Below are 115,343 nucleotides of genomic sequence, written 5' to 3' on the forward strand. Positions count from 1 at the left end.
AGCTGGTAGCTGCCGTAGGGAATCGTCGCCCCGCGCCCGCGCCCCGAACCGCGGCCGGCGCAGGTGAAACGCTCGTTCACGAGCTTCTCCGCCTCCGCGTTCTTGCCCTCCAGCAGCAGCCGGCGGATCTCCGGCAGGGCCTCGGCCGCGTCGGCCCGATCCGCCTCCTGCGGCGAACCCGACCACATGCCGCTCTCGTTGAGCACGATCCGCTCCTCCGTCACGCCGCCGAAGAGCATGGCCCCGAGCCGGCCGTTGCCCAGCGGACTCGACTGCGTGAAATGCGTCGCCGGCTCGTCGAGCCGGATGACGCGCCCGGCGGCGAAGGAAACGGAGAGGCAAAGCGAGGCGAGAATCGCGAGTCGGGGGAGAAGCTTCATGGGGTCCCGCGACTAAAGCCCGAGTCCTCCGTTTTTCACGCCGAATCCCATGGAGATTTCCGACAGGGCCTCACGCCAAGAACGCCTGAGCCGTATCGCTGCAATCGAACCCGATTCAGCTCTGAGTGCTTTTGCCATGGGGAGGTGGAGCGCGTTGCTCCCCAACGCGCTTGGCTCCGTCAGCTCCCAAACCAGCGCATTGGGGAGCAATGCGCTCCACCTTCGCGCCCTTTGCGCGAGGCCATGCATGGGTGTTAAATCGCCAATTCCCCGTCACAATCCCGGAGCAATCCGAACGTGACGCCCACGCGCGTCACGCTTTGATGGCGTAACCCCGATGCGCCCCCGTCTCCTTTGTCTGTTTCTGCTGCTTGCCGCCCTGCTCCGCGCCGACCTCGCCTGCCCGCCGATCTTTGGCGACCACATGGTGCTCCAGCGCGACCTGCCCGTCGCCGTGTGGGGCACGGCCGAACCGGCCGCCACGGTGACCGTGCGCTTCGCCGATCAGGAGAAAGCCACCACGACCGACGCCAGCGGCCGCTGGCTCGTCCGCCTCGACGCCCTCCCCGCCTCCGCCGACCCGCGCGACCTCACCATCTCGGCCCTCAATCGAGAATCCAAAATCGAAAATCTAAAATTCGAGGACGTTCTCGTCGGCGAGGTCTGGTTTCTCTCCGGCCAGTCCAACATGGAAAAGCAGCTCGGCCCGCGCCGCGGCCAGCAGCCCACCGACGGCTATGAGGAGGAACTCACCCGCGCCGACTGCCCGCCGCTGCGCCTGTTCCAAGGGCTGCATGCCCTCAAGCCCAAGGAAGGCGACATCCTCCTGGAGTGGCGCCGTTGCTCGGCAGAGGCGTTGACCCGCATGGAATTCTCGGCGGCCGGCTATTACTTCGGCCGGGAACTTGTCCGGGAACTCGGCGTGCCGGTCGGCCTGATTCACTCCAGCTTCGGCGGCACCCGGATCGAGGCCTGGATGCCGCCGGCGGCCTTCGCCTCCGACCCGGCTCTGCGCGGCCTGGAAAAGGTCCCGTACGATTCCTGGGTCAAGGGGGTGCAGGCCACCGAGCTGTGGACGGAGCGCGTGACCCCCTATGTGCCGTTCACCCTCCGGGGCTTCCTGTGGTATCAGGGCGAGGCCAACGTGATGAACGCCGAGCACCTCGAATACGCCGTGAAAATGCGTGCGCTCATCGCCAGCTGGCGCGCGGCCTGGGGCCGGCCCGACGCGCCGTTCTACTTCGCCCAGCTCGCGCCCTTCACCTACTCGCGGATCAAGGTCTGGCCCAAGCAGCTGACCCCCGACTCCCTGCCCGCCGTCTGGGAAGCGCAGGCCGCCGCGCTCGATGTGCCGCACACGGGCCTCATCCCCACGACCGACCTGGTCGGCAACGTGAAGGACATCCACCCGACCAACAAACACGACGTCGGCCGGCGCTTCGCCCGGCTCGCGCTGGCGGAGACCTACGGACGCAAGGAAAACGCCGTGCAGGCTCCTCGATTCCAGACGCTGCGCCGCCCGTGGTTCAGCCAGAAGCTCGAACTCACGTTCACGCCGGCCGTCGGTCTCCGCAGCCGCGACGGCCAGCCGCTCACCCTTTTCCAAATCGCCGGCGCCGACCGGAAGTTTCATCCGGCCGAGGCCGTGCTCAAGGGCGGCAAGGTCGTCGTGAGCAGCCCGGCGGTGCCGAAGCCCGTCGCCGTGCGCTTCGCGTGGGACGAAACCGCGAACCCCAATCTCGTGAACCCCGCCGGCCTGCCCGCGCTGCCCTTCCGCACCGACGACTGGCCACTGACGCTCGAGGTGCCGAAGGAAGCGAAGTAGGTGGAGCGCGTTGCTCCCCAACGCGCCGCTTGGGTTCATGTCGCCCCGCCGATCAACGCACTGGGGAGCAGTGCGTTCCACCGGTTAATGGATAAAACGCCCGAACCTGTCATTCTGAGCGCAGCGAAGAATCCAGGGGAGTCCGCACCCCATTTCCGCCCAGGCTGGATTCTTCGCTGCGCTCAGAATGACACGCTGCGAAAGCGGCTTGGCGGGACTTAGCCGCAACTTGTAGGTGCGTGGCCTTCCCACGTCCGCGGGCGCGCACGAGACGCGCCCCTACACTCAATCCTGCCCGGCCCGGAACTCCGGCTGCAGCCCCGCAGCGGCTTTGATCTTCTCGCTCACCATCGGACCGTTGTTTTCCCAGACGTTGCCCTCGCCGTTGGCGTTGCGGAGGAAACGCTCGGCCGGGCACCAGTTGTCGCGCCAGACGGTGAACGCCGTGCCCTCGTCGGCGTAGTAGTAGAACCAATGCTCCGGGTCATGCACCCACGGGCTGATCTTCACCTCGTCGGCGACATTCTCGCTGACGACCGTGCCGGGTTGCGACGACAGCGTGTAGATGGCAGCGGTGTCGGTGAGGCGCGTGGCGTAGCGGACGATGCGGTTGGCGCGGACGAGGTTGTTGCGCATGGCATTGGGCGAGCGCGTCCAGCCCCAGCCGAGGCTGATGCCGGTGTAGGAGGTGTCGGTGATCTCGTTGTGCTCGATCACGGAGTCGCGCACGAAGCCCGCGATCAGCGCCACGCCGCCCCAGTCCTCGTTGGCGCAGTCGGCGAGCCGGTTGTTGGTGAAACGCAGGCGCGTGCCGATGAGCCGTTCATCGGCCGGGTTCCACGGGAGGTGCGTCTCGAAGCCGCCCTCGCCGAAGAAGCCCGCCACGAGACCGTTGATGCCGATGTCGCGAAACAGGCAGCCCGTGACGGCCGTGTCCGAGACCGCGAGCCCGAGGTCGAGCCCGCTGGCCGCGGTGCCCTCGAAGCGGCAGCGCGTGAACGCGAGGTGTTGCGCGCCGGTGACCGTAACGGCCGCAGGCGGGCGCCCGATCCAGCCCTGGTTGTCGAGGCTGCGCCACTCGGGCGTGCCCTTGGGGTTCAGGCCGTAGGCATCGAGCAGGTAGAAACCCGCCTGCAACGGAACGTGACCGGCGTGCGAAGGACGCAGCCAGGTCGTGTGCGCGAAACCGAGGCCCTCGACGGAGAAATGCTGCACCGGCCGGTCGGCCGTGCCCTCGATGCGCAACACGGTCTCGAGCGCCGGCACGATCACCCGCGCCTTCATCAAGTCCTCGCCCGCGCGCGGCCAGTAGTAAACCAAGCCGGCCTCGGCGTCAGCAAACCACTCGCCGGGTTCGTCGAGAAATTCCAGGGCGTTGGTCAGGAAAAACGGCGCGTTGCCGCGTTCGGCCGACATCACGGGCTGCGGCCAGGGATGCTCGAACTCCACCCGGCTCTCCGGTTCGTGGAAGGTCACGCGCGCCTGGTCGCCGACGCGGTCATGCGACTTCAGGCGCAACACGGCGACTTCCCACATCTGGAGCAGCACCAGCTCCACCCCGTCGAGCCGCGCCGGCACGGGCAGGGCGGCGGGGATCCACGCCTCGCGTTTCGGCCGGTCCCACGCCACGAGCCGCGCCATGTCGCCCTCGCCGGGCGTGCGGGCGCGCACAGCCTTGGTGCCCTCGACCCAGAGCTGACGAAATTCCAGGCGCCGGCCGTTGTGGCGCGGGATCGGCGCCACCCACACGTGGCCGCGGGCGACCGCCGGGAGCTGCGGCGGCGCCTCGAGCTTGTTCGTCCAGCCGTTCACCGCCACTCCGCCGCCGAGCACCGGTTTCTCGCCGGGCGCGGCCGCCAGCACCGTCGGCGCCAGCGGCGTGCCGCTGTCCTCGGGACGGATGAAGAGCGGTTCGTGCAGCAGGTAGTAACCGTCGCGCAGGATGACGCGCACGCCGTTCTCCGCGGCCGGGTTCTTGAGCCGGCGCATTTCGCGGCCGAGGCGCAGGGCCTTCGTGGCGGTGGCCAGCGGCTGCTCGCGCGTACCGGGGTTGGTGTCGCTGCCGCCGGGGGCGACCCAGAATTCGGCCGCGACCAACGCATCCACCGCGGCCACGAGAAGAACGAAAAGGGAGAGCAGGCGTTTCATCCGGAAAGAAAACAGGGGGTGACAGGCTCATTGCTCCGTTGCCGCGCACCGCGCAACGCTGAACCTTAGGCGCCCGAAAATTCGGGACAGGGATTTGACGGGTGGAGCCGACGCTCCGCGCCCGCTGCTGGGCCGGTCTCCGCACCGGCCGCAAGCCCGCTAAGGAGCGCGGGCTCCACCTTCTCAATCCCCGCCGGCGTGCTCCGTGCGGTAGGTGCGCGGGGTGCAGCCGCTGGCGCGGCGGAAGGCCTCGTTGAAGCGGCTGATCGAGCTGAAGCCCGAGCTGTAGGCCACGTCCACGATCTTCTGGTCGGTGGTGGCGAGGAGGCGCTTGGCGTGGAAAACCCGGTGGTGCGTGATGTGGTCGATCAGCGTCGTGCCGAAAACCTTTTTGAACAGCCGCATCGCCGAGTTCGGATGCATGCCGACGGCCTTGCCAATGTCGTCCACCGTGATCGGCTCGAGGTAGCTGCGGGCGATGTAGCAGACGATCTGCTCGACCTTGTTGAGGCCGCCCATCTGCACCTTGGCCGGCGGGCGCAGCGCCGGGCCGGTCTGGTCGGCCTCGAGCGCGAGCCCGAGACGGCGCAGGCGGGTCTCCATCTCGCGGGTCACGATCTCGCGCAGCACGCGGTGGTTTTTCTTCAGGTCCTGCTCCCACTGGGCGAAGAGGGCGGCGTCCATCACGCTGCGTTCGGTGGAGGGCTCGGTCACGACCTCGCCGCGCATCAGCGGCTGGACCACGGCGTCGGGCAGCTGGCACTGGAGGAACCAGGCCAGCGGCAGGGTCGCCACGAAATAGTCGGTGTCCTCCTCGTAATCGATGATCTGGTGGGGCATGGCCGCCCAAAAGGCCAGAAACTGCCCGACCGGCACCTTGGTTTTTACGCCCCCGATCATGTAGGTCACCCGGCCCCGGCGCAGGAGGTTCAGCTGGATCTCGTTGTGGTGGTCCGGACCCGGCATGGGCGACGGATTCCACCGGACGCAGGAGAGTCCGTAAGTGGTAAACTGGGCGCGTTCCGTCTCGAACTTGGCCATGGGTTAGTTTCCCGGAAGAAAAAACGCAGAACACGGCGGAAACAAAGCTTAAAACATCCTATCATCCGTCTTCCACGCAGATTGCGCACCCCCGCGATAATCCGTGGACGACCTGACACGCGCCACGGGTTTGAGCTGGCGAATTGCCCCGGATCATCCCCACGTCACCCTGTTGCCCATGAAGACCCTGCCCCTGTTCCTCGGCCTGTTGGCCGGTTGCGCCAGCTTTGCTCCGCTTGCCGCCGCGGAAAAGTCCCTCATCGACACGACCCGCTCGCCCCACGCGAAGTTCTACATGCCCGACCTCGGCGACGTGCGCTGGAACGGCGGCCTGCTCGGCGACCGCTTCGAGGTCTGCCGCGACGTGATGATCCCGCACATGTGGACGATCCTCAGCAGCGAGAAGGACAGCCACGCCTGGCACAATTACCTGATCGCCGCCGGCGAGGTGCCCGGCAAGTTCCGCGGTCCGCCGTTCAACGACGGCGATTTCCTCAAGTGGTTCGAGGCGCTGATCCAGGTTTACGCCCTCACCAGGGAGCCCGCCCTCGAGGCCCAGATCGACCGGATCATCCCTGTCATCGCCAAGGCCCAGCGCGAGGACGGTTACCTGCACACGCAGAACATCATTCCCCAGCGCAACGGCGAGAAGCCCCGCGAATTCGTGGATCGCGAGCACTTCGAGACCTACAACATGGGCCACCTGATCACGACCGCCTGCGTGCATTACCGCATCACCGGCAAGCGCACGCTGCTCGAGTGCGCGATCAAGGCGGCCGACTACATCGACCGCCTCTGCAAGGAACGCCCGCAGGAACTGGCCCGCAACGCCATCTGCCCGTCCCACTACATGGGCGTGGTCGAGCTTTACCGCGTTACCCGCGAGCCGCGTTACCTGGAGCTCGCCAAACAGCTCATCGAGATCCGCAGCCTCGTCACCGAAAAGGACGGCTCCGACCACAACCAGGACCGCACCCCCTTCCGCGAGACCACCGAGGCCGTCGGCCACGCGGTGCGCGCCAACTACCTCTACGCCGGGGTCGCCGACCTTTACGCCGAGAACGGCGATGCCACCCTGCTCAAGCCGTTGCTGGCCCTCTCCCAGGATGTCGCCGGCCAGAAACTCTACATCACCGGCATGACCGGCGCCCTCTACGACGGCGCCTCGCCCGACGGCGTCCCCCACACCCAGCACAAATACATCAAGACCGTCCACCAGGCCTACGGCCGCGACTACCAGCTGCCGAACCTCACCGCCTACAACGAGACCTGCGCCACCATCGGCTACGGCATGTGGATGTGGCGCCAGCTCGCGCTCACCGGCGACGCCGCCTATGCCGACCTTTTCGAGCAGACCCTCTACAACGGCATCCTCCCGGGCATCAGCCTCGACGGAAAGGACTACTTCTACGTCAACCCGCTGAAGAAGCTCCACGATTTCGACATTCCCCTGCGCTGGTCTCGCACCCGCGTGCCCAACATTCCCGTCAGCTTCTGCTGCCCGCCCAATGTCGTCCGCACCATCGCCGAGGCGCACAACTACGTTTACTCGCTCTCGCCCGGCGCCGTCTGGGTCAACCTCTTCGCCGCGAGCACGCTCGACACCAAGTGGACCGACGGCTCCCGCATCAAGCTCCGCCAGGAAACCGACTACCCTTGGAACGGCGCCGTGAAGCTCGTCATCGAGGAAGCCCCCGCCGCCGTGACCGCGCTGAAGTTCCGCATTCCGGGCTGGCTCAGCCCCGACCAGGTTGCCGTGAAGCTCAACGGTGCGGTGCTCCCGTCCCAGTTCCAGCCCGGCACCTACGGCTTCATCCAGCGCGCCTGGAAAGCCGGTGACACGGTCGAGCTCGCGATGGATTTCTCGCCGACCCTCTGGGAGGCCAACCCGCTCGTCGAGGAGACCGTCAACCAGGTCACGATCAAATACGGCCCGCTCGTCTATTGCGTCGAGTCCAACGACCTGCCCGAGGGCGTGCGGCTCGAGGACGTCGCGCTCTCGCTCACCACGCCCGCCGGCTTCAAGGCGCAGCGCGAAAAGATCGCCGGCGCCGACGTGCTCACCTTCACGCTCAACGGCCTGACCCTCCCGCGCCGCGACTGGGTGAAGGGCGAACTCTACCGCCCGGTCACGCCCGCCGCGCCGCGCCCCGTCACCTTCAAGGCCGTCCCCTACTACGCCTGGGGCAACCGCGGCGACACCGAGATGAGCGTCTGGCTGCCCGCCCGCTGACGCGGCAAAATTCCAAACGCCAAAGCGCCAAACCCCAAAGAAACCCCAAACCCCGGCATGATCACCCGTTCCGTCATCCTGAGCGCAGCGAAGGATCCAAGGAATCTCACGCACCCGCTTGGATCCTTCGTCCGGCTCAGGATGACACGCTTCGGGAAAGTGTCCTTCTGAATTTCCCGATTTAGATTCCCGATGCCCGACTTCACGATCTCCCCCACCCCATGACCGCTCCCACCCCCGCCCCCTCCGCCGACACCGGCACCATCACCGCCCAGCAATGGAAATGGTCCGCCCTCGCCGGCATGGCCTCCTACCTCGACGCCGGCTCCATCGTCGCCCTCGGCGCGGGCCTCGCGCTCTTCCAAACCACCTTCGGCATGACCGACGGCGCAGTCGGTGCGCTCCAGGCCATCGGACCCAACGCCATCGGCTGCGCGCTGGGCGCGTTTCTGGGCGGCTGGCTCGGGGACAAACTCGGCCGCAAGCGCATCTACCAATACGACCTGCTGGTCTACATGGCCGGCATCCTCATCATCGCGTTCTCCGCCAACAAGGAGATGCTCTTCGTGGGCACGTTCATTGTCGGCCTCGCCGTCGGCGCGGACATCCCGACTTCCCTCGCGCTCGTCGGTGAATTCGCCCCGGCCAAGGCGCGCGGCAAGCTCCTCGGCTTTACGCAGGTGGCATGGTGCCTCGGGCCGGCCATCGTGCTCTGGCTCGCCCTCGCCCTCGCCCCGCTCGGTCTGCTCGGCGTCCGCATCGTCTTCCTCCACCTCTTCGTCGTCGCCTTCGTCACCTGGGCGCTGCGGCGCGGCCTCGCGGAATCCGCGCGCTGGACCGAAGCCGCCAAGTCGGCGACCCTGGTCCGCAACAAGGTTAGCGCGCTGTTCTCCGGGTCGAACTTCCGCGCGCTCGTCTGGACGGCCACGATCTACACCTTCTGGAACCTCGCGGCCGGCACGGCCGGCGCGTTCAACTCCTACCTCATCACCAAGCACAACGCCGACAGCCAGGCCCTGGGCGTCGGCCTGCCGAGCCTCGCCTTCGTCACCGCCATGGTCGTCACCGTGGCCGTGTTCATGAAATTCGCGGACCGCAGTTTCGCCGCCCGCAAGACCATGTGGGCCATCGGCTCCCTCACCCAGATCTTCGCCTACGGCCTGCTGATCGTCATGCCCTTCAGCATCCCGGTCATCATCGCCAACATCGTGCTGTTCGCCGCCGGCGGCGCGCTCGCGGGCGAGGCTTTCTACAAGGTCTTCAGCCAGGAACTCTTCCCCACGATGCTCCGCGGCACCGCCCAGGGCTTCACCTTCGGCTTCGCCCGCATCGCCGTCGGCGTCTGGAGCTTCTACGTCCCGGTCATTTCCAACTCCGGCATCGGCACGCTGGCCACGCTGCTCACGCTGTTCCTCGCGATCAGCGGTGCAGTCGGCTTCTTCTTCATGCCCGACACCTCCGGCAAGTCCCTCGAACAGATCGAGGCCGAGCGCGCCTGAGCTAAGCCGGGACCACTGACCACGGACCAAAGACCAAGGACACCCGATCCGCGGCCCTTCCCTTTCACCGCCACTTTCAGCTTTCCCCTCCGTTGTCCTTCGTCCGCATCACGCACCTCCGCTGCGAATACCTCGTCGCCCCGCTCGGGCTCGACGAGCGGACGCCCCGCCTGAGCTGGCAACTGGAATCCGCCGCGCGCGGCGTGCGCCAGACCGCCTACCGCATCCGCGTTGCGAGCACCGCCGAGAAACTCGCCGCCGGCACCGCCGACCTCTGGGACTCCGGCCGCGTCGAATCAAACGCCACCACCCACATCGCCTACGCCGGCACCCCGCTCGCCTCCCGCCAACACTGCCACTGGCACGTCGAGGTCTGGATCGCCGATCCTCAGGTTTCAGATCTCAGGTCTCAGGTTTCTGCTCCCTCCCGCTGGACCATGGGCCTGCTGGAGAAATCCGACTGGTCCGCCAAGTGGATCGCCGCCGACCCGGAGATCATCCGCCGCGATCCGCAAGCCATCGCCCCGACGCTCACCGATCCCGGCACGCCCGCCCTCTTCCGCCGGGAGTTCGAGGTGCCCGGGCCGGTCGTGCGCGCGACCGTCTATGCCACCGCCCGCGGCCTGTTCGAACTCCGCGCCAACGGACGTCGCATCGGCGAGGACCTCTTCGCCCCGGAGTGGACCGACTACGACAAGCGCCTCCACTACCGCACCTACGACGTCACCGGCCTGATCGCCCGCGGCCCCAACTGCCTCGCCGCCACCCTCGGTGACGGCTGGTGGTCCGGCTACGTCGGCTGGCAGGAAAAACGCGGCCGCTACGGCTCGCTGGAAAACAGCCTGCTCATCCAACTTGAGATCGAACTCGCCGACGGCGCACGCTTCACCCTCGCCACCGACGGCTCGTGGACCTGCAACACCGGCCCGATCCTCGCCTCGGACCTTCAGATGGGCGAAACCTATGACGCCCGACGGGAACACGCCGGATGGGACCTACCCAAAGAAACTCCACGGGTCGTGCTCAATGACGCTCCACCGGGATGGGCGGGGGTGGAGATTCAAGGATTCGCCAAACCCGCTGACTATGCTCGCCTCGCGAATTCCGATGCTTGGCTCCCTGCTCGTGAGGTGCCGCCACCTTCTGCAGTGCTTGTCGCCCAACGCGCCGAACCGGTTCGCATCATCGAAACTTTGGAGCCGGACCATATCGGAAACCCACCCAAGGGCACATATCTTTATGATTGTGGCCAGAATATCAGCGGCTGGGTCCGGCTGCACCTTGAGCATGTGCCCGCAGGCACTAAGATCACTTTACGCCACGGCGAACGCCTCACATCCGAAGGCTCTCTCTACACTGCGAATCTGCGTCGGGCAAAAGCTACCGATACTTATGTGGTGGCCGGCCGGCCCAAGGAAGTATGGCAACCTCATTTCACTTTCCACGGTTTCCAATATTTTGAGATCACAATTGATGGTCCACGCCCACCGCATGCTTTTATAAGGGCCATCGCCTGCGTCATCCACTCGGCCACGCCTCCGGCCGGGCATTTCGAATGCTCGAACGCCCACGTGAACCGGCTCTGGCTGAACGGCCTCTGGTCGCAACGCGACAACTTCCTGTCCGTGCCCACCGACTGCCCGCAGCGCGACGAGCGCCTCGGCTGGATGGGCGACGCCCAGGTTTTCTGCCGCACCGCCATGTGCAACATGGACGTCGCCGCGTTCTTCACGAAGTGGATGACCGACGTCGAGGACGCCCAGACGGCCGAGGGAATTTTCCCGGATGTCGCCCCGCGTCTGCGCGAGGACATCCATTACGTCGGCCTCGGCAACCTCGGTGGCGGCGCCGCCTGGGCCGACGCCGGCATCATCATTCCCTACACGCTCTGGCGCGTCTATGGCGACCTTCGCCTTGTCGAGCGCCACTGGGGCGCCATGGTCCGCTGGCTCGACTGGATCGAGCGCCACAATCCCGACGGTCTCCGCCTCAACCAGCTTTTCAACAACTACGGCGACTGGCTCTGCATCCCGAGTGACACCTCCTTCGGCACGCACTCGCCGATGAAGAACCTGCTCGCGACCGCCTACTGGGCCGACGACGCCGCCAAGATGGCCCGTCTCGCCCGCGCCCTCGGTCGCGAGTCGGAGGCCGCGCGTTTCCAGGCGATGTTCGAGCGCGTCCGCGCCGCCTTCCAGAAGGAGTGGCTGAAGCCCGACGGCCGCCTCGCCGTCGAAACCCAAACCGCCTACCTGCTCGCCCTCGCCTTCGACCTGCTGCCGCCGAACCTGCGCGCCGCCGCCACCGAACACCTCGTCGCGAACATCCGCAACCTCGACTGGCACCTCAGCACGGGCTTCGTCGGCATCAGCCACCTCAATCCGCAGCTCACGCTCGCCGGCCACGCCGATGTCGCCTACCGGCTCCTGCTGCAGGAAACCTATCCATCGTGGCTCTTCCCCGTGCTCCAGGGCGCCACCACGATCTGGGAACGCTGGGACAGCTGGACCATCGCCGGCGGTTTCCACAAGGACGGCATGAACTCTTTCAACCACTACTCGCTTGGTTCCGTCGGCGAGTGGTTGTTCCGCCACGTCGCCGGCATCGAGCTCGACCCCGAGGTGCCCGGCTACCAGCGGTTCGTGCTGCAACCGCATCTCGGCGCCGGCTTGGATTTCGCCCGCGCCACCTACCGCACGATGCACGGCGAAATCGCCAGCGCCTGGCGCCGCGAAGGCGACAAGCTCACGTGGACCGTTACCGTCCCGCCCAACACCACCGCGCAGGTCTTCATCCCGAGCGAACCCGGCACCGACGTGCACGCCGACGGCCTCACGGTCACCGGCCGCGAAGGCCGCTTCGCCCGCTGCGAAGCCCCCGCCGGCACCTACACGTTCACGAGCACCTATAAAGTGGAGGGCCCAGCTCCCGCTGGGCCGGTTTGATCCGCGCTCACCCCTTCCGCTTCACCAGCAGCAGATGTTCCGCCGCCAACACCGTTTCCCCGCGCTGGTTCAGCGCCTCGACCAGCTCGACGACCACGCCGAGCGTCGGGCGCTTGGGGTCGTCGCGCTTCTCCTTCACGGTGCAGCGCGAGGTGATCGTGTCGCCGATGAACACCGGCTTGATGAACCGCACGCGGTCGTAGCCATAGGAAAACGCCTCGGGGTTGATCTCGCCCGCGGTCTGGCCGACGGCCACCGCGAAGATCAGCGTGCCGTGCGCGATGCGCTGCTTGAACGGCTGCGTCTTGCACCACTCGGCGTCCATGTGGTGCGGGTAGAAATCACCGGTCTGGCCGGCGTGCAGCACGACGTCGGCCTCGGTGATCGTGCGGCCCGTCGAGGTGCGGCTCGTGCCCGGCGCGTAGTCTTCGAAAAAGAGCGTCTTCATGATGTGCGGCGCAGCGTGAGCCGCGTCCGTCCGGAGGGCAATCCCGCTTGAGGCTTATGGCGCCGTGCCACGTCCCGCTTCCTTCCGTCTCGCGCCCGATCGTCTCGATCGGCGCCGGCGGCATCGTGCGCGACGCCCATCTGCCGGCCTACCGGCTCGCAGGCTTTCCCGTGGCGGGCGTCTTCGACCCCGACACCGCCAAGGCCGCGAAGCTTGCCGCCGACTTCGGTATTCCGCGCGTGTTTGCCTCGCTGGCCGAGGCCGTCGCCCAGGCCCCGGCCCACGCCTTGTTCGACGTGGCCGTGCCGGCCTCCGCCCTGCCTGACGTCCTGCCCGCCCTGCCCGACGGCGCGCCGGTGCTGATTCAGAAACCCTTCGGCGAAAACCTCGCTGCCGCGCGCCAGCTCCTCGCGCTCTGCGAGCACAAGCGCCTCTCGGCCGCGGTGAACTTCCAGCTGCGCACCTCGCCCGGCGTCGTCGAGGCGCGCCGGTTGATCGCCGCTGGCGCGATCGGCGACCTGCACGACCTCGAGGTGCGCGTGACGGTTTACACGCCGTGGCAGCTCTGGACCTTCCTTGAGGGCATCCCGCGCGTGGAAATCCTCTACCACAGCATCCACTACGTGGACCTCGTGCGCAGTTTTCTCGGCGAACCGACCGGCGTTCACGCCAAGACCACGCGCCACCCGGCCGCGCCGAAACTCGCCGCCACGCGCACGACGATGGCGCTCGAATACGGCGAAGACCTGCGCGCCACGATCACCACGAACCACGGCCACAACTTCGGCGGCGCCCACCAGGAGAGCTATGTGAAATGGGAGGGCACCCGCGGCGCGCTCAAGCTCCGCCTCGGCCTGCTGCTCGACTACCCGCACGGCGAGCCCGACACCCTCGAACTCTGCCCGCTCGGGGCCGACGGCCGGCCGGGCGCCTGGCAGCCTGTGCCGCTCGCGGGCAACTGGTTTCCCCACGCCTTCATCGGCCCGATGGCCGCGCTCCAGCGTTTCGCCGCCGGCGAGAGCCCCGACCTGCCCACGCGCGTGGCCGACGCGTTCCGCACGATGGCCGTCGTCGAGGCTGCCTACGAATCCAGCGCCCGCGGCGCCACGCCGATTCCCGCATGAGCACTTCCGTCCAGCTTCGCGGCATGACCTGGGGCCACACGCGCGGCTTTTTGCCCGTCGTCGCCACCGCCCAGCGCTTCGGCGAGCTGAACCCCGGCGTCGAAATCGTCTGGGAGAAGCGCTCGCTGAAGGCCTTCGAGGAGTTCCCCGTGGAGAAACTCGCCGCCGACTACGACCTGATCGTGCTCGACCACCCCTTCGTCGGCTACGCCGCCGCGCACGGTCCGCTGCTGCCGCTCGACGAACACCTGCCGGCCGCCTTCCTCGCCGACCAGGCCGCCAACTCCGTCGGCGCCTCGCACCCGAGCTACACCTACGGCGGCCACCACTGGGCGCTGGCCATCGACGCAGCCACGCCGGTCGCCTTCTGGCGCGAGGACCTGCTGGCCCGGCACGGCGTCGCGGTGCCGCGCACCTGGGACGACCTGCTTGGTCTCGCTCGCGCCGGCCGCGTGGAGATCCCCGCCGCACCAATCAACTGCCTGATGAATTTCTACACGTTCTGCGTGGCCCACGGCGAAACGCCCTTCGCCACCCGCGAACGCGTGGCCTCCGCCGACACCGGCCGCGCCGCCCTCGCCAGTCTGCGTGAACTCATCTCGCTCTGCGACCCGGGCTGCTGGGCGCGCAACCCGATCGCCTCGCACGACCTCGTGGCCTCCGCCGCGAACACGCAGGTCGCCTACTGCCCTCTCGCCTACGGCTACTCCAACTACGCGCGCGCCGGCTACGCCGCCCACCGCCTGACCTTCGGCGAGCCCCCGCTCCACCGCGGCGCCCCGCTGCGCACCACCCTCGGCGGGACCGGCCTCGCCGTGTCGGCGCTGCGGCCGCACCGCGCCACCGCCCTCGCCTACGCGCAGTTCGCCGCCTCGGCGGAGATTCAGCGCACGCTCTACACCGCCGCCGGCGGCCAGCCCGGCCACCGCAAGGCGTGGACCGACGCCGACAACAATGCGCTCACCGGCGGTTGCTTCATCCGCACGCTGCCGGTGCTCGACCGCGCCTTCCTGCGTCCGCGCCATAACGGCTACATGGCCTTCCAAGAGCACGCCGGGCAGGTCGTGCACGCCGCGCTGCGTGGCCAGACAGACGAAGCCTCGGCCCTGAACCAACTCGATGCGCTCTACCGCGCATCGCTGGGCAATCGTGAAAACTGAGATTCTCCGAGGCTATTCGATATGGTGATTTACCCTCAAACTCCCCCCGCCGTCATCCTGAGTGAAACGAAGGATCCAAGGGAATCCGCGCATCTCCTTGGATGCTTCGCACGGCTCAGCATGACGCTCCGCGGATTTGATCCGGCTGAAACTGTGGGGCTTCGATTCCCGATGCCCGATTTCAAGATTTCCCTCCCCGCATGAAACCGCTCGAAGGTCTCCTCGTTCTCGATTTCGCCCAGTTTCTCGCCGGGCCCTGGGCCGCCACGCGCCTCGCCGACCTCGGCGCGCGCGTCATCAAGATTGAGCGCCCGGGCACGGGCGACATCGGCCGCCAGCTCTACATCTCCAACCTCGCGCTCGACGGCGACAGCACGCTCTTCCACTCGATCAACCGCAACAAGCAGAGCTACGCCGCGGACCTCAAGAACCCGGCCGACCTCGCGAAGGTGAAGCAGCTCATCGCGCGGGCCGACGTGCTCATCCAGAACTTCCGCCCCGGCGTGATGGAGCGCATCGGCCTCGGCCCGGAGCAGTGCGCCGCGCTCAACCCGCGCCTCGTCTATGGCGTCGTCACCGGCTACGGCCGCACCGGCCCGTGGGTGGAGAAACCCGGCCAGGACCTCCTCGCGCAGTCCGTTTCCGGCCTCGTCCACCTCAACGGCAACGCCGGCGACCCGCCGCTGCCCTTCGGCCTCGCCGTCGCCGACCTCACCGCGAGCGCCCACCTCGTGCAGGGCCTGCTCGCCGCCCTCGTGCGCCGCGGCGTCACGGGCAAGGGCGGCCTCGTCGAGGTCAGCCTGCTCGAATCCATCCTCGACCTGCAGTTCGAGGTCACGACGACCTTCCTCAACGACGGTGGCCGCGTGCCGCAGCGCAGCGCGGTGAACAACGGCCACGCCTACCTCGGCGCGCCCTATGGCATCTATGCCACCGCCGACGGCTTTCTCGCGCTCGCGATGGGTTCGATCACGAAGCTTGGTGAACTGCTCGCGCTACCCTCGCTCGCCGCCTTCGCCGACCCGGCCACGTGGTTCACGCGCCGCGATGAGATCAAGCGCCTCCTCGCCGACCACCTCAAGACGCAGCCGACCAAGCACTGGCTCGCCCGCCTCGAACCCGCCGACTACTGGTGCGCCGAGGTCCACTCCTGGCCGCAGCTCTGGGAGACCGACGCGTTCAAGGCCCTCGACTTCGTGCAGGAAGTCACCCGTGACGGCGGCCCGACGCTCCGCACCACCCGCTGCCCGATCACGATCGACGGCCAGCGCTTCAAGTCCCCGCGCGGCGCCCCCCGCGTCGGCCAGCACACCGCGGCCATCCAAACCGAATTCGGCCTGTGAGTCCCTTCCTTTCAATTCTCGCCCCCTGTCATTCTGAGCGCAGCGAAGAATCCAGCCTCAGCACGCGCGCCCTCACGCCGGACTCTGGATCCTTCGCTCCGCTCAGGATGACACGCTGCTAACGCCCCACCCCATGTTACCCCCCGACCCCAATCCCCTGCTCGGCACCGCCTACCACGCCGTCGGCGCCGGCAGCGCGGCGCTGTGCTACGCCCCGCAGCGCCACCTGCACAAGTGGAGCTGGCAAACCTACTGGCTCACGCAGGCGGCCGGGTGCTGGCTGGTTTTCCCGTGGCTTTTCGCGTGGGCCACCATCCCCGAACTCGGCACCGTGCTGCGCGAGGCGCCGGCCGCAGCCATGTGGAAATCCTGGGCCCTCGGCGCAGTCTATGGCGTGGGTGGCATCGCGTTTGGCGTCGCCATCCGCTACATCGGCTACTCGCTCACCTACGCGCTCGCCATCAGCATCTCCTGCGTGCTCGGCACGCTGCTCCCGCCGTTCCTCGCGGGCAAACTCGGCGAAACGCTCTCGTCCAGTGCCGGTCTGCTCGTCATCGCGGGCGTGCTGGTGGGCGGCGTGGCGATGATCGTGACCGGCTACGCGGGCTTCCGCCGCGAGAGCGAAACGGCCCATGATGCCAACAAGACGCCCTTCAACGCCCGCCTCGGTCTCCCGATCGTGCTGCTCGCCGGCGTGCTGTCGGCCGTCTTCAGCTTCGCGCTGGCCGCGGCGCAACCCGTGGCCGACATCGCCGCGAAGCACGGCGCCGGTCACTTCCAGGGCAACGTCATCTACCTGTTCTCCAACAGCGGCGCCTTCACGACCACGCTGCTCTACGCCGGCTGGCTCGCCACGCGTGAGCGCACCTGGGGCGAATTCTTCCGCACGCCCGACGGCACCGGCCTCGGCCGCAACTACCTGCTCTCCGCCCTCACCGGCCTGCTCTGGTATCTGCAGTTCTTCTTCTACGGCCTCGGCCATGTGCGGATGGGCCGCTTCGAATTCTCCAGCTGGGCCATCCACATGATCATCCTGATCCTGCTGAGCTGCGGCTTCGGCGTCGCCATCGGAGAATGGAAATCCGCCCGCCCCGCCACCAAGGCCCTTGTCTTCGCCTCCATCGCCCTCCTTCTCGGCGCCGTCGGCCTCATCAGCTACGGCAACACCCTGGCCTCCGCCCCCGCCGCCCACTGACCAACCCAATGTTCGTAATACGAACATTCAACCGATGCCCCCTGAGACCACACCTGTCGCCTTCCGAGCCGTTTCCCCAACGGTGGCGCACGGCCAGGCCGTCGTCCGGGCGAAAAGTCCACCCCGCCCAATGTTCGTAATACGAACATTCACCCCATGCACCTGATCGACACGCACCAACACCTCTGGAACTTGCAGCAGTTCCCCTACGCGTGGTGCGCGGGCATCCCGGCGCTGAACCGCAGCTTCCTGCCCGGCGACTATGCCGCCGCGGCCGCGGGCACGGGCATTACGCGCACGGTGTTTGTCGAATGCGACGTGGACGAGCCGCACGCCCTGGCCGAGGCGCAACACATCCAGTCGCTCGCCTCCGTTTCCCCGGCCATCGCCGGCATTGTCGCCAGCGGGCGCCCGGAAAACGAAAATTTCCGCACCCACCTCGAGGCGCTCGCCCAACTGCCCAAGGTCCGCGGCTTCCGCCGCGTGCTGCACACCCAGCCCGACGAGCTCTCGGCCCAATCGCGTTTCATCGAGCACGTCCGCCTGCTGCCGGAGTTCGGTCTCAGCTTCGACCTCTGCGTGCTGGCCCGGCAGCTGCCGCAGGCCATCGCGCTGGTGGACGCCTGTCCGCATGTCTCCTTCATCCTCGACCACGCCGGCGTGCCCGACGTGAAGGGCCGAGCCTTCGACCCGTGGCGCGAACACCTCCGCGCCCTCGCGGAACGCCCCAACGTCGCGTGCAAGCTCAGTGGCCTCGTCGCCTACGCCGGCCCGGACTGGACCGTCGCCGACCTGCAGCCGTGGGTGGAGCACGTCATCGCCTGCTTCGGCTGGGACCGTGTGGCGTGGGGCGGCGACTGGCCGGTCTGCACGCTCGGCGCGTCGCTCGCGCGCTGGGTCGAGGCCACCCGCGAACTCACCGCCGGCGCCAGCGAAAGCGAGCGCGCCCGCCTCTTCCATCGCAACGCCGAACGCCTTTACCGGCTGGAGGTCGCTTCGTCATGAAAATCACCCGGCTCGTTCCGATCATTCTTCATGCGCCGGTCACCCGCGGCAGCATTGCCGACAGCACGCACAGCATCACCCACTGGGGCGCCCCGGGCGTGGCGATCGAAACCGACGCGGGCCTCACGGGCTACGGCTTTTCCGGCACCCATGCGCATCTGGCCACCGACCGGCTGATCGTGGACTGCGCGGTGCACAGCTACGGCCCGCTGCTCCTCGGCGAGGACCCGCGCGAAGTGCGCGCGCTCTGGGAAAAACTCCACAAGCACGCTCCGGTGCAATGGGTCGGCCGCGCGGGCCTCACGCACCTCGCGCTCGGCGCCATCGACATCGCCCTCTGGGATCTCAAGGCCAAGGCCGCCGGCCAGCCGCTCTGGAAACTCCTCGGCGGGTCGGCCGCGAAGAAGGTCGAGGCCTACAACACCGACGGCGGCTGGCTCAACTGGCCGATCGAGACGCTCGTCAGCGACTGCCGGCGGTTGGTCGAGTCGGAGGGCTACCGCGCCGTGAAGATCAAGGTCGGCAGCCCCGACCCCGCCACCGACCTGCGCCGCCTCGAGGCCGTCCGTGCCGCGATCGGCCCGGGCGTCCGGCTCATGACCGACGCCAACGGCAAGCTCACCCTGCCCGAGGCCATCCGCCTTGGCCGCCGGCTCGCCGACTATGACGTCGTGTGGTTCGAGGAACCCACCGCCTTTGACGACGTGCTCGCCCACCGCCGCCTCGTGGAGGCCATCGAGACGCCCATCGCGCTCGGCGAACAGCTCTACCTCGCGGCCCAGTTCCGCGACTTTATCCACGCCGGGGCGGTCCATTTCGTGCAACCCGACGTCGTGCGCCTCGCCGGCATCACCGAGTTCTGGCAGGTCGCCGACCTCGCCCACAGTTACAGCCTGCCGGTCGTGCCGCACGTCGGCGACATGTGCCAGGTGCACCAACACCTGTGTTTCGCGCACCCGGGTTGCCGGCTGCTGGAATACATCCCGTGGCTGCGCGACTGGATGAAACATCCCGCCCAAATCCGCGACGGCCACTTCATCGCGCCCGAGGCCCCCGGTGCCGGCATGGAGCCGACCGCCGACGCCCTCGCCCGCATCAACCGTGCCTGAACATGGAACGCGTCACCGCCACCTACCACATTGAAACCGCGCTGCCCGTCGCAAAGGCCGCCGCCACCCTCGCCGGCGAGCAATCCTCCGGCACCTTCGTCGCCGTGCCCGGCGAGACCGCCGAGCTGAAGGCCCGCTTCGCCGCGCGCGTCGAAAGAATCACCGAGCTCGACTCCGTCGCCATCCCTTCGCTTCCGACCGGCCGCCCCCTCGCCGCCAGCTATCGCCGCGCCGAGGTCGTTGTGTCGTGGTCCGTCGAGAACTTCGGCCCCAATCTCCCCACGCTCGTCTCCACCCTGCAGGGCAACCTCTACGAGCTCGCGCAGTTCTCCGGGCTCAAGCTCGTGGACTTCGACGTGCCGCCGGGTTTCGCCGCCGCGTTCCGCGGCCCGGCCTTTGGCATCGCCGGCTGCCGCCGTCTCACGGGCGTCACAGGTCGCCCGCTGATCGGCACGATCATCAAGCCGAGCATCGGCCTCTCGCCCGACCAGACCGCCGCAATGGTAAAGGAACTCGTCGAGGCCGGCATCGATTTCCTCAAGGACGACGAGCTGATGGCCAACCCGCCGCACTCGCCGTTCGACGCGCGCGTGGACGCCGTGATGCGCGTCATCAACGACCACGCCCAGCGCACCGGGAAGAAGGCGATGTATGCCTTCAACGTCAGCGACGAGCTCGACGCGATGTCTCGCCACTACGACAAGGTCGTGGCCACCGGCGGAACCTGCGCGATGCTCAGCCTGAACAGCGTGGGCCTCGCCGCCGCCAAAAAGATCTGCGACCGCGGCCAGCTCGCCATCCACGGCCACCGCAACGGCTGGGGCATGCTCAACCGCCACCCGCTGCTCGGCATGGAGTTCCCCGCCTACCAGAAACTCTGGCGCCTCGCCGGTGTGGACCAGCTCCACGTCAACGGCATCGCCAACAAGTTCTGGGAACCCGACGACTCCGTCGTGCGCTCGATCACCGCGTGCCTCGCCGCCGAGCCGCTGGGCAAGCCGCTGCTGCCCGTGGTGTCCTCGGGCCAGTGGGGCGGCCAGGCGCCCGAGACCTTCCGCCGCACGCGCACCACCGACCTGCTCTACATGGCCGGCGGCGGCATCCAGGCGCACCCCGACGGCCCGGCCGCGGGCGTCGAATCCCTCCGCCTCTGGTGGCAGGCCGCCACCGAGGGGCTCGACTACGATCAGTCGCTCGCACGCTACCCGGGGCTGGCAAAGTCGGCCGCGAAGTTCGGAGGTCCTTTATAGGCCCTATACGACCCATAAGTCCCATAGGTCTTATACAAAATCCCCATGCTCCACCTCGCCTACTTCGCCGACGACTTCACGGGCGCGACCGACGCGCTCGAGACCCTCGCGCAATCCGGACGACGCACCCGGCTTTTCCTCTATCCCCCGACGCCGGCCCAATGCGCCGGCCTGGAGGCCGTCGGGGTCGCCGGGCTCACGCGCTCGCTCGCTCCGGACGCGATGGAGGCCGTGCTGCGGCCGGCCTTCGCCGCCCTGCGCACGCTCAACCCGCGCCATGTTTACTACAAGGTCTGCTCGACCTTCGATTCGTCGCCGACCGTCGGCAGCATCGGCCGCGCGATCGAGGTCGGCCGGGCCGTCTTCGGCGGCGGCGTCACGCCCGTGGTCGTCGCCGCGCCCGCGCTCGGACGTTACTGCGCCTTTGGCAATCTCTTCGCCCGCTACGGCATCGGCAGTGACGGCCCCATCTACCGGCTCGACCGGCATCCGGCCACCAGCAAGCACGTGGTCACGCCCATGACCGAGGCGGACCTGCGCCTGCACCTTGCCGCCCAAACCACCCTCCGCATCGGCCTGGTCTCGCTGCCCTCGATCGAAGGCGACCCGGAACGCGTCCACCAGGCCGTGCTCGCCCAGGCGGGCGGAGGGGCGGAGATCGTGTTCATCGATGCCTTGACCAACACCCATCTCGACCTGATCGGCGGTGCCCTGGGCTCCCTCGCCCCGGCCGATCGCCCCTTGTTTTCGGTGGGTTCCTCCGGCCTCGGAACCGCCCTGGCAGCCTACTTCGCCACCATTCCGGCGAAGCCCGCCGCCGTTCCCCCCGGCCCCGTGCTCGTCCTGTCCGGCAGCTGCTCGCCGGTCACCGGCGGGCAGGTCGATCACGCTTTGGCCCACGGCTTCACCGGCGTGGCCCTCGACCCCGCGACGCCCGACACCCCGGCCATCCGCGAACAAATTGTGGCCGCCCTGCGCACCGGCCGCCCGGTGATCGCTTATACCGCGCGCGGCTCAAGCGACCGGCCCCCGGTCGGCGCCGCCGAGCTTGGCGCCGCCCTCGGCCGCCTCGCGCGTGAGGCCGTAGCCGCCACCGGCTTGCGCCGCGTGGTGTTCGCCGGTGGCGACACGTCCAGCTACGCCGCCCGTGCCCTCGGCCTCCAGTCCATCGAATGGCTCGCGCCCCTGGCCCCCGGCGCGCCCTGGTGCCGCGCCCATGCTCCCGGTTCCCCCATCGACGGCCTCGCCCTCAACTTCAAGGGCGGCCAGGTCGGCGCCCCCGACTACTTCACCGCCGCCCTCGGCTGACTTTCCCCTCTCCTTCCCTTTACCCTCACCGCTCCCATGCCCGGCAAAACCCTCGCCCTCATCCATACCTCCGCGACCCTCGTCCCGGTGTTCCAACAGCTCTGCCGCGACAAACTGCCCGGCGTGGACACGTTCAACATCGTGGACGACAGCCTCGTCCGCCAGATCGGCGCGCAGGGCGGCATCACGCCCGCCATCGCCGCGCGCGTGGCCGCCTACATCGGCTCGGCTGCCTCCGGCGGGGCCGACCACATCCTCGTCACCTGCTCCTCCATCGGCCCGGCCGTGGAGGCGGCCGCCCCGTCGGTCAAGGTGCCGGTGCTCCGCGTGGACCAGCCCATGGCCGATCTCGCGGTGCGCACCGGGAAACGCATCGGCGTCATCGCCACCCTGCCCACCACGCTCAACCCGACCGCGGATCTCGTGCGCCGCCGTGCGGCCGCGGCGGGCCAGTCCATCGAGCTGACCATGCGCCTCTGCGAGGGTGCCTTCGAGGCGCTCATGGCGGGCAACGCCGCCGCGCACGACACGCGGGTCCGCGCCGCTTTGGTCGAACTTTCCACGCAAGTGGATGTCATCGTGCTGGCCCAGGCCTCGATGGCGCAGGTCGTCGCCACCCTCACCCCCGAACAGCGCCGCATCCCCATCCTCGCCAGCCCGCCCCTCGCCATCGACCATCTGGCCACCCTCCTTTCGGCTTCGTGAACTGAACTACCCCAACCCAGCACCACCCCATGCTGCTCTTCCGCCGGATCTGCCTTGTCCTCGCCGCCGTCGCCGCGCTCGCCCTGGTGGCCGGACTTGCCACCGGCTCCTCCCCTCTCTGGCAACCCGCCGCCGTGGTCGCCAGCATCGGCCTCGCCATCGGGCTCGGCGCACTGCCGGCCGTGGCCAGCTACCAGTTCACCGCCTGGATCCTCGCCACCGTCGTCTGCGGCCTGCTCTATCCGCACGAGGTCATCCACTGGGGTGACGTGGATCTCACCAACAAGTGGATCCGCCTCGTCGCGGTCCAGATGGTGATGTTCGGCATGGGCACACAGATGGGCGTGCGCGACTTCGCCGGCGTGCTGAAACAGCCCTGGGGCGTGGCCGTCGCCGTGATGTCGCAATTCACCGTCATGCCGCTCGTCGGCTGGATGCTGATCAAAACTTTTCCGCTCGAGCCGGAGATCGCCGCCGGCGTCATCCTCATCGGCTCCTGCAGCAGCGGCCTGGCCTCGAACGTCATGTGCTACATCGCCAAGGCCAACCTGCCGCTCTCCGTCACGGCCACCGCCTGCACCACGATGCTGGCGCCGCTCATGACCCCGCTCTGGATGAAGCTGCTCGCCGGCACCCTCGTGAGCGTGAGCTTCGTCGGCATGATGACCGAGATCATCAAGATCGTGCTCGTGCCCATCGGCGCCGGCCTGCTCCACGACTGGCTCAAGTGGGCCTCGCCCGCCGCCACCCGCCGGCTGAAACTCGCCCAGGCCGCCTGCGGCACCGCCGTGGTCCTGCTGTTCCTCACCCGTGACCGCTGGGGCGCCCTCCCGCCCAACGTCGCCCTGCTGGTCGAGCTTTTCGGCTTTCTGCTCGGGGCCGTGGCCTTCGGCGTGTTCTACCACCAGCTGACGAAACTCCTGCCCAAGCTCGACGGTTGGATGCCGGTGGCCTCGATGATGGGCATCATGTATTTCACGTCGGTCACGACCGCCGTGGGCCGCGACCACCTCATGCGCATCGGCGGCGTGCTGTTCCTCGTCGCCGCCCTGCACAACGCCTTCGGCTACATCCTCGGCTACTGGCTGGGCCGCGCGGGCGGACTCGACCGGAACTCCGCGCGCACCGTCGCCATCGAGGTCGGCCTGCAGAACGGCGGCATGGCCTCGGGCCTCGCCGGCAGCATGGGCAAGCTCGCCACCGTCGGCCTCGCCGCCGCGGTCTTCGGCGCGTGGATGAACATCTCCGGCTCCATCCTGGCCAACTACTGGAAACGCCGGCCCGTGACCCCGGAAACCCCACCTTCATGAAGAACGCCAAGCTCGCCCTGCTCGGGCTGTCGCTCGCCGCCAACGCGGCGCTCGGCGCGTGGCTGCTGCGATCCCCCGCCGCTCCCGCCGGGGCGCCACCGGCGACCGTCCCGGTTTCCGTCCCTCCACCCGCCCCCGTTGACCCGCTGACCCAGCCCGTCACCGCCGAGACCTGGCCGCAGATCACCGCCCTCTCCGACGCCGACTACCGGCAGCGCCTCAAGCGCGAGGGCCTGTCCCCGGCGCTGATTCGCTCGCTGCTGCAGGCGCGCGTGGCGGCCCGTTACGCCGACCGGCTCAAGGCCCTGGAATCCACCGGCCAGGACGAATACTGGCGGCGCAGCTTCCGTTTCCCCGGCAGCCAGTCCAACCTCAGCCCCGAGACCCGCCGCGAGCGGCGCGCGCTCTACCGCGAGATGGGCGACGAAATGAAGGCCATCATGGGCGACGACTTTGAGCTGGCCTCGCCGTTCGAGCGCAGCCGCCGCGAGCGCAACTTCGGCAATCTCCCCGCCGACAAGATCGCCCAGATCGAGGCCATCAGCGCCGACTATCAGGATCTGCGGGGCGCGGTCAGCGAGCAAACGCAGGGCATCATCCTCCCCGAGGACCGCGCCCAGCTCCGCCTGCTGGAGCAGGAACAGCGCGCCGACCTCGCCGCCGTGCTCACGCCGGAGGAACTGCTGGAACTCGACCTGCGGAGCAGTCCCTCGGCGCAGAGCCTGCGCATGCAGCTGGCCTTTTTCGAGCCCACCGAGGAGGAATACCGCGCCCTGGCCCAGCAGCGTCTCGCCTTCGACCGCCAGTTCGGCGGCAACTACCTCAGCGAGGAGGAGCAGGCCCGGCGGCGCGCCGCCGAGGGCACCCTGCTCGAACAGGCCCGCACGGTGCTCTCGCCCGAGCGCTTCGCCGACTACGAGCTCGTCTCCAGCCAGGACTTCCGCAACACGGCCATGGCCCTCGGACGCTACAACTACGACCAGACCGTCGCCCGCGAGGTCTTCAAACTCCGGCGCGACATCACCGCCCGCGCCGCCGCCGTCGAGGCCCAGTCCCTCTACTCGGCCGAGCAGCGCGCCGCGGAGCTGGCCGCCCTCTATCGCGAGGCCTCGGCCGCGCTGACCACGCGGCTCGGCCAACCAGCCGCGGCCTCCTTCGAACGTGAGGGCGCCGGCAATTGGCTGCGCAAACTGAAACCCCAAACCGCCCCGGGAGGGAGCCCACGATGAAAGCCTTGCTGCCGCTGCTGCTCGTCTCGCTGGCCGCCAACGTCGCGCTCGGCACGCTCCTCGTCCGCCAGAAATCCACCGCGACCACGACGGCCCCCGCCACGCCGGCCTCGGCTCCGACGCCGGCGGCCACCACCCACCCAACGCCGGCCGCACCGGCAACCGCCGGCTCCGCCGCCCCCACCCGTGAGCCGCTCTGGGCCGGCCTCCCGGTTGACTCCTTTGACGAGGCGATCACCCGCCTGCGCGCCGCCGGCTGTCCGCCGCGCGAGATCGCCGCCGTTCTCCGCGCCATGATCCAGGCCTGGACGATGGAGCGCCGCCAGGCACTCGGCTTCGCCAACGAAAACCTGCCCTACTGGAAGGGTTCGACGTTTTTCGCCAGCCCACGGCCCAACGACGAAATGACCAAGGTCTGGCTCGAAGCCCAGCGACTGGAACGCACCTACCTGCTGACGCCGGAGCTGTTCGGCACCGACGAGGCCCAGCTGCGCAACTACCGCGAGCGCTTCGGCGCACTCGACCTCGAGAAGCTGCGCCGCCTCGCCGTCCTCGAGTCTGAATTCAACGAGAAGAACATGCAGCGGATGTTGGCCAGCCGTTCCTCCCAGGCCGGTGCCTCGGCTTACTCCCCCGATCCCCAGCAACAGGAGCAGGCCCAGAAGGAGCGCGAAGCCGCCATCCAGGCGATCCTCAGCCCCGAGGAATACGCCGCCTACGAGGTGCGCAACGGCAGCGTCGCCAACTCCCTCCGTTTCCGCCTGGAGAACTTCCGCCCCACCGAGGCCGAATACCTCGCCCTCTACGCCATCGAGAAAAGGCGCCGCGACGCCACCTCCGGCACCACCGCGCTCACGCCCCAGCAGCGCAAGGAGGCCAATGACGCCTATCAGGCCGAGATCAAGGCGGCCCTGGGCTCCGAGCGCTATGCTGATTACGAGGCCGTGAGCCGGGCCGGCAGCGACCGGCTGCCCGCCCTCGTCCATCGTCTCAATCTCCCGCTTACCACCATTTCCGCCGTCAATGCCGTGCGCGACGACACCAACGTCCGCGCCAAGACCATCCGCGACAACGCCGCGCTCTCCGCCGAACAGCGCGCCGCCCAGCTCGCCGCCCTCGCCGCCGAGGCCGAGACCGACCTGCGCACGCTCTTCGTGACTCCGCGCGGCCTCGACGCCTACAAGGACATCAAGGGCGAGTGGCTCCGCAACCTCGCGAAACCCTGACCGTCCCGCACGCGGGCACCGCTTCTCCTTCCTGATCATTTTCATGTTCCGACCGCTCTTCCTCCTCACCCTCGCCTTGCCGATCGCCGCGCAGGAAACCGCCCCGGCCGCGGCCGCGCCCATTCCGGCCGCCCCGGCCCCCGCGGCGCCGGTCGAGCAGATCCTCCGCCCGCCCGAACCGGGCCGGTTCGCCGAGCTGTTCCGCCGTTTCCGCACCGAACACGCCGCGCTCTCGCCCGACGGACGCTACGTCGCCTACTCCGTCCGCAACGACGAGGAAATCTCGGTCGTCGTCCTCGACCGCGAACAGCCGGATGCGCTGAAGACCCGCGTGGTCGTGATCAATGACGACGCGGCCACCCCGATGCTCTCCGAGCAGCAGCGCGAGAAAACCCCCGGCCGCATCCGCTGGATGCGCTGGGTCACGCCCAACCGCCTCGTGCTGGAAACCAACCGCGTCCACGTGGGCGGCTCCGGCGGCGCCTGGGCCAGCCAGGTCGGTGCGGTCCTTGCCTTCGACGCCGACGGCGCCAACGCCCGGCAGATCGCCAGCCCCGAGGACATCCCCGAGCTGGTCATGGATGGCGGCACCCAGAGCCTGTTCTCGACCGCCCGCGGCAACAGCGCCGGCTTCAACAGCCGCGTTTGGACTCCCGACCAGCCCGTGCCGTCACCCGGCGACGACACGCCCGATGAAGCCGATCCGCTCCAGCCGGCGATCGCCGGTGACGCCGACCTGGCCGGGGCCGATCTCAGCGTCACCCTGCCGCGCAGCCTGCGCGTGCTCGAACTGGATGCACAGCGCGCGGGGGCTGTCACCCTCGTCTCCACCGGCGCCGCGCGGGCCACCGGTTCCCGCGGCGTGGGTTTTCATTCCCTCGACGCCACCACGGGCAAGCTGACCAATCTCCACGACCAGCTCGTCGCCCTCAACCGCCACCACCTGCTCGACCGCCTCGGCCGGCCGCGGCTGGCCCTGCCCAACCACAGCATCGCCTCCTTCCCGTTTGACTACGAATACCTCGGCCCCGAGGGCCGCAGCCGGGCCCGCCCGCTGGGTGAGGTCTCCGGCCTGGGCGGATTCCGCCTGTCGCCGGAGAATTTCTTCGGCGAACGCGCCATCCCCGTGGGTTTCGACGAGAACCCGGACATCCTCTACTACGCGAGCAACGTCGGCCGTGACACCTTCGCGCTCTACAGCTGGAACCTCGCCACCAATCAGCGCGGTAGCTTCGCCCTCGAAAACCCCGGCTACGACCTCGTGGCCGCACCCGCCGCGGGTTACGGCGAGGGGAGCACGCTGGTGTTCGACCGCTACACCCGCTCCCTCACGGGTGTGCGCTATCAGGCCACGCTGCGCACCACCGCCTGGCTGCGCCCGGAGTGGCGGGCGGTGCAGGCCGACCTGGAGAAGGCCCTGCCCGGCCGCTGCGTGGACCTGCTGGAATGGGACGAAAGCGGCCGCCACTTCCTCGTCAGCACCGAGGGCCCGGCCGACCCCGGCGCCTTTTATTTCTACGACCGCACCACGGCGCGGCTCACGGAGTTCGTGCGCCGCGCGCCCTGGATCGATCGCGAGCACCTCCACGCCACGGTGCCCTTCGGCTTCACCACGACCGCCGGGCACCGGATCAGCGGCCTCGTCACGGTGCCGTCCCAGCCGCGCATGAAGCCCATTCCCCTGCTCGTGCTCTGCCCGGACCAGCCCTGGGAGCGCGTGACCCCCGATTTTCACACCGAGGTGAACGCGCTCGCCGGCATGGGCTTTGCCGTGGTGCAGTTCAACGGGCGCGGCACCTGGGGCTACGGCCTGAAACAGCGGCAGGCCCTGACCGCCGGCTATGATCTGGTGCAGGTGGAGGACGTGGTCACCACCGTCGAGACGCTCTCGCAGCTCTTCAACGTGAACCGGAACCGCGTCGCGCTGCTGGGCCGCGGCCACGGCGGCTTCATCGCGCTCCGCGCGCTCCAGGCGCACCCCGACCTGTTCCGCTGTGCCGTCGCCATCGACGCACCGGTGGACCTCGGCGACTGGCTGAACAAGATGAAGTGGACCGACGAGGACGTCTTTCCGCACCTCACCCGCGCCTGGCTGGGCGACGCGGACCGCCTCAAGGCGGCACCGTTGACGCGCCAGGCCGGTGCCATCACCAAGCCGATCCTGCTCCTCACCTACCCGGGCCCCGACGGGGCGCCCCGCCGCCCGCTCTACCTGGCGAACCGTCGGTTCGCCGCCGACGTGAGTCGCGCCGGCACGACGGCCGAACTGGAGGAACTGCCCCTCGACTATGTGCGCGGCCTGCCCCGGGCCCGCGCCGAGGTCTTCGACCACATCGAGGGCTTCCTCAACGAGCACATCTACGACTATAAGGTGAAGCTCGGCGACCTGAAGGTTCTCCCCGAAAAGAAATGACCATGAAACGACTCGGACTCGGCGTCCTCGGCCTCGGCGAAGGCCGCTCCATCATCTCCGCCGGCCTGCACAGCGACCGCTGGCAGGTCGCCGCCCTCTGCGACCTCAACGCGGAACTCGGCCGCGAGCGCTGCGCGGAATTCGGTCTCGATCCCACAGTGTTCACGACCTCGCTCGACGCGCTGCTCGCCAACGCCGCCGTGGACGTCGTCGGCATCTACACGCCCGACCACCTGCACGCCGACCACATCCTGCGCTGCCTGCGCGCCGGCAAGCACGTCGTCTGCACCAAACCCTTCCTCCACGACCTCAGCCGCGCCCGCGAGGTGCTCGACACCGCGCGCGCCACCGGCAAACGCGTGATGGTCGGCCAGAGCTCGCGCTTCTTCGCGCCGTTCAAGCGCCAGCGCGAGCACTTCGCCACCGGCTTCCTCGGCGAACTCAACACGGTCGAGGCCTACTACAACGCCGACCACCGCTGGTTCCTCGCCAAGCCCTGGGCGCGCACTGACGCCTTCAAGTGGCTCTACGGCGGTCTCAGCCACCCGGTGGACTTCATTCGCTGGTATCTGCCCGACATCGAAGAGGTCATGGGCTACTCGCGCCTCAGCGAGAACGGCCAGGCCGGCGGCCTCGCCCACGACGACACCTTCCATTTCATCTACAAGGCGAAGTCCGGCCGCATCGCGCGCGTCAGCGGCACCTACAGCGCGCCGGTCACGCCCACCGCGCGCGACAGCAACATGAGCTGCGTCCTGCGCGGCTCGCTCGGCGCCAGCCAGGGCGATTACTACGACCTGCGCTACGCCTGGAAGACCGACGCCCAGTCGGCCGTCGAGACCTTCGAGGACGAGGACGCCTTTTTCTTCCGCTTCGGCGGCCACTCGCACCACGCCGGCGAATACCAGCGCTACATCGAGTATTTCGCCGACTGCCTCGCGCAGGGCACCGTGCCCACACCCGACCCCGCCGAGGGCATCGTCACCGTCGCCCTCATGCAGGCGATGGAGGAAGCCTGCACCACCGGCGGCCCCGTGAAAGTCCGCGCCGTGCTCGCACGGTATGGGCTGGAGGATTTGGTGCAGGCCTCATCGTGAAATCAGCCATCGGAAATCTGTAATTTCGAACCACCCATGCCCCACGCTTCCGTCATCCTGAGCCGTGCGAAGGATCCAAGGGAAGGGACAGACGTGCGCCGACCGCTTGGATCCTTCGCGCGGCTCAGGATGACGTGGGCAAAAATTGTTTCTGAATTCGCCGATGCCCGATTCCCGATGTCCGATTTCAAGATTTCCGTCGTCTCCCTCGCCGTGCTCGCCCTCCTCTGCGCGGCGGGATCGCCAAGCCTCCACGCCGAAAACGCCACCGAGCGCCCGGCCGTCCTCCCCTTCCCCACCGGCAAGCCGCGCCTGGTCTCCAATCAAACCATGCGTGAAATCCACGCGCAGGTGCAGACACCGCACAAATACGGCGTCGTGCTCCCGGCCGCCGAGGGCGAACTCCTCGACTGCCCCAACGTCTTCCGCCACGGCGGGCGCTGGTTCATGGTGTTCATCGCGAACAAGGACAAGGTCGGCTACGAAACCCACCTCGCCGTGAGCGACGACCTGCTGCAGTGGGAGCGCCTCGGCCCGATCCTGCCCTTCGCCAAAACCGGCTGGGATGCCTGGCAGGCCGCCGGCGGGCTCGCGCTTTACGATCCGCGCTGGGACGGCGCCACCCACGAACTCGGCACGCACGAAGGAAAATATTGGCTCAGCTACCTCGGCGGCGAGAAACAGGGCTATGAGCCCGACCCGCTTGCCATCGGCCTCGCGCACACCGCCGACCCGACGGCCGTCCGCCCGTGGACCCGCCTGCCGGAGAACCCCGTGCTCTCGCCCGCCCAGGCCGACACGCGCGACTTCGAGCACACCACGCTCTACAAGAGCGCCATCATCCGCGACGAGGCGCGCACGCTCGGCGCACCGTTCGTGATGGCCTACAACGGCAAGGCCCCGCCCTACGGTCAGGAACAGATCGGCCTCGCGATCAGCGACGACTTGCGCACGTGGCGCCGTTACGGCCCCGGCCCGGTCGTGAACAACGTCGGCACCTCCCCGTGGGCGATCAGCGGCGACCCGCAGCTCGTGAAGCTCGGCGACGTGTGGGTCATGTTTTATTTCGGCGCCTTCTGGAAACCCGGCGCCTTCGACACTTTCGCCGCCTCCTATGACCTCGTGCACTGGACCAAGTGGGACGGCCCGCACCTCGTCGAGCCGGGCGAATCCTACGACAAGCAGTTCGCCCACAAGCCCTGGGTGCTGAAGCACGACGGCGTCGTCTATCACTTCTACTGCGCCGTCGGCGACCAGGGCCGCGTGATCGCCCTGGCGACATCGAAGGACCTTCGACCGAAGGAGGAACAGCGTGAAAACTGATAATCGGGCATCAGCAATCTGAAATCTCGATCCATTCCATGACTCCCGCCTCCGTCATCCTGAGCCGCGCGAAGGATCCAAGCCCGAGACGCACGTCCGATGTTCCCCTTGGATCCTTCGCAGGGCTCAGGATGACGCGGTTCCAGATCAGATTCCCATTCCTGTCATTCTGAGCGCAGCGAAGAATCCAAGCTTAAGCCCCGAACTCCAATCTCCCAACTCTCAACTCCTAACTCCGAACTCCGATTTCCGAACTCCGACCCGTGTCCCGCACCTCCTACCCCACCCGTTTCAGCTACGCCTCGACCGATATCGCGTGCCAGCTCGTCTTCGCGCCGATCTCGTTCTACCTGCTGAAATTCTACACCGACGTCTATGGCCTCGCCGCCGGCGTCGCGGGCACGATCATGCTGGTGGCGCGCTTCATCGACGCGGCCGACGCGCCGCTCTGGGGCATCCTCTTCGAACGCACGCGCAGCCGCTGGGGCAAGATCCGCCCGTGGTTCCTCTGGCTCTGCGGCCCCTTCGCGCTCTTCGGCATCCTGACTTTCGTGACGCCCGACCTGGAGGGGAGCGCCAAGATCGCCTACGCCGCCGGCACCTACATCCTCGTCAACATCCTCTACACCGGCATCAACACGCCGGTCACCGCCATCCTCGCCGTGCTGACGGCGAATCCGCAGGAGCGCGTCGTGCTGACCTGCTTCCGCATGTTCGGCTCCAAGCTCGGCGTGCTGCTCGTCAACCTCAGCTTCATGAAGCTCGTCGGCTGGCTCGGCGAGGGCGACGACCGCCGCGGCTACCTGCTCACCGTGCCGATCTACTGCGCGGTCGCCGTCGGCCTCTTCCTGCTCGCCTTCCGCAACCTGAAGGAGGTCGTGCCCACGGAGGAAAAACGAACCCCGATGCTGTCGGGCTTCGGCGCGTTGCGCGGCAACTGGCCATGGTGGATCATCGCCACGAGCAGCCTCCTGTTCTGGATCGCCTTCATCGCGCGCGTCGCCGCGGCGCCCTACTTCTTTGAATACACGCTCGGCCGCGCGGACCTCATCCCGCTCGCCTTCGCCCTCGACTTCATCTCGCTCGGCACCGTCCTCGGCCTGCCCTGGCTCTGCCGCACTTTTTCCAAAACCACCGTGTGGGCCGCCGGCCTCGCCGGCCTGATCGTCGGCCAGCTCATCATGGCCTGGGGCCTCGCCCAGGGGAACTCACTCCCGATCGTCATGACCGGCTGGGCCCTCGGCTTCCTCGCCAGCGGCGCGGCGATGGCCATGCCGTTCTCGATCCTCTCCGACAGCGTGGACTACGGCGAGTGGAAGACCGGCATCCGCGCCGCCGGCCTGCTCGCGGCCATCGGCGCGGCGTTCTGCCTGAAGGCCGGCGCCGGCCTTGGCGGCGCGCTGCCCGGCTGGATTCTCCAAGCCTGCGACTACGTGCCGAAAGCCGCCCAGACCGCCACCGTGCTCCGCGGCATCGAGTTCAGTGTCGTCTGGCTGCCGGCGATCGCCTTCGCCGCCGCCCTCGGGCCCGTGCTCTTCTACGGCAAATACGAGCGCCAGGAGGCGCAGATCCACGCCGACCTCACGGCCCGGCGGGAAACAGGGAAGTGAACCGTTTGTCATCCTGAGCAGAGCGTAGGATCCAGTCGGATGTGCGCCGCCGGCATTCGCTCCGGTAGTCTTGCTGGATTCTTCGCTGCGCTCAGAATGACAGCTGCTGTGTTCATCGCGGAATCCGGGTAACTTCAGCTCCGCCCGCCAGACGTCGGGCGATTCGGCCACCGCGGGGGCCGACGCGCCCGCAAATTCGTAAAAATTCAACCCTTGAAACCGAGGTTAGAATACCGAATATTCCGGCCGTATTCTGGGAAGAATCTCCCGTTACCCCGTGGTATAACCGCTATGGTCCCCTACCACCCTTTACCCTCGGGACGGAGCGCAGGCTCCTTCTCACCCTAACCCCCAAACCCACGAGAATCGTATGTGCTGCACATCCCTTAACCGGGCCGGTCTCTTCGCGTCTACGCGCGGACTGATCCGCTCCGTCGTATCCGTGCTGGCGGCGGTCGCACTTTGCGTGCCGGCCTTCGCCCAGTCACCCGCCACCGGTGTCATCCGGGGCAAAATCCAGAACGCCTCAAATGGCGCCTACCTCGAAAACGCCACCGTGGAAATCGAGGGCACCAGCCGCATCGCCGTCACCAACGGCTACGGCGAATTTGAAATCCGCGGCGTGCCTGCCGGCGAGGTCACGCTCAAGGCCAGCTACGTCGGTCAACCCGTCCAGATGGCCACCGTCACCGTCGCCGAAAATGGCGAGGTGAACCAGGACTTCACCTTCCGCGGCGCCGCCGGCAAGGACGGCGTGGTCCAGCTCGACCCCTTCACCGTCAACGTCGAGCGTTACTCCAACGCCCGCGCCGTCGCCATCGCGGCCGAGCGCAATGCGGTGAACATCAAGAACGTCGTCTCCATCGAGGAGTTCGGCGAAATCCCGAGCGGCAACGTCGGCGAGTTCGTGAAGTTCCTGCCCGGCATCCAGATCGACTACGGTTCTTCCAACGGCAACAACCAGGGCTACTCCGAAAACCGCGCCAACGGCGTCTCCGTCCGCGGCTTCGGCCCCGAGGACACCACCATCCTCATCGACGGTCTGCCCGTCGCCGCCACCGTGCCCGGCAACCTCACCCGCCAGGTCGGACTCGACCAGATGTCCATCAACAACGCCTCCCGCGTCGAGCTCATCAAGGTCGCCACCCCCGACATTCCCGCCAACTCCGTCGGCGGCCAGATCAACCTCATCACCCGCAGCTCCTTCGAATTCCCCAAGCCGTCTTACAGCGCCAGCTTCTTCTTCAACTTCAACCCCGACTACTTCGACTTTGAGAAGACCCCCGGCCCGGTGAACAAGAGCACCTTCAAGATGTCGCCTGGCACCAACTTCAGCGCTTCCTATCCGTTCTCCAAGACCTTCGGTGTCACGCTCTCCGGTTCCATCCAGCAGGAATACTCGCAAAACTTCCGCGCCCAGCCGGTTTGGAACAACAGCTGGAACGCCTCGTTCAACAACGCCACCGCCATCGTCAACGGTGCCGGCGTGCGTGCCTCCATCGCCAACCCGCTGATGACCCGCTATCAGGTGACCGACGCACCCAGCATCACCGACACGCAGTCGGCCAACCTGCGCGTTGATTGGAAGCCCTCGCCCAACCAGAACCTGCGCGCCAACGTCCAATACAGCACCTACGAGACCGCCGAGGCCCAGCGCCGCCTCGACTTCCGCCCGACCCTGGCCGCCGGCGCCGACTGGAATGAGTTCCAGTCCATCGGCACCACCGCCAACAGCACCACGGCGATGACGCTGACCACCCGCGACCGCATCGGCGATACCGTCAGCGCCTCGGTCAACTACGACATCAACCTTCTCGGCTTCAAGATCGAGGTCGCCGGCAGCACCTCCAAGTCGGTCAGCGACTTCAAGGACGAGGAGAATGGCCACTACTCCGGCCTCGACCTGAACCTCAATCCGAGCCGCGTGGCCCTTTATCTCGGCGAAGACGGCATCCCCTCCAACGTCGAGACCTACTGGCGCGCCGGCGGCACCAACACCACCTCGACGATCAAGGACTACACCCAGATCGCCAACTGGTCCATCGCCGACGCCAAGGCCTTCTCCGGCGAGTCGCACAACGAGCGCACCATCAATCTCTACAAGGTGGATGTGTCCCGCGCGATCGACTTCCTCCCCTTCCTCCAGCGCAACCCGGTTAACCTGAAGTTCGGCGCCCGCCGCGACGAAGAGGAAAACGTCAAGGACGGCCGCGGCACCGGTTACCGCCAGGTGCTCAAGACCGGCGCCACCTTCGTGACCGCCGACATCATCGACGACCACTACGTCGGCTACTCCCCCGGCTTCGGTCTGCGCCCGCAGCAGTGGGCCTCGACCTACAAGCTGTTTGAACTGAACAAGGCCAACAACCTCTTCGAAGAGCCCCTCGACGGCGCCGATGCGGTCAACAACTACAACAGCTTCGTCAATCAGAACAAGCAGCTCAAGGAGACCACGGATGCTTGGTATGCCATGCTCACCGGCAGCTTCCTCGATGGCCGCCTGTCCCTCGTGGGCGGCGCCCGCCAGGAAAGCCGCGCCCGCGTCGGCCGCACGCCCTTCACCGACAGCAAGTGGAATTACCTGAAGCAGGCCGACGGCTCAATCTGGACCAACGCCACCCTCGCGCCCAACGGCGTGCGCATCAACAGCACGGCGGACAATCTCTTCGCCACCGGCGCGACCGGCGACGCCCTCCGCGCCGCCCTCACCGCCGCCGGCATTTCGTTCCCGACCGCCATCTACGGTGCGCAAACCACCGACATCCGCTCCGCGAAGCTATTCAAGCAGCCGCTGCGTGAGATCAACCAGAAGGTGACGGGTGACCCGTCCTACAGCCTCAACGCCGCCTTCAAGCTGACCAAGAAGATCGACCTCAAGGTCGCCTACTCGCGCTCCTTTAAGCAGCAGCCCCTGGAAGACGGCAGCGTCGGTGTGCTCTCCGGCAACAACCTCACGATCGTGGAATACACGGTCGCCGAGCAGGCCAGCCAGAACGGCGCCCTCGGCCAGATCACCGTGGCCAACCCGGGCCTCAAGCCCGAGACCGCGCAGAACTGGGACTTCGAGGTGGCTTACTACACCGACAGCGGCGGCAAGTTCACCGCCTCCTACTACACCAAGGAAGTGAAGAACGCCACGCAGAGCTTCACCACCTACTCCGGCACGCCCGGCTTCGACCAGGCGCTCTCCGCCCTCGGCTTTGCCCCGGCCGAGTTCGACGGCTGGCGCATGGTGACCTCCGCCAACAGCACGCGCCTGCAGAAGACCTCCGGCTGGGAATTCTTTGCCAGCCAGGACTTCAGCAAGCTCGGTGACTGGGGTCGCCGTTTCTCGGCCTTCGTGAGCTTCGCCATGACCGACTTCCCGCCGCCGTCGCCGGCCGAGCCCTACACGATCACCAACCCGAACGGCACGACGACCACGCTCACGCCGGCCATCGCCACCGTGACGCTGCGCGCCGACCGCTTCGGCGGCGCCGGCCTGCAGTTCTCAGGTGAACGTTTCAGCGCCCAAATCCGCGGCACCTACCGCAATGACAACCAGAACGGCAGCACCACCGTGCTCAATGATGGCACCGAGATGCGCCGCATCGATCCGGGCGAAACCCGCATCGACGTGAACTTGGGCTTCATGATCTCGAAGAACTACAGCCTCTTCGCCAGCGGCCGCGACGTCTTCAACGGCGAGCGCGACCAGATCTGGCGCCACAGCGCCGGCCTCCTGCCCGACTACGCCTCGCTCGCTGACCGCAAGCGCTTCGGCGCCGCCTGGTCGGTCGGTGTCCGCGGCACCTGGTAATCAGCCCGCTTGTCACTTCCGAGGCCCGGTCTGATTCCAGACCGGGCCTTTTTTATCGGTTAGTTGCGGCATCGTAACTTCCACGCAACCTTCGCCCGAAATCCCCGTCTCCCCCGTATGCACCCCCGTCTGTTGCCCGCTCTGCTGGTTATTCTGCTGTCTGTTGCCCCCGCCCTGCGCGCCGGCGACACCCCGCCGCCGCCCCCGCCCGAGCTGGTCCAGCGCGCCGACAAGATCGTCGCCGCCCTCCAGCTCGCCGACGCCGCCCAGGCCGCCCGCGTCAGTGACCTCGTGGCCCGGCAATACGCCGCCCTGCGCCTCGTCCACGAAACCCGCGACACCGGCCTGAAGCTGGCCGGTGAGCTCACCGACAAGACCGAAGCCGAACAGGCCAAGGCCCGTATCAAAGACACCGCCACCGCCCGCCAGGCCGCGCTGCACTACGCCTTCGTCGCCGCGCTCTCCGCCGAACTCACCCCGGCCCAGGTGGACGGCGTTAAGGACGGCATGACCTACGGCGTGCTGCCCAACACCTTCAAGGTTTACCAGGAAATGCTCCCAAACCTCACCGCCGAACAGAAGCGCCAGATCCTCGCCTGGCTCACCGAGGCCCGCGAACACGCGATGGATGCCTCCACCTCCGACGAGAAGCACGGCTGGTTCGGCAAATACAAGGGCCGCATCAACAACTACCTCGCCCAGGCCGGCATCGACATGAAGCAGGCCGAGAAAGACATGTTCGCGCGGAAGAAAACCAAACAAGACAACTGACCACCGTCCACGGACCACCCGACATCTTCACTTCCCAGTCTGTAGTCTGTGGTCTGTGGTCTGTGGTCTGTGGTCTGTAGTCCTTCGTCCCTCTCCCCCCATGCGCTCCCTCCGCCCCACGCTCGTTCTTTCGCTGGCCTTCACACTGGCCGTCTCTGCCTTCGCGCAAGGCTACCCCAAAGTCCCCCCCGACCTGCAGGCCGCGATGAACGCTCGCAAGGCCGCGGCCGACCGGCGTTCCGACGAAATCTTCGCGTCGCACCAGGCCGAACTCGCCGCTTGGGCCGCCCAGGGCAAACCCTACCTGCCAGGCGCCGCCAAGCCCGCCGATCTGCCGCAAGCCTCCATCCCCGCCTTCCCCGGCGCCTGGGGCGGCGGCATGTATTCCTTCGGCGGCCGTGGCGGCAAAATCTACGTCGTCACCAATCTCAACGACTCCGGCCCCGGCTCCTTCCGCGAGGCCTGTGAGGCCGCCGGCCCGCGCACCGTCGTGTTCAACGTCGCCGGCGTCATCCACCTGAAGGAGCGCATCCGCATCCGCGCGCCCTACATCACGATCAGCGGCGCCACCGCGCCGGGCGACGGCATCTGCTTCGCCGGCAAGACCGTGGAGGTCGAGACGCACGACGTCGTCATCCGCCATCTCCGCTTCCGCCGCGGCAACACCGACCCGGCCGACCGCGACGACTCCCTCGGCGGCAACCCCGTGGGCAACGTCATCGTGGACCACGTCTCCACCTCGTGGAGCCTCGACGAAAACATCTCGATGTATCGCCACATGTTCGACCACGACGGCGACCCCCGCACCCCGGCGCGCAAACTCCCGACCGTCAACATCACCATCCAGCACAGCATCTCGTCGGAATCGCTCAGCACCTACCACCACGCCTTCGGCTCCACCATCGGCGGCCACAACAGCACCTTCCACCACAACCTCTGGGCCAGCAACACCGGCCGCAACCCGAGCGTCGGCATGGACGGCGACTTCACCTTCGTGAACAACGTGCTCTTCAACTGGCGCCACCGCACCGTGGACGGCGGCGACCACCGCAGCCGCTACAACATCATCAACAATTATTTCAAACCCGGCCCCGGCACGCCCGACAACGATGTGCGCTACCGCCTCCTCAAGCCCGAGTCCGAGCGCAGCCAGACCGTCGTGAACAATTTCGGCCGCGCCTTCGTCGCCGGCAACGTCGTCGAGGGCAACGAGCGCGTGACCCGCGACAACTGGGACGGTGGCGTCCAGCCCGATGTCGCCACCCGCGAGGAAAAGCTGCGCGACCTCCTGCCCTTCGCCCCGAAGGACGAGGCCAAGCGCGCCGACTACCTCGAGAAGAGCAGGGCCAAGGTCGCCGCCCTCAAATTTCTCACCGAGGATCCCGCCGAGGCGCTCGCCGCCATCCGCGTCAACGAGCCCTTCCCGCACGCCCTGCTGCCCGTCGTCTCCGCGTCGGAGGCCTACGCCTACGTGCTCGCCAACGCCGGCGCCACCCTCCCGCGTCGCGACTCCGTGGACCAACGCATCATCGAGAGCGTCCGCACCGGCGTCATCCCGCCGCGCACCGTGGATGCCGGCACCGCCGAGAAGGCCCGTTTCTACGGCTACGAAGAAAAGTGGGTGAAGGCCCTGAGCGAATACGTCACCAAGGGTTACGTCACCCACCCCAACGAGGTCGGCGGCTGGCCCGACTACCAGGGCACGCCCTATGTGGACTCAGACGGTGACGGCCTGCCCGACACTTGGGAAAGCGCCCACGGCCTGAACCCTCAGGATCCCGCCGACGCCTCCGCCGATCTCAACGGCGACGGCTACACCAACATCGAGGATTTCCTCAACGGCCTCGACCCCCGCGCCCCCAAGACTGACTGGACCGACCTGAAGAACAACCGCGACCCGCGCCACACGATGTAGGGCCGGTCTTCGACCGGCCGCCTAGCCGGTATATTTCACCCGCAGTCATGTCCACCCCACGCACCCCGTCGCTTCGCGCCACCCCTCTTCATGAGGGGATCCAAGCTTTCGCAGCGAAAAATCCCCTCTTGAGAGGGGTGCCCGCAGGGCGGGGTGTGGAGAAACCGTCCGCCGGCCGGTGAAATATTCGGGCTAGTCAGCCTCTTATTCTCCCAATCTCTGAACACCCCTCACCCCATGAAATCGAAAATCGAGAATCAAAAATCGAAAATTCTCCTCCCCTTCCTCGCCGCCTTCGCCCTGGCCTGCGCCACACTCGTTCCTTCCTCCGCCGCGACGATCGACGCCGCCACCCAGAAGCGCCTCGACGGCAAAACCACGAAGATCATCGGCGCCCTCAAGCTCGACGATACCGCCAAGGTCGAGCGCGTGAAGGTCCTGCTCGGCGACTGGTTCGTCACGCTCTGGGCCTGGCACGAGCAGCATGACCCGCAGCTCAAGGAACTTTGGACCAAGTGGAACGCCGCCCGGGCCGTCGTGCCCAAGGACGAATTCCCCGCCGAGGTCATCGCCTACCAGATTGACGACGTCTATGCCTCGCTCCGCCCGGCCCGAGACGCCTTCATCGCGAAACTCGCCGCCGAGCTCACGCCCGAGCAACTGGATGCCTTCAAGGAGAACTGGAGCCGCAGCCCCGGCCTGAAGCGCACCTATAACGCCTTCCTCGAAATCGCCCCCGACCTCACCGAGGAACAGAAGAAGGTGATCTTCGACCACCTCAACCGCGCCCGCGAGGCCGCCCTGCTCACCGACGCCGACAAGGAGATCGTGAACATCTTCAAGCGCCACAAGGTCAAGGCCGAGGCCTACGTCGGCACCCTCGAGTGGGCCAAACTCCACCGGGCCTTCGCGAACAAGGGGAAGTGAGCCGGTCCCCCGTGGGCAGCGCGCTTGGCGCGCCAAAAGGTGGAGCCCGCGCTCCGCGCGGGCTGGTCCGAACTGGAGGCGGGACTGTTTGTAGCCGCGCTTGAGTCCCGCGCCCGCGGGACGAAAGCGTGGCCGAACCCGGACCACCTTGTCGCTGTGCTCCAAGGCGGCTACGGCTGGCGGACGCATCTTGGGCGGAGCCGCGGATTGACCCACGATCGACTCTCCTTCACCGCTTCAGCCTCACGCGCACCGGATTAAGCAACCGCACGGGACCCAGCAAGCCGGAGGCGAGCAGCGGTTCGTCCTTGTCGTAGAAATTCCACGTGGTGAAACCCACGCGGCCGCCGGCGGGCTTCGGTTTCCCGCTCCGATACCAGTCGGGCAGCACCGTGATGCCGTGCGGGTCGTTGCCGTGCTCGTCGCGCAGGCCATAGTCGTTTTCCGGCGGGAGCTGCTCGTCGCCGATCAGGCGGTTGGGCCAGAGCGTGGTCACGCGCACCTCAAGGTCGTTGGCGCCGGCGCGCAAGAAATCCGTCACGTCGAGGCGGTAGGGCTCCTTCCACACGTCGCCGACCCGTTTGCCGTTCAGCCACACCTCGGCGAGCACCTCGACGCGGCCGAGATCGAGCACGACCCGGCGGTCCGCGGCGAGCCAGACCGCCGGCACGTCGAGCTGGCGGGTGTAAGAAGCGGTGCCGGCGAAATGTTTCACACCGGGCTCCGCGTGTAGATGCAGCGAACGCAGCGCGGGCAGCGTGATCCCCTCGGGCGCGCCACGCCCGGACTGGAACGTCACGCGCCACGGGCCTTCCACTGCGACCGGCTCGGGCACCGCTATGCTGACGGGTTTCGCCACGTCGAGGGCGTAAGCGCCGCTCTGCCACACCAGTGCGCGGGCACCCCCTTCTTCCTGGCTCAGCCCGGTCACCGTGGGGATCTCCGGCGCGGGCAGACCGGCGGCAAAGAGAGCCTTGATCTCATCGGCCGCCATATCCTTGAGCTGCTGCGGACGAACCAAGTTGCCCTCGAAGAAATAAACCTGACCCCGCGACGGCGGCGGCGGTTCGCCCGTCGCGCGCGTGAGCGATTCGATCGCCGGGAAGTGCAGCACGTAGTCCACGGGCGGCCGGTGCGAATTCGTGCCACTGAGCACCGTTTTGCCCGAAACGAGGCCTTCCTTGATTTTCTCGCCGTTTACAAAGAGCGACGGCCGGCCGTCGCGATACACGACCGCCACATGCGTCCAACCCGACACCTTCATCGGCGCAACGAGCACGGCAGGGCAGCTGTCAAAGGACCGCTCAACCACAAAGATACCGTTGCGCCCGACCGCCAGGCCGGCCCGGGCGAAGTCCGACCCGCGCTCCCCGGGCGCAGCGGGGATCGCGTAGAATTTGCCCGTTTCGTCGATGCGGCCCGTCGTGGACTCCTTCGGCATCACGCGGAGATCGGTGTCCGGCTTGACCCAGATCGACATGGTGAAGCTCATCGCGGGCTCGCGCATGCCGCCCAAGGTCGGCGCCGGGGTGGCAATCGGCTGACCGTCCCGCACCAGGCTGCCGAAGGCCGGATCTGCCGGACGGCGGAAGAGCACGAACACCGACTCGCCGGGCTCGAGCCTCAGCGGCAGTTCCACCCGGCCGAACGACGTTCCGAACAGGGCCGCGTCGCTTCGTTCTCCGGTCTCCGGCCTCCAGATCTCGGGCTGCCGACCGCCCATGCCGCGGAAGGAAACCGCGACCTCTTCAACCCGTCGCTGGCGGTTGCCGAGAAAATAGAGATCCCCGTCAGGCAGACGGCGATGCTGCCACGAAAGCGCGGCGCCTCGCTCGCGGCCGCTGTACTCGACATCCGGCATCACCTGGAGCCGCGCAAGCGCGTCGCCGATCGTGCCCGTGGCAAACACGCGGCCCGGTCCCTTCCGGTCCGGTGCCCAGACCTCGTCGGCGAGGCGGAGCATTTCCGTTTCGCTCTCCGGGTAGCCCTCGAGCGTGGGCGAGAAGACGGGCTTCGGCCCCAGAATCGCTCCGCCGGCCGCGACGAATTCGTGCAGTTTGCGCATCAGTGCCGGGCGCATGGCCTTCAGGTTCGGCGGCAGCACCAGCAGCCGGTAGCGTCCGCCCTCGGGCAGTACGTAGTCGCCGTCACGCACGCTGAGGCGGTTGAGCAGGACGTCGGTGTTGACGAGGTCGTAGGTGTAACCCTCCGGCAGCACCGGCATGGCAAACGACGACGGTTCCGGCGAGCGCTCGCCGGTGAAATACAGCACGTCGGCAACATACGTCCCCTGTTGGAGCAGGAAGTGCGTGCGCGCGAGCGTGTCGAGCCAGGGCTTCGCCGAGGCAAACCAGGTGTTGGTGCGCGCGAAGGCGAAACCGTAGGGCCCGAGCGTCACGGCGGGCGCAGCGCTGGGATGCGGCTGGTGGACGTAACTGTGAAAGACAAACCGGTTCACCCCCGCCGCCGACATGTCGTCGCCGAGGATCTTCAGCGAATACGGATACTCCAGCCACCGCGAGGTGCGGAACTCGCCGGTAAACGCCTCGGCCCCGACCACGGGCTTGCCATAGACGTGCGCGGCCGAGGTGACCATTTTGACCACGCGGTTCGGCGTCCAAGGCGTGCGCGTCCAAAACTCGGTCACCGGCACGTCGGGCGAGCCGGCCACCTTGAGTTCGTCGAAGTTGCCCGAGCCGTAGCCCTCGACGTAGAACGGCAGCCCGCGGTCCCTCGCGAGCGCGTGCATGCGCCCGTAGTAATTCTCCGCCACCAGGTCCGCCTGCACGCGGCGAAAATCGAACAGGAAGCGCTCCGTGATGCCCGCACTCCCCACCACGCGGCCAAACAGCGCCGGCAGGTAGCCCGTGAGATCGTAACCCGCGCGCCGGCGGAACTCCGCGGGGAAGTTCGTCGTCCAGTTCTGCAGGCCGGCCTCGTAACTGTCGATCGTCAGGAACCCGAGGCCCTTCGTGCCCGCCGCGCGCGCATCCGCCTGCACGCGGTCGATCACGTGGCGAAAGTGGAACTCCGCCGCGGCGGGATTGAACTTGTCCACCTCGAGGCCGCGGCCGGCGGCGGAGGCCGCGACATTGGTCTTGCCCGTGGTCGTGTGACCGATGCGCAGAACGGTCCACTCGCCCGCGGGCGCGTCCCATTCCAGCCGGTCACTCTGCAGCCGGGACGTGAGGTCGATAACGTGGGCGGGAGCGACGGCCGCCGCGGCGGGGACCTCCGCCGGCAGCGCGAGCTGGCCGGTGACCCGGTAGCGGTGATTGGCCTTCGTCTGCCAGTCCGCCACGCGCGAGGCGTCCGGCGCGAGCGCGGGGACGGCGATGACGTAGGCGTCGCGGTAGAAATCGAGCGTGGCCGGGGGCCGGGCCAGATCGAGGACCACCCGTCCGCCGCCAGTGACGTTGGTCTCCGTCCAGACAAGCTTCTGCATCGACATTTCCGGGGTGACCCACGGGCCGCCGCTGCTGGACCAGCCGGGGCCGTTGTGCATGCCCACCTCGAGGCCGAGCCGTTCGCCCTCCTTGATCGCGTGGGTCATCAGCTCGCGCCAGTGCGGATCCAGGTAGTTGGCCGGACCGGCCGGCAGGTAGTCGCTGCCGTCGAAGATCATCACGCCCGCGACGCCGACCTTGGCCATCGCCTCGAGATCGAGCGTGATGCCCTCGCGCGTGACGTTCCCGTTCATCCAGTGCCAGAACGTCTGTGGGCGGGCCGTCTTAGGCGGAGCATCGAAACCGGCGGCCAACGGATCACTTTCCACAGCCCATAGCAATTCTGGCAAAAGTATACTCAGCGCTCCTAGCAGCGTCATCCTGAGCCGCGCGAAGGATCCAGAGAAATGTCCGTCACCCTTTCCCGTTACGCGTATCCGACTGGATTCTTCGCTGCGCTCAGAATGACAGGGATGGGTCATGACAATTGAATCGAAGGCCAAGCCGGCGCTCACCACGCCGTCTCAAACTCGTGCGTGCCCGATTCCACCGGCTGGCCGACCGGGGAGCCTTCCTTCACCGGCAGGTAAACCGTCGCGGTCGTGTTCGCGGGGATCGTGACCTTCAGCTTGAACTTCCCGTCGGCGCGGTCCCAGCGGACCTTGATCGGTCCGTGCACGGACTGGTGCGTGGCCTCGACCCAGCTTAGGTCACCGGCGGGCTGCGGCCTGATGATGACGTGCTTGAAGCCGGGCGCCTTTTCGTCGGGCTGGATGCCGGCGAGGTCGTGGTAGAACCACTCGGTCACCTGCCCGAGGAAGAAATGGTTGTGCGAGGCGCCGAGGTAGGCGGGCCAGGATTCGGCGAGGCTCGTCAGGCCCTGCTTCACCTGCAGCGCATAGCCCGGCATGTCGGGATTGGTGATCAGGCGGAAGAGCCGGTCCATGTGCCCCTCGTCGGTGAGCACACGGAACAGATAGCGCGTGCCGACCGCACCGGTCGTGGCGTGGCCGCGCGCATCCATGTCCTTGAACACCGCGGCGAGCAACGCGGCCCGGTCCGCCGGCTCGGCGAGCCCGAAGGCCAGCGGGAGCAGCTGCGCGGTCTGCGAGCCGCTGCCGTAGAGCTCGGGCGTGCCGGGCTTGAAGAGCTCGCGGTTGAAGACGTCACGGATTTCCGCCGCCTTGCCGGTGAAATCCGCCGCTTCGTCGGCGAGCCCGAGCGCGGTGGCGATTTTCGCCAGGGTGCGCGCGTTTTCGTAGAGGAAGGCCGTCGCCGTGACCGCGGGCGGCGTGAGGTTGGGCCGGCCGGTCTTTTCGAGGATCACGTCATACCAGTCGCCGAGGCCGTCCTGAAGCAGGCCGCCGGCGGCGCGGCTCTCGAGATGGGCGAAGTAGCGCTTCATCGCCTCGTAATGCTCGCGCAGCAGCGAGTCGTCGCCGGTGAAGAGATACTGCTGCCACGGCACCTGGATGAACGAGGCGCCCCACTCCGCCGCCGTGCGGAAGGTGTTCTTGAAGGTCACGTATTCGGGCGCGATGTTCGGCAGCAGGCCGTCGGGCTCCTGCGCCTCGGCCATGTCGCGAACATTCTTGGCGAATAGCCGGGTGACGTCCCACTCGTAGCGCAGCGCGGGTCCGCAAAGGTGGTTCTGCTCCAGCCAGCCGAGCTTCTCGCGGTGCGGGCAGTCGGTGAGGATGGAGACCATGTTCGACCGCTGCGCCCAGCGCACGAGGTCACGGATGCGGTTGAGCAGCGGGTCCGACGTGGCGAACTGGCCGGCCGGCGCGGCGGTCGAATGGACAATGACCATCTCGACGGAATCCACCGTGGGCAGCTCGCCGCCGGCCACCGCCGGGATCAATTCCGTGTAGAGGTAACGCGAGCCGAGGTAGTAGAACTGCGGGAACCAGATCTCGTCCAGGTCCGTGGACTTGGTGTATTGCCACCAGGCGCTGCCGCGGTGCGCGCCGCCCATCGTGCCACGGTTGATCGTGCCGTCGGCGTTGACAACCTCGCCGGCGGTCAGCTTCACGACGGAGCCGGCCGGACCGCTGACCCGCAGGCGTGGCATGAAGGAGGCGTTCTGGCCGAAATCATAGAGCACGACTCCGGGCGCCGGGCGACGCGAGGCCTTGACGACCCGCGTCTCGATCGGCGCCACCGGTTCGGCCGCGAAGCTCAGTCCGCGCAGCACACCCTGCTCCCCGGTGAACTCCACCGCCGCCGGCCAGGCGCTGTCGTCGAAGCCGGAGCGCTTCCATCCGGGCGGCACAAGGCGCGCGTCGAAATCCTCGCCGCCGAAGATACTGGAGAAAGTGATCGGGCCGGCGTGCGTCTTCCAGCCCTCGTCGGTCACGAGCGTCTCGACGGTGCCGTCGGCATACTCGAGCCGCAGGTGCAGGATGGCGCGCTGCGGGCCCATCGAACCGACGAATTTGGCGAAGCGCCCCTCCGGCCGCACGACGTGCAGCATGCCGTTGCCCAGCGCGAGCCCGACGGCGTTTGGGCCCTCGTAAAGGAATTCGGTCACGTCCTTCGTGTCGTAGAGGATCGTGTCCCGATAATCCGTCCAGCCGGGCGAAAGCACGTCGCGGCCGGCCTTGGCGCCATTGAGGAACAGCTCGTAGTGGCCGAGTCCCGTCACGTGCGCCAGCGCACGGCGCAGACCGGGCTTCACCACGAACTCACGACGCAGCAGCGTGTTTTCCAAGCGGGCCTCGCCCGCCGCCGTGATCCACTTCGCCCCCCAGACCGTCGCGACTTGGTCCGTCGTCTGTGGTCCGTCGTCTGTGGTCCGGGGCATGGCCCCGACCAGCCCCATCGTCCACATCGCCGGGGCGCTCCAGGCGGAGGGTTGGTCGGCGCGATCCCAGCTGCGGACCTTCCAATGCACCTGCTGCGAGGAAACGAGCGCCTTGCCTGCGTAGCTCACAAAGGTTGTGCGGTCGCCCTCGACCTTGCCGCTGTCCCAGAGATCGCCCTGGTCGGACGCGAGCGCTTCGGCCGAGCTTGCCACGAGCACCTGCCACGCCCTCTGCCGCTGGCCGTTCTCGTCCGACGCAATCTGCCATGACAACCGCGGCTGCGCGGCATCCACACCGAGCGGGTTGACGGCGAGCTCGCATTTGAGCGCAGCCACCTCGTAGGCGGCGCTGAGCGGCGCGGTGAGCAGGAGCGCCGCGCAAACCGCCCACACACCCCGTCGCTTCGCGCCACCCCTCTTCCTGGAGGGGATCCAACGCGCCGCTTCCATGATCCCCTCTTGAGAGGGGTGCCCGCAGGGCGGGGTGTGGTGTTCGCTCATCTTCACAGCTTCTTCGGGTCGAGGACGACGTGTTTGATCTTCTCGCGGTTGAAGGTGTAGGTGATGTGCACGAGGCCGTCGGTCGTCTGGATCACGGCGGGATAGGAGTAGCCACTCTGGCACGGCTCGGTGTCGAGCGTCACGACTTTGTTCCAGCTCAGGCCGTCGGCGGAAACGGCCACGGCGATCGGGTAACGGTTGCCCTTCGCCTCGTGCGGCCGGTGGCCGGTGGGATTATAGACGATCAGCTGGCGCCCGTCGGCGAGCGTGACGGCATCGGTGCCGGAGGCGGGATTCGGCAGCTCGGTGGCGGTGAACGGGCTCCAGGTCTGCCCGCCGTCCTCGGACCAGGTCTGGCCGACCACACCCTGCTTGGTGCGCGTCAGCACCTGCAGCTTGCCGTCCTGGTGAAACAGGATGCTCGGCTGGATGTTGTCGAGCGAGGGGCCCTTCTTCACGGGGCCGATCATTTCCCAGGTCGCACCCTGGTCGCGCGAGCGCTCGAAGTGGACGAGCCAGCCGTCCTTGTTGCCCTCGGTGCTGCTGGGCGAGAGCCACGAGCCGTCGGCGAGCACGACGGGCTTGTTCTTGATCGGGCCGAGAAAGCCGTCGGGCAGGCGGCGCGGCTTGCTCCAGGTTTTGCCGCCGTCGGTGGAGGTGATGACCTCGCCCCACCATTCGCGCGGGTTCGGGCCGACCTTGTAGAAGAGATGCAGCGGTGCGCCCTTCGGCGCGAAAAGCACGGGATTCCAGCAAGGCTGACGCGTAGCCTCAGCCTTGCTGCCCTGAGCCTGTCGAAGGGCTGGCTGCACGCCATTGGCCACCTCGACGGCGGGCTGCCACTGGCCGCCCTCGTGCCGGGCAAACCAGATGACGACGTCGGGATTGCGCTCCTTCGTGCCGCCGAACCACGTGGCCGCGAGCCGGCCGGGCGCCAGCTCCACGATGCTCGAGGCGTGCGACTCCGGGTAAGGTGGGTTGTCGTTGATGAAACCGGCACTGACGACGGCCGGGTGCGAGGCGGCCGAAGCGGTCAGCGCGGCGGCGAGGAGGAGCAGGAGCATTTTCATAAGGCGGAAACAGGGCGGGGCTCGGACGACGGCGGACGCGCCGGTGCCAGCAGCGCGGCGAGACCACCGGTCGCGAGGATGGTAAGCGTGCCGAACACAATGACGAGCAATCCGTGAAAGGGACTGCGCAGCGCCTCGGGCCACCAGGCGAGCTTGGGCGACAGCGTGAGCCACAAAATCACGACGATACCCGCCGCCACGCCTGCGAGCCCGGCCCGGCCGTCGGCCCGCGGCAGAAAGCGCCCGAGGAGGAACAGCCCGAGCATGCCGCCGCCAAAGATGCCGGCGAGCTCCCACCAGACGTCGAGCGCGCTCTTGATCGAGATCATGGCGAGCGCGGCGCCCACGCAGATCACACCGAAGCCGAGGGTCGAGGCGTAGAGCACGCGCATGGCCTCCTTCTCCCCGGCCTGCGGGCGCAGGTAGCGCCGGTAAAGGTCGTTGAGGAAGAGCGTGGACATGCAGTTGAGGTTCGAGTCCATCGCCGCGGCACACAGGCCGGCGATCACCAACCCGGCGAGCCCGGCTGGCAGCTGCGTGCTGATGAAGTGGGGGAACACGGCGTCGGGCTTCAGGCCGGCGGGCAACAGCTCCGGCTGCACGGAGTAAAAAGCGAACAGCCCCGTGCCGATGAAGAAGAAGGCTGCGCCCACCGGCAGGTAAAGCAGCGCGCCGAGCCACACGCTGCGCGCGGCGGCCTGGTCGGACTTCGCCGTCACGTAGCGCTGCACGTAGCTCTGATCGATGCCGAAGTTCTGCAGGTTGATGACCAACCCGTAGATCAGCACGACCCAGAACGTGGAGCGCGCCAGGCTGCCGTCGAGGCTGCCGAGGCTGAACTTGTCCTGCGCCGCTGCGACCGCGAACACCTCCGCCGCGCCCCCGGGCATCTGGAACAGAATGACCGCCACGGCCGCCAGCGCCCCGCCCACCAGCACGACGGCCTGCACCACGCCCGTCCACACCACCGCCTCGGTGCCACCGACCAGCGGGTAGATGATGACGACGCCACCGGCCACGAGGATTATCAGCCGGATGTCCCAGCCCGTCAGCGGCACCAGCGCCAGCGCGAGCAGGTAAAGGATCGTGCCGAGTCGCGCGACCTGCGTGAGAATGTAGCAGAGCACCGCATAGGTGCAGGCCCAGGAACCGAAGCGTTTTTCCAGATGATGGTAGGCCGACAGGTCGCCCGAACGGCGGTAGAAGGGCACGAACCACTTCACCGCGATGAACGCGGCCACGGGCAGCGTCAGGGCAAAGACGAAGGCGTTCCAGTTGTCGGCGTAGGATTTCCCGGGGTTCGCGAGGAAGCTGATGCTGCTCACGTAGGAGCCGAAGATGGACAGACCCACCGCCCACCCGGGTAGCGACCGGCCCGCCGACATGAAGCGCTCGCTCTCGCGGTTCCGGCGGTAGAACCAGCAGCCGAAGCCGGTCACGCCGACCAGGTAGGCCAGCAGGACGGCGAGATCAGGGATGGACAGCGAGTGCGGCACGAAAAGTTTCAGGGCTGCTGCACCACGCCGAACGGGACTTCCTTCCCGACCGCCACGCCCGTCGTGCCGTCCGCGGGATGCCCGCCGGTCACGCTGGCGGAAACGGCGCCGGTCTTGGCGCCGTCCACCCGGAGATAGACCTTGCCGCCCGCGGGCAGCCGTCCGCCGGTCAGCACGACGTCGGCGGTGTCCACGAGACTGACCACCGGTGCGCCACCGACCGGCGGCGTGGTGGTGGCGAGGTTGTCGAAGTGAAGGCGGCGGGAGTTGGTGAACACGAAGGGCGATCCCGCCTGCGCATCGATGCGGATGTCGTGCAGTTCGAGGTCGTCGGCGGCATCGGCCACGAAACCGGCCTTGCCCGTGCCCTTGAGGTCGGAGATGCGGACTTGTTCGACCGCCTGCTCGGACAGGCCGGCGATGCCGACGACGGTGGCGGCGTTCACCACGGTCACGTTGCTGATGGAGATGTTGCGGAAGGTCGGCGTGCGCTCGGACTTCGGCTCCTCGGCCATCTTGGAGTAGTTGCTCGTGATGTGGATGGCCTCCTTGGGCGCGTCGATGATCACCCAGTTGTCGAAGCGGAGGTTCTCCACGACCGCGCCGCGGCCGCGCTGGGTCTTGAGCCGGATGCCGCGGTCGGTGCCGCGGGTGACGATGTTGCTGGCGGTGATGTCGCGGATGCCGCCGGACATCTCGCTGCCGATCACCACGGCGCCATGGCCGCGATACATCACGCAGTTGGTGATGGTCACCAGCTCGGTCGGTCGGCCGACGCGCCGGCCGTCGGCGTCGCGGCCGGACTTGATCACGATGCAGTCGTCGCCCGTGTCGAAGAAGCAGTCGGAGATGCGGACGTTGCGGCAGGAGTCGATGTCGTAGCCGTCGCCATTCGGCCCGCGCGAGACGAACGAAACGCCGCGCACGGTGATGTTCTCCGAGTAGATCGTGTGCAGGAGCCACATCGGGGAGTTGGTGATCGTGACGCCCTCGATGAGGATGTTTTTGCACTCGTAGGGCACGACCAGCGAGGGGCGGATGAAGTTGGCCGCCACGACGAAGTCCTCGCGCGTGACCTTGGCGCCGTCGCCGGCCTGGATGCGGTCGCGCAATGCGACCCAGACGGGGCGCGCCGCCTCGGCGAGGTCGCGGCGCGGGGTCTTGTCGGCCGCGCGCCACCACCAGTGCTGGCCCTGGCCGTCGATGGTGCCGCGGCCGGTGATGGTGATGTTCTCCTTGCGGTTGGCGTAGATCAGCGGGCCGTAGGTCCAGGCCGTCGTGCCCTCCCAGCGCGACTCCACGAGCGGGGAATCGGCGGGGTCGCCGCTGTAGAGCAGCGTGGCGCCGGCCTCGAGGTGCAGCGTGAGGTTGCTCTCGAGGTGGACGGAACCGGTGAGGTATCGCCCGGGCGGAAAATACAGCGTGCCGCCGCCGGCCGCCTTGATCTTCGCGATCACAGCCGCGATGGCCGCAGTGTTCTTGGTCGTGCCGTCGGGCACGATGCCGTGCTCGACCGCGTTATAGACCGCCGGGGGCGCGGCGAAGGCGCGGAGGAGACCGAGGGCGAAGAGGAGAACAATCAGGCGGAATTTCATGGGGTTTGGGGTAGGACCGGTCTTCAGGAACTGGAATGTAGGGTCGCTGCTTGCGGCGACCTCGGCGGTGAGGCCGGCGCAAGCGCCGACCCTACAAAGACGGGCGCAGAGCCTGGTCGGTTCACGGCTTGAGCAACCGCTCCACCACCGCGCGGGGCACGGCGAGGATGCAGCCGTGACGCGCCTGCGGCGGGAAGGTTACCCGGTCGCTGACATCCTCCCAGGTCTTCAGATCGCGCGAGCGGACGAGACCGATGAAATCGAGCATGTGCTTGTCGAAATACACGCGGTATTCGTCGCCGACCTTGATGGCGGCCGGGCCCTCGGCCCAGTAGTTGCCGGTCAGCGGCGGCGACACGGGGTCCCACGGGCCCTCGGGCGTGCGACCGCGCACGAGGCGGATGTTCTTCTGCGTGACGGGGGCGAAGGTCTCGTCCTTCACGAACATCAGCCAGTCGCCGGTGCCGTCCTCGGCGGGAATGATGTTCGCATCGATCACGTTGTAACCGGCGTCGTAGAGGAGCTTCGTGGGCGTGAAGGTCACAAAGTCCTTCGTCGTCGTCGCGTAGATGCGGTGGTTCCGCTCGCGGCGGCGGTTGGACATCTCCGTCTCGGGAAACTTGCCGAGGATGGTCGTGGACCAGTGGACGAGGAAGTGCTGCTTCGCCGGGTTCCAGGTGATCTCGGGGGCCCAGCAGTTCTGCGCCTCGGGTTCGTGGGCCATGACGGGCAGGGTTTTCTGCTCCGACCACGTGAGGAGGTCCTGTGACGAGGCGTAGCCGATCGTCTTGCCCGTCCAGCCCGTCGTCCACACGAGGTGGAACGTGCCGTCGGGTCCGCGCAGCAGGTGCGGGTCGCGCATCAGCTTGTTCTCGCCGGCCGTGGGCTTGAGGTAGCTCTTGCCGTCATTGAGCATCTTGAACTCGCGGCCGTCGGCGCTCCACGCGAGGCGGAAACCATCGGCCTCCTCCTTGTGCAGGAAGTAGGCGAAGAGGTAGCAGGTTTCGGGAAGGGCGGGCTTGGCCGGCTCGGCGGCACGAAGAGGTGATGAAGCGCCAAGGATTAAAAAAACAACTCCCCAAACCGTCATTCTGAGCGCAGCGAAGAATCCAAGTAAACCCGCACCTGCCCGGTCTTTCCCGCGAATCCCCTTGGATCCTTCGCGGGGCTCAGGATGACGGATCGAAGCTGTGGGGTTGGTTTGGCTCATGTCCCCTCCCGCTGCAGTTCGAGTTTCACGGGCTGGCCGTCGGCGCCGATGCGGCGCACGCGCACGGCCATGCCGGGCTTGCCGGGAAGCTTCACCTTCCGGCCGGCAGCGTCGCCGAAGTGGTAGTTGTTGAGCTTCTTGGTCACGAACTCGCCCTCGACGGGCGTCACGGTCATGGCCCAGGTGTCGATGACGTCCACGACGTAGCGCTGGCCGTCCTCGACGCCGTTCTTGTAGAGCTTGAAGGTCCATTCGGTCGGCTGCGCGCGGCCGAAATAGGTCAGGTAGTAGGTCCCGTGCACGCCGCCGGTGTTCGGGTCCTGCCACTTGTCGATCGGATCAATCCCCTGCGCGGGACCGTCCTCGAGAATTTTGCGCAGGAAGGCGAGGCGGGGCGCGCTCTGGCCCCTCAGCGTGCCGCCGAAGGACGTCCAAGTGTCCTCGTTGACGAGGAAGTAGTCGCCGTGGCCGACGTAGGTGCCGGCGACGGTGCCGCACCAGAAGCGGTGCACCATCTCCTCGCCGCTGAGATCGCCCCAACGATAGGGGCTGCTGCCCTCGTATTTGACCTCGTCATAGACGACCGGCCGGCGCCAGACGCCGCGATACATCTCGGCGCGGCCGGGCTCCTCGACGGCGGCGCCGTTCTGGATCGAGGCGTGCGTGACCCAGGGCTGGTTGTTGTCGTAGAGCAGCGAGCCGTTGTGGATCGAGCGGAGGTGGTTGTAGGGATCGACGGCCTGGACCAGCTCGCCGATCCGCGTCCATTCGGGTTCGGTCTTCACCCGCTGGAAGTCGTATTCGTTGGCCAGCGACCACCAGATGTTCCGGTAGGCGCCGAGCCGGGCGATGACATAGCGCACATAGCGCTCGTCGGAAGCGGCGTCCATGCTCTCAAAGCCGAATTTGCCGTAGGGGTTGAACAAAATCACGTCGGCCTCGATGCCGAGGTCGCGCAGCTGGCCGATGCGTTTCTCCAGGTGGCGGAAATACTCGGGGTTGAAGCGGGTGAAGTCCCAGCTGGTCGGCGGCGTGCCGACGAAGGGCCAGCGCGGCGGGGCGAATGAATTCTGGTAGGGCGTGGGCTGCGGCGTGAGCAGCATGCGGATCTTGTTGAAGGGCGCGCTCGCAAGCGTCTTCAGCGTCTCCTCCTGCACCGCCTCGGGCGTGTCGGTCCAGTTGTAGATCGTGGTGCCGATCTGCTTGAACGGCGTGCCGTCGGCATAGGCAAAGTGGAAGGTGTGGGCCACGCGCACGGGGCCGTGGTTGCCCTTGGCCGGCGGCGTCACGACAAAGCTGCCGAGCTTGCCGGTCAGCGGCCAGCGGTTGGCCTTCGTCTCGTATTTCCACTCGCCGGTGGCGGACGGCATGAAGCGGACCTTGTAGCTGCCGTCGCCGTCGTAGAAGCCGGGCACTTCGACGGTGGTCGCACCGTTGGTGAACACCGCGCCGAAGCGCACTTCGGTGAACGGGTTGCCCTCGCTCGGGCCCTTGAGCTCGAGCTCGAAGATGCCCCATTTTTCAACAGTGACGGGCGCGGCGTTGAGCAGGGCGGCGCCCAGACTCAGGAGGGAGAGGAGACGGAGGAGTTTCATGGGGAAAGAGGGCTGGTGGATGGCAGATGCAGAAGTTGATACAAGAGCCACGTCACCTGTCATTCTGAGCGGAGCGAAGAATCCAGCGGCACGTTCGCTAGCGTGCATGCTCTTGGATTCTTCGCTGCGCTCAGAATGACAGGCAGGGTCATGACCATTTGATCGAAAGGGGCGCTCACGGCTGCACGTCCCCCGCCTGGTCCAGGCCGGTGATCACGGCCTTGCCGGGGAACTTCGCGCGGTATTCCTGCGCCATCGCGCGGATCGAGGCGGCGCTCGGGCGTCCGCCCTTCCATTGGCGCAGGTGCTGGCGCGGCGCGAGCGACATTCCGCCGGCGGGGGCGAACTCCTCGCCCTTGTCGGTGCGGAACCAGTAGGTCAGGTCGATCACGTCCACCACCGCGCCGCGCACCGGATCGGCGAGGATGGCGTCCTGCACGTCCTTGGTCGCGCTGAGGGCGATGAGCGGCTGCTGGCCGGTCTCGCGCTCCCACTCGGCGACGACCTCGAGCCAGAACTGCATGAAATGGAGCGGGCCGGTGTTTTCGGCGCTGAGCGTGTGGATGACGTTCGGCTCGTCGGCCAGGCTCGCGAGGCACTGCCGGATGTAGGCGCGGTGCAGCGCGCGGTAGGCCGGTTCGGCGAGGTCGTAGAACGCATCGGCCATCTTGATCGTGTCGCCGGTGAACGGCGGCGGTTCGGGAAACGGCGTGCCGTTGACGTTGTTCACCGGGCGCCACGGCGAATCCACCCAGTGCGCGCCCGACTCGATGATGTTGTGCTGGAAGTACATTTCGTTGATCAGCACGACACCCTCGCGGCGTGCCTCGGCGGCGAAGGCCTTCAGCCGGCCGAAATACCACGGGTTGTATTTCGTCAGGTCATAGCGGCTGAGTCCGTCCCACGCCTTCCCCTGCCCGCTCCGCGCGAAGGGCTGCTCGAAGAACGGCGGCCACACGTCGGCATCCGGCCGGCGGATCATCTGGTGGTCGATGCGGCGGCGGTCATACCAGAGTCCGTAGTGGTGACGGAGCACCGCGGCGCCCTCGCGCTTCATGCGCGCCACGACGGCGGGAATCTCATCGGTCAGCCCCGTGCCGGTGCGGCCGGGCGCCCAGCGCGTGATCGCGGGGCCGGGTTCGGAGGCGCGCGCCGGTTCGAGCCGGCCCAGCCACCAGGCCAGGGCCTGCTCCTTGCCGGAGAGGCGCTCCCCGCCGACGGTGAGCACGCCGTTCACGAGGGCGAGCGGCTTGCCGGAAGTTGCGACGCTTTCGGAGCCAACCCGCGCTCCGCGCGGGTTCCACCTTTCCAAATTCGCGGCGGCGGCCGGATAGATTCTCTTTTCCAACGTGACCAGCGCGGCCGGGCCGGAGCGCTCGGCGAGCTGCGCGCGGTAAAGCGACGCGGGATTGGCGAATTCGTTGGTGCCGCTCCAGCGTCCGTCGCCCACGTATTGCGCCCAGACCGCCACCACCCAGTTGTGCGCGCCAGGGGGCTGGCGGCTGATGATGACGCTGGCCTCGGTCTGCCAGATCATGGAATTCGCCGCCGCCCAACCCACGCCCTGGTTGAAGGTCTCCAGATTGTCCTGCCGCAACACGCCGCCGTCGAGCTTCACGCCGTCGAAGAGCAGGCCGGAACTCCACGCACCGATCGAGCCGCTGAAGCTGCTCATGCCGGTCGCGATGCAGTCGAGGAACACCACCGGACCGGCCGTTTGGTAACCGGTCGTGAAATCGTTCCGCCCCTGCTCGCTCCGGCAGCGCAGGAAGAGGACCTGCTGCCCGCGCGCGTGGAAGGCCATGCGCCGGTAACCGGCATTCTCCGAAACCGGCGCGAGCGAGGCACTGTCCTGCACCGTCACGCGGGCCACGCGCGCGCCGACCTGCACGGCCGAGCCGGCAAAATGAACGGCCGTCACATCCGCCACCCAGCCGTCGCGCACGGCGTGCAGGTCAATCGCGTTCCACGCGTGCTGCTCGTCGAGTGGGTTGGCGCGGTCGTAGTCGGCTTCGCAACGCAGGTTCTCCACCCCGACGTCGCTCAGGTAACCCGTCTCGGCGTAAGGCGTGACTTTGCCGCCGCCGAGCTTCGCGTCGAGCGAGGTGGTGAGCGGGGTATCGAGCGTGATCTTGTCGCCCTTGATCGCCGTGATCACCCGGTCCCAGCGGATGTTCACCGTGCCGGGTTTCCACAGATAGGGCTGCCGGGCCGGGGCGACATCCATCCCGAGCTGCGCGAGCCATTCGGCCGGACTCGGCCGCTCGATCGTCACGCTCTGCCCCACGGCCAGCCCGGTGGCGTCAGCCACGCGGAGCTGCGTCGCGCCGACCGGCACATAGTCGTCCGCCACGGCGCGCGCGGAGGCGAGGTCCTTGCGCTCGTAGCGCCCGGCCACCTCGATCAAGGGGCGGCGGTCGGTGCCGGTCGCGACCAGGACCGTGCCGTCGGGGCCGGAACCTGCGCCGCGCAGCACGACGCCGCTGGCGGTGATTTTCAGCTGACCGGCAATTTCATAACGACCGGCCTCCAGTTGCACCGCGCCGCGCTGTCCTGAAGCGTCAGGCGCCAGCGCGGAAACATGGTCGAGAGCCGCCTGAATGCGCGCGCCGTCTTCACCCTCGGCCGGAGCCACCAAAATCCTGGCGGGCAACATCGGCAGCGGCACGCCGCCGCCGCGGTAGCCGGCATGCGAATAATCCGGCACGCGGTCACCACGCGCGAGAGTTTCATAGACGAGCTTGCCGTCCTTGCCCGGCGCCACCGGCGAGGGAAATTCCTTGGCCAAGGCCATGGCCCCCACCCAACCGGCCAAACTCAAGATACCTGTCATCCTGAGCGCAGCGAAGGATCCAGTTCGATTGACGCCCCTGGATGGGAGTAGGGCACGTTCCGCTGGATTCTTCGCTGCGCTCAGAATGACAGTCGGTGAGGATCTCTGGAAAGTGTGCCTCATGGCAGTTTGCCGGTGACGCGCTGGAGCTTGGCAGCCTTGGCCACGACCTGGCCATCCACAATCACCTGCAACCCCGCGCCGCGGCCGAAGCGCTGGCCGTCCTTGTCCCAAAGGATTGTCACGTCGCGGCCGTGGTAGCGCACGTTCTCGAGGCAGAACCAGTCCCATGTCCCTTCCGGCAGCAGCGGGGCGACCTCGATGACGTTGTCGGCGCGCGGACGCAGGCCGGCGAGGCCCGTGATGAGCAGGTCGGCGTAGGTGGAGTGGTTGTAATAGAAGCTGCGCGGGTCGCGGCCCTTCAGCCAGGCACCGGTGGACTCGTCCTGGTATTCCCCGAGGTAGGGCAGGCCGTCATAGACGTGGCTGCGGGTGTAGGTGACAAAGGCGTCGAACCAGTCGCGGTTGGTCACCGCGTTCTGCGGGTAATCGCGCAGCACGTTGCCGAGCGCGGTGAGCGTCTGCGACGTGGCGAAGGGCCAGACCGCTCCGTCCCATTCGCAGGTGCCGGTGCCGTGCGTGCGGAACTTCGGGTGCCGCCGCTCCGCCGTCGTGAGGCCCCACGGCGCCTTGAACCCCTTTTCGTCGGTGAGCTGCTTCCAGGCAACCTCGTAGCCTCGGCCCGTCTCCGGTAGGTGAAAATACCACGGGATGAACCCGATGGCCTCGCGAACGGCGATGGGCTGGAGCTCCTCGGTGACCGAACCGAAAAACTGCAGCTCCGGATTCCAAAGCGTCTTTTGCGCGAGCGAACGCAGGTGCGCGGCCTTGGCGGCAAATTCCTCGGCCAGTTCCGTGCGGCCGGCGCGGCGCGCGATCTCGGCGAGCGCGGTGGCGTTGCCGAACATGTAAACACTGATCGTGGGGCGCACGTTCTTCACCTTCCGGCCGCCGCTGATGGACTCCTCCATCGCGTCCCACACGTCGGCCTGCCAGAAGAGACCGTCGGGGCGCATGCGCTCCGTCTCCCAGCGGCGGTAGTCCGCGACGAGTTCGTCGAGGAGCCCGGTGAGCGTGGCCGTGTCCTGCGTCACGAGCCAGCGCGACCACAGCGCGTGGTGCAGCCATTGCGAGTAGCGGTGAAACCGTTCCTCGGGCTGGCCGTCCTTCCCGCGCAGCCAGAACCGCACGTAGTCGTCGTGCCAGGCCTGGTTCCGCAGCCAGCGGCCCTCCATCAGGTGGTGGCCAAGCGCGCTGCTCACGGGCCGCTCGCGCGTGATGAACTCGGTGAACACCCAGCGGCCGGTGCCCGCGTCACGCCGCAGGTGCTTGCGCAGCGCCCACCAGCGGAACCAGTAAGTCTCCTCCAGCTGCGCGTCGGGGCACGCGAAGCGCGGCACGTTCGCCTCGAGCCAGGCCTGCGCCTCGGCATTGGGCACGGCGTTCACCACCGTCTCCGGTTCCATCGTGTTGAACTTCGCGATGTGCGGCGCGAAGGCCGCGGCGGACACGAGCGGGGTCTGGTCCGCGGCGGTCGCACAGCCGGACAGAAACAGCAGGGCGCAGGACAGCAGGCTCAGGCGGGGCAGAAACATCACGGGGAGGGTAGCGGCGTGGAGCGCCAGGGTTTTAACGCAACAGCCTATCTAACCACTCCTTTCATTTCTGCCACGATGAAGAAAATTATCTCCGGTATCATAACCCTCCGCGCCCGCGGCCTTGGTCTCGCCCGCGTCCGCGTCCGCCGGAGCGGAGCGGGCCGCTTCGCTGACTCGCACGCTGTCAGCGATTAACACGCCCGCGCCTCCCAATCCCGTTGCGGCCGCGCCCGTCGGCCCGCGAGGCGGGTGCCGCGGAAACTTTTTTCACGCGCGACGCGCGAAAACTTTCTGCGGTTGCCAAAGCCGGATGCGGGGATTCTGGCTACTCCACCCCACCCCGCATGATTGTTCCGACTGCCATCACGCTGCTGCAGCCGCCGCGCATTCACTTCGGCGCGGGCTGCGCCGTGGAGGCGTGCGCCGCGCTCGCCCGCGCGGGCCATCGCCGCGTCTTCGTCATCACTTCGCCTTCCGTGCGGACCCCCGCCGATGCGCTCGCATCGCCGTTGCGCGCGGCCGGGGCCGCGATCGAGACGGTCACCGGCGTGCCGCCCGAGCCGACACTCGCCTGCTGCGAGCAATTGCGGGCCGCGGCGAAAGCCTTTGCCCCCGACCTCGTGCTCGCCGTCGGCGGCGGCAGCGTGCTCGACGTGGCCAAGCTCGTCGCCGCGCTGCACGACCGCGCGGAACCGGCCTCCGCTTTCTACGGCGTCAACGTGCTCGCCGGCCGCCGCACCGCCCTGGCCTGCGTGCCGACCACCGCCGGCACCGGCAGCGAGGTCTCGCCCAATGCCCTGCTCTTCGACGAGGCCGCCGTCGCGAAGAAGGCCGTGATCAGCCCGGCCCTCGTGCCCGATGTCGCCATCGTGGATCCGTCGCTGATGCTTTCGCTCCCGCCGGCCCTCACCGCCACCACCGGCCTCGACGCGCTCACGCACTGCCTCGAGACCTATGCCAACCGCGCCGCCCACCCGGCCGTGGATCTGCACTCGCTCGAGGGCGTGCGGCTCATCGGCGCGCATCTCGCGCGCAGCGTGGCCGACGGCTCCGATCTTGCGGCGCGCACCGCCGTCGCCCTCGGCAGCCTCTACGGCGGCCTCGGCCTCGGCCCGGTCAACACCGCCGGCGTCCACGCCCTCGCCTACCCGCTCGGCGGCGAGTTTCACCTGGCCCACGGCCTGTCCATCGCGCTGCTGCTGCCGCACGTCGTTCGCTTCAACCTGCCCGCGCTGCCCGCACGCCACGCGGCGCTGGCCGATGCCCTCGGTTGCGCGACAACCGCGGACCTGCCCGACCGGCTCCAGCAGCTCGTGGCCGCCTGCGGGATCGACGCCCGCCTCTCCGCCCACGGCATCCCGCGCGACGCGCTGCCGCGCATGGCCGACGCCGGCATTCAGGTCACCCGCCTCCTGAAGAACAACCCGCGCGAGGTCACCCGCGCCGACGCCCTGCGTATCTACGAAGCCGCTTTCTGACATGACTTCCTTTCCCCGCCATCATGGCGTGATCGTCCCCCTGGTCACGCCCGTCCAACCCGACGGTTCCCTCGACGAGGCCGCCGCCGAACGCCTCGTGGACCACCTCGCGAGCAACGGCTGCGGCATGCTCGTGCTCGGCACCACCGGCGAGGTTGCCTCCCTGCCCGCCGCCCTGCGCCTGCGCTACGTCGAGATCGCCGTGCGCGTCGCGGCCAAGCGCACCCCCGTCTTCGCCTGCCCGGCGTCGAACTGCGTCAGCTTCTCCCTTGAGTCGGGCAATGCCTACCTGAAGGCCGGCGTGGACGCCGTCGTCGGGATTCTGCCCAACTACTACAAGCTCGAGGCCGCCGAGATGCTTGCCTACTTCGAGCGCCTCGCCGACGGCATCCGCGGCCCGCTGATGATCTACAACATGCCCGCGACGACCGGCATGTCGCTCCCGCTGGACGTGATCGAGACGCTCGCCCGTCGGTCGAACGTCACCGGCCTCAAGGACTCCGAGGGCACCGCCGGCCGGCGCGAGGAAGTCGCGAAACGCTTCGGCGGACGTCCGGACTTCTCGCTCTTCATGGGCATCGCCGCGCACTCGATCCCGGCCCTGCGCCTCGGCTTCGACGGCCTCGTGCCCAGCGGCGGCAACCTCTACCCGGAACGCTGGTCCGCGCTCTACCAAGCCGCCCGCGCCGGCGACTGGGCCAAGGCCGAGCAGCTCCAGACGCAGCTCGACGCCATCGGCGCCGTCTTCCAGCGCAACCGCACCCTCGGCCAGTCGCTCGCCGCCCTCAAGGCCGGCCTCGGCCTGCGCGGACTTTGCGGTCCCGCCATGGTGCCACCCCTCCTCCCGCTGAGCGCCGCCGACCAGGAAGCCGTCCGCGCCGAACTCGTGCGGTTGGGCTAAACTCAACCTGTCTCCTCTGTCCCGATGAACCAGTCACCTTACCCTTCCGTCATCCTGAGCCGTGCGAAGGATCCACGGGAAAGGACCTGCTCTCGCCCCGGTCTTGGATCCTTCGCGCGGCTCAGGATGACAGCAGCGAGACTTGGGTCTTCATCGGTGGGAAACTGCCTTCTTGCCTAATCAGACTCTGTCCATGCCCCACCGACCCCACATCGTTCTCGCGGATGACCTGACCGGCGCGGCCGAGATCGCGGCCATCGCCCACGAAGCGGGCCTGCGCGCGGTCGTGCTCACCCACCTGCCGACCGTGCCCATCGCGGCCGACGTGCTCGTCTTCGACACCGATTCGCGCCTCCTCGCGCCCGCCGCCGCCGCCCGCAAGGTCGGCGCCTGGGCCAAGTGCCTCGCGCATACGCCGCACCGGGGTTTCTTCCTCAAGGTGGACTCCGTCCTCCGCGGCTCCGTGCTGGTCCACGCCACCGCCACCGCCCGCGCGCTCGGCCGGCACCGCACGCTGCTGTTGCCCGCGAACCCCTCGCTCGGCCGCACCATCCGCGACGGCCGCTACGCCGTGCAGGGCGTGCCGCTGCACGAAACCGCCTTCGCCCGCGACCCTCACCACCCGCGCACGAGCGCCGATGTCCGCGTGTTGCTCGGTCGCGCGCCCCGCACCCCCGTCGTCAGCCTGCCGCCGTCCACCAGCCGCCTGCCGGACCACGGCGTCGCGGTCGGCGACACCACCTCGCCCGCCGATGTCCGCCATTGGACGGATCTGCTGGACTCCGTGACGCTGCCCGCGGGCGGCGCCGATTTCTTCCGGGCCTGGCTCAGGTCGCAGGGCCCCTCGCGCCACGCCCGCGCCCGCGCGTCGCGCCTCGTTGGCCCCGCGCTTTTCCTGCACGGCTCCGCCATGGCGACGAACGGCTCGCGGCTGCTCCGGTTCCGCGGACAACAGGCCCCCACCGTCGCCCGCGTCGCCGCCGCGCTGCAGCGTCACGGCGCCGTCGCCGTCGCTCCGCCCGATGCACGGCTGGCCGGACGTGACGCGCCGGCCGCCCTGGCCCGCGGTTTTGCGGACCTCGCCTGGAAGCTGCACGCCCAACACGCCTTCACCCACCTGCTGATCGCAGGCGGCGCCACCACGGCGGCCGTGTTGTCCGTGCTGGGCTGGACCGACCTCGAGGTCATCCGCGTCTGGGGGCCGGGCGCGGTCACCCTCCGGCCGGTGCGCGATCCCGCATTTGCCGTCACGCTCAAACCGGGTAGCTATGCCTGGCCCGCCAACCTCCGCCGCGCCCTGCCCGCCGGCCTCTTCGACTGATCCCATGTCCGGTCTCCCCCTCCTCGCGATCACGCTCGGCGATCCCGCCGGCACCGGCCCCGAGCTGCTCACCAAGGCCCTCGTGCTGCCCGAGGTGCGCGCCCTCTGCCGCCCGCTTGTCATCGGCGACGCCGCCGTCTTGGCGAAAGCCTGCGCCTACACCGGCTCGGCCGCCCGCGTGCGTGGCTTCAGCTCACCCGAAGAAGCCCAGTTCGCCGACGGCGAGATTGCCGTCCACGACCTGAAAAACGTGGACCTCGCCCGCCTGCAACTCGGCAAGGCCGACCCGCGGTGCGGCCACGCGGCCTACGAATACGTAAAGACCGCCGCCGAGCTCGCGCTCGCCGGACGCGTCGGCGGCATCGTCACCTCCGCCATCAACAAGGCTGCACTCAACGCCGCCGGCCACCACTTCGACGGCCACACCGGCCTGCTCGCCGAGGTCTGCAAGGCACCCGGCGCGACCATGATGCTCGTGGCCGACAAGCTCCGCGTGAGTCATGTCTCCACCCACGTCTCGCTCCGCCAGGCCATCGACCGCGTGCGCCCCGAGCGCATCGTCAAGGTGCTCCAGCTCACGAATGCCGCCGTGCAGCGCCTCGGCATCGCGCAGCCCAAGCTCGCCGTCGCCGGCCTCAACCCGCACGCGGGCGAGGGCGGCCTGTTCGGCGACGAGGAGGAGAAATTCATCAAGCCCGCGATCGAGCAGGCCCGCGCGCTCGGGCTCGACGTGAGCGGCCCGTGGCCGGGCGACACGATTTTCTTCCGCGCCTCCCAGGGCGAGTTCGACGGCACGGTCGCGATGTTTCACGACCAGGGCCACGTCGCCGCCAAGATGCTCGGCATCTGGCGCGGCGTAAACGTCACCCTCGGCCTGCCCATCATCCGCACCTCGGTGGAGCACGGCACGGACTTCGCCAACGCCGGCACCGGCCGCGGCGACCCGCGCAGCCTCGTGGAAGCCATCAAGCTCGCCGCCGCGCTGGCGCGCAACCCCTCCGCCAGAGTGTAACGTCATCTGTTACCAGTTCCCCCCGCCATGAACTCGCCCCACACCCCGCCCTTTCGGGCACCCCTCTCCAGAGGGGATCTAAGGCAGCGCTGCCAGGATTTGGGTCCCCGCTGGAGAGGGGTGGCGCGGCGCGCCGGGGTGTGGCGATTGGTTGCCGCCATGTTGCTTCCGTTTGCTCCGCTCTCCGCCGAGCCGCCCGTGCGCTTCACCGGCTCGCTCGACGTGGCGCCGACGGCGGACGGTGGGCTGCGGCCGGTCGTCGGGGTGCAGAACATCCAGGTCTATCGCGCCAACCGCACCGCGCCCACGCACGCCGACGGCCTGACCGACACCTACCTGCACGCGCCGATGCTCGCCCACTGGCGCGGCCATTTCTATCTGGAATATCTGAGCGGCCCGCACGCCGAGCACGAGCCGCCCTGCTCGACCTCGCTGACGCGCTCCGCCGACGGCCTCACGTGGGAGGCGCCGCGCGTGGTGTTTCCGGCCTTCACCCTGCCCGACGGCAAGCAGACGATCGCGCACCAGCGCATGGGTTTCTACGTCGCTCCCGATGGAAGACTCCTCGTCCTCGGTTTCTACGGCCGCTACCCCTCGCCCAACGACGGCACCGGCCTCGGCCGCGCGGTGCGCGAGATCCATGCCGACGGCAGTTTCGGCCCGATCTATTTCATTCGCCCCAACGCCAAGACCGCTTTTCCCGAGCTCAAGCTGCCCTACCCGCTCTACACCGCCTCGCCGGACCCGGGTTTCGTCGCCGCCTGCGACGCGCTCCTCGCCAACAAGCTGATGACCGCGCAGTGGTGGGAGGAGGAGATGCTCGACGAAAGCGGCTTCTACCGCGTCCGCGGCAAGGCCCTGTCCTACGTCACGCGCCCCGACGGCTCCACCCTCGGCATCTGGAAAAACCGCCTCGTCGCGACCACCGCGGACAAGGGCGAGACGTGGACGCCGACGACCTTCGCCGAGAACCTGCCCAACAACGGCTCGAAATACTGGCTGCAGCGCACGGCTGACGGCCGTTACGGCCTCGTGCTCAACCCGACGAACCGCAACCGCTACCCGCTCGCGCTCATGACGAGCGCCGACAGCGCCGAGTTCTCCAACCTCTGGACCGTCCACGCCGAACTGCCTGACCAGCGCTTCGGCGGCTACCTCAAGAACATGGGCCCGCAATACGTGCGCGGCATCGTCGAGGGCAACGGCACGCCGCCCGACGCCAAGGAGGCCTTCTGGCTCACCTACTCCGTGAACAAGGAGGACATCTGGGTCGCCCGTGTGCCCGTGCCGGCCACCGCGACCGCCAGCGGCCCCGTGAACGACGATTTTAATTCCGCCACCCCCGGCACGCTGCCCACCGGCTGGAATGTTTACTCGCCCGCGTGGGCGCCGGTGCGCGTCGCCGCCGAACAAGGCGAGCGCGTGCTGAAACTCACCGACGAAGACCCCTACGACTACGCCCGCGCCGTCCGCGTGTTTCCCGCGAGCCACGGCGTGAAGGTTTCGTTCAAGGTCTTCGCCCAGCAGACCAACGCCCGCCTGGAAATCGACCTGCTCGACGGCGCCGGCCTGCGGCCCGTGCGCCTGGCCTTCGGCGAGGACGGCCGGCTCTGGGCCTGCCATGAGGCGCAGTGGCTCGACGCCGGCGCCTACACCGCCGGCCAGTGGCACACCTTCGAGCTGGAGATCCCCGCCGATCCCAACGCCGACCGCTGCGCCGTGCTCGTGAACGGCCAGTCCCCGCTCCCGCGTCCGGCCTTCTTCACCGATCCCGTCGCCACGATCGAGCGCCTGTCGTTCCGCACCGGCCCGCACCGCGAGCGCGGCTACGGCGGCCGCGACCTCCCCGGCGCCGACCAGAAGGCCCCCGCCGCCACCTTCCTCATCGACGACGTCATCATCGAGCCCGTCGCGGCGAAGAAGGAGTAACCCTTTCCCTGCCATCCCCGTTCCGTCATCCTGAGCCGTGCGAAGGATCCAAGCGCGAGGCGCAACTCAGTCGTTCACCTTGGATCCTTCGCTCCGCTCAGGATGACACGCTGCGCCGCCCTCCTTCTTTCTCTTTCTCTTAATCTTTCTCTTTCTCCCCCAGTCCTGCACCCCGCTGAACCAACGACCAAGAGAAAGAGTCAGCCCCCATACGCCATCTGATTTCCGACCTCTGACATCTGACCTCTGACTTCTGATTTCCGCTTTCTTCCCTCCTCCGGCCTCCAGCCTCCGTTCTCCTTCCCCCTTCTCCCCTTCTCCCCGCTCCCTGCTCCCTTCCGCACCCCATGCCCCATCTCCACTGGTTGGACGTCACCGTCCTGATCCTCTACTTCGCCGGCATCGCGGCCCTGACCCTCAAGGCCACGAAGCGCAACCAGACGGCCGAGGATTACTTCGTCGCCGGACGCTCCATGCCGGCCTGGGCGGTGGCGATGGCGATGATGGCCGCGCTCATCAGCAGCAACACCCTCGTCGGCCACCCGGCCACGGCCTACCAGAAGGGCCTCATCCTTTTGCTCGGCAGTTTCACGCTGCCGCTCGTGCTCCTCTTCGTGGCCCGCGTGATCGTGCCGTTTTACCGCAACGTCGTCGGCATGAGCGCGTATGAATATCTCGGTGCGCGCTTCGGCATCGGCGGACGGCTCTACGCCTCGGGCTGTTTCATCGGCGACCGGCTCTTCGACGTGGGCGTGACCATGCTCACCACCGCCGTGCCGGTCTGCGTGATGACCGGCTGGGATCTGCAGTCGGTCATCATCGGCATGGCCGTGTTCACCGTCGCCTATACCATGATCGGCGGCATGGAGGCCGTCGTCTGGACGAGCGTCGTGCAGGGCCTGATCTTCGTGGCCGCGGCCTTTCTCATCGTTGCGCGGCTGATCTTCGCCCCCGAGTGCGGGCCGACGGGTGCGGTCATCGGCGCGGCGTGGGACGCCGGCAAGTTCTCCCTCGGCAACTTCGACTTCTCCTGGGCCGGGCTCTTCGACGCCAGCCTCACGCCCCAATGGCTGCTGCTGCTCGCCTACACCGCCAACTGGGCGCGGCGCTACATCGCCGACCAGCACATGGTGCAGCGCTACCTCATCGCCAAGTCCGACGCCGACGCCAGCCGCGGCGCGCTCTGGAACGGCCTGCTCTGCGTGCCGGTCTGGGCCCTCTTCATGGTCATCGGTTCCCTGCTCTACGGCTACTACACGCTCAGCGGCGCGCCGGCGCCCGCCGTGAGCGACGAGGTCGTGCCGCACTTCATCGTGAACCACCTGCCGACCGGCATCATCGGCCTGATGCTCGCGGCCATTCTCGCCGCCTCGATGTCGTCGATCAGCCCCGACCTCAACAGCATCGCGACGGCGTTCACGGCGGACATCGTCGGCCACTTCAAGCCCGGTCTCTCCGACCGCGCGCGCCTGCGCTCCGGCCGCCTCGGCGTGGCGCTCTTCGGTCTCCTCGCCATCGGCGTCGCCCTCGTCATGGCCCCCAAGGGCGGGGCCGCGACCATCATGGAGCGCGCGGTCACCGTCGCCGCGATCCTCTCCGGCGGCATGCTCGGCCTGTTCTTCCTCGGCTTCTTCACGCGCACCGCCACGCGCCAAGGCTGCTATGCCGGCCTCGTCGCCTGCGCCGTCTTCACGACCTGGGGCACGCTCACCTCCGGCAAACAGCCGATGGTGGACCTTGGTTTCAACTTCCCGCTCAACCCGATCCTCATCGGCATTCTCGGCCATCTCGTTGTCTTCGGCGTCGGCTACGCCTGGAGCCGCGCGTTCGGCGGCCATGTGCCGGCCGACATCGAACGCCTCACGTTCCGGCGTGCCGGCAGAAATCCGTCGGCATGAAAACACGTATGAACACCAACAGACAAGAAGGACACCTCACTCCCGCCACCGTCATCCTGAGCCGTGCGAAGGATCCAGTCGGTCGGCGGATGCACGTCCTTTCCCTTGGATCCTTCGCACGGCTCAGGATGACGCTTCGGGGGAATTTTCTGATTCGAGCCCAGTAGTGTTCTTTCGTGGTTAAACCAAGTCGCTCCGCTTCTTCCATGATTCCATTCCCTTCGCTCCGTTCCTGCCTGTTGTTCGCCGGTCTGCTTGCTGCCACGGGGCCCGCGCGCGCCGCCGTCGAGGCCCCCGCCGACGCCTCGCCGCGCATCCGCTACGGCATCGAGCGCCTGCAGCGCGCGCTGCCCGCCCAGGCGCCGCACATCATCGTGCGCAAGGAAACCGGCGTCGCCCCGAAGGAAGGCTTCATCCTCGCTTCCGCCGCCGACGGCACGATCACGCTCACCGGTGCCGACGACTCCGGCGTCCTTTACGGCTGCCTGGAGCTCGCCGAGCGCCTGCGCTCGGGCTGGCCCAAGGGACCGCAGCAAATCTCCGACGCCCCCGTCATGGTCCTCCGCGGCCCCTGCATCGGCATGCAAAAGACCTACTACCTCCCCGGCCGGAAGGTTTACGAATATCCCTACACGCCTGAGGAGTTCCCGTTCTTCTACGACAAGGCTTACTGGACCGAATACCTCGACCACCTCGCCGACCTGCGGATGAACACGCTCTACCTGTGGAACGGCCATCCTTTCGCCTCGCTCGTGCGGCTCCCCGACTACCCCGAGGCCGTCGAGGTCAGTGACGAGGTCTTTGCCAAGAACGTCGAGATGTTCCGCTGGCTCACCGCCGAGTGCGACCGCCGCGGCATCTGGCTCGTGCAGCAGTTCTACAGCATCCTCATCTCCAAGCCGCTCGCCGAAAAGCACGGCCTCGATTCCCAGCTCCACGCGTGGAACGACCTCGCCGCCGACTACACGCGCAAATCCATCGCCGCCTTCGTCCGCGAGTTCCCCAACGTCGGCCTCATGCCCTGCCTCGGCGAGGCCCTCCAGGAACAGAACGCGCAGACGCGTTGGATGACCGACGTCATCATCCCGGGCGTGAAGGACGGCATGGCCGCGGCCGGCCTGACCAAGGAGCCGCCGATCGTCCTCCGCACCCACGCCACCGACGCGACCAAGGTCATGCCCGAGGCGCTGAAGGGCTACAAAAACCTCTACACCGAGGCGAAGTTCAACGGCGAGTCGCTCACCACCTGGGAGCCGCGCGGCGTGCGCCAGCAGCTCCACCTCACGATGAGCCAGGTCGGCTCCACCCACCTCGCCAACGTCCACATTTTGGCCAACCTCGAACCCTTCCGCTACGGCGCGACCGAGTTCATCCAGAAATCCGTCCTCGCCATGCGCGACCGCCTCGGCGCGCACGGCCTGCACCTCTACCCGCTCTTCTACTGGGACTGGCCCGTCTCGCCCGACATCACGCCGACCCCCCTCAAGCAATGGGAACGCGACTGGATCTGGTTCGAGGCCTGGGCCCGCTACGCGTGGAACCCCGACCGCGACCCCATCGCCGAGCGCGCCCACTGGACGCGGCGCCTCGCCGCGCACTACGGCGCTGACGCCGCGCCGTTCATCCTCGACGCCTACAATGCCGCCGGCGAGTGCGCCCCGCGCATCCTCCGCCGCTACGGCATCACCGAGGGCAACCGCCAGACCATGGCGCTCGGCATGACCCTCGACCAGCTGGTCCGCCCCGAGAAATACCGCGAGTTCCCCGAGCTCTGGGAATCCCAGTCGCCCCCGGGCGAACGCCTCAAGGAATACGCCGAGCGCGCCTGGAAGAAACTCCCGCACGAGGGCGAGACGCCGGTCTCGATCAACGCCGAGGTGCTCGCCTTTTCCGCCCAAGCCGCCGCCGCCATCGACCGCGCCGCGCCGCTCGTGACGCGGAACCGCGAGGAGTTCAACCGCCTGCGCAACGACGTCCACGCCATCCGCGCCATGTCGCAGAACTACGTCGCCAAGACCCGGGCCGCCCTGGCCGTGCTGCGCTACGGCTACAGCAAGGACCTCGCCGACATGGTCCTCGCCGAGGAAAACCTCGCGGAGAGCCTCGTGTATTTCCGCCGGCTCACCGAGCTGACCAAGGACGCCTACAGCGCCGCCAACTCCATGCAGACCGCCCAGCGCCGCATCCCCGTCCCCGGCGGCATCGCCGGCAAGCGGGCCAATTACCATTGGACGCAGCTGCTGCCGGTTTACGAGAAGGAGCTGACGGAATTCCAGGCCCAGGTCGCCGCGCTGAAAAACCCCGCCGCCGCCCAAGGCCGCACCCACGCCCCGCTGACGCCCGCCGCCTGGAAGCTGCTCACGCCCGGTCTCAGCACCTACACCGTGCAGGTCGGCAACACCGTCTTTCCCGACGCTCCCGCCGTCTTCACCGCCGTCGCCCCCGAGCTGGAGGGCCTGCAGGGCATCGGCCTGCGCCGGGGTGAGCCCGACAAGGTGATCGATTTCGAGTGCAGCGAGCCCGTGCGCGTGCTGATCGGCTACTTCCACGACCGCGGCCCCGGCTGGCGTCAGCCGCCCACGCTGGAAACCGACGCCACCGCCGCCGACCGCGGCGGCGCCGAGCCCTTTATCGTGGACGCCGTGAAGTTCGACGCCCTCCCCGCCGCCACCGTCCACGCCTTCGACTATCCCGCCGGCCGCCACACCCTCCAGGTCCGCGGCACCGGCACCTACCTGATCCTGGGCATCGTCCGACCCATTGCTCCGTGAACATTCCGGTCCGACCGGTGTCCATTCCAGACCCGGATTGAAACCTGCCGCCCATGAAATCACTGCCCCGGCTCGCCTTACTGTTCCTTGCACTTGGCTCCGTTCTCGCCGCCAGCCCGCTGGCGGACAACATCACGGTCGAGGCGCTCATTGTCACCAAGGCGGAACTCCGCCGGCATATGGCGGCCGGGGTTGACGACACGTTCCGTCCGGCAACTTACGACGAACTCGAGGCCTCACGCGGCGAGGCCCAGCCCGACTATCTGGTGGCGCGTTTTCGCCTGAAGCGCCCGGGGCACTACTCCGGGGAAGCCGAGGCCCGGATCGACGGTGCCCGGCAGGGCACCAAGCTCAACGTCGTGCTCCATTTCAACAAAGGCTGGGTCGAGTATTTCATCCCGCTCGACGGCCTGATTTATGGCGGCCGCGGCAAGGAAGGCGGTCCGAAAGTTGCGGTGTCCTGGAACCGCCTTGAAACCAAATAACGGGACCGCCGCCTGGAAGCTGCTCACGCCCGGCCTCAGCACCTACCCCGCCGGCCACCACACCCGCAAAGTCCGCAACCCCGGCACCGACGTGATCCTCGGCATCGTGAAACCGTATAAAGGTGGAGGGCACAGCTTCAGCCGTCGCCGAGCCTATGGCTAGCAGGCCGCACCGGCCGCGATCCCCGTCTTCCGGCTTGCGCATCGGGTCGCCGGATATACGGTGTAGATACAATGAAAACCGGCACCCTCAGACCCAAAGCCAAAGGCACCGGAACCCCGCCCCCCTTGGGTAAGGTGTTCAAGTCGGGCAATTCCGCGGCGCTGCGCCTCCCGGCCGGGCTGCAGGTCCCGGTGGGCAAGACCTTTGAACTCGCGCCCACCGCCTCCGGCTTCATCGCGATTGATCCGGTCGATCTGGCGAAGCGCCGCAAGGCCCTCGCCGTGCTCTTCGGTTCGGCGCCCGACTTCCCGCTGCGCGAGTCCGGAGCGTGATCTACCTGCCCGACACGAACGTCTTCTCCCGTTTCCTGCGGGGAGGTGAGGCCAACGAGGGCCTGCGTGATCGTCTGCTGGCCCAGCTGCCGTTCTGCCGCCTTTCCGCGATTGTCCTGAGCGAACTCGAATATGGCGCCGCCAAATCCGGTAACCCCGCCCATCGCGAACGGGTCGCTCGGCTCCGCAGCATCCTGCCGGACGTGGTCCCCTTCGACGCGGAGTCCGCGACCTGCGCCGGACAAATCCGCGCCCATCTCGCCACGCTCAAACCCAATGCCCAGCCCATCGGGAGCTATGATGTGCTGCTGGCCGGCCAAGCTCTCGCTCTCGGCGCCTGTGTGGTCACCGGCAACTCCGGCGAATTTCACCGCGTCCCCGGCCTGCCGGTGGAAGACTGGAAATAGGCGACGCCCGCCCCACCCTCCAGGTCCGCGTCACCGGCACCTACCTGATCCTCGGCATCGTGAAGCCGTTGTCCCTGGCTCTGGTGTAGGGTCGCCCATGAGGTCGGCGCAAGCACCGACCCTACAAAGTATGCCGTCTCCCGGAGGGCCCGCGTCCCTGCGAGCCGGGTTTTGATCTGGAGGGCCGCAACCATGATCGATCGCGTAGCCCTGCCCGGGAGGGCAGGGACAGGAATTCACGTCAGCACTGCAAAATCCCGCGGCTTCCGCGGCGGGCTACATGGGCAATCACGGAATCTCGGTTCATCCTTCCGTGTCTTCCGTGTGTTCCGTGGGCCAATTCCGGCCACTCACCGCACGATCAACGCCTCGACTTTCACCGCGCCTTTCCCGGGCAGCGTGACCGTGACGGTGTAGTCGCCGGCGTTCATGCCGAGGTCGGCGACCGTGGCGGTGGCGCCGGGGGTGAGCTCCAGCGACAGCTGACCCTTCCCCATCACGGTTCCGTCGAGCGCGGTGACCTGCAGCTCTGCCGTCAGCGGCTCGGGGCCGGGATTCACGTAACGAAGGGCAAAATCGTGGCCGCCTCCGAGGCCGAGCGTGATGGTCCAGCTGAGCCGGTTGCCGTCGCGCTTCGCAGCGGAAACCGGATACGTGGCCTCGCCGAGCGAGAAGGCGGCGTCGGTGGACGGAGCCTTGCTCGTCGTCACGGCCACGGCCGTTTCCGCCGGCGCGCGGGCCGCCGGGTCCTTCGCCGCGATGGCGATGGCGGAGATCACCGCCTGATACGAGGCGACGCGCGGGAACGAAACCTCCAGCCAGCCGCCTGAGACGCGCGCGTTCACAACCTTCTTCACCGCCCCGGCGAATCCTGCCTCCTGCCACAGGTCGAGATTGCGCAGCACGGTGTCGCCGTTGATCGCCACGTCAAAGAGCCGCCAGCCGGCGCAATTGCCCCCGCCTGCGCCATACCACGGCTCCATGAAATAGAGCTCCACGCGATAATCGCCATCCGGCACGGCAAAACGGTAACGCAGTTTCTCGCGGCCGTAGCGGTAGGCTTGGAACAGCGCCTGATCGTCCGTGCCGCGGATCACCTCGGCACTCGCCCGCTGGCTGCCGAGGCGCGGGGCCACGCCGGGATAAGCCATCGCCCAGCTGGTCGAACCCGAGTTCAACCCCGCGACGAAATCACGGTCGGCCGCCCAGCGCACGCCGTTGCCGTCGGTGTAGTCGGGGCCGCCGCAGTTCACGCGGTAGAGATAATTCCACGCCGGGTCGGCGGCGGTGAGATTGGTGACGGTGCCGCGCAGCGTCTCGAGACCGGGCGCGGCCGGCAGGTGCTGCAGCACGACGGCGTCGCGGGCCACCACCTTGCCGCCGACGCGACCCACGGCGGTGAGCACGTTGAAGCGGATGTGCACGTCGTCCCAACGGAACGGCACGCCGGGTCCGCCCTGCCGGCGCACGCCGAGCGATTCGCGGCCATCGGTGCCGTTGAACAGCTCGACTTCCTCGCAGTTCGAATAGACGAGAATGCCGCTCTTCTTCCCCGGCTCCGTCCAACGGTCAGGCCAGGTGTGCGAGACGATGTAAACCATCGGGTCCTTGGCTGCGGACACGTAACTCGCGCGGTAGAGGTGATAGGCGTCGGTCGGTTCACCCCAGAGGGTGAGCAGGCCCTTGTTGTTGGCGGGACCGATGCGGTCGAGCTCGGCCCAGCCGTCGGTGCCCTGCTGGCCCTTCGCGCCGATGGTGCGGCCGGGGTTGTCGTGCGTGGCGAGCAGCCAGTGAAAATGCCCGGGCACCTGGTCGCGGATGGATTCGGCGAGGCGGATCTTCATCGCAAAAATCGCGTCGGCCCGGTCCTCGCTGCGCACGCCGTCGGCGATGTAGCCGCCCTCGCTGTGCAGGCCGAGGCTGCGCCACGCGCCGTATTCGCCGATGAACTTCTGTTTCTTCAAATCCTCGGCATAGGTGGCGGGGTCACCGCCGTAGGTGCCGGTCCAGTTCTGCGGGACGTTCCAGTCGGTGCCCGTGCCACCGTTGCAGGTGGTGACGATGCGCTGGTCCACGGCAGTGGGATCGAGTTCCCGGATGATCGCCACACACTCGCGGGCGAAGTCCTCCGGCAGCTTGCTCTCATTGGCGAGGCCCCAGAGGACGTTCGACGGGTTGTTGCGGCGCTCGCGCACCCACTCGCGGAGGAGGGTCTTGAAGTTCGCGCGAAACTCCGGCGTATCGAACCAGATCTGCGAAATGAACTGCGGCCACCACAGGATACCCTCGCGGTCCCAGTGATCCTGATAGCGCAGATTGTGCGGCTGGTGGGCATCGCGCATGGCGTTGAAGCCCGTGGCCTTGGTCTGGTCCACGCGCGCGGCGATCTGCTCGTCCGTGAACGCATGGCTGTTGCCGAGGAGGTGCTCGTATTCGCAAGTGCCGTTGAGGAAGACCGGCTGGCCGTTGAGCCGGAACGGCGCGGGCAGCGGGTCGTCGGGCTTCGGCCATTGGACGGTGCGGATGCCGAAATACGTGTGGACTGCGTCCAACTGAAGCGAGCCTTCGTAAATCATGGTTACCAGCCCATAGAGACGCGGCGATTCGGGTGACCAAAGTTCGATCTGTTTCAAGTCTATCCTGCTCTTCACCGTGTTCAGGCCCTCGTCTGCCAGAAATTCTTGTTCAATGCCCATGACTATGCGCGGCCCGTCAACAACCACATGCGTGACCTTCAGCTTCCGCGCCAACCCGTAGTTGCGAACCTCGGCTGCGACATGAAGCTTTGCGCTGGTGGCTGTAGCATCACCGTCATTCCACACATGAACGCCGAACGGCTCGACGCGCGTATGGCCGGTTGTCTCGATCCATACTGGTCGAAATATACCCATCGGCTGGCTGCCTTCGGAGAAGCCGACCGCCGTTGAGCAGCCGCCGCAGACCCAAGGCAGGTCGGTGATGCCGGCCGGATGGTCGGCGCGCACCGCGAGCAGGTTGGGGCCATCGCTCTTCAAAAGATCGGTCACATCGAGCGTAAAAGTCGTTCGTCCACCGGCGTGCTTGCCGGCCAATTTGCCGTTCACCCAGACAGTGGCGTAGGAACCTACGCCCTCAAAGAAGAGAAAAGCACGCCGGCCTTTTTCCCATGGTTTGATCTCGAAGCTGCGCCGATACCACGCGTAGCCGTGGCGGTTGCCGTGCACGAGGCGGCGCGCGCCGCCGTAGTCGTCCCAGTTGTGCGGCACGTCCACGCGCTGCCACGAGGAATCGTCATAGCCGGGCTGCTCGAAGCCGTCGTATTTCGTGCGGTCGTCATCGTCGGCGATCGTGCGCCAGCCGGTGTTCAAGCTGGTTGTGTGACGGGGACCTGCCGCCAAGTCCCAAGTGGCATGGACGGTCGTTGCCCAAATGAGCATCAGCACCCACAACTGGAGGGCCCAGCTCCCGCTGGGCCGTGCCTTCGACCGCGGCTCAGCGGGAGCTGAGCCCTCCACGTCAAGCCTCTCCTGTAGGGGCGTGGCTTGACCACGCCCTCCGAGGGCGCGCACAAGGCGCGCCCCTACCCCATCCGGCCGGTGCGGAGACCGGCCCTCCAATCGATCTACGGGAGGCGTTTCCCGGAGGGTCGGTCTCCGCACCGACCGAAGCGCGTTGGGGACAACGCGCTCCACCCACGAAACTCGGCTGCCGGCCCTCATGGCTGGTCCAGCAACCGGATGACCACCGCGCCCTTGACCGGGCCGGTGATGGTCTGCGGCTGACCTTGCGGGCCCAGGTTGGACGGCAGCGACTGCTTCGTGCCGATGGCGGGGATCACCTGATACACACCCACGCCGAGGCGCGGGAGCGTGAGCACGGGGTTGTTCTTGCCGTCGCGCGGGGCATAGACGCCGACAAAGGGCGCGCCACCGTCATTGAGCAGGGCAAAGCGGCCCTCGGTGGTCGTGAAGTCCATCCACTCCCAGCGGGAGAACCAACCCTTGAACTCGGGGAAGTCCCACGTGAGACCCGGGATCGTGTCGTTGTATTCCGTCTCCCAGAGCTCGACATGCCCGCCGCGCAGGCGGTTCTGCCACACCCGATACGGGCCGGCCCCGAGCCACTTCTTCGACTTCATCTTCTCCTCCGGGTAGTCGAAATCCACGCCGAGAATGTCCACGACGCCCGGCCCCTCGAAACCGTAGTCGAGACGCACATCGCCGTCGGGCGTGATCGTCCAGCGTGTGTCACGCACGCCGGCGTCGTGCGTGGCCGTGATGACCGCCGCGCCGTTCTCGATCTTGGCGGTGAAGTTCAGGAGCTTGCCCCTGGCGGGCGCCATCGGAGCGAAGGCGCGCTCGGTGCGCCGGTAGGCCGCGAGCCGCGGACCGTCGCCGAAGGAAATGCGGCGTCCGTCGCGCTCGAGCGCGGCGATCCGACCCGTCGCGCGGTTGAAGCGCGCGGTGTTGCGACCGACCGTGACGACGGTCTCGCCGCCCTCCTCCGTTAGCGCGACCGCGTCTGACGTGGGCGCGGCGTGACCGAGTGCGGCGGCGCCGTGCTTCCAGCGCCATGACCAGGTGCCGATCTCGCGCGCCTGGGCGTCGATCGCCGTGACGATGAGCGCGTCGGCTTCGCGCCAGTCCGCGGGCAAGGGCAGCGCGAGTTCGCCGTCGGCGCGCGCCGCCACGTCGGGACCGGCGAGCCGACCGTAGCCGCGCACCGAGCGATGGAACATGCGCGCCCCGGGCGGGGCGTAGCGCAGCAGGCGCCACTCGAAGGTGACACCGGCGAGATTCAAGAAGTCGTAGCGGTTGCGCACGGGCAGCCGGCCGGCGAAATCCGCGGGCAGCGCCGTGAGCGGAAACTGCACCGGGCTCCAGATGTCGCGCACTGCGAAGTAGCTGCCCTCTTTCTCGTGGCGCGGCCCGAGCATGCCGTCGGGACCGAGGTCGCGGTTGGCGTCCACGCGGCCGCCCTGGTCGGTGCGGACGACGCCCTCGTCCATCCACACCCAGAGGAAGCCGCCGGCGGCGTGCGGCTTCTCGCCGAGCAGCTTCCAGTAATCGTCGAGCCCGGCGCCGTGGCCGCCGTCGAACATGCCGTGCAGGAATTCCGTGGGCATGAAGATGTCCGGCCCCTCGGAATATTTCACGGTGTCGGCGTATTCGCGGTAGTGGTAGGTGTTCATGCCGCGGAACGACAGCGCCCACGGATGCAGCACGGGGCGTTTCTGCGGATCGTGCTTCGCGAACTCGTCGTCGTTCTCCACGTTTTCGCCGCCCTCGTTGCCGTTGTCCCAGAAGAGCACGCTCGGGTGGTTCACGTCGCGCGCGACGAGCTGGCCGATGAGGCGGCGGCCGGTCGGCGTGTCGTAGGCCTGCTGCCAGCCGCCGAGCTCGTTGAGCACGTAGAGGCCGGCCTCGTCGCAGAGGTCGAGGAACTCGGCGTCGGGCGGGTAGTGCGACATGCGCACGGCGTTGAGGTTGGCCTCCTTCATGAGCTGCACGTCCTCGCGGTTGCGCCGGGCCGAGAGCGTGCGGCCGGTGTCGGCCCAGAAGCTGTGGCGGTTGACGCCCTTGAGCGTGATGCGGCGGCCGTTGAGGAACAGGCCCTCGCCGGGGCGCAGCTCGAAGGTGCGGAAACCGAAGCGCTGCGTGAACGTGTGGCCCGACGGCACCAGCGTGCCGGCGCGCAGCGTGAACTCCGCGAGGTAGAGGTGCGGTGTCTCGGCCGACCACGTGTCGGGCGACTTCGCGGCGGCGCGCACGGTCACGCGCTGGCTGCCCGCCGGCACGGCCTGCGCCACCGGTTCGCCGACGGGCGTGCCGTCGGGGCGGCGGAGCTGGACGACCAGTTCGTTGTTGGCCGGCAACGCGCCGCCGAGGAAGACATCGGCCGCGAACGCGCCGTCGGCCTTCGCGTCGATGGCCACGCGGTCGATGAACGCCGCGGGCAGGGCCTCGAGCTTCACCGGGCGGAAGAGGCCGCCGAAGTTCCAGTAGTCGGCGTAGCGCTCGGCGCGGTTCACGCTGTCATTGGCGGAGCGCTTGCTCACGGTGACCTCGAGGAGGTTGGGGGCGTCGAAGCGGAGCTTGTCGGTGATGTCGTGGTGAAAGCGATAAAACCCGCCCTGGTGGACGGGACCGGCGGACTGGCCGTTGATCTTCACCGCGGTGTCGGTCATCGCGCCCTCGAACACGATACGCACCGCGCGCCCCTGCCACGCCGCGGGAACGGTGAACTCGTGGCGGTAGAGACCCTGCTCGCTTGCCAGCGGCGGACGGTTGGGCTGGCCGTCCGACGGACGAATCATGACGCCGTATTCGTAGGCACCGAAGCCTTGCAGCTCCCAGCACGACGGCACAGCGATCTTGGTCCACACGCCGCTGTTGCGGCCGGCCGTGCAGTAGAAGTCCCACTGCACCGCGTCGTCGCTGCCGCGGCCGGAGAGATAGAGGGTTTCGGTGGGCGTGGCGGCCGCCGAGACGACGGCGACGAGCAACGCGAGCAGGCGGGAAACGAAGCGCATAAGCGGAGGGGTTGGGCACCGGCCAAATCGCCGGCAGGTAACGCCAACAACGTTGTCCGCCCCACGGCTCCTGCAAGTCGTTATGCGGTGATTCCGTAGAAAATCCGGCACGCGTGCCTGTGACTTCCGCTATCCTCACTCCACTCTCCCCCGATCCTAACGCGAACCGGAGTAACCACGAAAAACACGAAGCACACGAAAGGATCAGATTGTTAAACGCGGAGCCCGCAGAGCGCGCGGAGGGCCATGTTCCCGCACGGTCGTTCAGATGCATGGAGGGCCGGTCTCCGCACCGGCCGTTCTGGAATGAAGCATCGAACCATGAACCACGAAAAACACGAATCACACGAAAGGATCAGATTTTTAAACGCGGAGGACGCAGAGAGCGCGGAGGGCGCGAGTCCCTGCACATCGTCCTGCCCGAACCGGTCCGCAGAGACGGGACCCTCCGCCCTATTCCTTTTCGTGTGTTTGGTGTGTTTCGTGGTTTCCTATGTATTGGTCACTCCGCGCCCTTCGCGCCCTCCGCGTTTCAAAGGTGTGGTTCATTCAAAAATGCTGGGTGGCCAATTTCCCCGTGCGAACCAAACTTCGACCAGGGACATAGGACCATAGACCAAGGACTACAGACCACAGACCACTGACCTCTGACCTCTGACTACTTCCAACCACCGTCTCCCGTCCATTCCGCCTCAAGCCTCCCTTCTCCCTTCTCCTGTCTCCCGCCTCCCGGCCTCCCTTCCCCCTTCTCCCTCCTCCCTTCTCCCATGAATACCATCCGCATCGCCGTCCACGGCGGACCCGAGGTTCTGCAACTCACCGATCTGCCCGTGCCCACGCCCAAGCCGGGCGAGACGCTCGTGCGCGTGACGACCGCGGGCCTAAACTTCATGGACCTCTACCAGCGGAGCGGCGTCATGCCGATGGCGCTGCCCTTCACCGCCGGCATCGAGGGCCTCGGGGTGGTCGAGCAATCCGACGGCGCGCTCGCGCCCGGCATGCGCGTGATGTGGCCCTCGCACCCAGGCGCGTTTGCGGAGTTTGCCTGCGTGCCGACGTGGAAGCTCATCCCCGTGCCCGCCGGCCTCGACGACCAGACGGCGGTCGCCGCCTGCCTGCAGGGACTCACCGTGCAGTTCCTGACCGAGAGCACCTACGTCGTGAAACGCGATGACGACGTGCTCGTCCACGCCGGCGCGGGCGGTGTCGGCCAGCTGCTGATCCAGGTGCTCAAGCACAAGGGCGCGCGCGTCTTCACGACTGTGTCCACCGAGGCCAAGGCCGCCCTTGCCCGCGCCGCCGGGGCCGACGTGGTGATCCGCTACACCGACGAGGACTTTGTCGCCGTCGTGCGCGAGCACACGCGCGGCCGGGGCGTGCAGGTCGCCTACGATTCCGTCGGCCTCACGACGCACGCCGGCAGCCTCTCGCTCGTGCGCCCGCTCGGCACGCTCGTGCTCTTCGGCCAGTCGAGCGGCGTGGTGCCCCCGATCGATCCGCTGCTCCTGATGCGGCAGGGCTCGATCTTCCTCACCCGCCCCACCCTGATCCACCACATTGCCGACGCCCCGGCGGTGCAGGCCCGTTCCGCCCGCCTCCTCGAATGGCTCCAGACCGGCGTCCTCCGCCCCTCGATCGGCGGCGTCTATCCCCTCGCCGAAGTCGCCCGCGCCCACCTCGACCTCGCCAGTCGCCGCACCACCGGCAAGCTGCTGATCAAAATCCGCGACTAATTCCCGTAGCCGCGCTAGAGTCCGCGAAAGCGTGGTTCGCTGCAGAACGACGACAAAGGACCAAGGACTGCTGTTCGCAGACCACAGCCCTCGGACCTCTGATTTCTGTCGTCTGCCGTCTTCCCCCTATCGTTCGGTTTCAGGTTTCAGGTCTCAGGTTTCAGGTTAGGCCGCCTCCGATCTTCGGCCTCCAGCCTCCCTCCTCCCGCCTCCGTTCTCCCTTCTCCCTCCTCCGCCCACCTCGACCTCGCCTCCCGCCGCACCTCCGGCAAGCTGCTGATCCGGATCGCGGAGTGACTTCATTCCCTATTTTACGTCCGACATATCAGACGCTAATTGACATAATGTCAGATATAGCTGACGTTATGCCTTGTGAGCTCCTCCCCCTCCCTGCCGCTTCCCGCCGCCCACGCCCTGCGCAAGCTGGGTCGGGAGCTCGCTTTGGCCCGGCGGAAGCGCGGCATCTCGACCGACGATATGGCGGCCCGCCTCTTCGTGAGTCGGGACACACTCTGGCGGATGGAACGCGGCGATCCCAAGGTTGCCACTGGCACGCTGGCGACCGCAGCCTTCATCCTCCAACTTCATGACCGGCTCGCCAATCTGGCCACGCCGGGCGATGACACCCTGGGCCTGAACCTCGACGAGCAGCGCCTGCCGAAGCGCATCCGGCGTCCGCAGACATGAGCCTGGAGGTGCATATCGACTGGCAGGGCGCAACCCACCGCGTGGGGCGTCTGCACACCGCGGAGCGCAGCCCGGCGGTAACCTTCGAGTATGCCCGCGAGTGGCTGGCTCGCGATGGCGCCTTCTCCATCGACCCCACCGGCTTGCCCCTGGGCCCGAGTCCGATTCATGGAGCCGCGCTGTTTGGAGCGATGCAGGACTGCGGTCCCGACCGTTGGGGTCGGATCCTGATCGAGCGCGCGGTCCGCAAGCACGTCCTCGACCGCAAGCCTTACCGCGAGATCGACTACGTCATCGCGCTCGACGACACCGCCCGGATTGGAGCCCTGCGGTTCCGCACCGAACCCACCGGTCCTTTCCTGGCCGCGACGACCGGCAAGCTGCCACCCCTTGTGAGTCTGGCCGCCCTGCTCCGGGCCGCCGACGCCATCCATGGTGAAACTGAAACCGCCGCCGACCTGCGCTTTCTCCTCGGCGCCGGCTCGCCCCTCGGCGGCGCCCGTCCGAAGGCGGCCGTCCTGCTCGCCGATGGACAGCTCGCGATGGCCAAATTCCCCAAGCCCGACGACGTGCGGGACATCGCCGCCGGCGAGGTCCTCGCCCTGCACCTGGCCCGGCAGGCCGGAATCAATGTGGCGGAATCCCGACTGGCCAAAGCCGGGACACGCAGCGTGTCGGTCATCACGCGCTTCGACCGCATGCGCGGACAACGTCTGCCCTTTCTCTCCGCGAACAGTCTGCTCGGGTTGTCACCCGGCGAGGCCGGCGCCTACACTCTCCTCGCCGACGGCATCCGTCAGTTTGGCGACGATGTGGCGGGTGACCTGCGCGAACTCTGGCGGCGGCTCGTGTTTTCCCTCCTCGCGAGCAACTACGACGACCATTTACGCAACCACGGCTTCCTGATGCGCACGCCGGGCAAGTGGTCGCTCTCTCCCGCCTACGACCTGAATCCCGTTCCCGAGATCGAACGCTCCCAGCTGCCCAAGACGGCCATCTCGGAAGACAACGCCGAATCTAGCATCCAAGCCGCCCTGGAGGTCGCGCCCCGCTTTGGCCTCAAACCCACGGCCGCCAAGGTCATCCTGCGTGAGGCCTATGCTGCGGTTGCTGATTGGCGACAGGCCGCGAAGCGACTGCGCCTCCCCGCCCGCACCCTCGCCGCCTACGCCACGGCCTTCGAGAATCCGCTGATGACAGAAGCCGAAAAACTCCGCTGAACTCCGCCTGCCGACCCCGGCTCGGCCCAATCTTTCTCGTTCTCTTAATCTTTCTCTTTCTCCCTGCCTTCCCCGCCGGTGGAAAATCCCCTGTTGAAGCCGGGACCAGGGACAACGGACTACCGACCACGGACCACAGACCCCTGACATCCGCCCTCCGACCTCTGACCTCCGACATCTGCCGTTCGGTCTCAAGTCTCAGGTTTCAGGTCAGGCCGCCTTCCGACCTCTGACCTCTGATCTCTGACATCTGACATCTGTCCTCCGGTCTCCCTGCCTCTCGCCCTTCCGCCGCCGCGCGGCGTCTGACCCCCGGGAGGTGAGGCTCAGGCTGCCGTGGTGCGCGAACGCACCGCCAGAACTTCGTCGTGGCGCAGGGCCTCCAGCGAGGACTCGGGCACCGTGATCACGGCCACGGTCTTGCCCGTGGCACTGAACACCTCCAGTGAACAGCCCGGCTCGCCACCCGCCTGCGGTGCGGGATGGTGGTCCACCACCGTGGCCACATCGCCACGGCGGATGCCTTCCGCCGGAACATCGACGGCCAGGGCCACGCGGCTGTAGAGCGGAAACTTCATCGATCGGAATATAGGGTGATAAACTTGGTCACGCCAGTCGCTTTTTCCGTCATCCACACGGAAAGCACGGACAAAGCCCGTCCGTTGGGACCAGTCAAACGGCCACGGATGATATAGCGCCAGCCATAGCGATCCTCCCCCGCATGGACCGCCGCCAAGGGCAGCAATTGCATACGGATGTCCTGCTCCAGCCGGTTCGCATCCCGCACGGTGTATCCTGCCAGAGCCAGAAATCTGGATTTGTCGTGCTCGTCCCGCGGGCGGAGCAGATAGTCGGTAATTTTCTCGGGCGCAATCCGCGCATCCGCAGGCAATAGCATGGCCAGGACGAAATGTGTCTGCACCGCAAAGACGGCGGCGTGCGTCGGCCCGCAACGGAGCAAAGCCACCGGTCGCGCCGTGCCAAGACCAAAGCCGTTTTCGACCCGCGTCGGACAAAGACGTCTGCCGTAGCCGCGCTTGAGTCCGCGAAAGCGTGGCCCGCTGCAGATCGACGACGAGGGACAAGGGACGAAAGACCACTGACTACAGACCTCCGACCTCTGACTTCTGAAGTCTGCCGTCGTCCCCCGACCGTTCGGTTTCAGGTTTCAGGTCTCAGGTTTCAGGTTAGGCCACCTCCGTTGTCCCTTCTCCGTTCTCCCTCCCGCCTCCGGTCTCCGCTCTCCCGCCGCCCGCTTCCTCTCCCTCCCGCCTCCGGTCTTCGCTCTCCCGCCGCCCGCTTCCTCTCCCTCCCGCCTCCGGTTTTCGGCCTCCCGCCTCCCTCCTCCCGCCTCCGTTCTCCCTTCTCCCTCCTCCCGCCCACCTCGACCTCGCCTCTCGCCGCACCACTGGCAAGCTGCTGATCCGAATCGGGAGTGAAAGGTGCTGAATGCTCACTCGCGGACCATAAAGGCAAATAGTAGAGGCCTGACTACACCACCCCCTCCTGTCCCAGCTGCGGCGTGAAGATGGTCACCCGCACCACCAGCAAGGGCCCGAGTGAAGGCCGCGAATTTTACGGCTGACGCACCTATCCCAGCTGCAAACCGACTTTTAAAGTCCCCCAGCCCACCTGAGCACTTGCTGCCCCAATCCATTTGGTGTGACCTAGCATACCTCCCCGCCCGATGATCGTCTATCTCGCCAAAAAGCACGAATTTCTAGATGACGTCGACTCGAACAGAATCGAGGAGCGAATCCAAGCCGAGTTTCGCCGCACACACAATCACTCCGTAGGCGCCTCGGAAAAAGCCTCGTGGAAGAACTCCCTCGGCTTCATGCAGCGAATTCTTGCTGATGAAGAAATTCCACACGACTCTGGAGTCGCGATTGAATTGAGCGTCCCTCTTTCTGCGAAACGAATTGATTTCGTTCTTACCGGCACAAGCCGCGAGAAGCGTCAGACCGCAATTATCATTGAGTTGAAGCAGTGGACCGAGGCGAAGCCCACTCAGAAAGACGCTATTGTCAGGACCTATTTGGGCGGAGCTGAGGTTGAGACGTCGCATCCTTCCTATCAGGCTTGGTCCTACGCGGCATTATTGGAGGACTATAGCGAAACTGTCCGCACCCAAAGGATATCCCTCAAGCCTTGCGCCTATTTGCATAATTGCGCCGACGGCAGCACGATCAACAACCCCTTCTACCGCGAGCACACCGACAAGGCTCCCGCCTTTCTGCAAGCCGACGCGGCCAAGCTTCGTGCGTTCATCAAGGAACACGTTAAACACGGGGATTCCGGCAAAGTTATCTATCAGATTCGCGACGGAAAGATCAGCCCATCAAAAAACCTGGCCGATTCCCTGGTCTCACTTTTACAGGGCAACCGCGAATTCTTGATGATCGACGACCAGAAGCTGGTCTACGAAACCGCACTCCAACTGGCAGGCATCGCCACGCCCAAGCAGAAGCAGGTGTTAATCGTGGAAGGCGGACCCGGAACCGGAAAGTCTGTCGTCGCGGTCAACCTGCTTGTGGCACTAACCGCACGCAAGATGCTGACTCAGTATGTTACTAAAAATGCAGCTCCTCGCGGCGTCTACGAGAGCCGGCTAACGGGGGCATTCAAGAAATCGCACATCTCCAACCTCTTTGTTGGTTCCGGTGGATTCACCGAGACCCCGCCCAATACATTTGGGGCTTTGGTAGTCGATGAAGCTCATCGGCTAAACGAAAAATCGGGCCTTTTTATGAACTTGGGCGAGAATCAGGTTAAAGAGATCATTCAAGCGGCTTGTTTCTCGGTCTTCTTCTTGGATGAAAACCAACGCGTGACATTGAAAGACATCGGGAGCGTCTCCGAAATCATGCGTTGGGCCACTGCAACCGGCGCGAAGGTTTCCCGACTAAATCTTGAGTCCCAGTTCAGGTGCAACGGCTCAGACGGGTATTTGGCCTGGGTCGACAACACCCTGCAGGTCAAAAAAAACGCGAACCCCACCTTGGAGGGCATCGACTACGATTTCGCGGTTTGCGATTCCCCCAACGAGCTCCGCGAGCGAATCCTCCAAAAGAACGCTGGGCGCAATAAATCCAGAATGGTTGCGGGTTACTGCTGGGATTGGAAGAGCAAGACCGACGGGAAAAGCCCTGATATCGAGTTTCCGGAGCATGGGTTCTCGGCCCGCTGGAATCTCACGGCAGACGGTCCGCTGTGGATTATTAAGCCGGAAACGGTCACTGAGATTGGCTGCATTCACACATGCCAGGGGTTGGAGCTGGAGTATGTCGGCGTTATCATCGGCCCCGATCTCGTAGTTCGTGATGGCCGCATCAAGACCGACCCGGCCAAAAGATCCGGCCAGGACTCTTCGATCAAAGGCTTCAAGAAACGCCTATCTGAAAACCGAGAAGCGGCGGAGGCCGCGACGGATGAAATCATCAAAAATACCTATCGCACACTGATGACGCGCGGACAGCACGGCTGTTTTGTTTACTCAGCCGATCCTGAAACCAACGCATACCTGAAGGCCATGGCCTCGCGGAAGCGTTCCATTGCCACTGTCGAGCCAACCGCGTATCCGGGCCTGCCTTTGCGCATATTGGATGGGGCAGCCGCGAAGCCTTTTATCAATGCCGTCCCCCTCTACGATTTGCAGGTCGCCGCCGGTGCCTTTAGTCTGGAACAGTCGGTAGGTGACTGCGCGTGGGTGGAATTGCCCGACGCCTTCACTCCAAGAAAAGACCTTTTCGTCACCCGGGTAGTCGGCGAATCCATGAATCGCCGGATACCCAATGGTTCTTGGTGTTTGTTCAAACGCACACCAGCCGGAAGTCGCGACGGCAAGGTCGTCTTGGTCGAGCTACTTGACCGCCAAGATCCGGAAAGCGGCGGCCGTTACACCGTTAAAGTATACCGCAGCCAAAAACAGCCGACTGAAGACTCCTGGGAGCACACCAAGATTATCCTTAAACCTGACTCAACCAACGCCGGTTTTAACGACATCGTTTTGGAACCGAGTGAAACCGAGAGTTTCAAGACCATTGGCGAACTGGTCGCTGTTCTCGGTAAAGACTAAGACTCATGACTATGACGGACGACATCACCACATTGGCCCAACTCAAGGAAGCCACGGCCAAATTTGCGCGCGAACGGGACTGGGAACAGTTTCATGCCCCTAAAAACCTTAGCATGGCCATAGCTGCCGAGGTTGGTGAACTCATGGAGCATTTTCTTTGGGTCTCTGCCGACGAGTCATCCACTCTGTGCTTGAACAAAGACAAACGGGGCAAGATCGAAGAGGAATTAGCGGATATCATTATGTTTTCCCTGCAGTTTGCCAACATGGCCAAGATCGATGTTGCGTCGGCCATTTCCGCAAAGATCGTCAAAAACGCAGCGAAGTATCCTGTTTCAAAGGCGAAAGGACGTTCGGAGAAATATACTGAACTATGATTGTAACCGCACCCAAGCTGACCAATTAGTCCCGACCGAAGGTTTGCTCACGGTAGCAAGTAACAAACCCCGATCTTGCGAGCCATGCCTATCCAACACGCCCTCTGGAAGATCGGAACCCAGCCGACGCCGATCAGTCTCGGGAAACTCGCCAGCGAGCAGGCGCTGGAGGACATGATTGTCCGCGAGACAGGCATTCTGTCCGCCGAGTGGATGCTCATCGGACGGCAGGAGCAGACTGGCTTCGGCGGGCGTATCGACCTGCTCGCCATCGCGCCCGACGGTTCACTCGTCCTCATCGAACTCAAACGCAACCGGACGCCGCGGGAAATCGTGGCCCAGGCGCTCGACTACGCGGCGTGGGTCGAAAAGCTGACCGCCGACCGGATCGCCCAGATCTACCAACGCTTTTCCAACGGCGACAGTCTGGATGCGGCGTTCCAGAAGCGCTTCGGCACCAAGCTGGACGAGGAGACCCTTAACGAGTCCCACCAGATTGTCCTCGTGGCCGCCGAACTCGACGACGCCACCGAGCGCATCATCCAATACCTCAACGACCGCGACATCGCGATCAACGTCCTCTTCTTCCAAGTCTTCCAGCACGGCGGCGACCTCCTCCTTAGCCGCGCCTGGCTGATCGACCCGGGCCAGACTCAGGCCAACGTCACCACGACCACCAAGCGCTCCGGTGAAAAGGAGCCTTGGAATGGAGAATACTACGTTTCCTTCGGCACGGGCGACTCCCGCACGTGGGAAGACGCCCGGAAGCATGGTTTCATCAGCGCCGGCGGCGGCAGTTGGTATACCCAGACGCTCAAGCTGCTCTCCCCCGGCGACCGGGTTTGGGTGAAGGATCCCGGCGTCGGTTACCTCGGCGTCGGTCGCGTGCTTGAGCCGGTGGTAGCAGTGAAGGACTTCAAGGCGCCTACCCCATCCGGGGAAAAGTCCGCCTTGGACGTGCTCTCCACCGCGGCCCGTCTGCGGCAAAGCGCCGATGACCCGGAAAAGGCGGAGCACTTTGTCCGGGTGCAGTGGCTCGACACCGTGCCCGAATCCAAGGCCGTCAAAGAGCTCGGCCTGTTCGGCAACCAGAACACCGTCTGCCAGCCCACGACACCCAAGTGGCGCCACACCGTCGATCGCCTGAAGCAGCATTTCCCCAAGTGGAACAAGGAACCTAAGGCATGAATGCGTATGGGGAGGTAGCGGTTGAAAGCGTTCGTCTCTGCACCAAACGCGGTCTTGATCCGCGCAACGCGTGGCATGCCGCAGCGAAGCTCCGCTTTCCAGACAGCCCCTCCTCCCAGACGAAGGGCTGTCCCCGCGGCGCCTTCGTGGGCCTATGTGCGGCGGGGTTGGTCCGCGACGTTGCACCGGAAACCGAAGCAGGTCAGTTGGGCAAGAATGCCCGCTATGCGTGCGCGGCGATCAAGATTCTCATCGCCGCAAAACCGACGATTCGGTCGGCAACGGAACTTTGGCGTGAGGTCGGCCAAGGCAAAAGACACAATCATCAAATGGATGTCGTCCTCGCCCTATGGAGCAGGGGCCTGATTCACGGCAGTTGAACCCAAGCCGTGACCGCCGAAACCAATCCAGAGCTCGACCGACAGCGGGAAGCCGTCTTTGCCGAGGTCGGCCGGAATGTCGTCCTGTTTCAGGACATCGAGCGGATGCTGAAAATCGTGCTCAACCACGGACAGGTCACCTTCACGGCGAGTCAACTCAAGGAATGGAATGGTCAGACACCCACGCCCTACTCCAAACGGATGTTGGGTGAACTCATCGAGCCCCTGATCCAGAATCACCTGACCCCGGGTGAGCCGGAGGGACAGGCCCTCGCCAAGGACATAGAGATCGTGATCCGCACCGGATTCACGGTGGATCTGAAGGAGGAGGAGAGAGCGGCTTTTCGGATCCGTTTGGAGGACATGGTCAGGCAGCGAAACGAATTCATCCACCACCTGCTGGACTGGCTGAGACTGGAGACGATGGAGGACTGCCAGTCGGCAATCGATCGGCTGAGCCACCAGAGGGAAAACCTAAAACCGCTCTATCATGACATCAGAAATATTCTGAAGGTGTTTCTGGAGACTTGGGATGAAATGCCGCGCGTGATTGAGGCAATGCGTGCGGAAGAAACCCTCCGTCGCGCCAACCAGAGTTAGACTCTGGCGCCAGGGCGCCGTCCCGGCTTTGTGTTTCTTGGGGAATTTTATGTGCGTTCGCGGTGGGCGGAGGGATTTCGCTCCAAATCTTGGCCCGGGCATGCACCGTGGCGCCCGACAATTCGCTTGGTGTGGGTCCACGCCGTCTGCCTGCCGGCGGATGCGCGGACCTTCGGCCCCATGAAACACCCTTACTACCCCGCCCTCGACGGTCTCCGCACGATCGCGGTTGGCATCGTCCTCTGCGCGCATGGCGGCGTGCCGTGGTTCCGCAGCGGCGGCGTGGGCGTGGACATTTTCTTTGTCCTGAGCGGATTCCTCATCACGACCATCCTCAGCACGGAACGGCAGCGGACGGGCGCGATCGCCTTCCGGAATTTCTACGCCCGGCGCTTCCTGCGGCTGGCCCCGGCGCTGGTCCTCACCTGCGCCGTGGTGGCGGTGGCGAAGCCGGCGTTCGGCGAACCGTTTCCCGGCACGGACATCGCCTTCGCGCTGAGCTACACGGCGAACTGGGTGCAGGCGCTCTACCACTACCACCTCACGTGGCTGAACCACTGCTGGTCGCTGGCCATCGAGGAGCAGTTCTACCTGATCTGGCCGCTGGTCATCCTCGGGGTGGAACGGATCGGACGCTCGCCGGCGGCCAAGGCCGGGCTCCTGCTCGGCGGGGCGGCCGTCATCGCGGTTTACCGCGCGTGGCACGTCGGCGTCTGGACGGATGAGCGGATCAACTTCGGCCTCGATACGCGCATGGACTCGCTCATGACCGGCGCGGCGCTGGCGTATGCGGTGCAGGCGTGGCGCAACGCTCCCGGGGGAACCGGCGCTCCGCGCGGGTTGGCCTGGGTCAGCCCCGTCCTCGGCCGGGTCCTCGCGCCGCTCGCGCTCGTGACGCTGTTTCTGATCCCCAACATCGTGACGTGGTATAGCCCGTGGATGGGCTGGATCGGCTACGTGCTGGTGGCCGGCCTGGCGGCGACGGTGCTGGCGGACCTCGTGTTGGGCCGGCACTCGCTGCTGGCGCCGGTGCTGGCGACGCGGCCGATGGTGTTTGTCGGGAAGATTTCCTACGGGCTCTACCTCCTGCACCTGCCGGTGTATTTCGCCGTGGAGAAACTCATCCCCGAGGCCCCGCTGGCGGTGCGCCTCGGCTGGAAGGTCAGCGTGAGCCTGGCCCTGGCCACCGCCTCGTATTTCTGGCTGGAGCGCCGCTTCCTGGCGCTGAAATCCAAGTTTGATGGGTAGCGCGGGTTAAATTGAACTGTAGCCGCGTTGGACCCCGCGGCCGCGGGAGACAACGTGGTCGTCCCCTGACCACGCTTTCGTCCCGCGGACGCGTGACTCAAGCGCGGCTACAGGTAAACCAAGCCGAAGCCGGCTTCGAGGCAGGGGACCCGCGGGGAATCAACGCCCCCCGCCCAGCCCAGAAAATCCTTGCGCGGCCTAAGGCAGATCGTAGGTTGCGCGACTTCCGTTGAGGGTCCCCATCGTCTAGCCCGGTCAGGACACCACCCTTTCACGGTGAGAACCGGGGTTCGAATCCCCGTGGGGACGCCAACGAAGAAACCCGCCGCAAGGCGGGTTTTTTCGTGGTCGGACCACGGGTGATGAGAACCCTTGGGTTCGACGACCGGAGCGAAGCGGAGGGAGAAGGGGCGCGGCCCAGCCGCGAGTGCGCAGCACCGGTGCCGGTTCGGCGGCACCGCCAATCCCCGTGGGGACGCCAACGGTAAAAGCCTCTCAACCTCCAAGTTGAGGGGCTTTTCCGTAAGCGCTTGGCGAGCATCGCCAAGTTCGAACCCCGGAGGGGTTTGTGGAGGCCGTAGGCCGGAACGGACGAGGCCCAGCCTCGGTCGCGAAGCGATGCCGCCCTCGCGGCACCAATCCCCGTGGGGACGCCAACGGTAAAAGCCTCTCAACCTCCAGGTTGAGGGGCTTTTCCGTTTGGCGCCTGAAGCTAGGCTTCAGGTTCGAACCCTTGGGTTCGACGTAGCAACGGTTCAGGCGAGCCCCAGGCGCTCGCGGCGCTCGCCGAGAAGGGCCAGATAACGGTCCTTCATTTCCGCCGACAGGAAGCTGTTCATGATCCGGTCCGGCCAGGCGGAGCTGGCGGCGGCGAAACGTTTCCTGGCCTGGTCAACCTGGGCCGCGGTGAGACCCAGGCGTTCGCCGGCGAGGTAACCCCAGAACAGCTTCGCCTGCAGGTTGGACTTCCTGCCCTGCAGGGGCAGGGCGAGTTCCTCCCGGTTCTTGGGATTGGAAATCGTCGAATTGAGCAGGTCGTAGGCGGGGGCGAGCTCCACCTTGTCATCGCGGGTGATGAGCGACCAGTTCTTCAGGTGCATGTCCTCGTTGCCGGTGAGAAAGGCAAAGAGGAGTCGGTCGAGAAACTTCCGGCGCTCCAGCACGGGGAAGGTGCAAAAACGATCGATCACCTCGATCAGGTGCTCGGTGCTGGAGTCGTATTTGGTGTCACGACTCGCGCCGCTTAACTGCGCGAAATCCTCCACCGGCAACTTGTCCCAACCCTGGCGGTCGAAGCGCCGGATAAAGTACGAGCGCGTGGCATCGGCGTTGAGCAGGAGACCATGAACCGGAACCTCGATGCCGACCGTTTCGGCCAGCGACATGGTGAGAGCCTCGTTCTCGGGGAGCTCCGGATAGATCATGTGCGGCGGCTTGACGATGAAGCGCCCGCCGTGGTCGACCACGGCCATCCGCCCTTCAGGGACCTTGAGCACGGTGCTGACCTTGGGCTGCATGCCCTGAATGGACATTTTCGACGCCCGCGCGGCCGCCTCGGCAATGAGCTGCTCGCGCGTGTGGGGAAGAGGGGTCAGGGCGGCGAGCCGCCGATCGAGCAGGCGCAGCCCGGCTGGTGAATACGGACCGGGCCCGGCCCAGGGCTCGCTGGTGATCAGACACCTCATTCGGCTGCCTCAATCCTGAGTGAACCGACCACGTCGCGGCCGACGGCGAGCAACTGACCAAAGAGGTCGCCCTTATCGAGCTTGCGCTGCCTGAGGAGGGCATCGAGCTGCCCGCCCTCGGGCAACAATCCCTCGAAGGGGGCGGGAAAGCCCTCGAATTCCCACACCCGGGTCTTCGTTGGCATGGTGAGGGAGACGGGTTCCCCCTGGTATCCCTCGTCGTAGGTGAAACGAAACTTGCCGGAGTCGAGTGACACGAGCAGTCCGGCGAGCTGACGTTTTTGGTAGATGCGGGCCGTTCTCATACCGGTGTGCGCGCCTCCGCCACTGCTGATGAATCAGGTGATGATGATGCCGATGCCGTCGGTGACGATGAAGCGGATGCCATGGCCTCACGCTCAAGCAGGGGGCTGCGCCATTCAGCCGTGATGTTGAGCACCCTGAAGATCTTTAGCAGGGTATCCCATTGCACAGACTCCTTGCCGTTCTCGATATCCCAGATGACCGTCTTGCCCACTCCAGCCAAACTCGCGAGCCCAGCCTGAGAAAGGCCTGCCTTCTTGCGGTGCTTCTGGATGAGTTCTGCGACCGAGGTCATATTACCGTTATGGCAGTATAATCGCACATAAAATGCTAAACTCAATATAGAAAGATATGATTTGTAGATAATAATACCGCTTAGGCGGTAATATTGGATTAATTCTGAACTATCCTGAACAAAGCGCAGAAATCATGACTAAATTTACTGCCTTAGCGGCATATTTCGTCGGTTTTCTATGAACTAAGGAATGCTCACGTAGCAGAGCAAAGATCCTTTGCAGCCCCATGTCATCGGAAGCCACAGGGGGGCAGCTACCACACGGGACCTACCAGCCCGCGCGGAGCGCCGGCTCCACCCCCGATCCAAGCTCGCCCTCCGCGATCTCTGCGGTCTCCGCGTTTAGAAATCCGATTCCTTCGTGTCTTGGTGTCTTTGTGGTGCCATCGGCTCGATGCCTTGATCGCCAAACGGCCGGTGCGGAGACCGGCCCTCCAAGAAAATCGAATCGGCCGCGCGGGAGCTTGGCCCTCCGAGTGTGAATCGCTGGATCCTTCTCCCGCTCCGCGGGATCAGGACGCCGATCGGATTCCGATCGGCGCTTTACGCGGAAAACGGGCGCGGGCTTGGGCTACTGTCTGAATCGTGCGGTGGTTGTCGGCACCGGGTCGCTCCCCCGACCCTCCGCCCCACCCCATGGTCCCCTCCCCGTCCGCCTCCGCGGCTGCGCCGATCGTCGCCCGCGCGGGCACGCTCCACTACACCCGCGGCAACCTCTTCGCCATCTTCGCCTGGCTCCTCGGCGCGGAGGTCGTGTTCGTGCTCATCGACATCATCGAGCCGCAGGTCCTGCCCGTCCTCCTGAAACTCCACGGCGCGACCGACACGCAGATCGCGATCATCATCGGCTCGGTCAACGCGGTGCTCCAGCTCCTCATCATGCCACCGCTGGGCTACTGGAGCGACCGGCTGCGCACGCGCTGGGGCCGCCGCATCCCGGTCCTGTTCTGGGTCACTCCGTTCGTCACGCTCTTCCTCGCGCTGACGCCGTTCTCGCCGGAAATCGCGGCCTGGCTCGCCGGCATTCCCGTCCTCAACCAGTGGCTGCACCTCCTGCCGCTGGCGCCGGTGATCTCCGTCTTCGCTGTGCTGGTGATCCTGTACCGCACGGTCCAGACGGCGACCAACGTCTGTTTCTTCGGCCTGCTGCGCGACGTGGTGCCCGACACGCACATGGGCCGCTTTCTCGCCCTGTTCCGGGTCTTCGGCGCGGCGGGCACGGCCATCGTGAGCTACTGGCTGCTCGGGCTCACCGAGACGCACAGCAAACACATCTTCATCGGCATCGCGGTGCTCAATCTCGGGTGCTTCTCCCTGCTCTGCTGGTTCGTGCGCGAGGGCGAGTATCCGCCGGTGGAGCCCAACGCCGCCGGGGCGGGCGCCGGCCGCGCGGCGCGCCTCTGGGCCGCGACCAAGACTTTTTGCCGCGAATCCTACCGCCACCCGGTCTACCTGTGGTTCTACTTCGTGCGCGTCTGCCTCTACGGCGCCCTGCTCGGGCTGTCGCACTTCACCATCTTCTTCCCCCAGCACGAGCTGGGCATGGACCTGATGAAGATCGGCGCCTACCGCACCTACCCGCTCCTGGTCTGGATCGTGATCGCCTTCCCCGTGGGCTGGCTGGTGGACCGCAAGGGCGCCGTCGCGGTGCTGAAATGGGGCCTCATCATGATCACCCTCGGCTACGTGCTGACCTTCTTCCTCGCCACCGGGCCGCTCAGCTTCCTGGCGGGCAACATGATCTTCGGCGTGGCGTTCTGGGTCGTGATGATGGCCCAGCTCAAGCTGACCGCGGAGGTCTTCCACCCGCAGCGCTACAGCCAGCTGGCCGGCGCCAACACCATCGTGCAGTCGCTGATGATTGCCGTCGTCATCAGCCCCGTCTGCGGCTGGATCCTCGACGCCCTCAAGGGCTGGTCGCACACCCTCACGCTGCCCGGCGCGGGCGAGGTTGTGATCGGGCCCTACCGGCTCGTTTACCTGATGATGGGCGCGTGCTACCTGCTGGCGCTCTTCGGCCTGAACCGCGTCGGCCACCACATGCGCCAGCACACCGGCCCGGATGGGAAGTATCTGGCGCCGTTGTGAAGATTGCTGGGAATGTAGCCGCGTTGGAGCGCAGCGACAACGTGGTTCATCCCCGACCACGCTTTCGTCCCGCCAACGCGGGACTCAAGCGCGGCTACCTGAGCGGGAAGTAGCCGCCTTGGAGCGCAGCGACAAGGTGGTCAGAAGCCCGGTCAGTCCGGCAAAGCGTTCCAATAATTCCACCACGCATCACGAAATGTTGGCTGACGGGGATCCAGACCGGGCAAAGCGCGCACCAGAGAACCGGTGAAAGGCCACTCAGACGGTGTGGAGACAAGCCCGGCACGCACCGGATTCTCGCTGATATAATGGGCCAGCGCCGTGAAGGCGTCGGCCCCGGATTCATTGGTCCGCAAGACATGGTCGTAAGCCTGCTTTTGCAGACTGAAGGGATGGAGCTCCGCATTGAGGCGGCGTCGGACGGCGCGGCTCCAGAGGGTCTGGTCACTGGCTGGGTTCATGCCCGCGGAAAGCACATGAATGTGGTCCGGCATCAGGCAATAGGCGGGAACCGCCACGGCATAGCGTTCCGGATTAATCTCGAGGATTGAGCGAAACGCGGTGTGGAATTTCGGAGTCAACCAGCCGGTGCGCCGGCTGGCGATGCCCATGGTCCAGTGAATGAACCCGCGACCGCGATAGGCGTCTGGCAACAGGCGCGGAAGATGCCGTTGGGGAGCGAGGCTCACACCTGGATCGAGCCACGCTTTCGCCTTCGGCTCAAGCGCGGCTACACAGGAAAAGCGGAAGGTAGCCGCGTTGGAGCGTAGCGACAACGTGGTCGTCTCCGGACCACGCTTTCGCCCTTGGCTCAAGCGCGGCTACACCTGAACGCGAAGTAGCCGCCTTGGAGCGAAGTCCCTCGACAGGCTCGGGACCTTGAGCTTGTCGAAACGGCGACAATGTGGTCGGGAACGTGAAACGCATCTGAGGGCCACGCTTTCGTCCCGCAGACGCGGGACTCAAACGCGGCTACACCAAGTCCTCCATTCACCGAACGCTGTCCGGCAATCCGTCGCAGTCGCGGGTGCGGAGGGCGGTCACGCCGGTGAGCACCCATTCATCCTTGGAGGTCTGGCCGGGCAGGCGGACGCCGGCGAAGTCGGCGGCGCGCACGTCGTCGAGCTCGACCGCGGGGCGCGCGTCGCCGCGCTGCAGGTGCAGGCTGACGTCGCGCACCTGGATGCGCTCGGCGTGGCGCACGTAGAGCCCCCACGCGGGCAGCGGGCCGAACAGCATCGGTTCGGGATAATCGCGCACCATCTCCGGCACTTCGCGCGCGGCGTCGGCCGCGGTGCCACCGCCGCGGCTGTGCAGGCGGATGCCCGAGAGCCGGACGTCCGTCACCGGGTGGCCGGGCAGGCCGGCGATGAAGAGGCCGTGCTCGGGCGCCACGTCGGTGGCGACGACGTTGCTGATGGCGATGCGCGTGGCGGTGCCGGGCTGGGTGGCGCCGGGCGCGCGCAGGCGGCCGGCGAGGCGAATGAAGATCGGCGCGTTCATCACCTCGCGCATGGTGAGATTGGAGACGACGATGTCCTCCATGAATGAGCCGTCCACCTGCTCGAGGGCAAGGCCACGGCAGAAATCGAAGACACAGTTCGTGATGGCGATGTTGCGGAAGCCGCCGCTGGCCTCGGTGCCGAGCTTGATGCGGCCGATGGGGCCGCCGCGGTGCCGGATCACGCGCTCGCGCGTGCCGTCATAGAGCGTGCCCTCGGTGAAGCCGCTGACGAAGCAGTTGGTGACCGTGACGTTCTCCACCGGGCGGAGCACGCCGGCGCCGAAGGAAGACTTGATGCAGATGCCGTCGTCCCACGGCGAGTTGACGGAGCAGTTCGAGATGCGGACGTTGCAGCAGGCGTCGATGTCGATGCCGTCGCGGTTGGTGTCGATGAAGACGTTGTCCACCGTGACGTTGTCGCAGGCGGTCGCGAGGATCGCGAAGTGCCCCGCGTGCAGGATGGTGAGGTCCTGCACCGTGACGTGACGGCAGGCGCGCAAGCCGATCGCCTTGTTGCCGACGCCGGCGGGCAGCGTGTCCTTGGCGTGCGGGTAGCCGAAGGGCCCCGGCGTGAGCGGACCCGCGAAGGGCGCGAAGGCGCCGTCGGCCTCGAGCACGTCGGGCAGGTGGCCGGGGGGCTGCGGGGCAACCTGGCCGACGGGCAGCGCGATGCGGCCGTTGCCGCGGCTGAGCCCGCGGCCGTAGATCACGCCCGGGCCGCGCAACGTGACGTGCTCGAGGTTTTCGCCCCAGAGGAGACTGTTGCGGAAACGCGAGTGGCCGAAATCCTGGAACTGGTTGGGCGGGCCGTCCTCCGGCGCATCGTAGCCACCGGGCTGCCCGGGCGGCGGCGGATCGGCGGCGATGAGCGTCGCGCCGGCCCGCAGTTCCAGCGTGATCCGGCTCTGCAACCGGACCGAGTGGCTGAGGTAGTCGCCGGCCGGGAGAAACACCGTGCCGCCGCCGGCCGCAGAGGCGGCGGCGATGGCGCGGTTGAGCGCGGCGGTGTCGAGCGTCCGCCCGTCGCCGACGGCGCCGTAACGGCGCACGTCGAACTCGGGCGGAGCGGACGACCGCTCCGCCGCGGCTGGAACCGGAGGATTCACGCAGACGGGCGGCTTACCAGTTGATCGTGGTCGTCAGGCGCAGGTTGCGCCCGGGCATGGCGGTGATGCCCGTGCCGGTGACACGGCCGCCGGCGACCGAGATGTAGTGTTTCTCGTCGAGGACGTTGTCGATGACGAGGCGGGTGTGGTAGCGCTCGTTCCAGCGGTAGGAGAAGCCGAGGGTCGTGGTGTACTGGGGCTTCAGGTAGAAACTGACCTGCTTGACCACGTTGAGCTGGGTGAAGTTGCCGTCGGGGATGTCGCCGGCGCGGCGGCCGTTATAGACGATGCCGCCGTTGATCGCGAGGCCCTTGAGGGAACCCTCGGCGATGCGGTAGTTGGCGAGGAAGGTCGCGTTCTCGTCGGCCACGGCGCGGACCTTGCGGCCGAGGGCGTCGCGCATCTTGAGGTGCGACCAGGTGGCGATGAGCGACAGGTTGTCGGTGACGCTGCCCATGACCTCGAGCTCGTAGCCCTTGTTGCTCAGGTCGGAGACGAGCGTCTGCGGCTGGGTCGGGTCGGTCTGGTAGGCGGGGTTCGGGACGGTGACGTTGGTCTGCGCGATCTCAAAGTAGGCGAGGTTGACGGAGAGCTTCCGGTTGAGGAACTCGGACTTCACGCCGATCTCGTCCTGTTCGCCGGAGCGCCAGAGCGGCTGGTTGTTGGCGATGACGGGCGAGGCGTTGATGGAGCGGCTGGCGTACAGCGAGACGTTCTCCCGGATCTTGTAGAGCGCGCTGAGGTTCCAGAGGTTCTTGTCGTCATCGAGGACGGCGGGCGTGGCGCCGGTCAGGACGTTGGCGCCGACGGTCTTGGTCGAGTAGCGCAGCAGGCCGCCGGTGAGGTAGAGGCGGTTGTCGAAGAAACCGAACCGCTGGTTCACGTAGAGCTGCGTGTTGGCGTAGCTGTTGCGGTTGAAGAACGAGAAGGTCGCGCCGTAGGTCGGGTAGAACTCGCGGTCCGGCTGGCTGAGGTCGATGCCGGGCATGGTGCCGGTGCGGCCGCGGCCGTAGGCGAGCTGACGGGAGTAGCCGAAGCCGGCGACGGTCTGCGAACTCGTGTTGCCGAGCATCGTGTTATAGACGAGATCGGTCTGGAAGTTGAACGTGCGGCGGCGGGTGTCCTGACGGTCGCCGCGGTTCGGGATGTTGCCCGGGTTGAAGAACGGCGAGAACGTCGGCACATAGCGGTTGGTCGTGGCGTTGTGCGGCAGCGCGGTGTTCTGCAGGGCCCAGGTGCTGTCCTGGGTCAGCTCGCCGGTGTAGGGGTTGTAGCGGTTGCTCAGGCCGGGCGTGGAGAGGAAGTTCTGGTCGGAATCCTCGTAGTAGTAGCGGCCGTTGGCGGCGACGCGGAGGTTGAGCTTCTCGCTGAGCTGCGAGGTGAGCGTCGCGAACACGTCGGCGCTGTGGGTCTCGACGTGGCTCCAGTCCTGGATGCCGTTGTTCGTCTTGGGATTGATGCCGGGGGCGAAGTAGGGGTCCTTGGTGGCGGCGGTGACGTCGGGATGGATGATCAGCAACGGCTCGCGGGACAGCCACTGCTCGGCGCCGATGACCTTCAGGGTCAGGAGGGTCTTGTCGCTGAGGCGCCAGGCGAACATGGGCGCGAGGGTGCGGTTGCGGACGTAGGAGTCATCCCAGTAGCGGTCGGAGTCCTGCGCCGAATGCACGAGGCGGTAGGCGAACTTGCCGCCGTCGCCAAGCGGGCCGGCCAGATCCAGCATGTATTTCTGCGCGTCGAACAGACCGACGGTGGCGAGGAAGGAGCGCTGCTGCTTGAAGGTCGGCGACTTCGTGATGATGTTGAGCGAGCCGCCGGGCGCACCGGCGGGCGAGAGGATGGCGTTGGGGCCCTTGCTCACCTCGATGCGGTCGATGACGGACTCGACGATGTTGTCGGCGTCGGCCGACTGGAGAAAGTTGTCCACCGTGCGGGCGCCATTCTGGGTCTCGAAGCCGCGGATGATCATGCGGTCCTGGAACTGCACGCCGCGGCCCTCCTGCACGCCGGCGACGTAGCGGGTGACGTCGAAGACGCGCGTCGGCCCGAGATCGTCCATCATGTCGCGCGTGATGACCGAGATGGAGCTGGCCGTGTCGAGCAAGGGGGCGCGGACGCGCACCGCCGAGATGGCCTCGCCGGCGTGGTAGCGGTCGGCCGACTCGGCGCTCACGGTGAACGGGGAGAGCACCACGACTTCGTCATTGTTCGCGGCGGGGGCGGCGGTCTGGGCCGCCAGCGGGGCGGCCGGAAGGACGGACAACAGGGCGAGCGCGGAGAGCGCCGGCGTCAGGGAACGGCGAGCCGTGGCTCGCGTGGGATGCAGCTGGTTCATGGTGGGGTGGGATCAGGGGTTGGCCGGCGGGGCGGGCGGCGGAGCCGCACGCGGGACACCGGCAATCGCCTGGGTAAGGGGCGATGCCGGCACAGTGCAGCGCATGCGCCCGCGGCCAAGTGCGCCGGAACTTTCCACGTAAAATGAATTGCGCCGTTTCGGCCCCGCGCGCACGGTGCGCGCATGGCCTCACCCCGCGCCGCGTCCAATCCTCCCACCCTGCGGGAAATCGCCCGGCGCGCCGGCGTCAGCCACACCACGGTCTCGCTCGCCCTGCGCAACCACCCCTCGATCCCCGAGGAAACCCGCGAGCGCATGCGCCGCCTCGCCGACGAGCTGGGCTACCGTTCCAACGTGCTCGTCTCGGCGCTCATGAGCCAGGTGCGCCTCAAGCAGCACAAGTCCGGCCCCGAGGTCGTCGGATTTCTCACCGGCGGACCCGCACCCGACGAGTGGAAGCACCACTCCGCGAGCGTGGGTTTCTACGAGGGCGCCCGGAAACGCGCGCAGCAGCTCGGCATGCGGCTCGAGCCCTTCTGGCTCGGCCCGGGCGGGGCGCAGGCCGCCGCCACCTCGCGCATGCTGCAGGCGCGCGCCATCCGCGGGAACCTGATCACGCCCTTCGCCGTGCCCGTCTATGACCACGAGCTCGACTGGGGTCATCTGATCTGCGTCGGCCTCGGCTACGTGTACAACCACCTCGCGTTGCACCGGGCCACGCACAACCACTTCCGCGGCGCGACCCTCGCCTTCGAGCGGCTGCACCAACTCGGCTACCGCCGCATCGGCCTCATGCTCGATCAGGACCAGAACCGGCGCGTCAACTACGGCTGGCTTGGCGGCTATCTCGCGGCACAAAGCACGCTCGGCACCGTGCGGCTCGAACCGCTCCTCACCGCTCGCGGCGAAGAGGCGGCCGCGCTGAAGACCTGGTTGCGGACGGCCAAGCCCGACGCCGTCATTGGTTTCGGCCCGAAGCAGTTCCTCGCGCTCGAAGCGGCCGGTCGCCGCATCCCGCAGGACCTGGCCTTCGCCGCGCTCGACGTCGAGCAGACCAACCTCGACCACGTCGAGGAGGTCACCGGCATCAACCAGAACCTCACGCTCATCGGCGCCACGGCCATCGACATCCTCGCCAGCCAGCTCTACCACAACGAGCAGGGCCTGCCGCAGCGCCCCGTTTACTCCATGATCGAGGGCTATTGGGTGCCCGGGCGGACGGCGCCGGCGAAACGCGGCGGGTGAGCCGATAATCGCCTTTGCCTTTCGCAGCGGGTCCGTGCGATGAATTCAGCTTCATGAATTTTGCCGAGATCAAAGCCGCCCTCCCCCAGACCGCCGTCACCACCATCGACGGCCTGCCCTTCCCCAAGATCGCGTCGGGTAAGGTGCGCGAGATCTTCGACCTGGGCGACGCCCTGCTCCTCACGGCCACCGACCGGCTCTCGGCCTTCGACGTGATTCTGCCCGACGGCATCCCGGGCAAGGGCGCCATCCTCACGCAAATGAGCCACTGGTGGTTCGCCCAGACCAGCCACCTGATCCCCAACCACCTCCTGCCCGACCAGGCCGGTGAGTTTGCCCGCCGCGGGATTACCAGCCGCGACCTCCAGCTGCGCAGCATGATCGTGCGCAAGCTGAAGCCGCTCACCATCGAGTGCGTCGCCCGCGGCTACCTGATCGGCAGCGGTTGGTCCTCCTACCAGAAGACAGGCGAGGTGTGCGGCATCAAGCTGCCCGCCGGTCTGCGCCAGGCCGACAAGCTCCCCTCGCCCATCTTCACGCCCACGACCAAGGCGCCCAAGGGCCAGCACGACGAGCCGATCAACGACGCCCAGGGCGCAGCCGCCATCGGCGCCGCGCTCTACGAGAAGGTGAAGGCCATCAGTCTCCAGCTTTACACGTTCGGCCACGAGCGGGCGAAACAAGCCGGCATGATTCTGGCCGACACGAAGTTCGAGTTCGGCACCGACGCGGCCGGCAATCTCTTCCTCATCGACGAGGTGCTCACGCCCGACTCCTCGCGCTACTGGCCCGCCGCCGACTATCGGCCCGACTGTTCGCCCCCGAGCTACGACAAGCAGTTCGTGCGCGACCACCTGCTCGCCATCCAGTGGAACCAGACGCCCCCCGGCCCACGCCTCCCGGCCGACGTGATCACGCGCACGCAGGAAAAATACCTCGCCGCGCTGCAGAATTTGCTGGGCTGAACGGGCGGGCCAGATCGGTCGTTGTAGGGCGGGGTCTCCGTCACCCCGCCTCTGGATTCTTCGCTTCGCTGCCAATGAACTCCCCTGTTTGTCATCCTGAACGAAGTGAAGGATCCAAGATGATGTCCGCTTTCGATAATGCTGCTGGATCCTTCGCACGGCTCAGGATGACGGTATGGGCGTTCTTTGTTGGTCCCACCCAAGCAGGCTTAGCTTGGTCATGAGTCTCAGTATGACTGGGGGGCAGGTATTTTCCGCTGCGTGTCATCCTGAGCGCAGCGAAGGATCCAGCTGATTTGCCGCTGGACTACACCGTTAACGCCATGACGGAACCCGGAGTTATCCTCCACCCGATCCCGGCCGGTGCGGAGACCGGCCCTCCACCTCGATCCGCAGACATCCCCCCGGGAACTCGCGGTTGCCAAACCGGACGCGGGTGATTTGCCTAGGAATCGTGAGCTGTCGTCTGCCGATCCTCGTTGCCTGTCTGCTGCTGTCCGCCGTGAGCACCCGCGCGGCGCTGGGCGAAACGTTGGCCGACCTGCGCAAGCGGTTTGGTCCGCCGGAGCCGCTGCAGCCGCATGCGGCCAAGAACGTCTCCCACTGGTCCATCGAGACGGAGCAGTCGGAGCGGTTGATCTACACCGTGACCTTCAACGCCAAGGGCTTCTCCATCGCCGAGGGCCTCAAGCCCGTGGGCCGCGCTGTGCTGGCCGAGGCGCTGGCGCAATCGTTCGTGGACAGCCAATTTGCCCTGCACCGCAACGCCACCTCCACGCGCACGCCGAAGCCCGGCGAGAAATACCGCTTCGCCGGCCAGGACTTCGTCTGCGCACCCAACGAGGCCGTGTGGGTGGACGAGACCCACGACTTCATGATCGTCTGGGCCAAGGATCCCAAGGGCAAGGGCCTGGTCATGGCGGTGCGGGCGGAGATGCTGGCGCCGGCACCCTGAGCCTGGGGTGTCTCAGGTGGAGCGACCTGCTCCTCAGGGCGCTTGCTGGGAGCGGACACCCTTGGCGCGTTGGGGAGGCGATTCGGCCGGCTCAAGGCCCTCAGCACATCGAACGGGCAACGCGCACCACCTCAACCGCCGCGTTTCCCCTCGCCTGCCATCGCGGCTGTGTTCCAGTGACACCATGCCCGTCCGACTTTTCCTCGCCTCGGTCCTGACGGTTTCGCTCCTGGTGGCCGGCGGTTGCCGCCGTTCGGACCAGTCGGCCTCGTCCGGCTCATCGTCCGCCAACCGCGTGCTCGTCGTCGGTAATTCCATCGAGCCCGCCACCCTTGATCCGCACATCAACACCGGCTCGTCCGAGAGCATGATCCTCGGCGAAATCTACGAGCCGCTGGTCCAGCGCGGCGATGACGGCCTGACGCTCGTGCCCGGCGCGGCCGCGCGCTGGGAAATCTCGCCCGACGGCCTCACCTACACCTTTCACCTCCACCGCGACCGGCGCTGGTCCAACGGCGACCCGGTCACGGCCCAGGACTTCCTCTACTCCTTCCGCCGCATCGTGGATCCGAAGCTGGCCGCGGAGTTCGCGGTGCGCGGCACGAGCATCGTGGGCGTGCCGGCCTACCTGCGCGGCGAACTCACCGACCCGGAGCAGCTCGGGTTCAGCGCGCCGGACACGCACACCTTCGTCATCCGCCTGGCCACGCCCAACGTCGCCTTCATCCAGAATCTCATCGCCTATCCCTGGGTGCCGGTGCACCTGCCCACACTCGACGCCACGGGCGGACGCTACCGCGACAACCAGAAGTGGACGCGTCCCGGCGTGATGGTGACCAACGGTCCGCTGCAGCTCGCCGAGTGGGTGCCCAACGCCCGTGTCGTGCTGAAACCCAACCCGCACCACCCCGACGCCGCGAAGATCCGCCTCGCGGAGGTCCACCTCCTGCCCATCGACAATCTCGACACCGAGGAGCGCGCCTTCCGCGCGGGTCAGTTGCACGCGACCTATTCGCTGCCCCCGTCCAAGGTCCCGGTCTATGAGGCCGCCCGGGACCCCGCGCTCCAGATCACGCCGCGCCTCGGCACCAATTACATCGTGTTCAACACGAGCCGTCCGCCCTTCAACGACCCACGCGTGCGCCGCGCGCTCTCCGCCGCGATCAACCGCGAGGCCCTCACCAAGGTCGCCTACCAGGGCGGCTACCAACCGGCCCGTTCGCTCAGCCAGCCGGGCATGGGCGGATACCAGCCGGTCAACGTCGTCACCGAGGGCCCGGCCGAGGCGCGGGCGTTGCTGGCGGCGGCCGGTTACCCGGGCGGGAAAGGGTTTCCGCGCGTCACCTACCTCTACAACACCCTCGACCGCAACCGCACCGTCGCTGAGGTGCTGCAGGGCATGTGGCGGCAGGAACTCGGCATCGAGGTCGAGCTGGTGAACCAGGAATGGAAGTCCTTCCTCGACTCCCGACGTCTGGGCAACTTCGACATCGCGCGCAGCGCCTGGAATCCCTTCGCCAACGAGCCGACCGACTACTTCGAGCTGTTCCTGACCAACGGCTCCTACAACCAGACCGGCTGGGGCAACGCCCGCTACGACGCCCTCTACGAGCGGGCCCTGCAAGCCCTCGATGTGCCCGCGCGCCACGCGCTCTATGCCGAGATGGACGCCATCCTCCGCGACGAAGCGCCGCTCGCCCCGCTCGTGTTCAGCAGCACCGTCCGCCTCGTGCAGCCCCGCGTGCGGAACTGGCCGAACAACCTGATGGATCAGCGCCTCCTGAGTCGGGTCTATCTGGCCGGCGAAACGCCCGAGTGACCCTCGGGCTGTATCGCCCGCCCAGTCCGGGGATTGTGTCCACCGGAATTCGTTCCGCACTCGCCCGCAGCCCACGGCATGGCACGGTGTCGCCATGAGCGATGACCTCCATCTGTCCCCCGCCGAGCTCGAAGCCGGGCTGGATTACATCCGGCAGTCCCCGGCGGATGGCGGCACGCTGGCCATGATCGTCCGCCGGCCGGAGTCGGACCGGCGGGAGGTGCTTGCGGTGGCGGAGCTGGACCTGACCCAGGGCCTGGTCGGTGACAACTGGCGCACCCGCGGCAGCCGCTCGACGCCCGACGGCTCGGCCAATCCCGAGATGCAGCTCAACCTCATGAACGCACGCTCCGTCGCGGTCCTCGCCCGCCACCGCGACCGCTGGCCGCTCGCTGGCGACCAGCTCTACGTGGATCTCGATCTCAGTGCAGCCAACCTCCCGCCCGGCACGCGCCTCAGCCTGGGCACCGCCGTGATCGAGGTGACCGCCGTGCCGCACACCGGCTGCGCGAAGTTCACCCAGCGCTTCGGCGCGGCGGCGATGAAGTTCGTCAACTCCCCGGTCGGCCGCGCCCTGAACCTCCGCGGCATCAACGCCAAGGTCGTGCAACCCGGAACGATTCGCGAGGGCGATGTCGTGCGGAAAGTCCTGCGCGGATGATTCAACCAGGGTTTCAATTTTCAGTTGCTGCTTCTTAGCTTTGCGGGCGCACCAAGAAAGTCCCGCTGCTCCCGCCTCGAACCACACCCCGATCGCAGAATTAACGCGACGCGGTTTGCATTGAAATGTAGCCGCGTTGGAGCACAGCAACAACGTGGTCGTCCCTGACCACGCTTTCGTCCCGCGGACGCGGGACTCAGGCGCGGCTACATCTCGGTTGAATCTGCTGTCTCTGCGCCCGCCGCCTCAGAGCAGGCGGCAGATCAGCAGCTCGCGCTCGAACATCATCTCCTTCGGCAGGTGGGCGTGCAGGTCGAGGAAGAGTTCCTCGTGGCTGAGCACCTCGGTGCGCCAGGCGGCGCGGTCGATGGCTTGCAGCGCCTCGAACTGTTCGCGGGAAAGATCCAGGCCCTTCCACTCGATGTCGTCGTAGCGCGGCATCCAGCCGATGGGCGTTTCCTTGGCGCGGCCACCGCCGCGGGCGCGGTCCACGATCCATTTCAGGATGCGCATGTTCTCCGAGAAGCCCGGCCACATGAACTTGCCGTCGGCATCCTTGCGGAACCAGTTCACGTGGAAGATACGCGGGGTCTCGTTGATGGACTTCTGCATCTTGATCCAGTGGCGGAAATAGTCGCCCATGTGGTAGCCGCAGAACGGCAGCATGGCCATCGGGTCGCGGCGCACCTTGCCGATCGTGCCGGCGGCGGCGGCGGTCATCTCCGAACCCATGGTCGCGCCGGCATAGACACCCGCGCTCCAGTTGAAGGTCTGGAACACGAGCGGCATCGTCGTCGCCCGGCGTCCGCCGAAGACCATCGCGCTGATCGGCACACCCTCGGGCTTTTCCCAGGCGGGGTCGATCGTGGGGCATTGCGCCGCGGGCGCGGTGAAACGGGAGTTGGGATGCGCGGCCTTGACGCCCTTCTCCTTCGCCAGCGCGGGCGTCCACTCGTTGCCCTGCCAGTCAATGAGGTGGGCGGGCGGTTCGTCGGTCATGCCTTCCCACCACACGCCGCCGTCGTCGGTGAGGCCGACGTTGGTGAAGATGGTGTTCTTCGCCAGGGCGGCCATGGCGTTGGGATTGGTCTTCACGCTTGTGCCCGGGGCCACGCCGAAGAAGCCGGCCTCGGGATTGATGGCGTGCAGGCGGCCGTCGGCGTCGGGCTTGATCCACGCGATGTCATCGCCGACGGTGGACACCTTCCAGCCCTGCTTCTGCAGGTGCGGGGGCGGGATGAGCATGGCGAAGTTGGTCTTGCCGCAGGCGCTGGGGAAGGCGGCGGCCACATAGGTCTTCTCGCCCTTGGGGTCCTCGACGCCGAGGATGAGCATGTGCTCGGCCATCCAGCCCTCGTCGCGCGCCATGGCGCTGGCGATGCGGAGAGCGAAGCACTTCTTGCCAAGCAAGGCGTTGCCGCCGTAGCCCGAGCCGTAGCTCCAGATTTCGCGGGTCTCGGGGAAGTGGACGATGTATTTCTCCTTGTTGCAGGGCCAGGCGACGTCCCTCTGCCCCTTCTTGAGCGGGGCGCCGACCGAATGCACGCAGGGCACGACGCGCTTGAAGTTCTGGTCGATGAGGTCGAACACCTTCTTCCCGATGCGCGCCATGATGCGCATGTTGATGACGACGTAGGGCGAGTCGGTGAGCTCGACGCCGATCTGCGACATGGGCGAGCCGATGGGGCCCATGCTGTAGGGGAGCACATACATCGTGCGCCCCTTCATGCAGCCGTTGAAGAGGCTCTTGAGCGTCTTCCGCATCTCGTAGGGGTTGACCCAGTTGTTGGTCGGGCCGGCGGCGTCCTTGGACAGCGAGCAGATGAAGGTGCGGTCCTCGACGCGGGCGACGTCGCCCGGGTCCGAGCGGGCGAGGAAACAGCCGGGCCACTTCTTCTGGTTGAGCTTGATGAAGGTGCCGCCGTCCACGAGCAGCGAGCAGAGGCCGTCGTATTCCTCCTGCGAGCCGTCCACCCAGTGTATGTTGTCCGGCTTGCAGAGGGCGGCCATCTTATTCACCCAGCGAATCAGATGCGGGTTGCTACACAGGGGGGTGCCAGCGTCCGTTTTCATGTAACCGAGGCTACGGGTGCGCCTTGGAGAGTAAACGGGAAAGGCATCCGGCGCGGCGCGAATTAAATGAAGTGCATGAACTGATTAGTTCCCGGCGCCGCATGAATTGGCCGGCCCGCACGATATGACCCGGACAATCCATGCGCGGAGAAGCCGAGATCACCCCACCTGCGAATCGGCGCGATACTGGGCGGGGGTCTGGCCGGTGGCGGCCTGGAAGAACTTGGCGAAGCTCGCCTCGTCCACGAAGCCCAGACCGGTGGCGATGGATTTGATGCTGAGGCGCGTGCAGCGCAGGGCGTCGAAGACGTTCAGCTCGCTCAGGGCCAGCGGCGCATAGACGCCACCGCCGACGAAGTGCGCGCCCTCGGCCAGCACGGTCTTGGGGCGGCGCTCGACCTCGAGGCTGGCCCGATAGTAGCGCGCGCGGTAGTCCTGCGGCGTTTGCCCGATGAGTTGCCGGAACACCCGGCAGAAGTAGCTCGTGTCGCTGAAGCCGCAGGCGGCGCCAATGGCCTTCACGCTGAGCTGCGTGGTGCGCAGGCCGTCGGCGGCGTTCTGGATGCGGATGCGCGTGATGTATTCGGCGAGGCGCTCGCCCGTCTTGTCGCTGAAGACCCGTGAGAGGTAGCTGGGCGAAAGCTCCAGCTCCTTCGCAAGAAAGCCGAGGCTCAGCTCGCAGTTGTTGGCGTGGCGCTTCACCAGCCACTGGCAGCGGGTGACGATGTCGCGCACCGGCGAAGGCTGGTCCTGCGGCGCTTCCACCAACTGTGCGACCAGTGCGAGTGTGGCGGTGAGCAGTGCGCGGATGGGCACGCGGTTGGCCGCCTCGTCCTCGTGCGCGAGTTCTCCCACGCGGTCCAGGAACGTGATGATGTCGGCGTAGAGCGGCGTCGTGAAGAAATACATGTTGTCCGGCGCGGGCAGCCCGTGGCCGTTGTCGTGCGCCCCGTGGACATAGACTGTCTTGTTGTAGAAATTCACGATGATGGACCGGTAGTCGGAGTCGGTGCGCCGCACGCGCTCGCTGTGCGCGATGCCACCCGGCACGAGACACACCTCGCCGGCCCGCACCGTCAGGCTCTGCGCCGCGAACTGGAAATCGCACTCGCCGCCCGTGAGAATGAACAGCTCGGGGCAGAAGTGGTAGTGCATGCCCGCCGCCGGCTGATAGCGCCGGCTCAGGGCGGGAATGCGCCAGGCATCGGCGCCACCCTCCAGGCGCGCGATCTGGGCGCGCAGCGCGGGCCCCATCTGTTCGAGGGGCGTCTGCACGGCGGACGTGGGTTCCGGCAGGTTCATCGCGGGGCTCCGGCGGGACGGCGCGGCGGGGGTGACCGGCTTCCACGTTATCGCCCTGCCCTCCCGTGCCAAGGACGAGTTCATGCGGGAATTGTCGCCAGTCCGCGCCGGGCACGCGCGACGGCCTCGTCCGCCAGGCGGGCGGATTCGCCGACATAGTTTTCCACCGCCAGGGCGCCGTTGAGGCCCGCAGGCAGATCCTTGCCGCGCACGAGCAGCTGCTCCCGCAGCAGTTCCAGGAAGGGCAACCCCTCGGAAATCGCGCGTTGCGCCACCTCGTAGAGCAGGTGGTGCGCCTCGTGCCGGCCCATGGATTCCGTAAGGCGCATCATCACCGCCTCCGAGACGATCAGGCCGTGGGTGAGCCGAGCGTTGTGTGCCATGGCCTTCGGACTGACCGTGAGCCCGGCCACCAGCCGCTGCAGCGTCTCCGCGAGGCTGACGGCCAGGACCGCAATCTCGGGCAGCGTGACGTCGTTGACGTTCGTCGCCGAGGAGTCGCCCTCGTCCATGCGGGCCATGCACTCCAGGCAGAGCGTGACGCGCGACCGCAAAAGCCGCGCCATCGAGATAAGCATGAGCGAGGTCGAGGGGTTGCGTTTCTGCGCCATCGTAGAGCTGCCAACCTTGCCGAGATGGAAGGACTCCGCGACCTCGCCCACCTCGGTCCGTTGGAGAAACACGATGTCGCGCGCGATCTTTTCCGTGGTGCCCGCAAGCAGGGCGAGGGTGGACAGGTAGTCGCAGATCCGGTCGCAGGAGGCGCGTGCCGGCAGGCCGGCGGCCTGCAGGCCGAGCTTCTCCGCCATCAGCCGTTCCACTTCCGGCCCGCGCGGTCCCATGGCGGCGAAAGTGCCGATCGCTCCGCCCATGCAGACGACAAACGACGACGCAAAGCGCTCCGCCAGCCGCGCCCGGTCGCGGACCAACTCGTCGAGCCAGCCGGCAACCTTGAACCCGAAGGTCATGGGCAGCGCGTGCTGACCATGCGTGCGGCCAGCTTGGAGCGTGAGCCTATGCTCCTGAGCGAGCACCGCGAGCCGGGCGATGGCTTCGTCGAGAAAGCCCAGGGTCAGCGCGTGGGTTTCGGCCATCTGCAGGGCGTTGGCGGTGTCGAAGATGTTCTGGGTGGTCGCGCCCCAGTGGAGGTAGCCGGCGGCGGGTTCGCCACAGAGTTTCTCGAATTGGCGGAGCACGGGGACGAAGGGATGCTGCGCGAATGCGATATCCTCCGTGAGCCGGTCGAGGTCGAAACCGCCAATGTCAACATGCCGGTCGATCTCCTGCGCCGCCTCGCGCGGGATGACGCCGAGTTCTCCCTGGGCCCAGGCGAGGCACGCCTCGACCTTGAGCCAGGCCTGCAGTGTGCCCGTGTCGCTCCAGACGCGGCGGGCCGCGGCGTTATACCAGCCACGCGTGATGAAGGAATCGAAGAGGCCGACGTTCATGGGATAGTAGAGCACCCTCAGGCCGGGCTCGCGGCCGGCATGGCTTGTTTCACGCGCCGAAGGACGACGATGCCCATGGCTAGGATCGCGAGCGGCACCAGCAAGGCCGCCAGGGCGACAAGTCCGCCGTAGTGGTGAAATACCACGCCCAGCAGCGGCGTGCCCACCGCACCGGAGGTCGAGGAGAAGACCACGCTGAGGCTGGCCAGCGTGTTGTGCCGCGCTGCCGGCAGCGTGGTCAGGGCCGCGGAGTGCATTACCGGCCAGATCGGGCCGACAAACAGGCCGGTCAGCGGCAGCAGCCACACCGCCAGCGGCACTTCGCGCCAGTCCGCCACGGCGGACAGCACCACGCCCCGGGCGGCCAGCAGACCGAGCACGAGCACGCCGGCCGCCCCGGCGATGCAGGCGACGAGCACGGGAAACCAGGCGACCCGCTTCAGCACAAAACCCACGCCCACCCGCCCGATGATGGCAAAGATCGCATAGAGCCCGGCCAGCTGAATGCCGAGCGTCGGCACGAGGCCCATGACCTTGGTGTTGAAGGTCGGCAGCCAGTTGATGAAGCCGTGCTCGGTCACAATCGCTGCGAAGACCAGGAATGCCAGGGTCACCGCCACCGGCGTGATCGCAAGACGGGCCATTTCGAGAAACGGCAGATAGAGCGGCTTGGCCGAATCCTCGCGGACGCTCGATTCGTCCAGCGGGGTGGACACCAGGAGGACGAAGGCCACGGCCATCAGACCCGCCAGCAGCGTGTAGGCGTAGGACCAGGAGGTGGAGTGCGGGTCGTTGTTGTTCGTGAATGCGGCGAAGACAATGAACGTGAGCAGGCTGCCGATCTTGTAGAACGACTCGACGAAGCTCAGCAGGCTCGCGTGCTCCTTCTTGCCGGGCGAAATGAGACCGATGGTCGAATACAGCGCGACCTTCATCAGACCGTAGCTCAGGCCCGTCACGAGGAACACGGCCTTGACCGCGGTGAAGCTCACGAAAACCGGCACCGCGACCAGCACGAGCGCGGAGGCCGCGAGCGCGATAAGCATGGCGCGCTTGTAGCCGATGCGCTTGAGGAACGAGCCGGCAATGAGCGCGCCGCTGAGGATGCCGAGGCCCTTGTAGAAGGCCAGCGTGCTGGCCTCCACCAGCGACACGCCGAAGCTCCGCTGCGTCTGCAGCACCGCGATGCCCACGCTGTTCAGCTGAATCGCATAGGCGCAGTAATTCAGGAACATACATAGCCGGAGCTGCAGGGGGGCGGCGGGGGCGCTCATGCGAGGACTCAGTATTTCACCTTGAACTCAACCGTGACGGTGCTCGGCCGGCCGCGGAGGAAGGCCGCGGGCACGTAACTCTCGTCGGTCACATTGTGCCAGTTGAGCGTCAGGCTGGCCGGACGGTCCTGCCACTTCCAGTCGTAGCCGGCCGCGACGTTGACGAGGGTGAACGGGTCGGTGAAGAGCGCGGGGTTGTTCACGCGCTGGGCCTTCGGGCCGGAATAGTTGAAACCGCCGCCGAGCCAGAGTCCCTTGAGCGCGCCGTCCTTCACGGTGTAACGGGCCCAAAGATTGACCAGCTTCTCCACCGTGTTCTCGGGCTGCGAGCCGAGCAGGTATTCCGTGCCGGCCGGGGTCGAGATGACCTTCACGTTGTTGTGAGAGGCGCTGACATAGACCTGGAAGCTGTCCGTGGGTGACCAGGTCACCTCGGCCTCGACCCCCTCGCTGCGGTCGAGCGTGCCCTGCATGCGGTTGACCTGGATGAGGCCGGTGGGGCTGGTGGTGTTGAAATTGATCACGCGTTCGCGCTGGTCGATGGTGAAGACCGAGATCGTGGACGAGATCCGTCCGCCGAAGAAGTCGGTCTTGAGGCCCGCTTCGTAGCCCTCGGACGTGGAAGGCGCCGCGGGGCCCGAGGGCACGTTGGCGATCTGGAGGTTGGCGATGGCGTTCTGGAACGACGAGCTGTAGGAGGCGTAGAGCAGCACGTCGGGCCGCGGCTTCCACCCGAGGCCGGCCTGCGGCGTGACCTTCTCGTGCTCGGCCTTGCCGATGCTGGCGTTCGCGTTCAGGAAGTTGTCGTTGGAGCCCGAGCTGCGCGTGAACCGTGCGCCGGCGACACCGAACATCTTTCCATCGAAGAGATCGGCGTTGAGGATGGCGTAGACCGCCTTGCTACGCCGGTTGCCGCGGTCGAACTGCGTCAGCGGCATGCTGTCGGCGTCGTAGTCCGTGTCGCGGTTCCAGGTGCTGGGGACATACATGTTCCAGGGTGCGGGGAACAGGCCCGCGGCGACCTGGCGCATGCGGGTGTTGTCGCGGTATTCCAGATAGCTGACGCCGAAGAGCGGCTTCAGCTCCGCATGGCCAACGATAAACTTGCCGGCGATCTCGGCCTGCGCGGCACGACCTTCACCAAAGGTTTCCTGGAGGTTGAGCCGGCGCTGCATCTGGGCGTGCGGGGCGTCGAGCGCGAGCCGCGGATTCTTCAGCAGATCGGCGGCATACACGGCGGCGGCGGCGCGGTATTCGGCGGTGTTGCTCGTGGGATAGGCACCGGCGAAATATCGATTGGGCACCGTGATGTTGATCTGACCCAGACCCGTGCCCTTGAACCAGATCTCGTATTCGCTGCGGTTGAAGTTCGCGCGCGCCGTCCAGTGTTCGCCCAGTTGCGCCGTCAGCTCGGCGTTGAAGGACTCCATGACCGAATCGCGCCGGTCGGTGTTGGCCGAGATGGTGAAGTTGTCCGGCAGCGGGTAGAAGTTGCCGAAGCCGCGGTCCTCGCCGCTGTTCTGCTGGAGCACGCTGGCCGTGCTCAGGATGCCCGAGGAGGGCAGCGGCGCCACGATGCGGGTCGTGGGCAGGCGCGTGGCGAAGGGCGGGGTCTCCTTCTTGTCCAGTTTCTGGTAGTCCAGCGTCACGGCCACCTTGTCGGTCACGCGCCACGTCAGCGTCGGCGCGATGACCGTGGTGCTCGCCTCGCCAGGCTCGAAATATTCGAGGTCGTTTTCCCAGGCGGCATTGAGGCGGAAGAGGAGCTTGTCCGCCACCAACGGCCGGTTGAGATCGAGCGACGCCCGCGCGTAGTTGTGGTCGCCGGCGCGCACGGACACCCCGACGAAGGGCTTGGGCGCGGCGCGCTTGGTGATGTAGTTCACCGTGCCACCCGGCGCGACTTCGCCGTAGAGGACCGAAGCCGGACCCTTGACGACCTCAACGCGCTCGATCGTGGCGGCGTCGATGTAGGCCTCGCCGACGAAGCCGTTACGCTGGGGGTTCTGGTTGAAGCCGCGGATGGCATAGGTCGAGTTGCCCGAGGCGAATTCGACCGCCGCGTGCGTCACACCCGGCGCGTATTGGGCGATGTCGAAGAGGTCGCGCGCGCCGATGTCGGCGATGAACTGGGAAGTGAAGGCGCTGATGGAGAACGGCAGGTTCTTGATAGCCGTGTCGATGCGCGTGGCTGAGACGGAGTTGCCGGCGCGGTAGCCGACGTCGGCCTGGGCCGTCACCTGGAAGGTCGAAAGCACGAGCACTTCATTTTTCTTTTCGCCGTCGGAAGGAGTGGGGTCGGCGGTCTGGGCGGAGACGGAGACAGCGAGCAGGAGGCAGCCGGCCGCAAGTGCGCGGGCACTGGGACGGGGCCGTCCGAACATAGCATGGGGCAGGTTCGCGGATTGCATGGATGGAGCTGGGGTTGGGGTGGACCGGCCCAGCCTCGCCCGCAGCGCTTGCGTGGACAAAGGCCGGTCTTGTCTGGGAGCAAACCCCGGGCTTTGCCCCGCGCGAGCGGAAGCGATGGTATTATCCAAGCAAGGATAGGAGAAAATTGCGATAACCCTGATTACCGCATCTCGAACCGCCGCCAACCGGGTCGGACTCGCTAAATCGTCGCCCGTCGACAATCTCCCTCGTATGAACATCCGCGCTCTTCTCGCTGGTCTGTTGATTGCCGGAATTTTCGGGGTCACAGCGCAGGCCGTCGATCCGACTGCGCCCGCCCTGCCCTCCAACATGACCGTTTACTATTTCGGACTGCTGACCCGCGGACCGCAGGCCGACGCCATCCCCAAGGACGAACTCCCGGCCATCCAGGCGGGCCACATGGCCAACATCGAGCGACTGGCGAAAGAAGGAAAGCTCCTCGTCGCCGGCCCCTTCATGGACGACGGTGACTGGCGCGGCATCTTCATCTTCAAGTGCGCGACGCTGGAGGAAGCCCGCGTCCTCGCGGCCACCGATCCGGCCATCCGCGCCGGACGGCTCAAAGTCGAAATCCACCCCTGGCTGACCATGAAGGGCAGTATCCGCGACCCCGCGTTTCCCGCCAGCCCGTAGGGTGCGGCTCTGCTCACTTCATCGGCTCGACGTGGACGGTCACGTCGCTGATGGCGTGCGCGGCAGAGGCGATGAGCGCGTCCTTCACGGCGTGGGCGATGTCGTGGCCCTCGCGCACGGTGAGCCCGCCGTCCACGCGCACCTGGATGTCCACCAGGTGGCTCAGACCGCTCTTGCGCACGCGCACCTTGTCGAGGGCCTGCACGCCGGGCACGGCGAGCGCGAGCGTGCGCACCTCGCCCTCGAATTTCTGCGGCACCGCCGAATCCATCACGTCGCCGAGCGCCTTCGTCAGCATGCCGGCGCCGTTGAACCCGATGATCACGCAGGCGAAGAGCGCCGCCCAGTCGTCGGCCGTTTCCCAGCCCTTGCCGCCGATGAGCGCGATGGCGATGCCGACGAAGGCCGCGGCCGAGGTCATGGCGTCGGTCCAGTGGTGCAGCGCCTCGGCGCCGAGCGCCGTGCTGCCCGTGCGCTCGCCGGCCGCGCCCAGCCGCCGGGAAAAGAGCCACTTCACCACGATCACGCCGGCAAGCAGCAGCAGCGTCCACCAGGCCGGTCCGTGATGCGGGGTCATGATCTCGCGCACCGCGTGCCAGCCGACCCAGCCGGCCATGAGGAAAATGAAAACCGCCACCGCCAGCGCAGCCAGGGCCTCGGCCTTGCCGTGGCCGTAGGGATGATCCGCATCGGGCGGCTGCGCGGCCACGCGAAACCCCGTCCACACCAGCAGCGAGGTCAGGATGTCGAGCAGCGACTCCGCGCCGTCGGCGATGAGGGCGTAGGTGTTGCCGAGGATGCCGCCCGCGAACTTCGCCGCCGCCAGCACCAGGTTGAGCCCGATGCCGCGCAGGACCAGCCGCGCGCCTTCCTCGGCGCGGCGGGCGGTGCGGGCATGCGATTCGGCGGCGTGCATCGGGACAGCCTTGCCGCGGCCCGCGCCGGGCTCAAGGCGGCATTGACCGGCCCCGGCCGCGGGTGTAGGGTCTGCGTCCAGAAACGATGTCCGACACCGCCGCACCTGTCGCCGCTGAGCCCGTGAAGCAGTTCTCCGTCTTCATCGAGAACCGCGTCGGCCGCCTGCACGACCTCGTGAACCTGCTCGCGAAGCACAACATCCACATCATGGCGATCACCACGATCGACCAGACCGACACCGCGCTGGACCGCATGATCGTGGACGACCCCGAGCGCGCCCGCGAACTGATGGCGGCGAACAATTTCTTTTTCACCGAAAGCGACGTGCTCGCGGTGGAGTTCCGCGACGAATCGCAGGTCAAGGACGTGCTCAACGCCCTGCTCACCGTCGAGGTGAACATCCACTACGCCTACGCGTTCCTCGTGCGCCCCAAGGGCCGCTCGGCGCTGGCGCTCAGTGTGGAGGACTACGACCTCGCGAGCAGCGCGCTCAACACCCGCGGCTTCAAGGTGCTCACGCAGCGGGATATCTCGCGCTGACGCGCAGCGCGTCCGCGAAGTAACAAGTAGCAAGGGCCAAGTATCAAGAAGACCTCCGGGCAGGAGTCTTGGCACTTGTTACTTGATCCTTGTTACTTCCGGCGCGAAGCGCCGGTCTCAGCCCTTCGATTCCACCCGACGCTCGCCCTGCAACAGGTAGAGCCCGGTGAGGTAGCCGCCCTCGTAGATCTGGCCGACCTTGAGCGTGCCCTCGAACGTGATCGGCACGTCCATCAACGGCGGCACGCCCTTGCCGTTCATGCGCACGACAACCCACTCGTTGACCTTCGGCATGACGCCGTAGCAGCAGGCCATCGGGTCCTTGACCAGCAGGAACTCGGTGACGAGGCCCTCGTTCATCTTCACCGGCAGCATGAAGCCGGTGACGGCGACCTTCTTGGCGTCGAGCGCCTTCACGGGTGCGGGAATCTGTTTCTCGGCCTCCCCGGCCTGCTTCTCGTCGGGCGGCGCCACGAACTCGTAGGCGGAGAGGT

Annotated in this window: 82 protein-coding genes and 1 tRNA gene (2 of these 83 cut by a window edge); 53 read left to right on the forward strand and 30 right to left on the reverse strand. The window is 66.8% G+C overall.

Features of this window, described 5'->3' with window-relative positions:
• Nucleotides 1–380, reverse strand: the 5' end (the start) of a protein-coding gene (locus ESB00_RS18090; protein ID WP_129049446.1) for a glycoside hydrolase family 95 protein. The gene continues 2,131 nt to the left of window position 1, outside the view; only the first 380 of its 2,511 coding nucleotides appear in the window; it begins with the start codon at nucleotides 378–380; its stop codon lies beyond the left edge, outside the window.
• Nucleotides 381–717: 337 nt separating this feature from the next.
• On the opposite strand from ESB00_RS18090, the gene ESB00_RS18095 reads away from it, so the two are divergent.
• Nucleotides 718–2,205, forward strand: coding sequence for a sialate O-acetylesterase (locus ESB00_RS18095; protein WP_129049448.1), 1,488 nt, complete (start codon nucleotides 718–720; stop codon nucleotides 2,203–2,205).
• A 285-nt stretch (nucleotides 2,206–2,490) separates the two neighbouring features.
• Here the strand turns inward: ESB00_RS18095 and ESB00_RS18100 are convergent, their stop codons facing one another.
• Nucleotides 2,491–4,353, reverse strand: coding sequence for a right-handed parallel beta-helix repeat-containing protein (locus ESB00_RS18100; RefSeq protein ID WP_129049450.1), 1,863 nt, complete (start codon nucleotides 4,351–4,353; stop codon nucleotides 2,491–2,493).
• A 183-nt stretch (nucleotides 4,354–4,536) separates the two neighbouring features.
• Nucleotides 4,537–5,394, reverse strand: a complete 858-nt coding sequence (locus ESB00_RS18105; protein ID WP_129049452.1) for a helix-turn-helix domain-containing protein — start codon at nucleotides 5,392–5,394, stop codon at nucleotides 4,537–4,539.
• A 178-nt stretch (nucleotides 5,395–5,572) separates the two neighbouring features.
• Here ESB00_RS18105 and ESB00_RS18110 point away from each other — a divergent pair, with 178 nt between their 5' ends.
• The 3 genes from ESB00_RS18110 to ESB00_RS18120 all read left to right on the forward strand — a co-directional run bounded on the left by ESB00_RS18110 (nucleotide 5,573) and on the right by ESB00_RS18120 (nucleotide 12,071).
• Nucleotides 5,573–7,627, forward strand: coding sequence for a glycoside hydrolase family 127 protein (locus ESB00_RS18110; RefSeq protein WP_129049454.1), 2,055 nt, complete (start codon nucleotides 5,573–5,575; stop codon nucleotides 7,625–7,627).
• Nucleotides 7,628–7,848: 221 nt separating this feature from the next.
• Nucleotides 7,849–9,126: an MFS transporter gene (locus tag ESB00_RS18115; RefSeq protein WP_218938784.1), complete on the forward strand. Its 1,278-nt coding sequence runs from the start codon at nucleotides 7,849–7,851 to the stop codon at nucleotides 9,124–9,126.
• Nucleotides 9,127–9,218: 92 nt separating this feature from the next.
• Nucleotides 9,219–12,071, forward strand: a complete 2,853-nt coding sequence (locus ESB00_RS18120; RefSeq protein ID WP_129049457.1) for a glycoside hydrolase family 78 protein — start codon at nucleotides 9,219–9,221, stop codon at nucleotides 12,069–12,071.
• A 7-nt stretch (nucleotides 12,072–12,078) separates the two neighbouring features.
• Here ESB00_RS18120 and ESB00_RS18125 read toward each other — a convergent pair whose 3' ends face one another.
• Nucleotides 12,079–12,519 (reverse strand): MaoC family dehydratase, encoded by a 441-nt coding sequence (locus tag ESB00_RS18125; protein ID WP_218938785.1) that lies wholly within the window; start codon nucleotides 12,517–12,519, stop codon nucleotides 12,079–12,081.
• A gap of 56 nt (nucleotides 12,520–12,575) precedes the next feature.
• Here ESB00_RS18125 and ESB00_RS18130 point away from each other — a divergent pair, with 56 nt between their 5' ends.
• The 20 genes from ESB00_RS18130 to ESB00_RS18225 all read left to right on the forward strand — a co-directional run bounded on the left by ESB00_RS18130 (nucleotide 12,576) and on the right by ESB00_RS18225 (nucleotide 40,338).
• Nucleotides 12,576–13,643 carry a Gfo/Idh/MocA family protein gene (locus ESB00_RS18130; protein WP_129049461.1) on the forward strand — a complete coding sequence of 356 codons (1,068 nt, stop codon included), beginning with the start codon at nucleotides 12,576–12,578 and terminating at the stop codon, nucleotides 13,641–13,643.
• Nucleotides 13,640–14,803 carry an extracellular solute-binding protein gene (locus ESB00_RS18135; protein WP_129049463.1) on the forward strand — a complete coding sequence of 388 codons (1,164 nt, stop codon included), beginning with the start codon at nucleotides 13,640–13,642 and terminating at the stop codon, nucleotides 14,801–14,803. The genes ESB00_RS18130 and ESB00_RS18135 overlap by 4 nt, the downstream gene beginning before the upstream one ends.
• 200 nt (nucleotides 14,804–15,003) lie before the next feature.
• On the forward strand, nucleotides 15,004–16,146 hold the full coding sequence (locus ESB00_RS18140) for a CaiB/BaiF CoA transferase family protein (protein WP_129049465.1): 1,143 nt from the start codon (nucleotides 15,004–15,006) through the stop codon (nucleotides 16,144–16,146).
• A 133-nt stretch (nucleotides 16,147–16,279) separates the two neighbouring features.
• Complete coding sequence (locus ESB00_RS18145) at nucleotides 16,280–17,341, forward strand: L-rhamnose/proton symporter RhaT (protein ID WP_129049468.1); 1,062 nt, start codon at nucleotides 16,280–16,282, stop codon at nucleotides 17,339–17,341.
• Nucleotides 17,342–17,497: 156 nt separating this feature from the next.
• A complete protein-coding gene (locus tag ESB00_RS18150; protein ID WP_129049470.1) occupies nucleotides 17,498–18,346 on the forward strand; it encodes an amidohydrolase family protein in 849 nt (282 codons plus the stop codon).
• The gene (locus ESB00_RS18155; protein WP_129049472.1) at nucleotides 18,343–19,455 is read left to right on the forward strand and encodes a mandelate racemase/muconate lactonizing enzyme family protein; all 1,113 of its coding nucleotides are present in this window, start codon (nucleotides 18,343–18,345) and stop codon (nucleotides 19,453–19,455) included. The genes ESB00_RS18150 and ESB00_RS18155 overlap by 4 nt, the downstream gene beginning before the upstream one ends.
• Nucleotides 19,456–19,457: 2 nt before the next feature.
• Complete coding sequence (locus ESB00_RS18160; RefSeq protein ID WP_129049474.1) at nucleotides 19,458–20,705, forward strand: ribulose-bisphosphate carboxylase large subunit family protein; 1,248 nt, start codon at nucleotides 19,458–19,460, stop codon at nucleotides 20,703–20,705.
• A gap of 45 nt (nucleotides 20,706–20,750) precedes the next feature.
• Nucleotides 20,751–22,013, forward strand: a complete 1,263-nt coding sequence (locus tag ESB00_RS18165) for a four-carbon acid sugar kinase family protein (protein ID WP_129049476.1) — start codon at nucleotides 20,751–20,753, stop codon at nucleotides 22,011–22,013.
• A 36-nt stretch (nucleotides 22,014–22,049) separates the two neighbouring features.
• Nucleotides 22,050–22,718, forward strand: a complete 669-nt coding sequence (locus tag ESB00_RS18170) for an aspartate/glutamate racemase family protein (protein WP_129049477.1) — start codon at nucleotides 22,050–22,052, stop codon at nucleotides 22,716–22,718.
• Between the two features lie 29 nt (nucleotides 22,719–22,747).
• Nucleotides 22,748–24,028 (forward strand): bile acid:sodium symporter family protein, encoded by a 1,281-nt coding sequence (locus ESB00_RS18175; RefSeq protein ID WP_129049479.1) that lies wholly within the window; start codon nucleotides 22,748–22,750, stop codon nucleotides 24,026–24,028.
• Nucleotides 24,025–25,257 carry a hypothetical protein gene (locus ESB00_RS18180; protein ID WP_129049481.1) on the forward strand — a complete coding sequence of 411 codons (1,233 nt, stop codon included), beginning with the start codon at nucleotides 24,025–24,027 and terminating at the stop codon, nucleotides 25,255–25,257. The genes ESB00_RS18175 and ESB00_RS18180 overlap by 4 nt, the downstream gene beginning before the upstream one ends.
• Nucleotides 25,254–26,483: a hypothetical protein gene (locus ESB00_RS18185; RefSeq protein ID WP_129049483.1), complete on the forward strand. Its 1,230-nt coding sequence runs from the start codon at nucleotides 25,254–25,256 to the stop codon at nucleotides 26,481–26,483. Before ESB00_RS18180 ends, ESB00_RS18185 begins: the two co-directional genes overlap by 4 nt.
• A 43-nt stretch (nucleotides 26,484–26,526) precedes the next feature.
• Nucleotides 26,527–28,896 (forward strand): alpha/beta hydrolase family protein, encoded by a 2,370-nt coding sequence (locus tag ESB00_RS18190; protein WP_129049485.1) that lies wholly within the window; start codon nucleotides 26,527–26,529, stop codon nucleotides 28,894–28,896.
• Between the two features lie 2 nt (nucleotides 28,897–28,898).
• Entirely contained in the window at nucleotides 28,899–29,993 is a 1,095-nt protein-coding gene (locus tag ESB00_RS18195) for a Gfo/Idh/MocA family protein (RefSeq protein WP_218938786.1), read from the forward strand.
• A 177-nt stretch (nucleotides 29,994–30,170) separates the two neighbouring features.
• On the forward strand, nucleotides 30,171–31,316 hold the full coding sequence (locus tag ESB00_RS18200; RefSeq protein WP_129049492.1) for a glycoside hydrolase family protein: 1,146 nt from the start codon (nucleotides 30,171–30,173) through the stop codon (nucleotides 31,314–31,316).
• 263 nt (nucleotides 31,317–31,579) lie between these two features.
• The gene (locus ESB00_RS18205) at nucleotides 31,580–32,926 is read left to right on the forward strand and encodes an MFS transporter (RefSeq protein ID WP_164976304.1); all 1,347 of its coding nucleotides are present in this window, start codon (nucleotides 31,580–31,582) and stop codon (nucleotides 32,924–32,926) included.
• A gap of 370 nt (nucleotides 32,927–33,296) precedes the next feature.
• Nucleotides 33,297–36,725, forward strand: coding sequence for a TonB-dependent receptor (locus tag ESB00_RS18210; RefSeq protein ID WP_129049497.1), 3,429 nt, complete (start codon nucleotides 33,297–33,299; stop codon nucleotides 36,723–36,725).
• 117 nt (nucleotides 36,726–36,842) lie between these two features.
• Nucleotides 36,843–37,496 carry a DUF3826 domain-containing protein gene (locus ESB00_RS18215; protein ID WP_129049499.1) on the forward strand — a complete coding sequence of 218 codons (654 nt, stop codon included), beginning with the start codon at nucleotides 36,843–36,845 and terminating at the stop codon, nucleotides 37,494–37,496.
• A gap of 100 nt (nucleotides 37,497–37,596) precedes the next feature.
• Nucleotides 37,597–39,411: a polysaccharide lyase gene (locus tag ESB00_RS18220; protein WP_129049501.1), complete on the forward strand. Its 1,815-nt coding sequence runs from the start codon at nucleotides 37,597–37,599 to the stop codon at nucleotides 39,409–39,411.
• A 237-nt stretch (nucleotides 39,412–39,648) separates the two neighbouring features.
• On the forward strand, nucleotides 39,649–40,338 hold the full coding sequence (locus tag ESB00_RS18225; protein ID WP_129049503.1) for a DUF3826 domain-containing protein: 690 nt from the start codon (nucleotides 39,649–39,651) through the stop codon (nucleotides 40,336–40,338).
• 229 nt (nucleotides 40,339–40,567) lie between these two features.
• Here ESB00_RS18225 and ESB00_RS18230 read toward each other — a convergent pair whose 3' ends face one another.
• The 9 genes from ESB00_RS18230 to ESB00_RS18270 all read right to left on the reverse strand — a co-directional run bounded on the left by ESB00_RS18230 (nucleotide 40,568) and on the right by ESB00_RS18270 (nucleotide 58,545).
• On the reverse strand, nucleotides 40,568–44,266 hold the full coding sequence (locus tag ESB00_RS18230; protein ID WP_129049505.1) for a glycosyl hydrolase: 3,699 nt from the start codon (nucleotides 44,264–44,266) through the stop codon (nucleotides 40,568–40,570).
• Between the two features lie 29 nt (nucleotides 44,267–44,295).
• Nucleotides 44,296–46,983: a family 78 glycoside hydrolase catalytic domain gene (locus ESB00_RS18235; protein WP_164976306.1), complete on the reverse strand. Its 2,688-nt coding sequence runs from the start codon at nucleotides 46,981–46,983 to the stop codon at nucleotides 44,296–44,298.
• 110 nt (nucleotides 46,984–47,093) lie between these two features.
• Nucleotides 47,094–48,161 (reverse strand): sialidase family protein, encoded by a 1,068-nt coding sequence (locus tag ESB00_RS18240; protein WP_129049509.1) that lies wholly within the window; start codon nucleotides 48,159–48,161, stop codon nucleotides 47,094–47,096.
• Nucleotides 48,158–49,645, reverse strand: a complete 1,488-nt coding sequence (locus ESB00_RS18245; protein ID WP_129049936.1) for a sodium:solute symporter family protein — start codon at nucleotides 49,643–49,645, stop codon at nucleotides 48,158–48,160. The genes ESB00_RS18240 and ESB00_RS18245 overlap by 4 nt, the downstream gene beginning before the upstream one ends.
• A gap of 20 nt (nucleotides 49,646–49,665) precedes the next feature.
• The gene (locus tag ESB00_RS18250) at nucleotides 49,666–51,252 is read right to left on the reverse strand and encodes a glycoside hydrolase family 28 protein (protein WP_129049511.1); all 1,587 of its coding nucleotides are present in this window, start codon (nucleotides 51,250–51,252) and stop codon (nucleotides 49,666–49,668) included.
• Between the two features lie 121 nt (nucleotides 51,253–51,373).
• The gene (locus tag ESB00_RS18255; RefSeq protein WP_164976307.1) at nucleotides 51,374–52,342 is read right to left on the reverse strand and encodes a glycoside hydrolase family 43 protein; all 969 of its coding nucleotides are present in this window, start codon (nucleotides 52,340–52,342) and stop codon (nucleotides 51,374–51,376) included.
• A 116-nt stretch (nucleotides 52,343–52,458) separates the two neighbouring features.
• Complete coding sequence (locus ESB00_RS18260) at nucleotides 52,459–54,057, reverse strand: DUF5060 domain-containing protein (protein WP_129049515.1); 1,599 nt, start codon at nucleotides 54,055–54,057, stop codon at nucleotides 52,459–52,461.
• Between the two features lie 175 nt (nucleotides 54,058–54,232).
• Entirely contained in the window at nucleotides 54,233–56,851 is a 2,619-nt protein-coding gene (locus ESB00_RS18265) for a DUF6298 domain-containing protein (RefSeq protein WP_218938789.1), read from the reverse strand.
• A gap of 158 nt (nucleotides 56,852–57,009) precedes the next feature.
• Nucleotides 57,010–58,545, reverse strand: coding sequence for an MGH1-like glycoside hydrolase domain-containing protein (locus ESB00_RS18270; protein WP_129049519.1), 1,536 nt, complete (start codon nucleotides 58,543–58,545; stop codon nucleotides 57,010–57,012).
• 347 nt (nucleotides 58,546–58,892) lie between these two features.
• Here ESB00_RS18270 and ESB00_RS18275 point away from each other — a divergent pair, with 347 nt between their 5' ends.
• From ESB00_RS18275 to ESB00_RS18320, 11 genes are all read left to right on the forward strand, one after another.
• The gene (locus ESB00_RS18275) at nucleotides 58,893–60,026 is read left to right on the forward strand and encodes an iron-containing alcohol dehydrogenase (protein WP_129049521.1); all 1,134 of its coding nucleotides are present in this window, start codon (nucleotides 58,893–58,895) and stop codon (nucleotides 60,024–60,026) included.
• Nucleotide 60,027: 1 nt separating this feature from the next.
• Nucleotides 60,028–60,927, forward strand: coding sequence for a dihydrodipicolinate synthase family protein (locus tag ESB00_RS18280; protein ID WP_129049523.1), 900 nt, complete (start codon nucleotides 60,028–60,030; stop codon nucleotides 60,925–60,927).
• Between the two features lie 193 nt (nucleotides 60,928–61,120).
• The gene (locus ESB00_RS18285) at nucleotides 61,121–62,248 is read left to right on the forward strand and encodes a four-carbon acid sugar kinase family protein (RefSeq protein ID WP_129049525.1); all 1,128 of its coding nucleotides are present in this window, start codon (nucleotides 61,121–61,123) and stop codon (nucleotides 62,246–62,248) included.
• A gap of 4 nt (nucleotides 62,249–62,252) precedes the next feature.
• A complete protein-coding gene (pdxA, locus tag ESB00_RS18290; RefSeq protein ID WP_129049527.1) occupies nucleotides 62,253–63,260 on the forward strand; it encodes a 4-hydroxythreonine-4-phosphate dehydrogenase PdxA in 1,008 nt (335 codons plus the stop codon).
• A 159-nt stretch (nucleotides 63,261–63,419) separates the two neighbouring features.
• Nucleotides 63,420–65,189 (forward strand): exo-alpha-sialidase, encoded by a 1,770-nt coding sequence (locus ESB00_RS18295; RefSeq protein WP_164976308.1) that lies wholly within the window; start codon nucleotides 63,420–63,422, stop codon nucleotides 65,187–65,189.
• 347 nt (nucleotides 65,190–65,536) lie between these two features.
• Nucleotides 65,537–67,087: a sodium:solute symporter family transporter gene (locus ESB00_RS18300; RefSeq protein WP_129049531.1), complete on the forward strand. Its 1,551-nt coding sequence runs from the start codon at nucleotides 65,537–65,539 to the stop codon at nucleotides 67,085–67,087.
• A 206-nt stretch (nucleotides 67,088–67,293) separates the two neighbouring features.
• A complete protein-coding gene (locus ESB00_RS18305) occupies nucleotides 67,294–69,858 on the forward strand; it encodes a hypothetical protein (protein ID WP_129049534.1) in 2,565 nt (854 codons plus the stop codon).
• Nucleotides 69,859–69,911: 53 nt separating this feature from the next.
• The gene (locus ESB00_RS18310; RefSeq protein ID WP_129049536.1) at nucleotides 69,912–70,343 is read left to right on the forward strand and encodes a hypothetical protein; all 432 of its coding nucleotides are present in this window, start codon (nucleotides 69,912–69,914) and stop codon (nucleotides 70,341–70,343) included.
• Nucleotides 70,330–70,506, forward strand: a complete 177-nt coding sequence (locus ESB00_RS19780; RefSeq protein WP_164976309.1) for a hypothetical protein — start codon at nucleotides 70,330–70,332, stop codon at nucleotides 70,504–70,506. Before ESB00_RS18310 ends, ESB00_RS19780 begins: the two co-directional genes overlap by 14 nt.
• A gap of 71 nt (nucleotides 70,507–70,577) precedes the next feature.
• Entirely contained in the window at nucleotides 70,578–70,838 is a 261-nt protein-coding gene (locus tag ESB00_RS18315) for an AbrB/MazE/SpoVT family DNA-binding domain-containing protein (RefSeq protein WP_129049538.1), read from the forward strand.
• Nucleotides 70,835–71,245: a type II toxin-antitoxin system VapC family toxin gene (locus ESB00_RS18320; RefSeq protein ID WP_129049540.1), complete on the forward strand. Its 411-nt coding sequence runs from the start codon at nucleotides 70,835–70,837 to the stop codon at nucleotides 71,243–71,245. The genes ESB00_RS18315 and ESB00_RS18320 overlap by 4 nt, the downstream gene beginning before the upstream one ends.
• A gap of 350 nt (nucleotides 71,246–71,595) precedes the next feature.
• Here the strand turns inward: ESB00_RS18320 and ESB00_RS18325 are convergent, their stop codons facing one another.
• Together ESB00_RS18325 and ESB00_RS18330 are read right to left on the reverse strand one after the other, a co-directional pair.
• Nucleotides 71,596–74,592: a malectin domain-containing carbohydrate-binding protein gene (locus ESB00_RS18325; RefSeq protein ID WP_164976310.1), complete on the reverse strand. Its 2,997-nt coding sequence runs from the start codon at nucleotides 74,590–74,592 to the stop codon at nucleotides 71,596–71,598.
• A gap of 347 nt (nucleotides 74,593–74,939) precedes the next feature.
• Nucleotides 74,940–77,756, reverse strand: a complete 2,817-nt coding sequence (locus tag ESB00_RS18330) for a glycoside hydrolase family 2 TIM barrel-domain containing protein (protein ID WP_129049542.1) — start codon at nucleotides 77,754–77,756, stop codon at nucleotides 74,940–74,942.
• 767 nt (nucleotides 77,757–78,523) lie between these two features.
• Here ESB00_RS18330 and ESB00_RS18335 point away from each other — a divergent pair.
• The 3 genes from ESB00_RS18335 to ESB00_RS18345 all read left to right on the forward strand — a co-directional run bounded on the left by ESB00_RS18335 (nucleotide 78,524) and on the right by ESB00_RS18345 (nucleotide 81,396).
• Nucleotides 78,524–79,489, forward strand: a complete 966-nt coding sequence (locus ESB00_RS18335; RefSeq protein WP_129049545.1) for a quinone oxidoreductase family protein — start codon at nucleotides 78,524–78,526, stop codon at nucleotides 79,487–79,489.
• 372 nt (nucleotides 79,490–79,861) lie between these two features.
• Nucleotides 79,862–80,176: a helix-turn-helix domain-containing protein gene (locus ESB00_RS18340; protein WP_129049547.1), complete on the forward strand. Its 315-nt coding sequence runs from the start codon at nucleotides 79,862–79,864 to the stop codon at nucleotides 80,174–80,176.
• On the forward strand, nucleotides 80,173–81,396 hold the full coding sequence (locus tag ESB00_RS18345) for a type II toxin-antitoxin system HipA family toxin (protein WP_129049549.1): 1,224 nt from the start codon (nucleotides 80,173–80,175) through the stop codon (nucleotides 81,394–81,396). Before ESB00_RS18340 ends, ESB00_RS18345 begins: the two co-directional genes overlap by 4 nt.
• Nucleotides 81,397–81,722: 326 nt before the next feature.
• Here ESB00_RS18345 and ESB00_RS18350 read toward each other — a convergent pair whose 3' ends face one another.
• Both ESB00_RS18350 and ESB00_RS18355 read right to left on the reverse strand, forming a co-directional pair.
• Complete coding sequence (locus ESB00_RS18350) at nucleotides 81,723–81,974, reverse strand: DUF4926 domain-containing protein (RefSeq protein ID WP_129049551.1); 252 nt, start codon at nucleotides 81,972–81,974, stop codon at nucleotides 81,723–81,725.
• On the reverse strand, nucleotides 81,971–82,294 hold the full coding sequence (locus ESB00_RS18355) for a DUF6883 domain-containing protein (protein WP_129049553.1): 324 nt from the start codon (nucleotides 82,292–82,294) through the stop codon (nucleotides 81,971–81,973). The genes ESB00_RS18350 and ESB00_RS18355 overlap by 4 nt, the downstream gene beginning before the upstream one ends.
• 789 nt (nucleotides 82,295–83,083) lie before the next feature.
• Here ESB00_RS18355 and ESB00_RS18360 point away from each other — a divergent pair.
• The 7 genes from ESB00_RS18360 to ESB00_RS18385 all read left to right on the forward strand — a co-directional run bounded on the left by ESB00_RS18360 (nucleotide 83,084) and on the right by ESB00_RS18385 (nucleotide 89,579).
• Nucleotides 83,084–85,474: a DNA/RNA helicase domain-containing protein gene (locus ESB00_RS18360; RefSeq protein ID WP_129049554.1), complete on the forward strand. Its 2,391-nt coding sequence runs from the start codon at nucleotides 83,084–83,086 to the stop codon at nucleotides 85,472–85,474.
• An 11-nt stretch (nucleotides 85,475–85,485) separates the two neighbouring features.
• Nucleotides 85,486–85,851, forward strand: a complete 366-nt coding sequence (locus ESB00_RS18365; RefSeq protein WP_129049556.1) for a nucleotide pyrophosphohydrolase — start codon at nucleotides 85,486–85,488, stop codon at nucleotides 85,849–85,851.
• A gap of 84 nt (nucleotides 85,852–85,935) precedes the next feature.
• Nucleotides 85,936–87,039: an endonuclease NucS domain-containing protein gene (locus ESB00_RS18370; protein WP_129049558.1), complete on the forward strand. Its 1,104-nt coding sequence runs from the start codon at nucleotides 85,936–85,938 to the stop codon at nucleotides 87,037–87,039.
• Complete coding sequence (locus ESB00_RS20255) at nucleotides 87,036–87,419, forward strand: DUF6979 family protein (protein WP_425465755.1); 384 nt, start codon at nucleotides 87,036–87,038, stop codon at nucleotides 87,417–87,419. The genes ESB00_RS18370 and ESB00_RS20255 overlap by 4 nt, the downstream gene beginning before the upstream one ends.
• 9 nt (nucleotides 87,420–87,428) lie before the next feature.
• Nucleotides 87,429–88,019 (forward strand): hypothetical protein, encoded by a 591-nt coding sequence (locus tag ESB00_RS18375; protein ID WP_129049560.1) that lies wholly within the window; start codon nucleotides 87,429–87,431, stop codon nucleotides 88,017–88,019.
• Between the two features lie 180 nt (nucleotides 88,020–88,199).
• Nucleotides 88,200–89,267, forward strand: coding sequence for an acyltransferase family protein (locus ESB00_RS18380; RefSeq protein ID WP_129049562.1), 1,068 nt, complete (start codon nucleotides 88,200–88,202; stop codon nucleotides 89,265–89,267).
• A 235-nt stretch (nucleotides 89,268–89,502) separates the two neighbouring features.
• Nucleotides 89,503–89,579, forward strand: a tRNA-Glu gene (locus tag ESB00_RS18385).
• A gap of 443 nt (nucleotides 89,580–90,022) precedes the next feature.
• Here ESB00_RS18385 and ESB00_RS18390 read toward each other — a convergent pair.
• The 3 genes from ESB00_RS18390 to ESB00_RS18400 are packed head-to-tail and all read right to left on the reverse strand — an operon-like array spanning nucleotide 90,023 to nucleotide 91,550.
• Nucleotides 90,023–90,952 carry a HipA domain-containing protein gene (locus ESB00_RS18390; protein WP_129049564.1) on the reverse strand — a complete coding sequence of 310 codons (930 nt, stop codon included), beginning with the start codon at nucleotides 90,950–90,952 and terminating at the stop codon, nucleotides 90,023–90,025.
• On the reverse strand, nucleotides 90,949–91,257 hold the full coding sequence (locus ESB00_RS18395) for a HipA N-terminal domain-containing protein (protein WP_129049566.1): 309 nt from the start codon (nucleotides 91,255–91,257) through the stop codon (nucleotides 90,949–90,951). The genes ESB00_RS18390 and ESB00_RS18395 overlap by 4 nt, the downstream gene beginning before the upstream one ends.
• Complete coding sequence (locus ESB00_RS18400) at nucleotides 91,254–91,550, reverse strand: helix-turn-helix domain-containing protein (RefSeq protein WP_129049568.1); 297 nt, start codon at nucleotides 91,548–91,550, stop codon at nucleotides 91,254–91,256. The genes ESB00_RS18395 and ESB00_RS18400 overlap by 4 nt, the downstream gene beginning before the upstream one ends.
• 636 nt (nucleotides 91,551–92,186) lie before the next feature.
• Between ESB00_RS18400 and ESB00_RS18405 the strand changes: the two genes are divergently transcribed.
• Entirely contained in the window at nucleotides 92,187–93,638 is a 1,452-nt protein-coding gene (locus tag ESB00_RS18405) for an MFS transporter (RefSeq protein ID WP_129049570.1), read from the forward strand.
• A gap of 152 nt (nucleotides 93,639–93,790) precedes the next feature.
• On the opposite strand, the gene ESB00_RS18410 is transcribed toward ESB00_RS18405, so the two are convergent.
• The 3 genes from ESB00_RS18410 to ESB00_RS18420 all read right to left on the reverse strand — a co-directional run bounded on the left by ESB00_RS18410 (nucleotide 93,791) and on the right by ESB00_RS18420 (nucleotide 98,583).
• Nucleotides 93,791–94,249: a hypothetical protein gene (locus ESB00_RS18410; protein WP_129049572.1), complete on the reverse strand. Its 459-nt coding sequence runs from the start codon at nucleotides 94,247–94,249 to the stop codon at nucleotides 93,791–93,793.
• 379 nt (nucleotides 94,250–94,628) lie between these two features.
• The gene (locus ESB00_RS18415) at nucleotides 94,629–96,248 is read right to left on the reverse strand and encodes a rhamnogalacturonidase (RefSeq protein ID WP_129049574.1); all 1,620 of its coding nucleotides are present in this window, start codon (nucleotides 96,246–96,248) and stop codon (nucleotides 94,629–94,631) included.
• A 13-nt stretch (nucleotides 96,249–96,261) separates the two neighbouring features.
• On the reverse strand, nucleotides 96,262–98,583 hold the full coding sequence (locus tag ESB00_RS18420; RefSeq protein ID WP_129049576.1) for a TonB-dependent siderophore receptor: 2,322 nt from the start codon (nucleotides 98,581–98,583) through the stop codon (nucleotides 96,262–96,264).
• A 183-nt stretch (nucleotides 98,584–98,766) separates the two neighbouring features.
• On the opposite strand from ESB00_RS18420, the gene ESB00_RS18425 reads away from it, so the two are divergent.
• From ESB00_RS18425 to ESB00_RS18445, 5 genes are all read left to right on the forward strand, one after another.
• Complete coding sequence (locus ESB00_RS18425; protein ID WP_129049577.1) at nucleotides 98,767–99,828, forward strand: LacI family DNA-binding transcriptional regulator; 1,062 nt, start codon at nucleotides 98,767–98,769, stop codon at nucleotides 99,826–99,828.
• 53 nt (nucleotides 99,829–99,881) lie between these two features.
• Nucleotides 99,882–100,793 carry a phosphoribosylaminoimidazolesuccinocarboxamide synthase gene (locus tag ESB00_RS18430; RefSeq protein ID WP_129049579.1) on the forward strand — a complete coding sequence of 304 codons (912 nt, stop codon included), beginning with the start codon at nucleotides 99,882–99,884 and terminating at the stop codon, nucleotides 100,791–100,793.
• Between the two features lie 454 nt (nucleotides 100,794–101,247).
• The gene (locus ESB00_RS18435; RefSeq protein ID WP_129049581.1) at nucleotides 101,248–101,748 is read left to right on the forward strand and encodes a hypothetical protein; all 501 of its coding nucleotides are present in this window, start codon (nucleotides 101,248–101,250) and stop codon (nucleotides 101,746–101,748) included.
• A 184-nt stretch (nucleotides 101,749–101,932) separates the two neighbouring features.
• On the forward strand, nucleotides 101,933–103,567 hold the full coding sequence (locus ESB00_RS18440) for a peptide ABC transporter substrate-binding protein (RefSeq protein WP_129049583.1): 1,635 nt from the start codon (nucleotides 101,933–101,935) through the stop codon (nucleotides 103,565–103,567).
• A gap of 94 nt (nucleotides 103,568–103,661) precedes the next feature.
• A complete protein-coding gene (locus ESB00_RS18445) occupies nucleotides 103,662–104,228 on the forward strand; it encodes an MOSC domain-containing protein (protein WP_129049585.1) in 567 nt (188 codons plus the stop codon).
• Between the two features lie 246 nt (nucleotides 104,229–104,474).
• Here ESB00_RS18445 and ESB00_RS18450 read toward each other — a convergent pair whose 3' ends face one another.
• The 5 genes from ESB00_RS18450 to ESB00_RS18470 all read right to left on the reverse strand — a co-directional run bounded on the left by ESB00_RS18450 (nucleotide 104,475) and on the right by ESB00_RS18470 (nucleotide 112,736).
• Nucleotides 104,475–106,301 carry a phosphoenolpyruvate carboxykinase (GTP) gene (locus tag ESB00_RS18450; RefSeq protein ID WP_129049587.1) on the reverse strand — a complete coding sequence of 609 codons (1,827 nt, stop codon included), beginning with the start codon at nucleotides 106,299–106,301 and terminating at the stop codon, nucleotides 104,475–104,477.
• 159 nt (nucleotides 106,302–106,460) lie between these two features.
• Entirely contained in the window at nucleotides 106,461–107,687 is a 1,227-nt protein-coding gene (locus ESB00_RS18455) for a helix-turn-helix domain-containing protein (protein ID WP_129049589.1), read from the reverse strand.
• Nucleotides 107,684–109,051, reverse strand: a complete 1,368-nt coding sequence (locus tag ESB00_RS18460) for a class-II fumarase/aspartase family protein (RefSeq protein ID WP_129049591.1) — start codon at nucleotides 109,049–109,051, stop codon at nucleotides 107,684–107,686. Before ESB00_RS18460 ends, ESB00_RS18455 begins: the two co-directional genes overlap by 4 nt.
• Nucleotides 109,052–109,068: 17 nt before the next feature.
• Complete coding sequence (locus tag ESB00_RS18465) at nucleotides 109,069–110,325, reverse strand: MFS transporter (RefSeq protein ID WP_129049593.1); 1,257 nt, start codon at nucleotides 110,323–110,325, stop codon at nucleotides 109,069–109,071.
• 8 nt (nucleotides 110,326–110,333) lie between these two features.
• The gene (locus ESB00_RS18470; RefSeq protein ID WP_164976312.1) at nucleotides 110,334–112,736 is read right to left on the reverse strand and encodes a TonB-dependent siderophore receptor; all 2,403 of its coding nucleotides are present in this window, start codon (nucleotides 112,734–112,736) and stop codon (nucleotides 110,334–110,336) included.
• Nucleotides 112,737–112,968: 232 nt separating this feature from the next.
• Here ESB00_RS18470 and ESB00_RS18475 point away from each other — a divergent pair, with 232 nt between their 5' ends.
• Nucleotides 112,969–113,391, forward strand: a complete 423-nt coding sequence (locus tag ESB00_RS18475) for a YciI family protein (RefSeq protein WP_129049597.1) — start codon at nucleotides 112,969–112,971, stop codon at nucleotides 113,389–113,391.
• A 13-nt stretch (nucleotides 113,392–113,404) separates the two neighbouring features.
• On the opposite strand, the gene ESB00_RS18480 is transcribed toward ESB00_RS18475, so the two are convergent.
• Nucleotides 113,405–114,307 (reverse strand): cation diffusion facilitator family transporter, encoded by a 903-nt coding sequence (locus tag ESB00_RS18480; protein WP_246026524.1) that lies wholly within the window; start codon nucleotides 114,305–114,307, stop codon nucleotides 113,405–113,407.
• An 86-nt stretch (nucleotides 114,308–114,393) separates the two neighbouring features.
• Here ESB00_RS18480 and ESB00_RS18485 point away from each other — a divergent pair, with 86 nt between their 5' ends.
• Entirely contained in the window at nucleotides 114,394–114,849 is a 456-nt protein-coding gene (locus tag ESB00_RS18485; protein ID WP_129049599.1) for an acetolactate synthase, read from the forward strand.
• A gap of 117 nt (nucleotides 114,850–114,966) precedes the next feature.
• Here the strand turns inward: ESB00_RS18485 and ESB00_RS18490 are convergent, their stop codons facing one another.
• A protein-coding gene (locus tag ESB00_RS18490; RefSeq protein WP_129049601.1) for a DUF3299 domain-containing protein crosses the window boundary here: on the reverse strand, nucleotides 114,967–115,343 show its 3' portion. The gene runs 331 nt beyond the window's last position; 377 of the gene's 708 nt are visible here — the last part of the coding sequence; its start codon lies off the right edge, out of view; the stop codon is at nucleotides 114,967–114,969.

It is taken from the genome of Oleiharenicola lentus (assembly GCF_004118375.1).
Classification (GTDB): Bacteria; Verrucomicrobiota; Verrucomicrobiia; order Opitutales; family Opitutaceae; genus Lacunisphaera; species Lacunisphaera lenta.

Coding starts and splice junctions, on each gene's coding strand:
- ESB00_RS18095 (WP_129049448.1), top strand. CDS start 718: ATGCGCCCCCGTCTCCTTTGTCTGTTTCTGCTGCTTGCCGCCCTGCTC.
- ESB00_RS18100 (WP_129049450.1), bottom strand. CDS start 4,353: ATGAAACGCCTGCTCTCCCTTTTCGTTCTTCTCGTGGCCGCGGTGGAT.
- ESB00_RS18105 (WP_129049452.1), bottom strand. CDS start 5,394: ATGGCCAAGTTCGAGACGGAACGCGCCCAGTTTACCACTTACGGACTC.
- ESB00_RS18110 (WP_129049454.1), top strand. CDS start 5,573: ATGAAGACCCTGCCCCTGTTCCTCGGCCTGTTGGCCGGTTGCGCCAGC.
- ESB00_RS18115 (WP_218938784.1), top strand. CDS start 7,849: ATGACCGCTCCCACCCCCGCCCCCTCCGCCGACACCGGCACCATCACC.
- ESB00_RS18125 (WP_218938785.1), bottom strand. CDS start 12,519: ATGAAGACGCTCTTTTTCGAAGACTACGCGCCGGGCACGAGCCGCACC.
- ESB00_RS18130 (WP_129049461.1), top strand. CDS start 12,576: ATGGCGCCGTGCCACGTCCCGCTTCCTTCCGTCTCGCGCCCGATCGTC.
- ESB00_RS18135 (WP_129049463.1), top strand. CDS start 13,640: ATGAGCACTTCCGTCCAGCTTCGCGGCATGACCTGGGGCCACACGCGC.
- ESB00_RS18140 (WP_129049465.1), top strand. CDS start 15,004: ATGAAACCGCTCGAAGGTCTCCTCGTTCTCGATTTCGCCCAGTTTCTC.
- ESB00_RS18145 (WP_129049468.1), top strand. CDS start 16,280: ATGTTACCCCCCGACCCCAATCCCCTGCTCGGCACCGCCTACCACGCC.
- ESB00_RS18150 (WP_129049470.1), top strand. CDS start 17,498: ATGCACCTGATCGACACGCACCAACACCTCTGGAACTTGCAGCAGTTC.
- ESB00_RS18155 (WP_129049472.1), top strand. CDS start 18,343: ATGAAAATCACCCGGCTCGTTCCGATCATTCTTCATGCGCCGGTCACC.
- ESB00_RS18160 (WP_129049474.1), top strand. CDS start 19,458: ATGGAACGCGTCACCGCCACCTACCACATTGAAACCGCGCTGCCCGTC.
- ESB00_RS18165 (WP_129049476.1), top strand. CDS start 20,751: ATGCTCCACCTCGCCTACTTCGCCGACGACTTCACGGGCGCGACCGAC.
- ESB00_RS18170 (WP_129049477.1), top strand. CDS start 22,050: ATGCCCGGCAAAACCCTCGCCCTCATCCATACCTCCGCGACCCTCGTC.
- ESB00_RS18175 (WP_129049479.1), top strand. CDS start 22,748: ATGCTGCTCTTCCGCCGGATCTGCCTTGTCCTCGCCGCCGTCGCCGCG.
- ESB00_RS18180 (WP_129049481.1), top strand. CDS start 24,025: ATGAAGAACGCCAAGCTCGCCCTGCTCGGGCTGTCGCTCGCCGCCAAC.
- ESB00_RS18185 (WP_129049483.1), top strand. CDS start 25,254: ATGAAAGCCTTGCTGCCGCTGCTGCTCGTCTCGCTGGCCGCCAACGTC.
- ESB00_RS18190 (WP_129049485.1), top strand. CDS start 26,527: ATGTTCCGACCGCTCTTCCTCCTCACCCTCGCCTTGCCGATCGCCGCG.
- ESB00_RS18195 (WP_218938786.1), top strand. CDS start 28,899: ATGAAACGACTCGGACTCGGCGTCCTCGGCCTCGGCGAAGGCCGCTCC.
- ESB00_RS18200 (WP_129049492.1), top strand. CDS start 30,171: ATGTCCGATTTCAAGATTTCCGTCGTCTCCCTCGCCGTGCTCGCCCTC.
- ESB00_RS18210 (WP_129049497.1), top strand. CDS start 33,297: ATGTGCTGCACATCCCTTAACCGGGCCGGTCTCTTCGCGTCTACGCGC.
- ESB00_RS18215 (WP_129049499.1), top strand. CDS start 36,843: ATGCACCCCCGTCTGTTGCCCGCTCTGCTGGTTATTCTGCTGTCTGTT.
- ESB00_RS18220 (WP_129049501.1), top strand. CDS start 37,597: ATGCGCTCCCTCCGCCCCACGCTCGTTCTTTCGCTGGCCTTCACACTG.
- ESB00_RS18225 (WP_129049503.1), top strand. CDS start 39,649: ATGAAATCGAAAATCGAGAATCAAAAATCGAAAATTCTCCTCCCCTTC.
- ESB00_RS18230 (WP_129049505.1), bottom strand. CDS start 44,266: ATGACCCATCCCTGTCATTCTGAGCGCAGCGAAGAATCCAGTCGGATA.
- ESB00_RS18240 (WP_129049509.1), bottom strand. CDS start 48,161: ATGAAAATGCTCCTGCTCCTCCTCGCCGCCGCGCTGACCGCTTCGGCC.
- ESB00_RS18250 (WP_129049511.1), bottom strand. CDS start 51,252: ATGAAATTCCGCCTGATTGTTCTCCTCTTCGCCCTCGGTCTCCTCCGC.
- ESB00_RS18255 (WP_164976307.1), bottom strand. CDS start 52,342: ATGACGGTTTGGGGAGTTGTTTTTTTAATCCTTGGCGCTTCATCACCT.
- ESB00_RS18260 (WP_129049515.1), bottom strand. CDS start 54,057: ATGAAACTCCTCCGTCTCCTCTCCCTCCTGAGTCTGGGCGCCGCCCTG.
- ESB00_RS18265 (WP_218938789.1), bottom strand. CDS start 56,851: ATGGCCTTGGCCAAGGAATTTCCCTCGCCGGTGGCGCCGGGCAAGGAC.
- ESB00_RS18270 (WP_129049519.1), bottom strand. CDS start 58,545: ATGTTTCTGCCCCGCCTGAGCCTGCTGTCCTGCGCCCTGCTGTTTCTG.
- ESB00_RS18275 (WP_129049521.1), top strand. CDS start 58,893: ATGATTGTTCCGACTGCCATCACGCTGCTGCAGCCGCCGCGCATTCAC.
- ESB00_RS18280 (WP_129049523.1), top strand. CDS start 60,028: ATGACTTCCTTTCCCCGCCATCATGGCGTGATCGTCCCCCTGGTCACG.
- ESB00_RS18285 (WP_129049525.1), top strand. CDS start 61,121: ATGCCCCACCGACCCCACATCGTTCTCGCGGATGACCTGACCGGCGCG.
- pdxA (WP_129049527.1), top strand. CDS start 62,253: ATGTCCGGTCTCCCCCTCCTCGCGATCACGCTCGGCGATCCCGCCGGC.
- ESB00_RS18295 (WP_164976308.1), top strand. CDS start 63,420: ATGTTGCTTCCGTTTGCTCCGCTCTCCGCCGAGCCGCCCGTGCGCTTC.
- ESB00_RS18300 (WP_129049531.1), top strand. CDS start 65,537: ATGCCCCATCTCCACTGGTTGGACGTCACCGTCCTGATCCTCTACTTC.
- ESB00_RS18305 (WP_129049534.1), top strand. CDS start 67,294: ATGATTCCATTCCCTTCGCTCCGTTCCTGCCTGTTGTTCGCCGGTCTG.
- ESB00_RS18310 (WP_129049536.1), top strand. CDS start 69,912: ATGAAATCACTGCCCCGGCTCGCCTTACTGTTCCTTGCACTTGGCTCC.
- ESB00_RS18315 (WP_129049538.1), top strand. CDS start 70,578: ATGAAAACCGGCACCCTCAGACCCAAAGCCAAAGGCACCGGAACCCCG.
- ESB00_RS18330 (WP_129049542.1), bottom strand. CDS start 77,756: ATGCGCTTCGTTTCCCGCCTGCTCGCGTTGCTCGTCGCCGTCGTCTCG.
- ESB00_RS18335 (WP_129049545.1), top strand. CDS start 78,524: ATGAATACCATCCGCATCGCCGTCCACGGCGGACCCGAGGTTCTGCAA.
- ESB00_RS18345 (WP_129049549.1), top strand. CDS start 80,173: ATGAGCCTGGAGGTGCATATCGACTGGCAGGGCGCAACCCACCGCGTG.
- ESB00_RS18350 (WP_129049551.1), bottom strand. CDS start 81,974: ATGAAGTTTCCGCTCTACAGCCGCGTGGCCCTGGCCGTCGATGTTCCG.
- ESB00_RS18355 (WP_129049553.1), bottom strand. CDS start 82,294: ATGCTATTGCCTGCGGATGCGCGGATTGCGCCCGAGAAAATTACCGAC.
- ESB00_RS18360 (WP_129049554.1), top strand. CDS start 83,084: ATGATCGTCTATCTCGCCAAAAAGCACGAATTTCTAGATGACGTCGAC.
- ESB00_RS18365 (WP_129049556.1), top strand. CDS start 85,486: ATGACGGACGACATCACCACATTGGCCCAACTCAAGGAAGCCACGGCC.
- ESB00_RS18370 (WP_129049558.1), top strand. CDS start 85,936: ATGCCTATCCAACACGCCCTCTGGAAGATCGGAACCCAGCCGACGCCG.
- ESB00_RS20255 (WP_425465755.1), top strand. CDS start 87,036: ATGAATGCGTATGGGGAGGTAGCGGTTGAAAGCGTTCGTCTCTGCACC.
- ESB00_RS18380 (WP_129049562.1), top strand. CDS start 88,200: ATGAAACACCCTTACTACCCCGCCCTCGACGGTCTCCGCACGATCGCG.
- ESB00_RS18390 (WP_129049564.1), bottom strand. CDS start 90,952: ATGAGGTGTCTGATCACCAGCGAGCCCTGGGCCGGGCCCGGTCCGTAT.
- ESB00_RS18395 (WP_129049566.1), bottom strand. CDS start 91,257: ATGAGAACGGCCCGCATCTACCAAAAACGTCAGCTCGCCGGACTGCTC.
- ESB00_RS18400 (WP_129049568.1), bottom strand. CDS start 91,550: ATGACCTCGGTCGCAGAACTCATCCAGAAGCACCGCAAGAAGGCAGGC.
- ESB00_RS18405 (WP_129049570.1), top strand. CDS start 92,187: ATGGTCCCCTCCCCGTCCGCCTCCGCGGCTGCGCCGATCGTCGCCCGC.
- ESB00_RS18410 (WP_129049572.1), bottom strand. CDS start 94,249: ATGGGCATCGCCAGCCGGCGCACCGGCTGGTTGACTCCGAAATTCCAC.
- ESB00_RS18420 (WP_129049576.1), bottom strand. CDS start 98,583: ATGAACCAGCTGCATCCCACGCGAGCCACGGCTCGCCGTTCCCTGACG.
- ESB00_RS18425 (WP_129049577.1), top strand. CDS start 98,767: ATGGCCTCACCCCGCGCCGCGTCCAATCCTCCCACCCTGCGGGAAATC.
- ESB00_RS18430 (WP_129049579.1), top strand. CDS start 99,882: ATGAATTTTGCCGAGATCAAAGCCGCCCTCCCCCAGACCGCCGTCACC.
- ESB00_RS18440 (WP_129049583.1), top strand. CDS start 101,933: ATGCCCGTCCGACTTTTCCTCGCCTCGGTCCTGACGGTTTCGCTCCTG.
- ESB00_RS18445 (WP_129049585.1), top strand. CDS start 103,662: ATGAGCGATGACCTCCATCTGTCCCCCGCCGAGCTCGAAGCCGGGCTG.
- ESB00_RS18450 (WP_129049587.1), bottom strand. CDS start 106,301: ATGAAAACGGACGCTGGCACCCCCCTGTGTAGCAACCCGCATCTGATT.
- ESB00_RS18455 (WP_129049589.1), bottom strand. CDS start 107,687: ATGAACTCGTCCTTGGCACGGGAGGGCAGGGCGATAACGTGGAAGCCG.
- ESB00_RS18460 (WP_129049591.1), bottom strand. CDS start 109,051: ATGAACGTCGGCCTCTTCGATTCCTTCATCACGCGTGGCTGGTATAAC.
- ESB00_RS18465 (WP_129049593.1), bottom strand. CDS start 110,325: ATGAGCGCCCCCGCCGCCCCCCTGCAGCTCCGGCTATGTATGTTCCTG.
- ESB00_RS18470 (WP_164976312.1), bottom strand. CDS start 112,736: ATGCAATCCGCGAACCTGCCCCATGCTATGTTCGGACGGCCCCGTCCC.
- ESB00_RS18475 (WP_129049597.1), top strand. CDS start 112,969: ATGAACATCCGCGCTCTTCTCGCTGGTCTGTTGATTGCCGGAATTTTC.
- ESB00_RS18480 (WP_246026524.1), bottom strand. CDS start 114,307: ATGCACGCCGCCGAATCGCATGCCCGCACCGCCCGCCGCGCCGAGGAA.
- ESB00_RS18485 (WP_129049599.1), top strand. CDS start 114,394: ATGTCCGACACCGCCGCACCTGTCGCCGCTGAGCCCGTGAAGCAGTTC.